Annotated in this window: 94 protein-coding genes and 1 pseudogene (2 of these 95 cut by a window edge); 23 read left to right on the plus strand and 72 right to left on the minus strand. The window is 72.5% G+C overall.

Features of this window, described 5'->3' with window-relative positions:
• The 3 genes in view from RM779_RS26470 to RM779_RS26480 are tightly spaced (at most 40 nt apart) and all read right to left on the minus strand, a layout consistent with a single transcriptional unit that may run on beyond the window.
• A protein-coding gene (locus RM779_RS26470; protein WP_311620273.1) for an AfsR/SARP family transcriptional regulator crosses the window boundary here: on the minus strand, positions 1 to 1543 show its 5' portion. 1142 nt of this gene lie to the left of the window's left edge; the window shows 1543 of its 2685 coding nt (coding positions 1-1543); the start codon lies at positions 1541 to 1543; the stop codon falls past the left edge of the window.
• A 36-nt stretch (positions 1544 to 1579) separates the two neighbouring features.
• The gene (locus tag RM779_RS26475; protein WP_311620274.1) at positions 1580 to 2944 is read right to left on the minus strand and encodes a class I SAM-dependent RNA methyltransferase; all 1365 of its coding nucleotides are present in this window, start codon (positions 2942 to 2944) and stop codon (positions 1580 to 1582) included.
• Between the two features lie 40 nt (positions 2945 to 2984).
• Positions 2985 to 5006: an APC family permease gene (locus RM779_RS26480; RefSeq protein WP_311620275.1), complete on the minus strand. Its 2022-nt coding sequence runs from the start codon at positions 5004 to 5006 to the stop codon at positions 2985 to 2987.
• A gap of 83 nt (positions 5007 to 5089) precedes the next feature.
• Between RM779_RS26480 and RM779_RS26485 the strand changes: the two genes are divergently transcribed.
• Both RM779_RS26485 and RM779_RS26490 read left to right on the plus strand, forming a co-directional pair.
• A complete protein-coding gene (locus tag RM779_RS26485) occupies positions 5090 to 5752 on the plus strand; it encodes a potassium channel family protein (RefSeq protein WP_311620276.1) in 663 nt (220 codons plus the stop codon).
• 13 nt (positions 5753 to 5765) lie between these two features.
• Positions 5766 to 6464 carry a potassium channel family protein gene (locus tag RM779_RS26490; RefSeq protein ID WP_311620277.1) on the plus strand — a complete coding sequence of 233 codons (699 nt, stop codon included), beginning with the start codon at positions 5766 to 5768 and terminating at the stop codon, positions 6462 to 6464.
• Here the strand turns inward: RM779_RS26490 and RM779_RS26495 are convergent.
• The 11 genes from RM779_RS26495 to dut form a co-directional block, all read right to left on the minus strand.
• On the minus strand, positions 6461 to 7285 hold the full coding sequence (locus tag RM779_RS26495; RefSeq protein ID WP_394813393.1) for a DUF3159 domain-containing protein: 825 nt from the start codon (positions 7283 to 7285) through the stop codon (positions 6461 to 6463). The two genes, RM779_RS26490 and RM779_RS26495, sit on opposite strands and share 4 nt — an antisense overlap.
• On the minus strand, positions 7227 to 7616 hold the full coding sequence (locus RM779_RS26500; protein WP_311620279.1) for a single stranded DNA-binding domain-containing protein: 390 nt from the start codon (positions 7614 to 7616) through the stop codon (positions 7227 to 7229). The genes RM779_RS26495 and RM779_RS26500 overlap by 59 nt, the downstream gene beginning before the upstream one ends.
• A 39-nt stretch (positions 7617 to 7655) precedes the next feature.
• Positions 7656 to 8336 (minus strand): response regulator, encoded by a 681-nt coding sequence (locus RM779_RS26505; RefSeq protein WP_311620280.1) that lies wholly within the window; start codon positions 8334 to 8336, stop codon positions 7656 to 7658.
• A complete protein-coding gene (locus tag RM779_RS26510) occupies positions 8311 to 10869 on the minus strand; it encodes a sensor histidine kinase KdpD (protein ID WP_311620281.1) in 2559 nt (852 codons plus the stop codon). The genes RM779_RS26505 and RM779_RS26510 overlap by 26 nt, the downstream gene beginning before the upstream one ends.
• A gap of 120 nt (positions 10870 to 10989) precedes the next feature.
• A complete protein-coding gene (gene kdpC, locus RM779_RS26515) occupies positions 10990 to 11598 on the minus strand; it encodes a potassium-transporting ATPase subunit KdpC (RefSeq protein ID WP_311620282.1) in 609 nt (202 codons plus the stop codon).
• A gap of 5 nt (positions 11599 to 11603) precedes the next feature.
• Entirely contained in the window at positions 11604 to 13709 is a 2106-nt protein-coding gene (kdpB, locus tag RM779_RS26520) for a potassium-transporting ATPase subunit KdpB (RefSeq protein ID WP_311620283.1), read from the minus strand.
• Positions 13706 to 15370 carry a potassium-transporting ATPase subunit KdpA gene (kdpA, locus tag RM779_RS26525; protein ID WP_311620284.1) on the minus strand — a complete coding sequence of 555 codons (1665 nt, stop codon included), beginning with the start codon at positions 15368 to 15370 and terminating at the stop codon, positions 13706 to 13708. The genes kdpB and kdpA overlap by 4 nt, the downstream gene beginning before the upstream one ends.
• Before the next feature lie 9 nt (positions 15371 to 15379).
• On the minus strand, positions 15380 to 15469 hold the full coding sequence (gene kdpF / locus RM779_RS26530; protein WP_311620285.1) for a K(+)-transporting ATPase subunit F: 90 nt from the start codon (positions 15467 to 15469) through the stop codon (positions 15380 to 15382).
• A gap of 236 nt (positions 15470 to 15705) precedes the next feature.
• On the minus strand, positions 15706 to 15984 hold the full coding sequence (locus RM779_RS26535; protein WP_077058425.1) for a hypothetical protein: 279 nt from the start codon (positions 15982 to 15984) through the stop codon (positions 15706 to 15708).
• A gap of 94 nt (positions 15985 to 16078) precedes the next feature.
• Positions 16079 to 16846, minus strand: coding sequence for a DUF3710 domain-containing protein (locus RM779_RS26540; protein WP_311620286.1), 768 nt, complete (start codon positions 16844 to 16846; stop codon positions 16079 to 16081).
• Position 16847: 1 nt separating this feature from the next.
• Positions 16848 to 17363, minus strand: a complete 516-nt coding sequence (dut, locus tag RM779_RS26545) for a dUTP diphosphatase (RefSeq protein ID WP_077058427.1) — start codon at positions 17361 to 17363, stop codon at positions 16848 to 16850.
• Between the two features lie 69 nt (positions 17364 to 17432).
• Here dut and RM779_RS26550 point away from each other — a divergent pair, with 69 nt between their 5' ends.
• Positions 17433 to 17885 carry a DUF3093 domain-containing protein gene (locus RM779_RS26550; RefSeq protein ID WP_311620288.1) on the plus strand — a complete coding sequence of 151 codons (453 nt, stop codon included), beginning with the start codon at positions 17433 to 17435 and terminating at the stop codon, positions 17883 to 17885.
• 19 nt (positions 17886 to 17904) lie between these two features.
• Here RM779_RS26550 and RM779_RS26555 read toward each other — a convergent pair whose 3' ends face one another.
• From RM779_RS26555 to RM779_RS26565, 3 genes are all read right to left on the minus strand, one after another.
• Positions 17905 to 18204, minus strand: coding sequence for a DUF4193 domain-containing protein (locus RM779_RS26555; protein ID WP_077058429.1), 300 nt, complete (start codon positions 18202 to 18204; stop codon positions 17905 to 17907).
• A gap of 272 nt (positions 18205 to 18476) precedes the next feature.
• A complete protein-coding gene (locus RM779_RS26560) occupies positions 18477 to 19739 on the minus strand; it encodes a sensor histidine kinase (RefSeq protein ID WP_311620289.1) in 1263 nt (420 codons plus the stop codon).
• Between the two features lie 3 nt (positions 19740 to 19742).
• Positions 19743 to 20396, minus strand: a complete 654-nt coding sequence (locus tag RM779_RS26565; protein ID WP_077058431.1) for a response regulator transcription factor — start codon at positions 20394 to 20396, stop codon at positions 19743 to 19745.
• A gap of 306 nt (positions 20397 to 20702) precedes the next feature.
• Between RM779_RS26565 and RM779_RS26570 the strand changes: the two genes are divergently transcribed.
• Positions 20703 to 20864, plus strand: coding sequence for a hypothetical protein (locus tag RM779_RS26570; protein WP_311620290.1), 162 nt, complete (start codon positions 20703 to 20705; stop codon positions 20862 to 20864).
• A 66-nt stretch (positions 20865 to 20930) separates the two neighbouring features.
• Here the strand turns inward: RM779_RS26570 and RM779_RS26575 are convergent, their stop codons facing one another.
• Both RM779_RS26575 and RM779_RS26580 read right to left on the minus strand, forming a co-directional pair.
• Positions 20931 to 21758, minus strand: coding sequence for an inositol monophosphatase family protein (locus RM779_RS26575; RefSeq protein WP_311620291.1), 828 nt, complete (start codon positions 21756 to 21758; stop codon positions 20931 to 20933).
• A 12-nt stretch (positions 21759 to 21770) separates the two neighbouring features.
• The gene (locus RM779_RS26580; protein ID WP_311620292.1) at positions 21771 to 22898 is read right to left on the minus strand and encodes a ferrochelatase; all 1128 of its coding nucleotides are present in this window, start codon (positions 22896 to 22898) and stop codon (positions 21771 to 21773) included.
• A gap of 528 nt (positions 22899 to 23426) precedes the next feature.
• Between RM779_RS26580 and sepH the strand changes: the two genes are divergently transcribed.
• Positions 23427 to 24428 carry a septation protein SepH gene (gene sepH / locus RM779_RS26585; RefSeq protein ID WP_311620293.1) on the plus strand — a complete coding sequence of 334 codons (1002 nt, stop codon included), beginning with the start codon at positions 23427 to 23429 and terminating at the stop codon, positions 24426 to 24428.
• An 18-nt stretch (positions 24429 to 24446) separates the two neighbouring features.
• On the opposite strand, the gene RM779_RS26590 is transcribed toward sepH, so the two are convergent.
• The gene (locus tag RM779_RS26590) at positions 24447 to 25280 is read right to left on the minus strand and encodes a sulfurtransferase (RefSeq protein WP_311620361.1); all 834 of its coding nucleotides are present in this window, start codon (positions 25278 to 25280) and stop codon (positions 24447 to 24449) included.
• Positions 25281 to 25375: 95 nt separating this feature from the next.
• Here RM779_RS26590 and RM779_RS26595 point away from each other — a divergent pair, with 95 nt between their 5' ends.
• Complete coding sequence (locus tag RM779_RS26595; RefSeq protein WP_311620294.1) at positions 25376 to 26158, plus strand: VOC family protein; 783 nt, start codon at positions 25376 to 25378, stop codon at positions 26156 to 26158.
• 46 nt (positions 26159 to 26204) lie between these two features.
• Here RM779_RS26595 and RM779_RS26600 read toward each other — a convergent pair whose 3' ends face one another.
• Genes RM779_RS26600 through RM779_RS26615 form a run of 4 tightly spaced genes read right to left on the minus strand, consistent with a single transcriptional unit; the run spans position 26205 to position 31421 of the window.
• Entirely contained in the window at positions 26205 to 26885 is a 681-nt protein-coding gene (locus tag RM779_RS26600) for a thymidine kinase (protein WP_077058436.1), read from the minus strand.
• A 17-nt stretch (positions 26886 to 26902) separates the two neighbouring features.
• Complete coding sequence (locus tag RM779_RS26605; protein WP_311620295.1) at positions 26903 to 28096, minus strand: alkaline phosphatase family protein; 1194 nt, start codon at positions 28094 to 28096, stop codon at positions 26903 to 26905.
• Positions 28093 to 28680, minus strand: a complete 588-nt coding sequence (locus RM779_RS26610) for a DUF5998 family protein (protein ID WP_311620296.1) — start codon at positions 28678 to 28680, stop codon at positions 28093 to 28095. The genes RM779_RS26605 and RM779_RS26610 overlap by 4 nt, the downstream gene beginning before the upstream one ends.
• 47 nt (positions 28681 to 28727) lie before the next feature.
• Complete coding sequence (locus RM779_RS26615; protein WP_311620297.1) at positions 28728 to 31421, minus strand: bifunctional acetate--CoA ligase family protein/GNAT family N-acetyltransferase; 2694 nt, start codon at positions 31419 to 31421, stop codon at positions 28728 to 28730.
• A 100-nt stretch (positions 31422 to 31521) separates the two neighbouring features.
• Here RM779_RS26615 and RM779_RS26620 point away from each other — a divergent pair, with 100 nt between their 5' ends.
• On the plus strand, positions 31522 to 31812 hold the full coding sequence (locus RM779_RS26620; RefSeq protein ID WP_311620298.1) for an HPr family phosphocarrier protein: 291 nt from the start codon (positions 31522 to 31524) through the stop codon (positions 31810 to 31812).
• 105 nt (positions 31813 to 31917) lie between these two features.
• Here the strand turns inward: RM779_RS26620 and RM779_RS26625 are convergent, their stop codons facing one another.
• The 3 genes from RM779_RS26625 to RM779_RS26635 all read right to left on the minus strand — a co-directional run bounded on the left by RM779_RS26625 (position 31918) and on the right by RM779_RS26635 (position 35566).
• Complete coding sequence (locus tag RM779_RS26625; protein WP_311620299.1) at positions 31918 to 32595, minus strand: GntR family transcriptional regulator; 678 nt, start codon at positions 32593 to 32595, stop codon at positions 31918 to 31920.
• A 227-nt stretch (positions 32596 to 32822) separates the two neighbouring features.
• Positions 32823 to 34190, minus strand: a complete 1368-nt coding sequence (locus RM779_RS26630; RefSeq protein WP_394813395.1) for a M16 family metallopeptidase — start codon at positions 34188 to 34190, stop codon at positions 32823 to 32825.
• Positions 34191 to 34207: 17 nt separating this feature from the next.
• Complete coding sequence (locus RM779_RS26635; RefSeq protein ID WP_077058443.1) at positions 34208 to 35566, minus strand: M16 family metallopeptidase; 1359 nt, start codon at positions 35564 to 35566, stop codon at positions 34208 to 34210.
• A 147-nt stretch (positions 35567 to 35713) separates the two neighbouring features.
• Here RM779_RS26635 and RM779_RS26640 point away from each other — a divergent pair, with 147 nt between their 5' ends.
• Complete coding sequence (locus RM779_RS26640) at positions 35714 to 38164, plus strand: DNA gyrase/topoisomerase IV subunit A (protein WP_311620301.1); 2451 nt, start codon at positions 35714 to 35716, stop codon at positions 38162 to 38164.
• A gap of 14 nt (positions 38165 to 38178) precedes the next feature.
• On the opposite strand, the gene RM779_RS26645 is transcribed toward RM779_RS26640, so the two are convergent.
• The 8 genes from RM779_RS26645 to RM779_RS26680 form a co-directional block, all read right to left on the minus strand.
• The gene (locus tag RM779_RS26645) at positions 38179 to 39255 is read right to left on the minus strand and encodes a CobW family GTP-binding protein (RefSeq protein ID WP_311620302.1); all 1077 of its coding nucleotides are present in this window, start codon (positions 39253 to 39255) and stop codon (positions 38179 to 38181) included.
• A 94-nt stretch (positions 39256 to 39349) separates the two neighbouring features.
• Positions 39350 to 41164, minus strand: a complete 1815-nt coding sequence (locus RM779_RS26650) for a glycosyl hydrolase family 28-related protein (protein ID WP_311620303.1) — start codon at positions 41162 to 41164, stop codon at positions 39350 to 39352.
• 47 nt (positions 41165 to 41211) lie between these two features.
• Positions 41212 to 42819 carry a glycoside hydrolase family 13 protein gene (locus RM779_RS26655; protein WP_311620304.1) on the minus strand — a complete coding sequence of 536 codons (1608 nt, stop codon included), beginning with the start codon at positions 42817 to 42819 and terminating at the stop codon, positions 41212 to 41214.
• An 18-nt stretch (positions 42820 to 42837) separates the two neighbouring features.
• Positions 42838 to 43707 (minus strand): carbohydrate ABC transporter permease, encoded by an 870-nt coding sequence (locus RM779_RS26660; RefSeq protein ID WP_311620306.1) that lies wholly within the window; start codon positions 43705 to 43707, stop codon positions 42838 to 42840.
• Between the two features lie 13 nt (positions 43708 to 43720).
• Entirely contained in the window at positions 43721 to 44632 is a 912-nt protein-coding gene (locus RM779_RS26665; RefSeq protein ID WP_311620308.1) for a carbohydrate ABC transporter permease, read from the minus strand.
• A gap of 1 nt (position 44633) precedes the next feature.
• Positions 44634 to 45998, minus strand: coding sequence for an ABC transporter substrate-binding protein (locus RM779_RS26670; RefSeq protein WP_311620310.1), 1365 nt, complete (start codon positions 45996 to 45998; stop codon positions 44634 to 44636).
• 99 nt (positions 45999 to 46097) lie between these two features.
• Positions 46098 to 47117 carry a LacI family DNA-binding transcriptional regulator gene (locus tag RM779_RS26675; protein ID WP_311620311.1) on the minus strand — a complete coding sequence of 340 codons (1020 nt, stop codon included), beginning with the start codon at positions 47115 to 47117 and terminating at the stop codon, positions 46098 to 46100.
• 69 nt (positions 47118 to 47186) lie between these two features.
• Complete coding sequence (locus RM779_RS26680; RefSeq protein ID WP_311620312.1) at positions 47187 to 49304, minus strand: DNA gyrase/topoisomerase IV subunit B; 2118 nt, start codon at positions 49302 to 49304, stop codon at positions 47187 to 47189.
• Between the two features lie 422 nt (positions 49305 to 49726).
• Here RM779_RS26680 and RM779_RS26685 point away from each other — a divergent pair, with 422 nt between their 5' ends.
• Complete coding sequence (locus RM779_RS26685; protein WP_311620313.1) at positions 49727 to 49957, plus strand: DUF7455 domain-containing protein; 231 nt, start codon at positions 49727 to 49729, stop codon at positions 49955 to 49957.
• 100 nt (positions 49958 to 50057) lie between these two features.
• Here RM779_RS26685 and RM779_RS26690 read toward each other — a convergent pair whose 3' ends face one another.
• The 6 genes from RM779_RS26690 to RM779_RS26715 form a co-directional block, all read right to left on the minus strand.
• Complete coding sequence (locus tag RM779_RS26690) at positions 50058 to 50888, minus strand: S1 family peptidase (protein WP_311620314.1); 831 nt, start codon at positions 50886 to 50888, stop codon at positions 50058 to 50060.
• A 129-nt stretch (positions 50889 to 51017) separates the two neighbouring features.
• Entirely contained in the window at positions 51018 to 52652 is a 1635-nt protein-coding gene (locus tag RM779_RS26695; protein WP_311620315.1) for an RNA polymerase sigma factor, read from the minus strand.
• A 288-nt stretch (positions 52653 to 52940) separates the two neighbouring features.
• On the minus strand, positions 52941 to 53963 hold the full coding sequence (locus RM779_RS26700) for a FadR/GntR family transcriptional regulator (RefSeq protein ID WP_311620316.1): 1023 nt from the start codon (positions 53961 to 53963) through the stop codon (positions 52941 to 52943).
• A 144-nt stretch (positions 53964 to 54107) separates the two neighbouring features.
• Entirely contained in the window at positions 54108 to 55907 is a 1800-nt protein-coding gene (locus RM779_RS26705) for an ATP-binding cassette domain-containing protein (protein ID WP_311620317.1), read from the minus strand.
• A 97-nt stretch (positions 55908 to 56004) separates the two neighbouring features.
• Positions 56005 to 56745, minus strand: coding sequence for an NUDIX hydrolase (locus RM779_RS26710; RefSeq protein WP_311620318.1), 741 nt, complete (start codon positions 56743 to 56745; stop codon positions 56005 to 56007).
• A 31-nt stretch (positions 56746 to 56776) separates the two neighbouring features.
• Positions 56777 to 57925, minus strand: a complete 1149-nt coding sequence (locus tag RM779_RS26715; protein WP_311620319.1) for a DUF4192 domain-containing protein — start codon at positions 57923 to 57925, stop codon at positions 56777 to 56779.
• Between the two features lie 133 nt (positions 57926 to 58058).
• Between RM779_RS26715 and RM779_RS26720 the strand changes: the two genes are divergently transcribed.
• Positions 58059 to 60251, plus strand: coding sequence for a RecQ family ATP-dependent DNA helicase (locus tag RM779_RS26720; RefSeq protein ID WP_311620320.1), 2193 nt, complete (start codon positions 58059 to 58061; stop codon positions 60249 to 60251).
• 26 nt (positions 60252 to 60277) lie between these two features.
• Here RM779_RS26720 and RM779_RS26725 read toward each other — a convergent pair whose 3' ends face one another.
• From RM779_RS26725 to RM779_RS26740, 4 genes are all read right to left on the minus strand, one after another.
• Entirely contained in the window at positions 60278 to 60982 is a 705-nt protein-coding gene (locus RM779_RS26725) for a ribonuclease HII (protein ID WP_311620321.1), read from the minus strand.
• 13 nt (positions 60983 to 60995) lie between these two features.
• Entirely contained in the window at positions 60996 to 61661 is a 666-nt protein-coding gene (locus RM779_RS26730; protein WP_077058460.1) for a histidine phosphatase family protein, read from the minus strand.
• A 53-nt stretch (positions 61662 to 61714) separates the two neighbouring features.
• Positions 61715 to 62323 (minus strand): YdbC family protein, encoded by a 609-nt coding sequence (locus RM779_RS26735; protein WP_077058461.1) that lies wholly within the window; start codon positions 62321 to 62323, stop codon positions 61715 to 61717.
• A 137-nt stretch (positions 62324 to 62460) separates the two neighbouring features.
• On the minus strand, positions 62461 to 63225 hold the full coding sequence (locus tag RM779_RS26740) for an SDR family oxidoreductase (RefSeq protein WP_311620322.1): 765 nt from the start codon (positions 63223 to 63225) through the stop codon (positions 62461 to 62463).
• A gap of 172 nt (positions 63226 to 63397) precedes the next feature.
• On the opposite strand from RM779_RS26740, the gene RM779_RS26745 reads away from it, so the two are divergent.
• Complete coding sequence (locus tag RM779_RS26745; protein WP_311620323.1) at positions 63398 to 64534, plus strand: hypothetical protein; 1137 nt, start codon at positions 63398 to 63400, stop codon at positions 64532 to 64534.
• A 72-nt stretch (positions 64535 to 64606) separates the two neighbouring features.
• Here the strand turns inward: RM779_RS26745 and RM779_RS26750 are convergent, their stop codons facing one another.
• Together RM779_RS26750 and nrdR are read right to left on the minus strand one after the other, a co-directional pair.
• Positions 64607 to 67498 (minus strand): vitamin B12-dependent ribonucleotide reductase, encoded by a 2892-nt coding sequence (locus tag RM779_RS26750; RefSeq protein ID WP_311620324.1) that lies wholly within the window; start codon positions 67496 to 67498, stop codon positions 64607 to 64609.
• A gap of 123 nt (positions 67499 to 67621) precedes the next feature.
• Entirely contained in the window at positions 67622 to 68155 is a 534-nt protein-coding gene (gene nrdR, locus RM779_RS26755; protein ID WP_311620325.1) for a transcriptional regulator NrdR, read from the minus strand.
• Between the two features lie 454 nt (positions 68156 to 68609).
• Here nrdR and lexA point away from each other — a divergent pair, with 454 nt between their 5' ends.
• Positions 68610 to 69359, plus strand: a complete 750-nt coding sequence (gene lexA / locus RM779_RS26760; protein ID WP_311620326.1) for a transcriptional repressor LexA — start codon at positions 68610 to 68612, stop codon at positions 69357 to 69359.
• Between the two features lie 17 nt (positions 69360 to 69376).
• Here the strand turns inward: lexA and RM779_RS26765 are convergent, their stop codons facing one another.
• The 4 genes from RM779_RS26765 to RM779_RS26780 all read right to left on the minus strand — a co-directional run bounded on the left by RM779_RS26765 (position 69377) and on the right by RM779_RS26780 (position 75836).
• Complete coding sequence (locus tag RM779_RS26765) at positions 69377 to 71377, minus strand: ATP-dependent DNA helicase (RefSeq protein ID WP_311620327.1); 2001 nt, start codon at positions 71375 to 71377, stop codon at positions 69377 to 69379.
• Between the two features lie 72 nt (positions 71378 to 71449).
• Positions 71450 to 73198, minus strand: a complete 1749-nt coding sequence (locus tag RM779_RS26770; RefSeq protein ID WP_311620328.1) for an IucA/IucC family protein — start codon at positions 73196 to 73198, stop codon at positions 71450 to 71452.
• Positions 73199 to 73228: 30 nt separating this feature from the next.
• Positions 73229 to 73897 (minus strand): GNAT family N-acetyltransferase, encoded by a 669-nt coding sequence (locus tag RM779_RS26775; RefSeq protein ID WP_311620329.1) that lies wholly within the window; start codon positions 73895 to 73897, stop codon positions 73229 to 73231.
• A 10-nt stretch (positions 73898 to 73907) separates the two neighbouring features.
• The gene (locus RM779_RS26780; protein ID WP_311620330.1) at positions 73908 to 75836 is read right to left on the minus strand and encodes an IucA/IucC family protein; all 1929 of its coding nucleotides are present in this window, start codon (positions 75834 to 75836) and stop codon (positions 73908 to 73910) included.
• A 288-nt stretch (positions 75837 to 76124) separates the two neighbouring features.
• On the opposite strand from RM779_RS26780, the gene RM779_RS26785 reads away from it, so the two are divergent.
• Positions 76125 to 77348 (plus strand): trypsin-like serine peptidase, encoded by a 1224-nt coding sequence (locus RM779_RS26785; protein ID WP_311620331.1) that lies wholly within the window; start codon positions 76125 to 76127, stop codon positions 77346 to 77348.
• Positions 77349 to 77427: 79 nt separating this feature from the next.
• Here the strand turns inward: RM779_RS26785 and panD are convergent, their stop codons facing one another.
• The 6 genes from panD to miaA all read right to left on the minus strand — a co-directional run bounded on the left by panD (position 77428) and on the right by miaA (position 84484).
• Positions 77428 to 77850, minus strand: coding sequence for an aspartate 1-decarboxylase (gene panD / locus RM779_RS26790; RefSeq protein WP_311620332.1), 423 nt, complete (start codon positions 77848 to 77850; stop codon positions 77428 to 77430).
• Positions 77851 to 78045: 195 nt separating this feature from the next.
• Positions 78046 to 79536, minus strand: coding sequence for a GTPase HflX (gene hflX / locus RM779_RS26795; RefSeq protein WP_311620333.1), 1491 nt, complete (start codon positions 79534 to 79536; stop codon positions 78046 to 78048).
• A 172-nt stretch (positions 79537 to 79708) separates the two neighbouring features.
• The gene (locus RM779_RS26800; RefSeq protein ID WP_311620334.1) at positions 79709 to 81832 is read right to left on the minus strand and encodes a RelA/SpoT family protein; all 2124 of its coding nucleotides are present in this window, start codon (positions 81830 to 81832) and stop codon (positions 79709 to 79711) included.
• 152 nt (positions 81833 to 81984) lie between these two features.
• The gene (gene dapF, locus RM779_RS26805; RefSeq protein WP_311620335.1) at positions 81985 to 82896 is read right to left on the minus strand and encodes a diaminopimelate epimerase; all 912 of its coding nucleotides are present in this window, start codon (positions 82894 to 82896) and stop codon (positions 81985 to 81987) included.
• 29 nt (positions 82897 to 82925) lie between these two features.
• Positions 82926 to 83432, minus strand: coding sequence for a hypothetical protein (locus tag RM779_RS26810; RefSeq protein WP_311620362.1), 507 nt, complete (start codon positions 83430 to 83432; stop codon positions 82926 to 82928).
• Between the two features lie 104 nt (positions 83433 to 83536).
• Positions 83537 to 84484 carry a tRNA (adenosine(37)-N6)-dimethylallyltransferase MiaA gene (gene miaA / locus RM779_RS26815; RefSeq protein ID WP_311620336.1) on the minus strand — a complete coding sequence of 316 codons (948 nt, stop codon included), beginning with the start codon at positions 84482 to 84484 and terminating at the stop codon, positions 83537 to 83539.
• Positions 84485 to 84623: 139 nt separating this feature from the next.
• On the opposite strand from miaA, the gene RM779_RS26820 reads away from it, so the two are divergent.
• Positions 84624 to 84902: a hypothetical protein gene (locus RM779_RS26820; RefSeq protein ID WP_311620337.1), complete on the plus strand. Its 279-nt coding sequence runs from the start codon at positions 84624 to 84626 to the stop codon at positions 84900 to 84902.
• Positions 84903 to 84935: 33 nt separating this feature from the next.
• On the plus strand, positions 84936 to 85151 hold the full coding sequence (locus tag RM779_RS26825) for an antitoxin (RefSeq protein ID WP_311620338.1): 216 nt from the start codon (positions 84936 to 84938) through the stop codon (positions 85149 to 85151).
• 44 nt (positions 85152 to 85195) lie between these two features.
• Here RM779_RS26825 and RM779_RS26830 read toward each other — a convergent pair whose 3' ends face one another.
• Positions 85196 to 85903, minus strand: a complete 708-nt coding sequence (locus RM779_RS26830) for a class III extradiol dioxygenase subunit B-like domain-containing protein (protein ID WP_311620339.1) — start codon at positions 85901 to 85903, stop codon at positions 85196 to 85198.
• Positions 85904 to 85941: 38 nt separating this feature from the next.
• Positions 85942 to 87441, minus strand: a complete 1500-nt coding sequence (gene miaB / locus RM779_RS26835; RefSeq protein ID WP_311620340.1) for a tRNA (N6-isopentenyl adenosine(37)-C2)-methylthiotransferase MiaB — start codon at positions 87439 to 87441, stop codon at positions 85942 to 85944.
• Positions 87442 to 87519: 78 nt separating this feature from the next.
• Between miaB and RM779_RS26840 the strand changes: the two genes are divergently transcribed.
• Positions 87520 to 88518, plus strand: a complete 999-nt coding sequence (locus RM779_RS26840; RefSeq protein ID WP_311620341.1) for a TAXI family TRAP transporter solute-binding subunit — start codon at positions 87520 to 87522, stop codon at positions 88516 to 88518.
• Between the two features lie 43 nt (positions 88519 to 88561).
• A complete protein-coding gene (locus tag RM779_RS26845) occupies positions 88562 to 91624 on the plus strand; it encodes an alpha-mannosidase (RefSeq protein WP_311620342.1) in 3063 nt (1020 codons plus the stop codon).
• Here the strand turns inward: RM779_RS26845 and RM779_RS26850 are convergent.
• Positions 91587 to 93038: a sensor histidine kinase gene (locus RM779_RS26850; RefSeq protein ID WP_311620343.1), complete on the minus strand. Its 1452-nt coding sequence runs from the start codon at positions 93036 to 93038 to the stop codon at positions 91587 to 91589. The two genes, RM779_RS26845 and RM779_RS26850, sit on opposite strands and share 38 nt — an antisense overlap.
• A gap of 9 nt (positions 93039 to 93047) precedes the next feature.
• The gene (locus RM779_RS26855; protein WP_311620344.1) at positions 93048 to 93737 is read right to left on the minus strand and encodes a response regulator transcription factor; all 690 of its coding nucleotides are present in this window, start codon (positions 93735 to 93737) and stop codon (positions 93048 to 93050) included.
• 235 nt (positions 93738 to 93972) lie between these two features.
• Between RM779_RS26855 and RM779_RS26860 the strand changes: the two genes are divergently transcribed.
• The 5 genes from RM779_RS26860 to RM779_RS26880 all read left to right on the plus strand — a co-directional run bounded on the left by RM779_RS26860 (position 93973) and on the right by RM779_RS26880 (position 98988).
• On the plus strand, positions 93973 to 94758 hold the full coding sequence (locus RM779_RS26860; RefSeq protein WP_077058484.1) for an amino acid ABC transporter ATP-binding protein: 786 nt from the start codon (positions 93973 to 93975) through the stop codon (positions 94756 to 94758).
• A 61-nt stretch (positions 94759 to 94819) separates the two neighbouring features.
• Positions 94820 to 95650, plus strand: coding sequence for a glutamate ABC transporter substrate-binding protein (locus RM779_RS26865; RefSeq protein WP_311620345.1), 831 nt, complete (start codon positions 94820 to 94822; stop codon positions 95648 to 95650).
• A gap of 84 nt (positions 95651 to 95734) precedes the next feature.
• A complete protein-coding gene (locus RM779_RS26870; protein WP_077058486.1) occupies positions 95735 to 96409 on the plus strand; it encodes an amino acid ABC transporter permease in 675 nt (224 codons plus the stop codon).
• Positions 96406 to 97338 carry an amino acid ABC transporter permease gene (locus tag RM779_RS26875; RefSeq protein WP_311620346.1) on the plus strand — a complete coding sequence of 311 codons (933 nt, stop codon included), beginning with the start codon at positions 96406 to 96408 and terminating at the stop codon, positions 97336 to 97338. Before RM779_RS26870 ends, RM779_RS26875 begins: the two co-directional genes overlap by 4 nt.
• Positions 97339 to 97410: 72 nt before the next feature.
• On the plus strand, positions 97411 to 98988 hold the full coding sequence (locus RM779_RS26880) for an FAD-dependent monooxygenase (RefSeq protein WP_311620347.1): 1578 nt from the start codon (positions 97411 to 97413) through the stop codon (positions 98986 to 98988).
• A 72-nt stretch (positions 98989 to 99060) separates the two neighbouring features.
• On the opposite strand, the pseudogene recX reads toward RM779_RS26880, so the two are convergent.
• The 3 genes and pseudogenes from recX to RM779_RS26895 all read right to left on the minus strand — a co-directional run.
• Positions 99061 to 99711 (minus strand): annotated as a pseudogene (gene recX, locus RM779_RS26885) (recombination regulator RecX); the annotation flags it as partial.
• On the minus strand, positions 99639 to 100778 hold the full coding sequence (gene recA / locus RM779_RS26890; protein ID WP_311620348.1) for a recombinase RecA: 1140 nt from the start codon (positions 100776 to 100778) through the stop codon (positions 99639 to 99641). The pseudogene recX and the gene recA, both read right to left, overlap by 73 nt.
• Positions 100779 to 100940: 162 nt before the next feature.
• Positions 100941 to 101135, minus strand: a complete 195-nt coding sequence (locus tag RM779_RS26895) for a DUF3046 domain-containing protein (RefSeq protein WP_311620349.1) — start codon at positions 101133 to 101135, stop codon at positions 100941 to 100943.
• A gap of 167 nt (positions 101136 to 101302) precedes the next feature.
• On the opposite strand from RM779_RS26895, the gene RM779_RS26900 reads away from it, so the two are divergent.
• Positions 101303 to 105970, plus strand: coding sequence for an ATP-dependent helicase (locus RM779_RS26900; RefSeq protein ID WP_311620350.1), 4668 nt, complete (start codon positions 101303 to 101305; stop codon positions 105968 to 105970).
• A 69-nt stretch (positions 105971 to 106039) separates the two neighbouring features.
• Here the strand turns inward: RM779_RS26900 and RM779_RS26905 are convergent, their stop codons facing one another.
• The 8 genes from RM779_RS26905 to RM779_RS26940 form a co-directional block, all read right to left on the minus strand.
• On the minus strand, positions 106040 to 106444 hold the full coding sequence (locus tag RM779_RS26905; RefSeq protein ID WP_077058494.1) for a helix-turn-helix domain-containing protein: 405 nt from the start codon (positions 106442 to 106444) through the stop codon (positions 106040 to 106042).
• 95 nt (positions 106445 to 106539) lie between these two features.
• Entirely contained in the window at positions 106540 to 107121 is a 582-nt protein-coding gene (locus tag RM779_RS26910; RefSeq protein ID WP_311620351.1) for a CinA family protein, read from the minus strand.
• Entirely contained in the window at positions 107111 to 107782 is a 672-nt protein-coding gene (gene pgsA, locus RM779_RS26915; protein ID WP_311620352.1) for a CDP-diacylglycerol--glycerol-3-phosphate 3-phosphatidyltransferase, read from the minus strand. Before pgsA ends, RM779_RS26910 begins: the two co-directional genes overlap by 11 nt.
• On the minus strand, positions 107779 to 109317 hold the full coding sequence (locus RM779_RS26920) for a MiaB/RimO family radical SAM methylthiotransferase (RefSeq protein ID WP_311620353.1): 1539 nt from the start codon (positions 109315 to 109317) through the stop codon (positions 107779 to 107781). The genes pgsA and RM779_RS26920 overlap by 4 nt, the downstream gene beginning before the upstream one ends.
• A gap of 51 nt (positions 109318 to 109368) precedes the next feature.
• The gene (locus tag RM779_RS26925; protein WP_311620354.1) at positions 109369 to 110187 is read right to left on the minus strand and encodes a helix-turn-helix domain-containing protein; all 819 of its coding nucleotides are present in this window, start codon (positions 110185 to 110187) and stop codon (positions 109369 to 109371) included.
• Positions 110188 to 110319: 132 nt separating this feature from the next.
• A complete protein-coding gene (locus tag RM779_RS26930) occupies positions 110320 to 112974 on the minus strand; it encodes a DNA translocase FtsK (protein ID WP_311620355.1) in 2655 nt (884 codons plus the stop codon).
• Between the two features lie 58 nt (positions 112975 to 113032).
• Positions 113033 to 113710, minus strand: a complete 678-nt coding sequence (locus RM779_RS26935; protein ID WP_077058499.1) for a response regulator — start codon at positions 113708 to 113710, stop codon at positions 113033 to 113035.
• Positions 113711 to 114111: 401 nt separating this feature from the next.
• Positions 114112 to 115343 carry the end of a HAMP domain-containing protein gene (locus RM779_RS26940; protein ID WP_311620356.1) on the minus strand. 4246 nt of this gene lie beyond the right edge of the window, so only the last 1232 of its 5478 coding nucleotides appear in the window; its start codon lies off the right edge, out of view; the stop codon is at positions 114112 to 114114.

Here is a 115343-nt window from a genome sequence, read left to right on the forward strand (position 1 = left end):
GCGCCTGCCTGGCCTCGGCGGCGGAACAGCCGACCAGCGCGGCGACGGAACCGGGGCTGAACGACCGGACCGCAACGGCGCCGAGCAGCGGGAACATCGCGGCGGCCCGCTGGTCCTCCGGCTCGCGCGAGGCGGCGAGCTGGTCGATGCTCACCATCAGACTCGCCCGCAGATCCAGGTCGGGCGCGGTCAGTTCGTCCATGCGCTGCCGCTCGTCGGCGAGCACGGCCGTGAAGTCCGCCACCCGCCAGCACGGCCGCGCGGCCATCCTGGCCGCCACGATCCGCAGCGCGAGCGGCAGCCGGCCGCACAGCGCGACCAGCTCCTCCCACTCCCGCCGGGTGCCGCGCTCCCCGGTCCCGCCCGCCACCGAGCGCAGGAACGCCACCGCCTCCTCGGTGGTCAGCGGCGTCAGGTGCAGGTGGTGGCCGCGGTGCAGCCCGGTCAGCGCCGTGCGGCTGGTCACCACGGCCGCACAGCCCGGCTCCGCCGGCAGCAGCGGCGCCACCTGCGCCGCGTCGAGCGCGTTGTCGAGCAGGATCAGCACCCGGCGCGCGTGTAACTGCTCCCGGTAGAACGCGTCGGCGGCGTCGGCGTCCTGCGGCACCTCCTTGACCGGCGTGCCGAGCGAGGCGAGCAGGACGCGCCGCGCCTCCGCCACGTCGAGCGGCACGTTCCGCGGATCGGCACCGCGCAGGTCGACATACAGCAGGCCGTCGGGGTACCGGTCCTCGACCTCCCGGGCCGCACGGACCGCAAGTGTCGATTTGCCGACTCCGCCGGGACCGTCGATCAGGCAGACCGCGGGTGCGCCGAGCGCGCCGCCGAGCCACCCCCTGATGCGGCCCAGCTCAAGACCCCGGGCGACGAACGTGGCGCTGCCGGGCGGGAAGACCGCCCGGTGCGCGGCCTGCCCGCCGGGATCGGCGGGCAGGTCGCCGCCGGCCGACGCGTCGAACGCCAGACGGCGCAGGCGGCGGCGCGACGGGTGGGCGCGCGCCTGCGCCACCAGCTCGTCGGCGATCTCGGCATGGCGGCCGAGCGCGATCAGCAGCTCGTACCTCTCCTCGGCGGCGCACAGCCGCAACTCGTCGAGCGCGGGCAGCTCGTTCGCGCGCAACGGCCCCTCCGGCAGGCCGTCGAGCGGCGTGCCGCGCCACAGCGCCAGCGCCTCCGACAGCGCCCGCTCGGCCCGCCGCGGATCGGCCGTGCCGATGGTGCGCGCCAGCCGCAGCGCCTCGTGCACCCGGCCGACGTCCGTCTCGGACGGCTCGACGGCCAGCAGGAACGCACCCGGCAGGGTGCGCAGCCGCCCCGCGGGCAGTGCCCGGCGCAGCCGCCGCACGTAGTCACACAGCGTCGCCCCGGCGCGCGCGGGCTGCCGCACGCCCCACAGGCGGGCGGCCAGCTCGGGCCCCGGCACCTCCTGCCCGGGGCGCAGCGCGAGCGCGGCCAGGACCGCGCGCAGCCTGGGGGCGGTCACGGGCAGCGGGGTACCGTCGTCCGCCGCCACCTCCAGCGGGCCGAGGAGCCTGATGTCCAAGGGAAACCCCCACCGCCGATGCCGTGGATCACCACTCTACTGGGCGGCGGGCGGGGATTTGAGGGGCTGGAGCACGGCAACGCACTCCAGGTGGTGGGTCATCGGGAAGAGGTCGAACGCCCGCAGGAACCTGGGCACATAGCCGGCGGCCCGGAAGTGCGCGAGGTCGCGCGCCAGCGCCGCCGGGTCGCACGCGACGTAGGCGATGCGCCGGGCGCCGAGCGTGGTGACGCGCTCCACCACGTCGCGCCCCGCGCCGGCGCGCGGCGGGTCGAGGACGACGAGGTCGGCGCTGGTGATTCCGGTACGGGGCAGCACCTTGGAGACCGTGCCCTGCTCGACGCGGACCCGCGGGAAGTCCGCGAGATTGTGCCGGGCGTCCTGGACGGCCCGCCCGGAGACCTCGATGCCCAGCACCGCGCCGCGCTCACCCAGCCGGTCGGCGAGCGCCCCGGCGAACAGACCGGCCCCGCAGTACAGGTCGAGAGCGGTTTCGCCCTTGCGCGGAGTGAGCCCCCGCATCACCGCGTCCACCAGCAGCCCGGCGGCCTCCCGGTGGCCCTGCCAAAAGCCGCCGCCCGACACCCGCCAGGTGCGGCCGTCGGCGCGTTCGCGCACGAACGCCCGGCCGTGCACCCGGTGCACCGGCGGCTCGCCGCCGCGTTCGCGCCCCTCCTCGGCGCGCATCACCGACACCGGCCGGTCCAGCTCCACCAGCGGCAGCCGGTGGCCGGGACGCGGCGTGAGGACCACGAGCCGGTCGTTCGAGCCGGTGGCCGCCGCGGCCTCGACGGAGGCGATACCGGGCCAGGTGCGCCGTTCGACGCCCAACTCCGTGACGCCTTCTGCGGCGATCAGGCAGCGGTCGACGGGCTCCACCTCGTGCGAGCGGTGGCGGCGCAGCCCGGCGCGGCCGTCCTCGTCGACCGCGTACTGCACGCGCGTGCGCCAGCCCGGGACCTCTCCCGCGCCGACCTTGTCACCCGGGGCGGGCTCGACGGTGCCGTCCCAGCCGGCCTCCTCGGGGGTCAGCCCGGCGAGGGCCCGCAGCTGCTCGGCGAGGACGTCGGCCTTCAGCCTGCGCTGCGCGCCCGGCTTGACGTGCTGCCAGTCGCAGCCGCCGCAACGTCCAGGACCGGAGAACGGGCAGGGCGCGGGGACGCGGTCCTTCGCGGCCTCCAGCACGCGCACGGCGTCGGCGCGCAGGTAGCGGGAGTCCTCCCGCCCCTCGGTGACGCGCACGACCACGCGCTCTCCCGGCAGGGTGTGCCGGACGAACAGGACCCGGCCCTCCGGGGTGCGGGCCACGCAGTGCCCGCCGTGCGCCACCGGGCCGACCTCGACCTCGTACTCCTGGCCCACCAGGGAGGCGGCCTTGGGCGAGGGATCTGCGGTGGGCATGGGAGGGTGCTCCGAACGTCGACGACAGCGGCGTTCCAGTCTACGGGCGCCTGATCCGGTGCCCGTGGCCGCGCCGGACGGCGCCCGGCACGTGCAGCGGGTGGCGCCGCCCGATGCGGGCGCGGGCGGCCTCGGCCGAGTGCAGCTGCCAGGGCACGGAGGTCACGGTGACGCCCGGGGTCAGCAGGAGCCGCGCCTTGAGGCGCAGCGCGCTCTGGTTGTGCAGCAGCGTCTCGTACCAGTGGCCCACCACGTACTCGGGAATGATCACGCTGACGACATCGTCGGGGTGGGTGTGCCGCAGCTTCTTGACGTACAGGACGAAGGGGTGGGTGATCTCGCGGTAGGGGGCGTCGAGGATTTCGAGCGGCACGTCGATGTGCCGGCGCCGCCAGTCCTCCGTCAGCCGCCGGGTGTCGTCCGGGTCGATGGCGATGGTGACGGCGGTGAGGCTGTCGGCACGCAGCAGCTTGGCGTAGGCGAGGGCGCGCAGCGTCGGCTTGTGGACCCGGGAGACCAGGACGACGGCGTGCACCTGGGAAGGCCGCATGCCCAGCCGGTCCTCCGGGACGTCGACGGCCAGTTCGTCGGCGACCCGGTCGTAGTGGCGCCTGATCGCCGTCATCACCGCGTAGAACAGGGCCATGCCGAGGAGGGAGACCCAGGCGCCGTGGCTGAACTTGGTGAGGAGCACGATCGCCAGGACCAGCGCGCAAAGCGCCGCGCCGAAGCCGTTGAGCGCCCGCGCACGGTGCATGCGCCGGCGCGCGGCCGGGTCGCGCTCGTCGGCGAGCAGGCGGTTCCAGTGCCGCACCATGCCGCTCTGGCTGAAGGTGAACGAGACGAAGACGCCGACGATGTACAGCTGGATCAGCTGGTTGGCGTCGGCCCGGAACGCGACGACCAGCAGGGCGGCCGGCAGCGTGAGGAACACGATGCCGTTGCTGTAGGCGAGGCGGTCCCCGCGGGTGTGGAGCTGGCGCGGCAGGTAGCGGTCCTGGGCGAGGATGGAGCCGAGGACGGGGAAGCCGTTGTAGGCGGTGTTGGCGGCGAGGAAGAGGACCAGCGCGGTGGCCGCGGCCAGGCAGAGGAACGGCAAGGACCCGTCGCCGAGGACGGCGATGCCGACCTGCGCGATGACCGGGTCCTGGTGGTGGCCGGCACCCGCGGGCTCGCCGTCGATCAGCAGGTCGCGGGCGGGGTCCTCGGCGAGGCGGACGTCCGTGTGGAGGGCGAGGGCGACGATGCCGGCGAACATGGTGGTGGCCAGGGCGCCCAGCACGGCCAGCGTGGTCGCGGCGTTGTGGCTCTTGGGCTCGCGGAAGGCGGGCACCCCGTTGCTGATGGCCTCCACCCCGGTGAGCGCCGCGCAGCCGGAGGAGAACGCGCGAAGCAGCAGGAAGCCCATGGCCAGACCGGAGAGGCCGGTCTGCTGGGGAACGATCTCGTACCCGGCGGTCGGCGCGCTCATCGTGTCGCCGAGCACGAGTGCGCGGAACGCGCCCCAGGCCACGGTGCCGAGGACGCCGATGACGAAGGCGTAGGTGGGGATGGCGAACAGCCGTCCCGACTCCTTCGCCCCGCGCAGGTTCATCAGCATCAGCAGGGCGATGACGGCCAGCGCGCTCAGCACCTGGTTGTGCCGCACGAAGCCGACGGCCGAGCCCAGGTTGTCCACCCCGGCCGAGACGGACACCGCGACGGTGAGCACGTAGTCGACGAGGAGGGCGCCGCCCACCGTCAGCCCCGCGCGGCGGCCGAAGTTGCCCGAGACGACGGTGTAGGCGCCGCCGCCGCCCGGGTAGGCGCGCACCGTCTGCCGGTAGGACGCCACGACGGTGATCATCAGCAGGACGACGGCCGCGGTGATCCAGGCGCTGTGCGGGTACGCCGCCACGCCGGCGATGGACAGCACGAGCAGGATCTCGCCTGGGGCATACGCGACGGAGGACAGCGGGTCGGACGCGAACACAGGGAGGGCGATACGTTTGGGCAACAGCGTCCTGCCCAGGGAGTCGCTGCGCAGGGCACGGCCGAGGAACAGCCGCTTCGTGCGATCCATGCGCTCACGGTACGTGAGCAAGGGGCCGGAACCGGACAGTTCGGCACCCCGACCGGTAGCGTGGCCCGCACCGAAGGAGACCTATGCACATCGTCATCATGGGCTGCGGGCGGGTCGGCGCGACCCTGGCCCGGATTCTCGAGGAGCGGGGGCACTCGGTCGCCGTCATCGACCGCGACCCGACGGCGTTCCGCCGGCTCGGCTCCCGGTTCGGCGGGCGGCGGGTGACCGGCCTCGGCTTCGATCAGGACACGCTGCGCGAGGCGGGCCTCGCCGACGCGGGCGCCTTCGCCGCCGTGAGCAGCGGCGACAACTCCAACATCATCGCCGCCCGGGTGGCGCGCGAGGTGTTCGGCGTGGAGAACGTCACCGCCCGGATCTACGACCCGCGGCGGGCCGAGGTGTACGAGCGGTTCGGCATTCCGACGGTGGCCACCGTTCGCTGGACGGCCGACCAGATGCTGCGCCGACTGCTGCCCGCGGGCGCCGAGCCGCTGTGGCGCGATCCGAGCGGCGGAGTGCAGCTTTCCGAGGTGCACGTGGCGGCGTCCTGGCTCGGGCACCGGGTGCGCGCGTTCCAGGAGCGGACGGGCGTGCGGGTCGCGTTCCTGACCAGAATGGGCGAGGCGATGCTGCCGACCGCGCAGACGGTGCTCCAGGAGGGCGATCTGGTGCACGTGATGATGTACAGCGATCAGGTCGCCGAGGTGGAAGCGGCGTGCCTGCTCGGCCCGGCGGATTCGTGAAGGGAAGCGCCGCATGAGAGTGGTGATCGCGGGGGCCGGGGCGGTGGGCCGTTCGGTGGCGGCGGAGCTGCTGGAGAACGGGCACGAGGTGCTGCTGATCGACAAGTCGCCCCAGGCGGTCTCGGTGGAGCGGGTGCCCGAGGCGGAATGGCTGCTCGCGGACGCCTGCGAGATCGCCGCACTGGACGAGGCCGCGCTGGAACGCTGCCAGGTGGTGATCGCGGCCAGCGGCGACGACAAGGTCAACCTGGTGGTGTCGCTGCTCGCCAAGACGGAGTACGGCGTGCCACGCGTGGTGGCCCGGGTCAACCACCCGAAGAACGAGTGGCTGTTCAACGACGCCTGGGGCGTGGACGTCGCGGTCTCGACGCCGCGCCTGATGTCCGCGCTGGTGGAGGAGGCGGTGAGCATCGGCGACCTGGTGCGGCTGATGCGCTTCAGCCAGGGCGAGGCCAATCTGGTCGAGCTGACGCTCCCCGAGGGGGCCGCGCTCGTCGGCACCCGGGTCGGCGAGGTTGCCTGGCCGCAGGACACCGCCCTGGTCACGATCATCCGCGGCGCCCGCGTCCTGATCCCCGACCCGGACGACGCCCTGGCCGCGGGCGACGAACTGCTGTTCGTGGCGGCCCCGGCCAGCGAGGGCCGGCTGGAGGACCTGCTGTCGCCCCGCGGTCAGAAGAGGCCCCGCGAAGATCCGGGCGACAGGGCCTAGTCTCCGGCCTGGACCTGGGGCGGTGGGCCGGTGGCGGGCTCCGCGTCCTCCGGGGCCGTTCCGGCCTTTGCGGCGGCCTTTTCCCGCTTCTCCCGCGCCTCGCGCTCCTCCCACTCCGCGATCACGTCGATCGGGGCGGGGGCCTTCACGAGGATGATCCAGGTCAGGTAGACCGCCAGCAGGAACGGCGGGATGCCGAGTGCCACCCGCAGCCAGCCCAGCTGGGTGGCGTCCCCCCAGAAGTAGATGGGGAAGGTGATGGCCGACTTGGCGAGCAGGATGCCGCCCCACACGTAGCTGGCCTTCGTGTAGGCGACCTTGCGCCCGGGGTTGCGGGTGCGCCACGAGAGGTTTTCGCGGAAGACGGGGCCGAGGACCAGCCCGAGCAGCGGGACGCCCGCGAGTGAGGTCACGACATACGCGACGCCCAGGCCCAGCGTGTACAGCATGCCGGGCAGATAGAAGTTCTTCGCGTCGCCCGACATCATCGCGAAGACCGCGCCGAACGCCACACCGAAGACACCCCCGAAGGCGTGCTTCGCGGTGTCCCGGCGGATCAGCCTGGCCAGGGCCAGCACCGCGGACAGGCTCAGCGCGAGGACGGCCGAGACGTTGATGCTCCGGTTGATCGTGTAGCTGAGGACGAAGATCAGGCCGGGAACGGTGGTCTCCACCATGCCGCGGACCCCGCCGAACGCCTCGAAGAACGCGGCCCGGGTCGCCGCCTCGTCCACCTCTTCCGGTGCCCCTGCGTTCACTCGGCTACTCCTCTTCCCGCGGTTGCAGCTGGTATCGGGGATTGAACAGCACCGGGCGGCCATGTGTCACCGCGATCCGCCCGACGGCGACCAGCGATCTGCCGGGCTCCACGCCGGCGATGGCACATCGCCCCAGCCAGACGACGTCCAGGGAGGCGGTGCCGTCGTCCAGCTCGGCCTGAAGTGCGGGCATCCCGGCGACCGTCCGCTCGGTCACCGTACGCAGCGTACCGCTCACCCTGACGATCCGGCGCTCCGCGGCCTCCCCGGCGCACTCGCGGATACGGGTGCACCCGGCGTCGGGCGGCTCCGGGTCCGGCGTCAGGTCGTCCCCGCCACCGGGCTCGGAACGTCCGAACAGCCGCCGCAGCCAGCCGCGGCCCTCCGCACTCATGCCATCAGCGTAACGTGGCCGCGCCATCCGTCTGCTCCGTCAGCGTTCGAAGCGGTAGCCCATGCCGGGCTCGGTGATCAGGTGCCGGGGCGCCGAGGGGTCGGCCTCCAGCTTGCGGCGCAGCTGCGCCATGTAGACCCGCAGGTAGTTGGTCTCGGTGCCGTACGCGGGGCCCCAGACCTCCTGGAGCAGCTGGCGCTGGCTGACCAGCCGCCCGGTGTTGCGGATCAGGACCTCCAGCAGGTGCCACTCGGTGGGGGTCAGCCGCACGTCCCTGCCCCCCCGGTGGACCTTCTTGGCCGCGAGGTCGACGGTGAACCCGCCGGTCTCCACGACCGCCTCGTCCTCGGCCGAGCTTGGCTCGGCGCGGCGGACCGCGGCCCGCAGCCTGGCCAGCAGTTCGTCCATGCCGAACGGCTTGGTGACGTAGTCGTCCGCGCCCGCGTCCAGCGCCTCCACCTTCTCGTCCGAGGTGTGCCGCGCGGACAGCACGATGATCGGCACCCGCGTCCAGCCGCGGATGCCGGTGATGACCCGCACGCCGTCCATGTCCGGCAGGCCGAGGTCGAGGATGACGACGTCCGGGTGCCGGTCCGCGGCGAGCCGGAGCGCGGACGCGCCATCCGCGGCGGTGTCCACCTCGTACTTGCGCGCCTTGAGGTTGATGACGAGCGCGCGGAGGATCTGTGGCTCGTCATCGACTACGAGCACCCGGTGCATGGGCCGCCTTCCGTTCCGTCTGTCGTGCCGTGGGCAGGGTGATCACCATGGTCAGCCCACCGCCCGGGGTGTCCTCGGCGTCCAGCGTGCCGTGCATCGCCTCGACGAAGCCGCGGGCGACCGCGAGGCCGAGCCCGACGCCGTTGCCGCGGGGGGTGTCGCCGTGCCGCTGGAACGGCTCGAAGATCCGGTCCTTGTCGCTGTCGGGGACGCCGGGCCCGCGGTCGACCACGCGCACCTGGACCTGCTCGCCCAGCGCGTCGGCCCGCACCAGCACGGGCTTGCCCGGCGGGCTGTACTTCACGGCGTTCTCCACGACGTTCGCGACGCTGCGCTCCAGCAGGCCGGGGTCGGCGGCGGCGAACGGCAGCGATTCGGGGATGTCCAGCTCGACGACGCTGACGTCGGACAGGCCGCCGAGCGCGCGCGGCACGACCTCGTCGAGGTCGATCTCGCGCAGCAGCGGCTCCACGGTGCCGGTCTGGAGCCTGGACATGTCCAGCAGGTTGCCGACGAGCTGGTCGAGGCGGTCGGCCCCCTGTTCGATGCTCTCCAGCAGGTCCGCCTCGTCTTCCTCCGACCAGGCGACGTCGTCGGAACGCAGACTCGACACGCTCGCCTTGATGGCCGCGAGCGGCGTGCGCAGATCGTGGGAGACGGCGGCGAGCAGGGCGGTGCGGATGCGGTTGCCCTCGGCCAGCTTGTGGGCGCGTCCGGCCTCGTCCTTCAGCCGCTGGCGGTCCAGGATGGCCGCCGCGTGGGCGGCGAACGCGGTCAGCACCCGCCGGTCCTCGGCCGGCAGGACCCGGCCCGAGAGCGCCAGCATGGTGTGCTGGCCGATCGGCACGTCCACGTCGGCGTCGTCCGGCGTGTTGACGGGCTTGGCGCCACCGTTGACGGAGACGCTGCCGACGCAGGCCCACTTGCGCCGGTCGAGGTCGCGTTCGAGCAGCGCCGCCGTCTCCATGCCGAAGGTCTCCCTGGCGCGTTCCAGCAGCGCGCCGAGGGTGTCGTCGCCGCGCAGGACGCTGCCGGCCAGCAGCGTCAGCGTTTCGGACTCCGCGCGCAGCCGCGCGGCCTGGTGCGTTCGGCGGGCCGAGCGGTCCACGACGGTCGCGACGGCGACGGCGATGGCGAAGAAGACGACGATGGCGACGATGTTGTGGCCCTCGGCGATGTCCCACTGGTGGGTGGGTCTGGCGAAGTAGAAGTTGAGCAGCACGGTGCCGAAGGCCGCGGAGACCAGCCCCGGCCAGAGACCGCCGACCAGGGCGGCGAGGACCGTGAAGGACAGGAACAGCAGCACGTCACTGGCGAACTCGGCGCCCGGCGCCGGCTCGGACAGCGCCCACGTCAGCAGCAGTGGCCCGGCCAGGCCGATCAGCCAGCCGCTGAGCGTGCGGGAGCGGCCCAGGCGCGCGCTGTGCGCGACGGGCAGGCCGCGGCCCTTGGCCACCTCGTCGTGGGTGACGATGTGCACGTCGATGGAGCCGGACTCACGGGCCACGGTGGCCCCCACCCCTGGCCCGAAGATGTACTGCCAGGACTTGCGGCGGCTGGAGCCGAGCACGATCTGGTTGGCGTTGACACCGCGGGCGAAGTCGAGCAGCGAGCCGGGCACGTCGTCGCCGATGACGTGGTGGAACGTGCCGCCGAGCTGCTCGACGAGGGTCCGCTGGGCGGCCAGCTCGCGCGGTGAGGCCGAGGTGAGGCCGTCGGCCCGGGAGATGTACACGGCGAGGATCTCGCCGCCCGAGCCCTTGGCCGCCATGCGGGCGGCCCGCCGGATCAGGGTGCTGCCCTCGGGTCCGCCGGTGAGGCCGACGACGATGCGCTCCCTGGCGTGCCAGGTGGAGCGTATGCCGTGCTCGTTGCGGTACTGCTGGAGGTAGGCGTCGACCCGGTCGGCGGTCCACAGCAGGGCCAGTTCGCGCAGCGCGGTGAGGTTGCCGGGGCGGAAGTAGTGGGAGAGGGCGGCGTCCACCTTGTCGGGGGCGTAGATGTTGCCGTGGGCCATGCGCCTGCGCAGGGCCTCGGGGGCCATGTCCACCAGCTCGATCTGGTCGGCCCGCCGGACGACCTCGTCCGGCACCGTTTCGCGCTGGCGCACGCCGGTGATGGACTCCACCACGTCGCCCAGCGACTCCAGGTGCTGGATGTTGACGGTCGACACCACGTCGATCCCGGCGTCGAGCAGCTCGTCGATGTCCTGCCAGCGCTTGCCGTTGCGCCCGCCCGGCACGTTGGTGTGGGCCAGCTCGTCCACCAGGGCGACCTTGGGCTCCCGCTCCAGCACGGCATCGACGTCCATTTCGGTGAACACGCTGTCGCGGTACACGACCTCCCGCCGCGGCACCTGCTCCAGGCCGTGCAGCAGCACCTGGGTGCGGGGGCGCTCGTGGTGCTCCACGAGCGCGACCACGATGTCCGTGCCACGCTCCGCGCGCCGGTGCGCCTCCGAGAGCATGGCGTACGTCTTGCCCACTCCCGGAGCGGCCCCGAGGTAGATCCGCAGCTTGCCGCGTCGTGCCATGACTCCATTCTCGTCCCCCCGCCGCGGATCACCCGGCGATCGGGTGCCGGGCGGCCGTCAGGGTCCCGTATGAAATGCGCCTGCCCAGGCCCGGGGCGGCCCCCGCCGCCCCGGGCCCGCTCACCGGGCGGTGAGCTCACGCAGCGCGAGGTTCAGCTCCAGGACGTTGACCCGCTCGTTGCCGAGGAAGCCGAGGTCGCGGCCCCGGGTGTGCTCCTCGACCAGCCGCGCCACGTCCTCGCGCGGCAGGCCGTTCGCCTCGGCGACGCGGTCGGTCTGGAGCCGCGCGTAGGCGGGCGAGATGTGCGGGTCGATCGCCGAGGCCGAGCCGGTGACCGCGTCCTGCGGGACGTCGTCCACGGACACGCCGTTGAACGCCGCGACCTGCTCGCGGGCCTCGCGGACCGCTCCGAGCAGCGTCGGGTCGCTCGCGCCGAGCTGGCTCGAACCGGTGGCGAGCGGGTCGTAGCCGCCGTGCGAGGGCCGCGGCTGGAACCAGTGCGGGTCGGGGTCGCCGTCCGCGTCGTTCCAGGTCTGGCCGATGAGCGCGGAGCCGGCCTCGCGGCCGTCCGCCTCGGCCATCGAGCCGTTCGCATGGCCCGGGAACGCCGCCTGCGCCACCCCGGTGATCAGCAGCGGGTAGGCCACGCCGGTGAGCAGGGTGAGGACGAGCACGGCCCGGATGGCGGCGAACAGCGGGCGGACCGTGGTGCGGGGGTCGAGGGACATGTGGATCACCCGATGCCTGGGATGAGGGAGAGGAGCAGGTCGATGAGTTTGATGCCGATGAACGGGGCGATCAGGCCGCCGATCCCGTATCTGCCGAGGTTGCGGCGCAGCATGCGGTCGGCGCCGAGGGGACGGTAGGTGACGCCGCGCAGCGCGAGCGGCACCAGCGCCACGATGATCAGCGCGTTGAAGATGACCGCCGCCAGGATGGCGGACTCGGGCGAGGCGAGCCCCATGATGTTGAGGTGGTCCAGGCCCGGATACGCCGCGGCGAACATGGCCGGGATGATCGCGAAGTACTTCGCGACGTCGTTGGCGAGCGAGAAGGTCGTCAGGGCACCGCGCGTGATCAGCAGCTGCTTACCGATCTGGACGATGTCGATCAGTTTGGTCGGATCGGAGTCCAGGTCGACCATGTTCGCGGCCTCCTTGGCCGCGGAGGTGCCGGTGTTCATGGCGACGCCGACGTCGGCCTGCGCGAGCGCGGGCGCGTCGTTCGTTCCGTCGCCCGTCATGGCCACCAGCCGGCCGCCGGCCTGCTCGCGCTTGATGAGGGCCATCTTGTCCTCCGGCGTGGCCTCGGCCAGGAAGTCGTCGACGCCCGCCTCCGCGGCGATGGCCTCGGCGGTCCTGGCGTTGTCGCCGGTGATCATGACGGTCCTGATGCCCATGCGCCGCAGTTCGGCAAACCGTTCGCGCATGCCGTCCTTGACGACGTCCTTGAGGTGGATGACGCCCAGCACCCGCGCGGCCCCGGCGCGTTCCTCGGCGACGAGCAGCGGGGTGCCGCCCTGCCCGCTGATGGCCTCCACGGCACCGAGGACGGCGCCCGGCACGGTGCCGCCGAGCCCGGTGACCCACGCGGTGACCGCGCCCGCGGCGCCCTTGCGCACGCGCCGCGTGCCGGTGTCCACGCCGGACATGCGGGTCTGCGCGGTGAACGGGACCCAGACCGCGTCCGGCACCTCGTCCCGGCCGCGGGCCGCGAGACCGTGGCGGCCGGTGGCCAGGGCCACGACGGACCTGCCCTCCGGCGTCTCGTCGGCGAGCGAGGACAGCAGGACCGCGTCGGCGAGGTCGGCCTCCCGCACACCGGCGGCGGGCCGGAACTCGGCCGCCTGCCGGTTGCCGTACGTGATGGTGCCGGTCTTGTCGAGCAGCAGGGTCGACACGTCGCCCGCGGCCTCGACGGCCCGCCCCGAGGTGGCCAGCACGTTGCGCTGGACCAGCCGGTCCATGCCGGCGATGCCGATGGCGGACAGCAGCGCGCCGATGGTGGTGGGGATGAGGCAGACCAGCAGCGCGGTGAGCACCACGAGGGACTGCTCGGCGCCCGCGTACACGGCGAACGGCTGGAGCGTGACCACGGCGAGCAGGAAGACGATGGTGAGGCTCGCCAGCAGGATGTTCAGGGCGATCTCGTTCGGCGTCTTCTGCCGGGCGGCGCCCTCGACGAGGGAGATCATCCGGTCCAGGAAGGTGTCGCCCGGCCTGGCGGTGACGCGGACGACGATCCGGTCCGAGAGCACCCGCGTGCCGCCGGTGACGGCGGAGCGGTCGCCCCCCGACTCGCGGATGACGGGCGCCGACTCGCCGGTGATCGCCGACTCGTCCACCGAGGCGACGCCCTCGACGACGTCGCCGTCGCCCGGTATGACGTCCCCCGCCTCGCAGACGACCCGGTCGCCGACGGCCAGCGCGGTCCCCGGCACCCGTTCCTCGCCGCCGCGGGTGAGCCGGCGGGCGACGGTGTCGGTGCGGGCCCTGCGCAGCGAGTCGGCCTGGGCGCGGCCGCGGCCCTCGGCGACGGCCTCCGAGAGACTGGCGAACAGGACGGTCAGCCACAGCCAGGCCGCGATCGTCCAGCCGAACCAGTCCCCGGGGTCCGTGGCGGCCAGCACGGTGGTCAGCACGGAGCCGATCTCGACCACGAACATCACCGGGGCGGAGATCATCAGCCGCGGGTCGAGCTTGCGGAACGCCTCGGGCAGCGAGGCCCACAGCAGGCGCGGGTCGAAGACGCCGCGCGCGGCGCGGGCGCCGGGCACGGAACGCCCCGACCGCGGCGGGCCCGACGCGGTTTCCGGTCGTACGGGGGTCGAGGTGCTCATACCGCGAGTCCTTCCGCGAGCGGGCCGAGAGAGAGCGCGGGGAAAAAGGTCAGCCCGGCGACGACGACGGTGCCGGCGACGAGCATTCCGGCGAACAGCGGCCGGTGGGTGCGGAGCGTGCCCGCCGTGACGGGCACCGGTTGCTGCTGGGCGAGCGAGCCGGCCAGCGCGAGGACGAAGACCATCGGCAGGAACCGCCCGAGGAGCATCGCGAAGCCGAGCGTGGTGTTGAAGAAGCCGGTGTCCGCGCCGAGGCCGGCGAACGCGCTGCCGTTGTTGTTGGCCGCGGAGGCGTAGGCGTACAGGACCTCGGAGAAGCCGTGCGGCCCGACGTTCGTCATGGCCTCCTCGCCGTCGGGCAGCGCCATGGCCACGGCGGTACCGGTCAGCACCAGGGCGGGCGTGATGAGGATGGCGCAGGCGGCGAGCTTGATCTCGCGGGGACGGAGCTTCTTGCCCAGGTACTCGGGGGTGCGGCCCACCATGAGTCCGGAGATGAAGACCACGATCACGGCCATGATCAGCATGCCGTAGAGCCCCGAGCCCACGCCGCCGGGCGCGACCTCGCCCAGGACCATGCCGAAGATCAGCACGCCGCCGGAGAGGCCCTGGTAGGAGTCGTGGAAGGAGTTGACCGAGCCGGTGGAGGTCATGGTCGTCGAGACCGCGAACAGCGAGGAGGCGCCCTCCCCGAAGCGCTGTTCCTTGCCCTCCATCGAGCCGCCGGCCAGCTGCGAGGCCGTGCCGGGGGCCTGCCGCTCCACGACGGTGACGGCGATGACGCCGGCCAGCCAGATGACGCCCATCGCGGCGACGACGGCGTAGCCCTGCTTCACGTTGCCGACGAGCCGCCCGAACGTGCGCGGCATCGAGAACGGGATGGCCAGCAGCAGGAAGATCTCCAGCAGGTTGCTGATGCCGTTCGGGTTCTCGAAGGGGTGCGAGGAGTTGGCGTTGTAGAAGCCGCCGCCGTTCGTCCCCAGGTTCTTGATGGCCTCCTGCGAGGCGACGGGGCCGCCGGGGATCTGCTGGGCGGCGCCGGTGAGGGTCTGGACCTCCTGCGGCCCGGCGAAGCTCTGCACGGCGCCCAGCGCCACCAGCACCACCGCGGCGAGCGCGGCGATCGGCAGCAGGATGCGAACGGTGCCGCGGACCAGGTCGGACCAGAAGTTGCCCAGTTCGCCGGTGCGGAAGCGGGCGAAACCGCGGATCAGGGCGATGGCGACGGCCAGGCCGACGGCGGCCGAGACGAAGTTCTGCACCGCGAGGCCACCGGCCTGGACCAGATGGCCCATGGCCGACTCACCCGCGTAGGACTGCCAGTTCGTGTTGGACACGAACGAGACGGCGGTGTTGAACGCCTGGTCGGGCGGAATCGGGTCGAAGCCGAGCGACAGCGGCAGACGGTCCTGGAGCCGCAGGAGGGCGTAGAGGAACAGCACGCCGACGGCCGAGAAGGCGAGCACCGCGCGCAGGTAGGACGGCCAGCGCATCTCGGCATCGGGGTCGGCGCCGATCGCGCGGTAGACCCAGCGTTCGGCGCGCAGGTGGGTGCGGGAGGAGTAGACGGCGGCCATGTAGTCGCCGAGGGGGCGGTGCACGAGGGCGAGCGCCACGATCAGGGCGGAGATCTGGAGCACGTCCGCCAGGGTGTGGTTCATCGGCGGTGCTCAGAACTTCTCTGGGAACAGCAGGGCCAGCACGAGGTAGCCGAGCAGGACCGCGGCCACGCACAGGCCGGCGACGTTCTCCGCGGTCACAGCTTCGCCACCCCTCGGGCGACGAGGGCCACCAGCGCGAAACCCGCGCCGGTGGCCAGGACGAAGACCACATCGGCCATCGGTTACTCCTGAGCAAAAAGGGTCGGAAAAGGACTGACCCCTTCAGGGAACCTCTGTTCCAAATCGATGGGAGCACCGTTGACGGGCCTCTGACGTAGGCCCCTCCTCCGTTGACGTCATGCATACGGCGCCGTGGGCGGCACGGCGCGAACGTCTCATTCGCGGGGCGCGCGGGAGCGGCGCAGGCGCCGCTGAACGACGACCAGATCGACCACCGCGACCACGGAGAGCAGCGCACAGGCCAGCGTCAGGGTGCCGAGGGCACCGGGGCCGGGGCTGTCATCACTGTCCGTGTTTGCCCACCAGATGCAGAACAGCACCGTCAGGGCGAGGAAAACCGGCAGGAAGATACCCGAAAGCAGCCGACGCAGCCGCAGGGCGCTGAAGGCGGTCACCGGCTCGGTGCCGGTCCGCCGGTGACGCAGGTGGTCCATGGCGGCCTCCTCCCTGGAGGCCGCCGGGTACCCGCCCCCCGGCCGGCGACACACGGCCTTCTCCGGCGGGGCGGGGCGGGGCGGGGCGGAGAACCTAACGGACCTCGGAGATCTCCGGGCCGCGGCGCAGCTTGTCCAGGCCGCCGGCGAAGCGGGAGACCTGCGGGCCGCCCTCCTCCGCCTGCTCCTGCTTGACGCCATCGGGCACCATCTGGGCGTCCTGGGGCAGCTTCAGCACGATCGGGTCGCGCGGCGCCATCGGGGACTCCCCGCGCACGACGACGGTGTCGCGGAAGATCTGCTCCAGGAGCCCCGCGGCCTGTGGCTGGACCGCGCCCTGGCCGGAGATCACGCCGCGCAGGAACCAGCGGGGCCCGTCGACGCCCACGAAGCGCACGACCTGCATGCCGCGCTTGCCGTCCGGCAGCTGGACCGGCACCCGGGCCCGCAGCTCCCAGCCGAGCGGCCCCTCGATCTCGTCGATCACGCCGCCCTGCTGCGTGATCCCGGCCGCGATCTCCTCGCGCACCTCGCCCCAGATGCCCTCGCGCCTGGGGGCGGCGAACGCCTGGAGCTGGATCGCGCTGTCCTTGACCACGACGGTCGCGGCCACGATGGCGTCGCCCGCGACCTCGACGCGCAGCTCCATGCCCTGTACGCCGGGGACGAAGAGACCGCCGAGATCGACCCGGCCCTCCGCCGGACTGCCCGGCACCTCGTCGAGGTCCCAGGGCCCGTCGGGCCGCGGCGCGGGCTCCAGCTTGACCCGCTCTGCTTCCTCCGCGTCCGGGGTCTCCTCCTCCGAGGCGGTCTCGACCGCTTCCTCGGGGTCCTCGTTCCGCTTGCGACGACGTCCGAACACGTCATTGTCCTTTCCGGTCGGCAGTCCCGCCGGGACCGACCGCAGCAGCATAGGTGTTGTGCGCGCCGGCATGGCCGCCCGTGGAGCCGAAACCCCCCGTGGCCCGCGCGGACCCCGGCAGCTCCGCGACCTCGTGAAATCGCACCGTCTCCACCCGCTGGACGACGAGCTGGGCGATCCGGTCGAACGGCTGGAACCTGACGGTCTCCCGCGGGTCCAGATTGATCACGATGACCTTGATCTCTCCACGGTACCCGGCGTCGATCGTGCCCGGGGCGTTCACCATGGCCACCCCGCACCGGGCGGCGAGCCCGGAACGCGGGTGCACGAACGCGGCGTACCCGTCGGGGAGGGCGATCGAAACACCGGTCGGCAACACGGTCCGCTCGCCGGGGGCCAGCTCGGCCGCGGCTGTGGTGACCAGATCGACCCCGGCGTCGCCGGGGTGTGCCCGGGCGGGGATGGGAACTGCCGGATCGATCCGCCGGATCAGGATGTCTACCGGGGCTTGGCTCACAGGGGCACTCACGGTGCAGACCCTACCGCCGCCGGGGGCCGCGGGAGGCGAGCCTGCCATGCTTGGGCCATGAAGCCGTATGACGAGCGACTTACCGTGCCGAGGACCTGGTGGCTGATGGCACTGTTCGGCGTGATTCTGCTGGGCGTCGCGCTGGTCCCCCTCGGCCCCGTGGCGCTGCTGTGCGGCGTCGCCGCCGGTGGCGCGCTGGCCGGGGTGGCCCTGAGCACGTACGGCTCGGCGCGCATCCGCGTGGTGGCCGGCTCGCTGGTCGCGGGCCAGGCCAGGATTCCGGTCACGGCCCTGGGCGAGGCCCGGGCTCTCGACGCCGACGAGGCCCGCGCCTGGCGGACTCATCGTGCGGATGCCCGGGCTCATATGCTGCTCCGCGCCTACATCCCGACGGCTGTGCGGGTCGAGGTCACGGACCCCGGCGATCCGACGCCGTATCTCTACCTGTCGACCCGCAGGCCGGACCGGCTGACGGCGGCGCTGGCTGCCGCCCGCCCGGACGTGGCATAGCCGCGACCCGGGCGGGCGTTCAGGCCGCGCAGTCGCGGCAGATCAGCTGGCCGTCCTTCTCCGTGGCGAGCTGCGAGCGGTGGTGGACGAGGAAGCAGCTCATGCAGGTGAACTCGTCCGCCTGCCGTGGCAGCACCCGTACCGACAGCTCCTCGTTCGACAGGTCGGCACCGGGCAGCTCAAGCCCTTCCGCCTGCTCGAACTCGTCCACGTCGACCGTGGACGCCGACTTGTCGTTCCGCCGGGCCTTCAGCTCCTCAATACTGTCCTCGTTGACATCATCGTCGGTCTTGCGTGGAGTGTCGTAGTCGGTTGCCATTCGTTCTCCCCCTCCGGGTGTCTGTGGTATCTCCAGCGCACGTAACGCGCGGGGGGTCGGACTTTGTGCCCGACCCGAGGCGGAGATTTTGCCTCACATCAAGTGGTGTTACTCAATCGACACCCAACCGAACGCCTGAAGAGGTGATCATTCCGGCTGCCGATCGGGCCGCTAACGGGCCAAAACGCCTGCTGCGGCCCCGTGGATGCCCGGCCCTCCGGGCACCCGTATGTGATTGATCACATCTCCTTCTTTCCCGCCTCGGCGCCTTCTCAGACCGGGATGACCACGCACATGACGAGTCCACCGCTCTCCCGCGGCTCGGCGCGCACGTAGCCCCCGTGGGCACGCGCGACCGAACGAACGATGGACAGGCCGAGACCGACACCCTTGTCGCTGCCTGTGCGCTGGGTGCGCAGCCGCCGAAAAGGCTCGAACATATTATCGACCTCATAGGCGGGCACCACCGGACCCGTATTCTCCACCACGAGGACCGCCTGTCCGTGCCTGGCCTCCGTCTCCACCCGGACCCAGCCGCCCTCGGACACGTTGTACCGCACCGCGTTCTGTACGAGGTTGAGCGCCACCCGCTCCAGCAGTACCCCGTTCCCGTGGACGTACAGCGGCGGCCTGGCGCCGGTCAGCTCCACCCCGCGGGTCCTGGCCTCCCCGCGCGTCTGCTCGACCGCCTGCCCGGCCACCTCGGCCAGGTCCACCGGCTTGCGGTCCACCAGCTCGTTCTCACTGCGGGCCAGCAGCAGCAGCCCCTCCACCAGCTGCTCGCTGCGCTCGTTCGTCGCGAGGAGGGTGTTGCCCAGCTGCGTCACCTCGGGCGACGCGTCCGGGTCGGACAGCTGCACCTCCAGCAGCGTGCGGTTGATGGCCAGCGGCGTGCGCAGCTCGTGCGAGGCGTTGGCCACGAAGCGCTGCTGCGCGGTGAACGCCCGGTCGAGCCGGTCGAGCATCTCGTCGAACGTGTCGGCCAGCTCCTTCAGCTCATCGTCCGGCCCGTCCAGCTCGATGCGCCGGTGCAGGTCGGAACCGGCCACCCGGCGGGCGGTGCGGGTGATCCGGCCCAGCGGGGACAGCACCCGGCCCGCCATCACGTAGCCGAACGCGAAGGCCGCGACCGCGAGTCCGAGCAGCGCGAGCAGCGAGCTGCGCAGCAGCTGGTCCAGGGCGATGGCACGCTGCGTGTCCGTACACTCGGCGAGCCACTCCTCGAACTCGTTCTCCTGCATGGGCCCCGGGGTCGCCGGGCACACCGGCGAGGTGATCACCTCGGTCGTGCCCGCGGGGAATGTGAAGGGCAGCTCGGTTCCCCGTTCGAGGGCGCGGGCGGCGAGCAGGTAGATGATCGTCAGCAGCACCACGCCCGCGATCAGGAACATCCCGCCGTACAGCAGGGTCAGCCGAATCCTGATGGTCGGCCGCAGCCAGCCGTGCGGCCGGTCGTCCTCGTGCGGGTCCCACTGCGGCTTCGGCGGGGCGGCGGGCATCGGTGGCGTGGAGGGCGGCGAAGGGGACGAGGCCATGGCTCAGATCCGGTACCCGGCGCCGGGCACGGTGGTGATCACCGGCGGATCGCCCAGCTTGCGGCGCAGCGTCATGACGGTGACCCGCACGACATTGGTGAACGGATCGGTGTTCTCGTCCCACGCCTTCTCCAGCAGCTGCTCCGCCGAGACGACGACGCCCGCGCTCCGCATCAGCACTTCGAGCACCGCGAACTCCTTGGGCGCCAGCTGCACCTGCCGCCCGTCCCTGTGCACCTCGCGGCGGTTGGGGTCCAGGGTGATGCCCGACCGTTCGAGCACGGGCGGCAGCGGCGCGGTGGCGCGGCGGCCCAGGGCCCGCACACGGGCGATCAGTTCGCTGAAGGCGAACGGCTTCGGCAGGTAGTCGTCCGCGCCGATCTCCAGGCCCTCCACCCGGTCGCTGACGTCCCCCGAGGCCGTCAGCATCAGCACCCGGGTGGCGCGGCCCAGCTCCACGATGCGCCGGCAGACGTCGTCGCCGTGCACCAGCGGCAGGTCGCGGTCGAGGACCACGACGTCGTAGTCGTTCAGATCGACGCGCTCGGTGGCGGCGGCCCCGTCGTACACGACATCCACCGCCATGGCCTGGCGGCGCAGCCCGGTGGCCACCGCGTCAGCGAGCAGCTGCTCGTCCTCGACGACGAGTACGCGCACGTCATGGCCCTTCTCTCACAAGATCCGCTTGGCGGGACAGCGGCCGGCCGGCCCCACGACCATCCTGCCCTGCCCCCCGGTAAACGAGCGGTAAGTGCGCCGGGCGGGGGACGGAGCGGACGAAATTCTGCGGTGGGCAGGTTTCCCCTCGCGGCCCGCCGGGGAGGAGAGGCACACACCCCGCGACCACGCCCGAGAAGGCGGCAAGCCAGTCCTCCGCGCTGCCGACCGTTTCGAGGGTCCGCTGTGGCCGCACCCACCCCCGGCACCCCCCAGTGCCGCCGATCGAAGACGAGGGGGCGCACCTTGGACGCGTTCACCGCTGGGATTCTTCAGCGCATCGAAAGCACCGAGTCCGATCTGCACCGCGCTCGTGAGGCCGGAGACGTGTTCACGATGGATGTGGAGCAGGCCGAGCTGGACGACCTGCGCCGACTGGCGGCGGAATACGGCGTGCATGTCGGCTAGGACCGTCTGACACTTCGGCAGCGACGCCCCCGGGGACGGCCCGGGGGCGTCGTCGTGTCCGCCCCCTCACTCGTGGCTGTCGTGCCAGGCGCCCAGCTCGTCGAGCAGCGGCTGGAGTTTCCCGAAGACGCCGCTCGTCGCGGCCACGGTCAGGTCGCCGTCCGGGGGCAGGCCGGGCCGGCCGCCGGTCACGGCGCCCGCCTCCCGGGCGATGAGGTCGCCCGCGGCCAGGTCCCAGGGCGCCAGGCCGCGTTCGTAGAAGCCGTCGAGCCGCCCGCCCGCCACGTCGCACAGGTCGATCGCCGCGGAGCCGGAACGCCGGATGTCGCGCACCCGCGGGATCAGCCGGCGGGCGACGGCGGCCTGCGCGGTGCGCACGGTCGCCACGTAGTTGAAGCCCGTCCCGATCAGCGCCTGGTCCAGCGGCGGCGAGGGCCGCGGGCGCAGCGGCTCGCTGCTCCCGTCCGCGGCTGTGCGGAACGCGCCACCGCCCAGCAGCGCGTGGTAGCTCTCGCCGCGCATCGGGGCCGCCACCGCGGCGGCGACCGCCTCGCCGTCCACCTCGGCGGCGATGGACACGGCCCACTGCGGCAGCCCGTAGAGGTAGTTGACGGTGCCGTCCAGGGGGTCGACGACCCACCGGACGCCGCTGGTGCCGCCGCTGACGCCCCCCTCCTCGCCGAGGAAGGCGTCGTCGGGGCGCCGTTCCGCGAGGAAGCCGGTGATCAGCCGTTCGGCGGCCAGGTCCATCTCGGTGACGACGTCGATGGGGCTCGACTTGGTGGCCGCGACGCCGAGATCGGCGGGACGGCCGTCGCGCAGCAGCCGGCCGGCCCGGCCGGCCGCCTCCCGGGCGAGGGCGAGCAGAAGTTCCGGTGTGGGTCGGTCGGACAAGGTGGGCGCTCCTCAGGCGTAAGGGCTGTCGGCGCCGGCGGCTGCCGGCTTGGCCTGGCGGGCCGGGCAGCAGCCGACCGGGCAGATGTCGTGGCTGGGTCCCAGCGCGCCGAGCGCGCAGCGCCCGGGGCTCTCGCCGCGCTCGGTCGCGGCCCGTTCCAGCACCAGGTCGCGCACGGCGGCGACGAACCGCGGCTCGGCGCCGACGGTGGCGGACCTGACGGCGGGCAGGCCCAGCTCCTTCGCGACGGCCATGGCCTCGGTGTCGAGGTCGTAGAGGACTTCCATGTGGTCGGAGACGAAGCCGATGGGCACCATGACGACGCCGGGCGCGCCCTCGGCGTGCAGGGCGGCCAGGTGCTCGGAGATGTCAGGTTCGAGCCAGGGGATGTGGGGCGCGCCGCTGCGCGACTGGTAGACCAGCCGCCAGGGGTGTTCGCCGCCGGTGGCCTCGCGCACGGCGGCCGCGACATGGCCGGCGGCGTCCAGGTGCTGGGCCACATAGGCGCCGCCCGGGCCGTGCGCGGCGGGCGGTCCCGAGGTGTCGGCCGCGGCGTCCGGGATGGAGTGGGTGCTGAACGCCAGGTGTGCGCCGCCGCGGACCTCCTCGGGCAGCCTGGCCAGCGCGGCCAGGACGCCGTCGGTCACCGTCTCCAGGAACCCGGGGTGGTTGAAGTAGTGCCGCAGCTTGTCCACGCGCGGCAGTTCGAGCCCTTCGGCCGCCAGGGTGGCCAGCGCGCCGGCCAGATCCTCGCGGTACTGGCGGCAGCCGGAGTAGGAGGCGTAGGCGCTGGTGGCCAGGGTCAGGACGCGGCGGCGGCCGTCGCGGACCATGTCGCGCAGCGTGTCCGTGAGGTACGGGCCCCAGTTGCGGTTGCCCCAGTAGACGGGCAGGTCCAGGCCGTGCGCCGCGAAGTCGGCGCGCAGCGCGGCCAGCAGCGTGCGGTTCTGCTCGTTGATGGGGCTGACGCCCCCGAAGAGGTGGTAGTGCGCGCCCACTTCCGCCAGCCGTTCGCGCGGGATGCCGCGGCCCCTGGTGACGTTCTCCAGGAACGGCAGGACGTCGTCGGGGCCTTCGGGACCGCCGAAGGACAGGAGCAGCAGGGCGTCGTACGGGTGCGGGTCGGTGGCGCGATCCATGTCCCCGATCCTGCCACCCGCGGTGCGCGGGCCCGACGGCACCGCCCCGTGGGTGCGGGTCACACCGAACGCACGCCTTCTTTGCCGAAAGTTCCGCCATTCGCCACTGTCCGCACAACCCGCGCACACGATCGGCGCACCGGCGGTCCTGGGCACTCGGGAAGGTCCCGCGACGCGTTCCCTGTGAGGCTTGTCACCCGTGCGGGCGGAGATCGGAAGGCCGTGCGGCGCGGCCAACTCCCTTGTGCGGCGAAAACTTCCGCGGCGCGGCGCCCTGTTCGCGTGGCCCCAATGGAGTAGTGTGAAATTCCTGGTCTTGGCCCCAGGAGGCCTGTGTGCGTGGAATTCACTCGCGCCGGTCACCACTCGTGGCAAAGTGGTGACTGTGCCATAACGGCGGCTCAAGACCACGGCCCGACACGCCGGGCAAGTCGGCAAGGTTGTGGCACGCTGCGCCCGGGCAAGTCACACTCGTCTAGCGGGAGCAGCGACGTATGTGACGTCGGCAGGCACCACCGGGAGGTCCTCGTGCCCGAACTGCGTGTCGTGGCCGTGAGCAATGACGGCACACGCCTGGTGCTCAAGGCTGCCGACAACACGGAATACACGCTGCCCATCGACGAGCGGCTGCGCGCCGCCGTCCGTAACGACAGGGCCAGGCTCGGCCAGATCGAGATCGAGGTGGAGAACCACCTGCGGCCGCGCGACATCCAGGCGCGCATACGAGCCGGCGCGACCGCCGAGGAGGTGGCCCAGTTCGCCGGGATTCCCGTCGAGCGGGTACGCCGCTTCGAGGGGCCCGTGCTGGCCGAGCGCGCCTTCATGGCCGAGCGGGCCCGCAAGACGCCCGTGCGGCGTCCCGGGGAGACGGCGGGGCCGCAGCTCGGCGACGCGGTCACCGAGCGGCTGCTGCTGCGCGGCGCGGACAAGGACGCGGTGCGCTGGGACTCCTGGCGCCGGGACGACGGCACCTGGGAGGTGCTGCTCGTCTACCGGGTCGCGGGCGAGACGCATTCGGCGAGCTGGACGTACGACCCGCCGCGGCGGCTCGTCCAGGCCGTCGACGACGAGGCGCGGGCCCTGCTCGGCGAAACGGACGACACCCCGGAGCCGAGCACGCCGTTCGTGCCGCGCATCGCCAGGCTGCCGCGCGAGGGCGACCGCCCGCCCGCGCCGCGGGTCTCGCACGACAACGACACGGACTCGCTGACCAGCCTGCTGGAGGCCGTGCCGAGCTTCCGCGGGGACCTGGTGGTGCCGGAGCAGCCCGGGCCGCCGCCCCCGGCCGCCGCGGCCGAGAGCGAGCCGGAGGACGAGGAGCCGGTGCGCGGGCGCGAGGCCCCGGCCGCCAGCGCCGGGGCCACCTACGCGGACGTGCTGATGCCGCGTTCCGTGGGCGGGCACCGGGACCGGCTGACCGGCAACACGGACCGGCAGGCGGAGGCGGACGGGGTGCGCCCCGGCCGGCGGGCCGCGGTGCCGAGCTGGGACGAGATCGTCTTCGGCACCCGCCGCAAGAAGAAGGACTGACCGGCCGGGGGCGGGCCCTCAGCCCGGCTCCCGGCCCGTCGCCACGGGCCGGGAGGGGTCGGCCGTCCAGTCGCTCCACGAGCCCGGGTACAGGGCCGCGACGAGGCCCGCCTCGGCCAGGGCCAGCACCTCGTGGGCGGCCGACACGCCCGAGCCGCAGTAGACGCCGACCTCCCGGCCCGGCTCCGCGCCCAGCGCGGCGAACCGCGCGGCCAGTTCCTCACGCGTGCGGAGCCTGCCGTCCGGCGTGACGTTCTCGGTCGTCGGCGCGGACACCGCGCCGGGGATGTGGCCGCCCACCGGGTCGATCGGCTCCACCTCGCCCCGGTACCGCTCCCCCGCCCGCGCGTCGAGCAGCAGGCCGTCCCTGGCGAGCCGGGCCGCGGCGGCGGCGTCGAGTACCGGCAGCCCGCCGGGCGCGGGCACGAAGTCGCCCTCCGCCGCCGGCCGGTGGACGCCGGTGCTCAGCTCGCCGTCCCAGGCGGCGAGGCCGCCGTCGAGGACCCGCACCCGCGGGTGCCCCGTCCAGCGCAGCAGCCACCACGCACGGGCGGCGGCCCAGCCCTGTCCGCCGTCGTACGCCACCACCGGACGTCCGTGCGAGACGCCGGCGCCGCGCATCGCCGCGCCGAAGATCTCCAGGTCGGGGAGCGGGTGCCGGCCGCCGCGGCCCGGCGGCGCGGCCAGTTCGGTGTCCAGGTCGACGTAGACGGCTTCCGGGAGGTGCCCGGCCGCGTACTGCGGGCGGCCCGGGGGGCCGCCGAGCTGCCAGCGCACGTCGAGCAGCACGGGGCGCTCGCGCGGCGGCGTTCCGGGGCCGAGTGCACGGGCCAGGTCGGGTACCGCGATCATTGCTGTCATGGGCCCATTCTCTCCAGCACCCCGGGAGAGAGTCGTGAGGGCGAACAACGGCAGTGGCGCGATGGTCCTGACAGGAGAAGAGAAGGATGACCGAGGCAGCGAGTCCGCCCGTTTCCGGAACGCACCGCTGGGTAAGTCTGATGGTCCACGACCTGGCGTCCAGCCAGGAGTTTTATCACGAGCTTTTCGGTTGGGAGTTCGAGGAGGGGCCTTCACAACTCGGTCCCTACGTCCGGGCGATTCGCGACGGGCACCCGGTGGCGGGGCTCGGTGAGATCGCGCCGGGCGTGCGCCGTGTGGTCGCCTGGCTGCCGTACATCGCCACGCGCAACGCCGACAGCACGGCCGCGATGATCCGGGAGAGCGGCGGCACGGTCGCCGTCGGGCCGCTCGACGTGGAAGGAGTGGGCCGCCTGGCCATCGCCTCCGACCTGAGCGGCGCGGCCTTCGGCCTGTGGCAGGGCGGGCCGCGCAGGCGGGGTTCGGTCCACGTCCCGGCCGGCGCCCCCGAGTGGAACGAGCTGATCACCGCGGAGACCACGGGGCTCGGCAAGTTCTACTCGCTGGTCTTCGGCTACGAGGCGGCGCCGGAGCCCGCGCTGCCCGAGGGCAGCGACTACCTGACGCTGCGGCTCGGCAACCGCCCGGTCGCCAGCATCCGCGGCGTCGCCGGGGCGCTGCCGCACGACCGCGGGCCGCACTGGCTGACGTACTTCGCCGTGCCGGACGTGGCGGAGGCGCTGGACCGCATCGACCGGCTCGGCGGCCGGCAGCTCAGCGAGCCGCAGGTGTCCCCGTTCGGCCGGTGGGCCCAGGTCGCCGACCGGGAGGGCGCGCCCTTCGCGGTCATCCGGGCGGCCAAGCGCTGACGCCCGCGCGGGCCGTCCGCCCCGCGCGGGCGGCCCGAGGGCTCCGTCAGATCTGCCGCCCGGGGGCGGCCGCCGGCTGCGGAACGCCGTCCGCGGGCAGCACGTCGGGCGACAGGGGACCCGCGCCCGCCGCCGCCGCGGTCAGGCGGCGGCGGTGGTGCCTGCGGCACAGCACCTCGTAGCCGACCTCCGTGCCCGCGCCCACGTCGCCGACCACGACCTGCGCGCCCTCGACGACCATCCGCCCGCCCACGGTCCGCGCGTTGTGCGTGGCGCGCGCGCCGCACCAGCACAGCGCCTCCACCTGGAGCACCTCGACCCGGTCCGCCAGCTCGATCAGGCGCTGCGAGCCGGGGAACAGCCGGGTCCTGAAGTCGGTGGTGATACCGAACGCGAACACGTCGATCCCCAGGTCGTCCACGACCCGGGCGAGCTGGTCGACCTGCTCGGGCGAGAGGAACTGCGACTCGTCGGTGATCACGTAGTCCACGCGCCCGCCCGCGGTCAGGTACTTGACGAGGTGCAGGTGGAAGTCGAACGACTCGTCCGCCTCGACCGCGTCGGTGACGAGCCCGAGGCGGGAGGAGAGCCGGCCGGTGCCGGCCCGGTCGTCCCTGGTGAAGATCATGCCCGTCAGCCCGCGGGCCGAGCGGTTGTGCTGGATCTGAAGCGCGAGTGTGCTCTTGCCGCAGTCCATCGTGCCCGAGAAGAAGGCGAGTTCGGCCAACGTTATTCGACTCCAGGTCAGGTGCGTACTTCGAGCAGCGGAACGAGCTGCTCGTCCGGGGTCACCGAGCCGTGCATGCCGATGAGGGCGGACTCCTTGGGCTCGGTGACGCTCGCGATCACACTGGCCACGCCGGTCATGGCCACCACGACGTCGCCGATGCGGTGCCACACGCGCGGCTCGGGGGCCACCCCTGGCGGCCCGAACCACCCCAGCTCGACTGCCTCCTCCCGCGTCACCACCCACGCGTGCCCGGCCAGGACCTCCCGCCACACCGTGTAGACGTCGGCCGCCGCGCCCGGCACCGCGTACAGGTGGCGCGCGCGGCCCTCCCCGCCGAGCCTGGCGACGCCGGCGCGCAGCTCCCAGTCCTCGTCGAAGTCGAAGCGGGCGCTCTCCGTCTGCGGCACGTCGATCATGCCGTGGTCACCGGTGATGTACAGCACGGAACGCGGCGGCAGCTGCTCGGCCAGCCGCGCGGCGAGCCCGTCGACGTGGGCGAGCTGGCCGCGCCACGCGTCGGAGTCGATGCCGAACCGGTGGCCGGCCGCGTCCAGCTCGGCGTAGTAGGTGTAGACGAGCGTGCGGTCCGCCGCGCCGAGGCGCTGAGCGGCCACGTCCATCCGCTCCCCCGCGTCCAGCCGCCCCAGGAACGTGCCGCCGGAGAGGGCCACCCGCGTCAGCGGCGTGTGCTCGAAGTGCGGGGCGGAAACCTGGCAGGCCGCGACGCCCGAGGCGTGCGCCAGCTGGAAGAGGGTCGGATGCGGCTGCCACGCCCGCGGCTCCGTCCACGGGTCCCAGCGGAGCTGGTTCATCACCTCGCCGGTGCCGGGATCGAGCACGTTGTACCCCGCGAGGCCGTGTGCCGCGGGCGCGAGCCCGGTGCCCACGGAGGCGAGGGAGGTGGCGGTGGTGGCGGGGAACCCGGTCGTGATCGGCGCGCCCGCGCCCGCCCGCGAGCCGGGCAGCAGCGAGGTGAGGAACGGCGCCTGCGCGGGGTGGGCGCGCAGCGCCTCCCAGCCGAGGCCGTCGACGAGGAAGAGGCAGACCCGGTCGGCGGGCGGCAGGACGAGCCGGGTCCGCGGGGCCCGGACGCCGAGCCCGGCGAGCGCCGCGGGGAGTACGTCGGCCAGCGACCCCGACCCGTACCGTGGCGCGGGCGCCCCGCGCGGATCGAGCGGCAGGGGGTCGTGTGCGGGCGCGTGCGTCACCTGCCGGCCGCCGCCGTCGCCTCGGAGAGTGCCTGGGCGAACTCCAGCGTCTGACGTACCGTCTCGGGACCGTCGCCCGCCTCGCTGATGCGCAGGGAGAGGTCGTCGGCGGTGGTGGAACCGGTGTAGCCGTGGTCCGCCTCGCAGTTGGGGTCGCCGCAGCTGGCCGGCTCCATGTCGATGCGGGAGACGGCGCCCCAGCCGATGGTGAGGACCACCTCGCGGGGCAGCGTGCCGGGGCTGTACGACTGCGGGTCCGCGACGACGCGGCTGATCACCACCGAGGAGATCCGGGAGAGCTTGACCGACTCGGTGGAGGTGGTGGCGTACGGGGCGGGCGCCGTGCTGTCCGCGGACTGCTCGTCGGTGTGGCTGACGATGAACCGCGTACCCGTGAGCACCAGCACCGTGGCGTGCCGGCGGACCTCGTTGCTGTCGAACGTCGTCTCCTGGTGCACCAGGAAGGAAACGACGGGCTCACGGCCCACCGCTGCCTCCACGGCCTCGGCGACCAGCGCCGGGTAGTAGCCGCTGCGTTCGATTGCCTCCCGCAGCCCCTGAGACGTCGTACCGGTCTTCGCCATGGGCCCATCCTACGGGGCCACTCCGCGGCGAGAAGGGCCGTTCGGGATCAGTAGGCCGCGAGACGGCGCGGTCCGAGATCCGTGCGCGGCGGCGGCGCCGCGACCGTTACCGCGGCGGACAGGACGGTCACTCCGCGCGGTGCCACGACGACGGGTTCGAGGTCCACCGCGGCGATGCCCGGGTGGTCGTCGACGAGCCGCCCGAGCCGGAGCAGCAGCTCCTCCAGGGCGTCGGTGTCCGCCGGCCGCGCCCCGCGCCAGCCGAACAGCATGGGAGCGGCGCGGATCGAACGCACGAGCGCGGCGGTGTCCCGGTCGGTGACCGGGAGCAGCCGGTGGCCGACATCGCCGAGCAGCTCGGAGGGCGGTCCGGCCAGGCCGAAGGACAGGACGGCGCCGATGGCCGGGTCCACGGCGGCCCGCAGGACCGTGTCCACGCCGCGGGGGGCCATCGCCTGCACGACGGGCTGGAGTTCGGCCGGGTCGCCGAGCTGCCCGGTGAGACCGGCCCAGGCCCGGCGCAGCTCGCCCTGGGTGGCGAGGCCGAGCCGGACGCCGCCGAGGTCGGCCCGGTGCCGCAGGTGGGGGGCCGTCGTCTTCAGCGCCACCGGATAGCCGAGGCGCCCGGCGGCCTCGGCCGCCTCGTCCACGTCCCGGGCGGGCAGCGCGGGTTGCACGGTGATGCCGTAGGCGGCGAGCAGGCCGGTGACGGCGTCCGCCGCGAGGCGCGCGGGCGCACCGCCCGGCGGCACGGCTCCGTCGAGCAGCCGCGCGGCGCGCGCCTCGTCGATGTCGTCGTACTCGGGAACGCGCCCGGGGGCGGCCGCCCGTGCGCGCCACTCGGCGTGCCGGGCCGCCTGGGCCAGGGCGCGGACCGCCCGTTCCGCCGAGGGGTAGGCGGGGATGCCGCGGTCGGCGAGCCCGTCGGCGAGCCCGTCGAGGGCCAGGTGGGCGACGACGACGGGCTTGCCCGCGTCCGCCCCGGCCACCGCCTCGTGCAGAGCGGCGGCCAGCCTGGCGCCCGAGGGCGGCCCGCCGAGGTGCACGCCGGGGACGGCGGTGACGACGACGGCGTCGGCACCCGGATCGGCGAGGGCGGCGGCCAGGGCGTGGCGGAAGTCGCCCGGGTCCGCGCCCGGCGGCAGACCGGCCGGGGGCAGGGGGCTCAGCCGCTGGGCGCGGCAGGCGTCGTGCGCGACGAGCGTCAGCGCCTCCGCGTTGCCGACGACGGCGACGCGCGGGCCCCGCGGGAGCGGCTGATGGGCCAGCAGCAGGCCGGTGTCCACGAGTTCGACCGCGGTGTCCGCCTCGATGACCCCGGCCTGGCCGAGCAGCGCGGACACGGTGCCCTCCGGGGTGCGCCCGGCGGGCGCGGCGTGGTCGTGCGGGGGCGCGCCCCCGCTGTGCCGGCCGCCGCGCACCACGACGACGGGCGTGCCCGCGGCGGCGGTGCGGCGGGCGAGCCGGGTGAACTTGCGCGGGTTGCCGACCGATTCGAGGTACATCAGCACGACATCGGTGGCCGGGTCGTCGTCCCAGTACTGGAGCGCGTCGTTGCCGGATACGTCCGCGCGGCTGCCCGCGGAGAGGAAGGTGGACAGGCCGGCGCCGCGCCCGTCGAGCTCGTCGAGCACCGAGATGCCGATGGCGGCGGACTGGGTGAACAGGCCGATCCGGCCGGGCCGTGGCAGGTGCGGCGCGGGGCTGGCGTTCAGCCGGACGCCGGGCGCCGTGTTGAGGACGCCGAAGGCGCCGGGCCCGATGATCCGCATGCCGTGGGAACGGGCCTGCGCGACCAGGGCGCGCTGCTGCTCCCTGGTCTGGCCGGCGGCCAGGACGAGGAGGCCCTGAACGCCGTGTTCGCCGCAGTCGGCGGTGACGGCGGCCACCCGGTCGGCCGGGACGGCGACCACGGCCAGATCGACGGGGGCGGCGATGTCGCGGACGCTGCGGAACGCGGGCACGCCGCCGAGCGCCGTGGCGTCGTCGGCCAGCGCGGCGTTGACCGCGTACAGCTCGCCGGCGTAGCCGCCGGCGCGCAGCCCGGCGAGCACGGTGCGGCCCGCGCCGCCGGGGCGGCGGCCGGCGCCGATGACGGCGACGCTGCGCGGGGCGAGCAGCCGCTGCACCGATCTCGCCTCGGCGCGCTGCTCCCTGGCGCGCATGACGGCGACGGACTCCGCGGTGGGTTCCAGGTCGAGGGAGAGGTGCACGGAACCGTCGGCGAAGCTGCGGCGCTGCGAGTAGCCGGCGTCCGTGAAGACCTTGATCATCTTTCCGTTGGCGGGGAGCACTTCGGCCTCGAAGCGGCGGACGCCGCGTTCCCGGGCGACGGCGGCGACGTGTTCGAGCAGGGCGGAGGCCAGGCCGCGGCCCTGGTGGGCGTCCTGCACGAGGAACGCCACCTCGGCCCGGTCGGCGGGCGCGGAGGCGGCGTTGCCCTGCTCGTCCACGCGGTCGTAGCGGACCGTGGCGAGGAACTCGCCGCCGACGGTGGCGGCGAGCCCGACGCGGTCCACGTAGTCGTGATGGGTGAACCGGTGGACGTCGCGGTCGGAGAGCCTGGGGTAGGGCGCGAAGAAGCGGTAGTACTTCGACTGGTCGGAGACCCGTTCGTAGAAGCCGACCAGGCGGTCCGCGTCGTCGGGCGCGATGGGCCTGATGTGCGCGGTGCCGCCGTCGCGCAGCACCACGTCGGCTTCCCAGTGCGCCGGGTAGGGAGGCTGGGCGGGCGTCCGCATGGCTTCAGCGTACGGTTGACCGTGTCCGGACGGGAGGCTCGGCGTCTCCCTTCGGAGACTTCAGGTCCGCATGCCCGCTCAACGCTTTAAGGACACCACCATGGCCGAGCGCCGCGTCTCCATTGGCTGGGCCGAAGGGCTGCACGCCCGTCCCGCCTCGATCTTCGTCCGCGCCGCGACGGCCGCCGGCGTGCCGGTGACCATCGCGAAGAAGGACGGCGCCCCCGTCAACGCCGCCTCGATGCTCGCCGTGCTGAGCCTCGGCGCGGAGGGCGGCGAGGAGGTCGTGCTCGCCTCGTCCGCCGATGACCCGCAGGCGGCCGAGGCGGCACTCGACCGGCTCGCGAAGCTCGTTTCCGAGGGACTCGAAGAGCTTCCCGAAACTGTGTGAAAACGGCCGCCGCCGCACATACGCTGAATTCGGGCAGCAGCATTTCCGCCCCCTCATCCGGCAGCGGAATTATCGGTGCGATAACTCAGGTGTATACGGCCGCTGTTAAATCTGGCCGCGCACTGTGTTTACGGCAGGTTTCGGACCTCTCACGGTCACGGAACGGAACTGCCTGCGGGCCGGAGTCGCCCGTTCCAGCTGCGCGGCCGACAGCATCCTGGCGCGCTCCGCGTCCCCCCGGGCAATGGCGTCCACGAGCGCTCCGCGCTCCTGCCACAGGCCGACCGCGCGCGAGAGGGGCTCCGCGGCGTAGAGCCAGGTGATCTTGCGGCGGAGCTGCACCAGCAGGGAGGTGAGCCCGGGACTGCACGTGGCCTGCGCGACCGTCTCGTGGAACCAGTCGCCCAGTGACCTGAGGTCGGTCTCCTGCCCCTGGCCTGCGCGCTGTCGCCCCAGACGCACCAGACCGCGCAGCACCTTCAGGTGTGCCTCCGTGCGGCGCTGCGCCGCCCGCGCGGCGCCCAGCGGCTCCAGCAGGGCGTGGATGTCCAGCAGATCGGCGGCCTCGCGGTCCCCCGGCTGCGCCACGCACGCCCCCGCGTGGCGCCGGGAGACGACGAACCCCTCCGATTCGAGCGTCCGCAGCGCCTCGCGGACCGGGACCCGGGACACCCCGTAGCGCTGTGCGAGCTGCTCCTCGGCCAGCCGGGCACCGGGCGGCAGGACCCCGCCGACAATGTCGTCACGGATTGCCGTGCATACCGTGTGCGCGGAGATACGCATGAACAAACCCCCACAGACAATCCGGCGTCAGCCCTGTCGCATTACCACCGGGTCACTGCCCCGAACTGTATGGCAAAAAACAGAGCATGCCGATAGCACCCCGAAAATCGGAGTGGTTTTCGGCCGTAAACGCCGCGAGATCGTGCGCCGGAGGCGCGCGCCGGACGGCAGCGGGCGCCCCCGGCCGTCCGGCCCGGGGCGCCCGTGCGCACATCGGCCGTCGGCCGTCAGCCGCCGACGACCGTCACCTCGCCGATGCCGAGCGCCCGCACCGGCTCCGCGATCTGCTCCGCGTCGCCGACCAGAACGGTCACAAGACGGTCGGCGGGGAACGCCTGCACCACGGCCGCCGTCGCCTCCACGGTGCCGGTCTCGGCCAGCCGCGCGTACAGCGTCGCCTGGTAGTCGTCCGGCAGCTCCTCCTCGACCTGGTCCGCCAGCGTCCCGGCGACCGCGGCGGCGGTCTCGAAGCTCAGCGGCGCCACTCCGACCAGGTACTGGACGGCCGAGTCGCGCTCCTCGTCGGTCAGCCCGCCCTCCGCGAGCTCCCGCAGCACGCGCCACAGGTCCTCCAGCGCGGGCCCGGTCACCTCGGTGGCCACCGAGCCGCGGATGCCGAGCAGCGCGGCGCCCGCGCCGTCCGCCCGGGAGCGCAGCACCTGGCTGAACGCCCGGACGCCGTAGGTGTAGCCCTTCTCCTCCCGCAGCACGCGATCCAGCCGGGAGGTGAGCGTGCCCCCCAGGCAGTAGATCCCGAGGCGGCGCGCCGGGTACACCGGGTCGTGCCGGTCGGGCCCGACGCGGCCGATGATCAGCTGCGTCTGCACGGCGCCCGGCCGATCGACGATGACCACCCGGCCGGTGTCGTCCGCGGTGACCTGTGACCACACCGGGCGGCCCGCGGCCGGCCCGGTCCAGGCACCCAGCGTGTCCGCGAGCGCCGCGTCCAGGTCGATGCCGGTCAGGTCGCCCACGACGACGGCGGTGGCGGCGGCCGGCCTCACGTGGGCCTCGTAGAAGGCGCGCACCGCCTTGGCGTCGATCCGCGCCACCGACTCGGCGGTGCCCTGCCGGGGCCGCGCCATGCGGGACTCGGCCGGGAACAGTGCGTCGTACAGGGCCATCGCCGCCCGGCGGCCCGGGTTGGCCAGCTCGTGCGGGATCTCGTCCAGCCGGTTGCGCACCAGCCGCTCGATCTCGCTCTCCGCGAAGGCCGGGGCCCGCAGCGCGTCGGCGAGCAGCCCGAGGGCCTTGTCCAGGCGCGAGGCGGGCACTTCGAGCGAGACCCGCAGGCCCGGGTGGTCGGCGTGCGCGTCCAGCGTGGCGCCGTAGCGTTCCAGCTCGGCGGCGAACTCCTCGGCGGTGTGCCGGTCGGTGCCCTCGGACAGGGCCCGCGCCATGATGGTGGCCACGCCCTCCTGGTCGGCGGGCTCCGCCGCCAGCGGCGCCGTCACGTTGACCTCGACGGCGATGACCCGCTGGCCGGGGCGGTGGCTGCGCAGCACGGTCAGCCCGTTCGGCAGGCCGCCGCGCTCGGGCGCGGGGAACGCCCACGGCCGGGCCGTGCCCGCGGTCGGCTGCGGGTGCAGTCGCATGGTGGGAGTGACGTCGGTCACTGGTCCGCCCCTTCGGTGTCGGCTTCCTCATCGGTGTCGTCCGAGGCGTCGGCCCCGGCCTCGGTGGGCTCGTAGACCAGCACCGCGCGGTTGTCCGGGCGCAGTCGCTCCGCGGCGACGGCCTGCACCTCCTCGCGGGTGACCTCCAGAATGCGCCGGACGGCCGTCAGTGCGAGCTGCGGGTCGCCGAAGAGAACCGCGAACTTGCACAGCTCATCGGCGCGCCCGCCGACCGTCGCGAGCCGGTCGAGCCACTCGCGCTCCAGCTGGGCCTGGGCCCGTTCCATCTCCTCGGGCGTCGGGCCCTCGGCGGCGAACCGCGCCAGCTCCTCGTCCACGGCCGTCTCGATCTCGGGGATCTCGGCATCGCCCGAGGTCTTGACGTCCAGCCAGCCCATCGACGGCGCGCCGGACAGCCGCAGCAGCCCGAAACCGGCGGCCACGGCCGTGCGGTCGCGGCGCACCAGCCGGTTGTGCAGCCGCGAGGACTCGCCGCCGCCGAGCACGGTCAGCGCCAGGTCGGCCGCGTCGGCCTCCCGGGTGCCGTCGTGCGGCAGCCGGTAGACCGCCATCAGGGCGCGGGAGGGCACGTCCTCGTGCAGCAGCTCGCGCACCTCGCCGTCCAGCGTGTCCGGCAGCGTGCCGTCGCGCGGCGGGCGCTTGCCCTCGTGCGCGGGGATCGAACCGAAGTACTGCTCGACCCAGGCGAGCGTCTGTTCGGGGTCGATGTCGCCGACGATGGACAGCACCGCGTTGTTGGGCGCGTAGTAGGTGCGGAAGAACTCCTGCGCGTCCGCCAGCGAGGCGGCGTCCAGATCGGCCATCGAGCCGATCGGCGTGTGGTGGTAGGGGTGACCGTCGGGGAAGACCATGGCGGTCAGCCGCTCGAACGCGGTGCCGTAGGGCACGTTGTCGTAGCGCTGACGGCGCTCGTTCTTCACCACGTCCCGCTGGTTCTCCAGGGACTCCTCGTCCAGGGCGGACAGCAGCGTGCCCATCCGGTCCGCCTCCAGCCACAGCGCGAGCTCCAGCTGATGGGCGGGCATCGTCTCGAAATAGTTGGTGCGTTCGAAGCTGGTCGTTCCGTTGAGCGAGCCGCCCGCCCCTTGGACGAGCTCGAAGTGGCCGTTGCCCTTCACCTGTTGCGAGCCCTGGAACATCAGGTGTTCGAAGAGGTGCGCCAGTCCGGTGCGGCCCCGGACCTCGTGGCGGGAGCCGACGTCGTACCAGAGGCAGACGGCGGCGACCGGGGTGAGGTGGTCCTCGGAAAGCACCACGCGCAGGCCGTTGGCCAGCCGGTGCTCGGTCGCGGAGAGTCCGCCGACGGACTCCTGGGGGGTGGCCCTGTGGCCCATGAGGTTGGGGTCCCTTCGCTCGGACGGTCGAGATCTAGGTCACCTTATGCAAGGTGAGCCAGGGTGTGCGAAGTTCCCCGTTGTCGGTGAAGCGGGCCACAATGGTCGGCAGCAACCCGACCACCCGTACGAAGGAGCCCTGCCGCGATGGCCCGCCGCAGTACGAAGTCCCCGCCTCCCGAGGAGTTCGAGGAGCGCATCCTGGACATCGACGTCGTCGATGAGATGCAGGGCTCCTTCCTTGAGTACGCCTACTCGGTGATCTACTCCCGGGCGCTGCCCGACGCCCGGGACGGGATGAAGCCGGTGCACCGCCGGATTCTGTACCAGATGCACGACATGGGCCTGCGGCCCGACCGCGGATACGTGAAATGCGCACGGGTCGTCGGCGAGGTGATGGGCAAGCTCCACCCGCACGGGGACACGGCCATCTACGACGCACTCGTACGGATGGCGCAGGCGTTCACGATGCGCCTGCCCCTGGTCGACGGCCACGGGAACTTCGGGTCGCTCGGCAATGACGACCCGCCCGCCGCCATGCGGTACACGGAGTGCCGTTCCGCCCCCGCGGCCGGGCTGATGGTGGAGTCCATCGACGAGGACACGGTCGACTTCGCACCCAACTACGACGGCAGCGAGCGCGAGCCGGTGGCGCTGCCCGCCGCCTACCCCAACCTCCTGGTCAACGGGTCGAGCGGCATCGCCGTCGGCATGGCGACCAACATGCCGCCGCACAACCTCGGCGAGGTGATCGCGGCGGCGCGGCACCTGATCAGGCACCCGGCCGCCGACCTGGCCACGCTGATGCGCATGGTGCCGGGCCCCGACCTGCCGACGGGCGGTCAGATCGTCGGCCTCGACGGCATTCGCGACGCGTACGAGACGGGCCGCGGCACGTTCCGGATCCGGGCGACGGTGGCGGAGGAGAAGGTCTCGGCCCGCCGCCGCGGCCTCGTCGTCACCGAGCTGCCGTTCACCGTCGGCCCGGAGAAGGTCATTGGCAAGATCAAGGATCTGGTCAACGCGAAGCGGCTCCAGGGCATCGCGGACGTCAAGGACCTGACGGACCGCGAGCACGGGCTGCGGCTGGTCATCGAGGTGAAGAACGGGTTCAATCCCGAGGCGGTGCTCGCCCAGCTCTACAAGCTGACGCCGATGGAGGAGACCTTCGGCATCAACAATGTGGCGCTCGTCGACGGCCAGCCGCTGACGATGGGCCTGCGCGAGCTGCTCCAGGTCTACGTCGACCACCGTTTCGAGGTCGTGCGGCGGCGCAGCGAGTTCCGGCGCGGCAAGCGGCGGGACCGGCTGCACCTGGTGGAGGGTCTGCTCGTCGCGCTGGTCGACATCGACGAGGTCATCCGCCTCATCCGCTCCAGCGAGAACGCGGCGCAGGCCAAGGAGGCGCTGATCGGGCGCTTCGGCCTGACGGAGATCCAGACCCAGTACATCCTCGACACGCCGCTGCGCCGCCTGACCAAGTTCGACCGCATCGAGCTGGAGACCGAGCGCGACCGGCTGATGCGGGAGATCGAGGAGCTGACGCGCATCCTGGACTCCGACGCGGAGCTGCGCAAGCTGGTCTCCGCCGAGCTGGGCGAGGTCGCCAAGAAGTACGCCACGCCGCGCCGCACCCGGCTGAGCGAGTCGGAGGCGGCCGCCACGGACGTGGTGCCGCTCGAAGTCTCCGACGACCCCTGCCGGGTGCTGCTCTCCTCCACCGGCCTGCTGGCGCGCACGGAGGATGGCGACGGGGCGTTCGGCGGCCGCGGGGCGCGGCGCGGGAAGCACGACGTGATCGTCTCGGCCGTGCCGTCCACCATCAGGGGCGAGATCGGCGCGGTGACGTCCTCGGGCCGGCTGCTGCGGCTGGCCGTGGTCGACCTGCCGCAGCTGCCGCAGAGCACGTCGGCCCCCAGCCTGGCCGGCGGCGCGCAGCTCTCCGAGTTCCTCTCGCTCCTGCCCGACGAGCGCGTGGTGTGCCTGACGACGCTGGACGAATCCTCCCCCGGGCTGGCCATCGGCACCGAACAGGGCGTGGTGAAGCGGGTGGTCCCGGACTATCCGGCCAACAAGGAGGAGCTGGAGGTCATCTCGCTGAAGGAGGGCGACCGGGTCGTCGGCGCCGCCGAGCTGCACACCGGCGAGGAGGACCTGGTCTTCGTCACCAGCGAGGCGCAGCTGCTGCGGTACCAGGCGTCGCAGGTGAGGCCGCAGGGTCGGCCGGCCGGCGGTATGGCGGGCGTCAAGCTCGCCGAGGGCGCCCGGGTCTTGTCCTTCGCGGTCGTCGATCCGGCGCGCGACGCGGTGGTGTTCACCGTGGCCGGCGGCACCGGCACGCTGGACGACACGCTGGGCACGGCGAAGCTGACGCCGTTCGACCAGTACCCGCGCAAGGGGCGGGCCACGGGCGGCGTGCGCTGCCAGCGCTTCCTGAAGGGCGAGGAGCGGCTGACGTTCGCCTGGGTCGGGGCCGTCCCGGCGCGGGCCGCGACGGCGTCCGGGGCGCCGGTCGAGCTGCCGGAGCCGGACCCGCGGCGCGACGGCTCGGGCACGCCGCTGGCCAAGCCGGTCGCGGTGGTCGGCGGCGGGGTGTGAGCCGCGGCGCGTGATCAGCCGGCGAGACCGGCCCCGGCGGCGTCCTCGGGGACGCGGGCGGGGCCGGCCCCGCCGCTTGGGGAGCCGTCGGCCGCGTCCTCGCCGACGTCCTCCGGGTCGTCCACGTAACGCAGGATCTGCCACAGGGTGTCGGGGGACGCCGGCTCCGTCCCCGCGCAGGCGGCCAGCTCCCGGTGCAGGGACGCGGTGTCCAGGCCCGCGCCGATGAACACGAGTGCGGTGTCCGTCCCGGCCGCGGCCGGATAGAAGCGGAGGAAGCGGCCGACGGCGTGCAGACCGAAGCGTTCCCGGCCGAAGGACACGAAGCCCTTGATCCGGTAGAGCCCGTCGGGCCGCGCGTCGAGGAACCGCATCAGCCGCCGCGGGTCCATCGGGTCCCCGGTGCGGAACGAGACGCTGTCGTACGCGGTGTGGACGTGCTCCCCGCCGGTCTCCTCCTCGGCCGCGAGCAGGTCGGCGAACGACAGCTGTCGGGGGCCCGGGTCCCGGGACCGGCGGCCGTCGCGGTCGAACAGCAGCCGCGGGTCGATGCGGCCGTGGGCCGCGGCGATCACCGGTGCGCCGCCGGACAGGCCGCGCAGCTCCTCCCCGAGCGCCAGGCGCTCCGCCTCCCCGACCCGGTCGGTCTTGTTGAGGACGACGAGGTCGGCGACGGCCGCGTGGCGGGTGTACCGCGGCTCGGCCGCGTCGACGACCTGGACGAGGCCGCCGTAGACGATGTGCCGGTTCTCGCTGGCGAGGATCATCCGGATCAGCGCGGGCGGCTCGGCCAGGCCGCTCGCCTCGACGACGATGAGGTCGATGGCCGCGGACGGCCGGGCGAGGGCGTCGAGCGCCGCGTCCAGGTCCTCCGTGTCGACGGCACAGCACAGGCAGCCGTTGCCGAAGGAGGCCATGGCGTCGACCTGTCCCGCGACCGTCATCGCGTCGACGGGGATGCTGCCGAAGTCGTTGACGACCACACCGATCCGAACGCCCTCGCGGTTGCGCAGGAGGTGGTTGAGGAGCGTGGTCTTCCCCGCGCCGAGAAAGCCGGCGAGGACGAGGACCGGAATCCGGCTGGCTGACATGCCGTTCACGATAGCGGCACCCAGGCGGCGCGGGGGAAGCGCGCCGCCGGGGTGCCGCCTCGCGGGCCGGGCCGGGGTCAGGCCCCGGCCGGGCTCACGGGGTGTCGCCGGGCTCGGGCCAGGTGGTGCAGTCGGACCACTCGGTGTCCCAGCCGGAGTTGCCGCCGCCGTCCTGGATGGTCAGCGAGGGCCGGTCGGCCGGGAAGGGGCAGTTGTAGACGCCCGCGACACCGACGCCCCTCGCCGTCACGTTCGTGAACGTGACGTCGCCCGCCGTCTCGGCCTGCACGACGACCGTGCCGACGTCCTCGATGGTCGCGCCCTCGACGGTCACATTGTCGGCCGCGAGGCCCTGGCCGCTGCCGGAGACGAACTGGATGGCGCTCCAGGGGCTGTCCAGGATCGTGGTGTCGGTGATCCGGACGTCCGCCTCGATCGGGTGGTTGTAGGGGTCGACCCGCAGCGCCGACATCGGGTGGTTCCAGTTCGGGTTCATCGCCCCCGCCCGCACCAGCGTGTTGCCGTCCACCGTGGTGGTGCCGGAGAGCGGGAAGAAGGGCTGCATGAACGCCTGGTTGGAGATGGCGATGCCGCTGCCCAGGGCGTTGGTGTCCTGGACGAGGTTGTTGGTGACGCTGATGTCCTCGCCGCCGTAGATGGCGATGCCGTTCGCCAGGTTGGGCTGGATCACCGTGTTGCTGTCGAAGGTCGCGTTGCGGTTGATGCTCGGCAGCGACCACATGGCCAGCGAGTCGTCACCGGTGTTGCGCAGGTAGTTGTTGCGAACGGTGATGTTGTCGGCGTTGCCGTTGAGGTTCAGCCCGTCGGCGGCCATGTCGACGATGCGGTTGTCCTCGACGACGAGATTGTCGTTCGTCCCGGTCATCCACAGGCCGACCTTGAGGCGCTGGAGCCACATGCCGGACACCGACGAGCCGGGGCCGAGACTGCCGTTGACGAAGTTGTCCGGGTTGCTGTCCACCCGTTCGGCGACGCTGCCGATGACGGCGAAGTCGCTGATGTGGACGTTCCCCGGCGACTCGCCCTGGTTGATGAACCGGGAGCTGTGCACGGTGGAGTACCAGTGGCCGGCGCCCTGGATGGTGACGTTCTCCACGTAGAGCGGCTGGTTCACCTGGTAGTCGCCCGGCGGAATCCAGACCGTCCCGCCGCGGCCCTGCGCCACGGCCTCGGTGAACGCCTGCGTGGAGTCGGCCGCCCCGGTGGGGTCGGCGCCGAGTTCGGTGACGTCGAGCGCGCCGCTCGGCGGCTCGGCGGGCGCCGCCACCTGCTCGAAGTCCGCGGAGTCGATGACGTAGGGGCCGGCGGTGTCGCCGGAGTCGGCCTGGAAGGCGACGGTGTCCCCGGCGGCCAGGTCCTGGCCGAGGAGGAGCCGCCCGTGGTTGAAGAAGTGGTGTGTCTTCGAACCGGCGATCCAGGGCGCGTCGAAGTAGGCGAACTCCGAGGTGACGTCGAGCGGCTCCGGCGTCTTCTCACCGTTGACGTAGACCGACAGCGTGCCGGAGCTGCCGTCGGGAATGCTGTACACGGCGGTGAGCGCGTTCGCCGGCTCGGTCAGCGTGAACTCCACGCGCTGGCCGGCCGACAACTCGACGGCCTGCCGCCCCGACGCCTCGGAGGCGACGGTGCCCTGCGTGTAGTCGGGGCCGATGAGGGTGCCGTCGTGCTCGGCGTCCTCGGCCTCCTGTGTGACGAACGGGAGGTCCGCGCCCGCGAGTGGCGCGGCGTCGTCGGCCGTCGCGGGCGGCGGGGCCGGCGGGGCCGCCGGGGGCGCCTCGCCGCCGTGGGCGGTGGCGACGGTCCCGAGTGCTCCGAGGGCGGTCGCACAGGCCACGACAAGCACCGTGCGTGATCGCTTCCGCGACCGCGCGGCACGTGCAGCAGTCATGACTTTCCCTTCTGTGTGGGGGGTGGGGCGGCGGCCCGGCCGTGGGCTCAGCCCTGGAGCCAGGCCGCCGTGTCCTGCGGCAGCAGACCCGCGTCGTCCAGCGGACCACTGCTCAGCAGAACAGCTGTGTGGGCGGGGAGGGGAACGGGCCCCGCCGAGAGGTTGACGACGCACACGAGACCGTCGGGCCGGCTGAAGGCCAGCACGCCGGGCCGCCCGGCGTCGAACCAGGTCAGCCCGTCGGCGGCACGTTCGGCCCGGCCGCGGCGCAGGTGCAGGGCGGAACGGTAGAGGCTGAGCATGGACTCCGGCTCGCCCTCCTGCCGTTCGGCCGTGTACCGCGCCCAGTCCGCCGGCTGCGGCAGCCAGGTGTCCGCGCCGCCGAAGCCGTAGGGCGGCCGGGTGCCCTCCCAGGGCAGTGGAACGCGGCAGCCGTCGCGGCCGGGGTCGACGCCCCCCGATCTGGCGTGCATGGGGTCGGTGATCCGGTCGCGCGGGATGTCGGCCTCGGGCAGGCCGAGTTCCTCGCCCTGGTAGAGGTAGACGGCACCGGGCAGCGCGAGGGTCAGCAGGGCGGCGGCGCGGGCCCTGCGGGTGCCGAGCTCCAGGTCGGTCGGAGTGCCGAAGCGTTTGGCCGCGAACGCGAAGCCGGTCTCCTCGCGCCCGTAGCGGGTGACGGTGCGGGTGACGTCGTGGTTGGCCAGCACCCAGGTGGCGGGCGCGCCGACCCCGGAGTGGGCGGCGAGTGTGGCGTCGATGGACTCCCGCAGCTGGTCGGGGTCCCAGGGGCGGGAGAGAGTGTCGAAGTTGAAGGCGGTGTGCAGCTCGTCGGCGCGCAGGTAGCGGGCGAACCGTTCGACATCGGGCAGCCACAGCTCGCCGATGAGCACGCCTCCGTACGCGTCGGCGATGGCGCGCCAGGAGCGGTAGACGTCGTGCAGTTCGTCGCGGTCCACGTACGGGTGGGGGCCGCGGCCCGGCTCGAAGTCGGGCAGGTCCGGGTCCTTGGCCAGGAGGGCCGCGGAGTCGATGCGGATGCCCGCGGCGCCGCGTTCGAACCAGAAGCGGAGGATGTCCTCGTGCTCCTCGCGCACTCGCGGGTGCGCCCAGTTGAGGTCGGGCTGTCCGGAGGCGAAGAGGTGCAGGTACCACTGGCCCGGCTTCCCCTCGGGCGTGGTGGTGCGGCTCCAGGCGGGCCCGCCGAACTCCGAGCGCCACTCGTTGGGCGGCAGTTCGCCGTCCGTTCCCCTGCCATCGCGGAAGTGGAACAGGTCGCGCTCCGGGCTGCCCGGCGGCGCGGCGAGGGCGGCGCGGAACCAGGGGTGCTCGTCGGACACGTGGTTGGGCACCACGTCCACGATCGTGCGCAGGCCGAGCTGACGGGCCTCCGAGATCAGCTTCTCCGCCTCGTCCAGAGTGCCGAACGCCGGGTCGATGGCGCGGTAGTCCGTGACGTCGTACCCGCCGTCGGCGAGCGGGGAGACGTACCAGGGGGTGAACCACAGCGCCTCCACGCCCAGTGAGGCGAGGTAGGGCAGCCGGGCGCGGACACCGGCGAGGTCGCCGGTGCCGTCGCCGTCGCCGTCGGCGAAACTGCGGACGTACACCTGGTAGATGGCGGCGGTGCGCCACCATCCGGAGGAGTTGTGCGGCACGGGGTTTCCTTTCGGTGATCAGCCTTTGAGGCTGCCCGCGGTCAGGCCGGAAAGAATGTGGCGCTGGAAGATCAGGAAGATCACCACGAGAGGAATGCTGGCCAGGACCATTCCGGCGATCAGCATGTTGAGCGATGTGGAGTCGGCTATGCGCTGGAGGTAGACGGTGATCGGCTGCTTGGCCGGGTCGGGCAGCACGACGAGGGGCCACAGGAAGTCACGCCAGAGCGCGGTGATGGAGAGAATGGACACCACGGCGATGATGGGCCGGGACAGCGGAAGCGTGATCCGCCACATCGTCGTGAACGCGCCCGCTCCGTCGATGCGTGCGGCGTCGAGCAGTTCGTCCGGTATCTGGTCGAAGAAGTTTTTCAGGACGTAGATGTTGAACGCGTTGGCCGCGGCCGGCAGCCAGACGGCGGCCGGGCTGTTGATGAGGTTCGCGCCGAATATCGGGACGTCGGTGACGGTCAGGTACGTCGGTATCAGCAGCGCGGTCGCGGGCACCATGAGGGTGATCAGCATGAGGCCGAGGACGACGTTCCCGAATCGGGGCCTGAGCTTGGACAGCGCGTATGCGGCGGGGAGTTGGACGGCGAGTCCGAGCAGCCAGGCTCCGCCGATCAGCATGACCGTATTGCCGAAGTAGCGGGCCAGTTCCAATTGGTCCCAGGCGTCCGAGTAGTTGCCGGGGTGCCATTCCTCGGGAATGTAGGTGGGCGGATTGCGGGCCACCTCGGGGGAGCTTTTCATGCCGCCCGTCACCATCCAGTACAGGGGGATGATGAAGGCGATGGTGAACAGCAGCAGCACGACGACGAGCAGGGACCAATAGACAAGCCGGCCGCGTGTGGTCCTGAGGACCGCGGGGCGCACCAGGGTTCGCAACGGGGACCTCCTCTCAGATCTGCCGGCTGCGGGTGACCCGCAGGTAGGCGGCGGAGAAGACGGCGAGGAAGATCAGCAGGAGCAGACTCATAGCACTGGCCGCGCCGAAGTTGTTGTAGACGAACGCGTACCGGTACACGAGCAGCATCACCGTGACCGTGGAATCCTTCGGGCCGCCGCCGGTCATCACGAAGGGCTCGGTGAACACCTGCATCGTCCCGACTATCTGGAGAAGCAGCAGCATCAGAATGACGAAACGCGTCTGCGGAATCGTCACGTGCCACAGCCGCCGCCAGATGCTCGCCCCGTCGAGTTCCGCGGATTCGTACAGCTCGCCCGGGATCGTCTGGAGTGCCGCGAGGTAGATGAGGGTGGCGGTGCCCATATTGGCCCAGGTCGAGGCGATCACCAGGGAGATCAGGGCGGTACTCGACGAGTTGGTCCAGTCCGACGTCGGCAGGTGCGCTGCCCCGAGTATTTCGTTGATCAGCCCGCCTTCCGGCTGGTAGAACCACCGCCACATCAGCGCGACGACCACGGGCGGCAGCATCACCGGCAGGTAGACCAGAATCCGGAAGTAGGCTCTGGCGTGCCGGAATTCGTTAATGAGCACCGCGGCGACGAACGGCACGCCGAAGCCGAGCAGCAGCGCGTAGAGCGTGAATACCGCGCTGTTCTTCCAGGCGGTGGCGAACAGCGGGTCGTCGAAGATGTAGGTGAAATTGTCCAGACCCACCCAGCTCGACCCGCGGACGAAGTTCACTTCCTGGAAGCTGAGGATGACGTTCCGGACGACGGGGTACCAGGCGAAGAGCCCGAAGATGACGAGCGCTCCGCACAGGAACCCGTAGGCGGTGAGGTGCTCGGCGAGGCGCCGCCGCCTGCCGGCGGCGCGCTTCCCCGGCGCGGGGACCGGCGCCGCCATCTCAGGAGCCGTAGATCCGGTTGACCTGGTCCTCGGCGTCGTCGAGGAGCGCGTCGATGTCGGCGTCGCCGTCGGTCAGCACGCCCTGCACGACGTTGTCGAGGATGGCGTACACCTCCTGGGCCCGCGGCGGCTCGATCCGGCCGGGGATCGTGGCGGCGGCGTCCATGAAGGGCTGGACGTTCTCGACCGGGACGTTGGCGTGCTCCTGCTTCAGCGCCTCGACGTTGTCGCGGATCTCGCCCTCGACCCAGATGTCGGGGGTGGGAGGCATCGGCAGGCCGACCGGCAGGTCGTCGGCGAGGCTCTCCTCGATGCGGCGTTCGATCTCGTCGGGGTTGACGAAGCGCCACTGCAGCCAGGTCAGGGCGGCCTCGATCTGCTCGGGCGAGGCGTCGGCGTTGATCATGTAGCCCTCGCCGCCGATCAGCGTGCCCTGCCCCTCGGGGATGGGCGCGAGGCCGAGGTTCTCGTAGGTGCCGTCGTACTGCCGCACCAGGGTCGGCAGGTTGTCCGGAGCGGCCACGTACATGCCGAGCTGCCCGGCGCCCATGGCGACCATCAGGTCCTCGCAGGACCGCATCTGGTCGCTGCCCATGGAGTCGTCCTCCCAGCGCATGGCCTGAAGGTTCGCCAGCAGGGTGCGGGTCGCGTCGGTGTTGAACGCGGCCCGCCAGCTGTCGCCGTCCCGCTCGGCGACGGCGCCGCCCGTGGAGTAGATCTCGGAGGTCAGGTGCCAGCCGCCGGTGTTCTCGATCGCGCACTCGCCGTATCCGGTGACGCCGCCGCCCAGTTCGGCGATCGCGGCGGACGCCTCGCGCACCTCCTCCCAGCTGGTGGGCGGCGCGTTCGGGTCGAGACCGGCCCGCTCGAAGAGGTCCCGGTTGTACAGCAGACCCATCGAGTAGTTCGCGGTGGGGACGCCGTACTGCCGGCCCTCGGCGTCCTGGAAGACTTCCTGGAGTTCCGGCCGCACCTGGTCGAGGTGCGGCACGTCGGCGAGGTAGTCGGTGATGTCCGCGGCGTAGCCCTGTTCGATGATCTGCGCCGGGTCGGTGAAGTAGACGTAGAAGACGTCCTCCAGATCGCCGCCCGCGACCCGGGTGTTGAACGTTTCGGGCTCCATGAAGCCCTCGTGCGGAACGATGTCGATGTCCGGGTGCGTGGCCTCGAACGCTTCTATCTCCGCGTTGAACACCCGCAGCTCACGCGTGTCCGTGCTCGGCGGCTGGCCGTTGATGTGCAGCTGCACCCTGCCGTCTTCGCCGACACCGTCGTCGTCCGAGGAACAGGCGGTGACGGTGAAGGCGAGGACGGCGGCGGTCGCGAGGCAGCGGCGCGTGCGCCGGTAGGCGATGGGTGTCATCGGTGACCCCTTCATGGGCATGTCCGGGAAGTGGGCACACTCAACCACCGATGACACCCGGGCGCAAGATCCTGCGTGCGAAATGAAAAAATGCGACTGTTAGCTGCTGGCTTCCCGTGCCGCGGGACCGGTGGATTCACGCACAACGAGTTCGGGCTCGAACAGCAGCTCGTCGCGGGACACGTCACGGCCGCCGAACTGGGCCACCAGCACCTCCACGGCGGCCCGGCCCATGGCCTCGATGGGCTGCCGCACCGTGCTCAGCGGCGGAGACGTGCTGGTCATCAGCGTGGAGTCGTCGAACCCGACGACCGAGAGGTCGCCAGGCACCGCCAGCCCGCGCCGCCTGGCCGCCCGCACCGCGCCGAGGGCGATCACGTCGCTCGCGCAGATCACGCCCGTGACGCCGCGTTCGAGCAGGGTCGCGGTCGCCGCCTGCCCGCCCTCCAGCGTGTACATGGCCCGCGCGACCCGCTCGGACGGCAGCTCGCCCCCGCCCGCCCGCGCCGCCGCGTGCGCCGCGGCCAGCTTGCGCTGCGACGGCACGTGATCGCTCGGGCCGAGCACGAGTCCGATGCGCTCATGCCCCAGCGAGACCAGATGCCGCCACGCCTGCTCGACGGCCACCGCGTCGTCGCAGCTGACGGTGGGGAAGCCGAGCCCCGGCACCGCGGCGTTGATGAGCACCACCGGCAGCCGGCGTTCCGCGAGGAGCCGGTAGTGCTGGTGGGAGGCATTCTCCTGGGCGTAGAGACCGCCCGCGAAGACCACGCCCGACACCTGCTGCTGGAGCAGCAGGTCGACGTAGTCGGTCTCCTGGATACCGCCCGGCGTCTGCGTGCAGAGCACGGGGACCAGACCGCGCTGCGCCAGGACCCCGCCCAGCACTTCGGCGAAGGCCGGGAAGATGGGGTTGCCCAGCTCGGGCAGGACCAGGCCGACCAGCCGGCCGCGTTCGCCCCGCAGCTGGGTGGGCCGTTCATATCCCAGCACGTCCAGCGCCGTGAGCACGGCCTGCCGGGTGGCCTCGGACACCCCGGGCTTCCCGTTGAGGACTCGGCTGACCGTGGCCTCGCTCACGCCCACCTTCTGCGCCACCTGGGCAAGTCGTCGCGTCATGCCCGCAAGAATAACGCAAACCACGCAAGTGAATTGCGTGCATGTCCCACCCTGAAAGCGCCCGGTGGCTCAGGTGTCGATGCGCGAACGGTCGAGCGTCGCGGCGGAACTCGTGATGAACTCGCGCCGCGGAGCGACCTCGTTGCCCATCAGCAGACTGAACGCCTCCTCCGCCGCCTCCAGATCGCTGATGTTGATGCGCCGGAGCGTGCGCCTGCGCGGGTCCATCGTGGTCTCCGCGAGCTGGTCGGCGTCCATCTCGCCGAGCCCCTTGTAGCGCTGGATGGAGTCCTTGTACCGCACTCCCCTGCGTTCCAGGTCGAGCAGCGTCTCCCGCAGCTCGTTGTCCGAGTACGTGTACAGGTACTTCTCCTGGCCGCGCTTGGGATTGCTCAGCTCGATCCGGTGCAGCGGCGGCACGGCCGAGAAGACGCGGCCCTGCTCCACCATGGGACGCATGTAGCGCTGGAAGAGGGTCAGCAGCAGGCAGCGGATGTGCGCGCCGTCCACGTCGGCGTCGGCCAGGAAGATCACGCGGCCGTAGCGCGCCTGGTCGATGTCGAACGTCCGCCCCGACCCGGCCCCTATCACCTGGATGATGGCGCCGCACTCGGCGTTCTTCAGCATGTCGGAGACCGAGGACTTCTGAACGTTCAGGATCTTGCCCCGGATCGGCAGCAGCGCCTGGAACTCCGAGTTGCGCGCGAGCTTCGCGGTGCCGAGCGCGCTGTCCCCCTCGACGATGAACAGCTCGCTGCGGTCCACGTCGTCGCTGCGGCAGTCGGCCAGCTTGGCCGGCAGCGCCGAGGACTCAAGCGCGGTCTTCCGGCGCTGGGCCTCCTTGTGCTGCCGGGCCGCGATGCGGGTCCTGGCCGCCGCCACGACCTTCTCCAGAACGGCACGGGCCTGCTGCTTCGCGTCACGCTTGGTGGAGGTGAGGAACTCCTTCAGCTCCTTGGCGACCACGTTCGCCACGATCCTGGTCGCCGCCGAGGTGCCGAGCACCTCCTTCGTCTGCCCCTCGAACTGCGGCTCGGCGAGCCGGACGGTCACCACCGCCGTCATGCCTTCGAGGGCGTCGTCCTTCATGACGTCCTCCTCCGCGACGCGAAGCAGCTTCGTCGCGCGCAGGACATCGTTCACCGTCGATCTCACGGCCCGCTCGAAGCCGGCCACGTGCGTGCCGCCCTTCGGCGTCGCGATGATGTTGACGAAGGACTTCACCGCGGTGTCGTAGCCGGTGCCCCAGCGCAGCGCGACGTCGACCTCCAGATCGCGCCGCACCTCGGTCGGGATCATGTGCCCGCGGTCGTCCAGGACCGGCACGGTCTCCTTGAACGTGCCGCCCCCCGTCAGACGCAGGACGTCGCAGACCGGCTTGTCCGAGGCCAGGTACTCGCAGAACTCGCTGATGCCCCCGTCGTAACGGAAGACCTCTTCCGAGTGATCCGCGCCGTCGACACCCCGTTCGTCACGCACGGTGAGCGTGAGGCCGGGGACGAGGAACGCGGTCTGGCGGGCGCGGGCGTGCAGCGTGTCCAGGGACAGCTTGGCGTCCTTCAGGAAGATCTGCCGGTCCGCCCAGTACCGCACACGCGTGCCCGTGCGGCTCTTGGGGATCTTCTTGCTCTTCAGCAGCCCGCTGGTCGGATCGAACGGCGCGTCGGGCCCCGACTCGGTGAAGATACCGGGGGTGCCCCGCCGGAAACTGATCGCGTTCGTGTGGCCGCCGCGGTCCACCTCCACGTCGAGGCGGGCGGACAGCGCGTTCACCACCGAGGCGCCGACGCCGTGCAGCCCGCCGGAGGCCGCGTAGGAGCCGCCGCCGAACTTGCCGCCGGCGTGCAGCTTGGTCATGACGACCTCGACGCCCGAGAGCCCCGTCTTCGGCTCGATGTCGACCGGGATGCCGCGCCCGTTGTCCCGCACCTCGACGGAGCCGTCCTCGCGGAGGAACACGTCGATGCGGTCGCAGTGGCCGCCCAGCGCCTCGTCGACGGAATTGTCGATGATCTCCCACAGGCAGTGCATCAGACCGCGGCTGTCGGTCGACCCGATGTACATGCCGGGCCGCTTGCGCACCGCCTCAAGACCCTCGAGAACCAGCAGGTGCCGCGCGGTGTAGTTGCCGCCGGGGTCGGCTCCGGTCAGCAGTGCGGTTGATGGCACGGACGTGTCGGCGGTCACGCAGTTCGCTCCTCGCTGAATCCTGATCGGTGGCGGAGTGCCGCTCAGAGGGTACCGAGGCCCTGTAGAGCGGTTGTGCAGCTACCCAGGAAGTATCAGGGTAGCCCAGAGTCGCTCACGCGTTCGATAACTCGTCTGGGTGACGTGTACATCACGTTCCCTTCGAGGCATGAACCATTTAGGGTTCGGGCACGTCCTCCTGAACGAAGGGCCGACCCCGGATACGCCGAGGTAGCCGGAATAAGACCACCAGACAACGGATACACCAAGCAACTACCGCAATACGGCTCATTCGCCGCCACCCGGCAGCGTTCGGCCATCTCGGAAGATTTTTTCGCCGAGAAGCCGCGAGCGGGAACGTTCTCGGCCTGGTTGGATGTTGTTCCTGGTACGACAGCTCGTCGAGCTAGAGAAGAGGCGACGTGACTACTGTTCTGACCCCCGCGAGCCCGCTGACGGCTGGGGACCGCTGCGATCGCTGTGGTGCCCAGGCGTATCTCCGCGTGGTCCTCATCAGCGGCGGAGAGCTGCTGTTCTGCGCCCACCACGGCCGTAAGTTCGAGCCGGAGCTCAAGAAGATCGCCGCGGAAATACAGGACGAGACGGAGAAGCTGACGGCGACTCCCGCGTCCGCGACCGACGACGAACGATGACCTGACGTATCGCGTCCGACCACCGACCGACGGGCTCTGGTCCGGCCACCGCGCCGGACGGCGGGCGGGCACTCCGGCGTCACCCGGAGTGCCCGCCCGTTCACCGTTCCGGTGCCTGCTGCCGTGCCGGCAGCTGAGCGAGCACCGCCGCCCGGGTGTAGACCCCCGGCCGGCCGGGCTGCCCGCAGCCCGTCCCCCACGACACCAGGCCGACCAGGCGCCCGGCCGCGACCAGCGGGCCCCCGCTGTCGCCCTGACAGGCGTCACGGCCGCCGTCCGGCAGCCCGGCGCAGACCATCGACGGCGAGTCGTACCGGCCGTTCCCCGCCCCCTCGTACGCACGCGTGCAGGCCGCGTCGGGCAGCATCCGCACGCGCGCCGATCGCAGCTCCGTGGCGTAGCTGCCGTCCCCGCTCGTGTCCCCCCAGCCGAAGACGCGCGCCGCAACGCCCGGCGTGTAGACCGCGTCGCCGGGACCGGCCACCGGGATGGCCCAGTGGTCCGGCAGCGGCTCGGCGAGCGTGAGCACGGCAAGATCCTCCGCGTGGGTCCGCTCGTCGTGATCCGGGTCCTTCCACACCGCGCGCACCGGCACCTCACGCCCCGTGCGCCCCCGCAGGTCGTCCCGCCCGGCGACCACCGCGAGGTCGCGCAGCTCCGCCGGTTCCACGCCGAGCACGGGCCGGCTCAGGCAGTGGGCCGCCGTCACCACCGTGTCGCTGCCGACGACCGCCCCGCCGCAGAACTGCCCGGAGCGTTCGTCGCCGAACAGCTCGCGGCTCGCCAGGGCCACCGCCCAGGGGTGCGCGGAGACCGGTGCGGGATGGCCACCGACCACCGTCCCGCCGGCAGCCGCGGAAGTGCCCGGCGGCAGGGCGGCCGTCAGGAGGAGCAACAGGGCGATGGGCAGTGCCCGGGACGGATGGCGCATGGCGGCTCCTGACCGTTCGAGGTCCTGTAACCACCCAGCGTCAACGCCGCGGCCGTGGTGCGCATCCGGAATCGGATGCGCACCACGGCCGGCGGTGTGACGTGGAACCCCGCCCCCGGGGTGGTCGCGCTAGTCCAGGTAGTCGCGGAGCACCTGGGAACGGGAGGGGTGACGGAGCTTCGACATGGTCTTGGACTCGATCTGCCGGATGCGCTCGCGCGTCACCCCGTAGACCTTGCCGATCTCATCCAGGGTCTTGGGCTGGCCGTCGGTGAGGCCGAAGCGCATCGACACCACGCCCGCCTCACGCTCACTGAGCGTGTCGAGCACCGAGTGCAGCTGCTCCTGGAGAAGCGTGAAGCTGACCGCGTCGGCCGGGACCACGGCCTCGGAGTCCTCGATGAGGTCACCGAACTCGCTGTCACCGTCCTCACCCAACGGGGTGTGCAGGGAGATCGGCTCCCGCCCGTACTTCTGGACCTCGACCACCTTCTCGGGGGTCATGTCCAGCTCCTTGGCCAGCTCCTCCGGGGTGGGCTCGCGGCCCAGGTCCTGGAGCATCTGACGCTGCACGCGCGCGAGCTTGTTGATCACTTCGACCATGTGCACCGGGATACGGATGGTGCGGGCCTGGTCGGCCATGGCGCGGGTGATCGCCTGCCGAATCCACCAGGTGGCGTACGTGGAGAACTTGTAGCCCTTGGTGTAGTCGAACTTCTCGACGGCGCGGATCAGACCCAGGTTGCCCTCCTGGATCAGGTCGAGGAACAGCATGCCGCGACCCGTGTAGCGCTTGGCGAGGGAGACCACGAGCCGGAGGTTGGCCTCCAGCAGGTGGTTCTTCGCGCGGCGGCCGTCCTCGGAGATGATCTCCAGCTCGCGCCTCAGCTTGGGGGCGGTCTTGTCCGAGCTGGCCAGCTTGTCCTCGGCGAAGAGACCGGCCTCGATGCGCTTGGCCAGCTCCACCTCCTGCTCGGCGTTGAGCAGGGGGACCTTGCCGATCTGCTTCAGGTAGTCCTTGACCGGGTCGGCGGTGGCACCGGCCGCGGCGACCTGCTGGGCGGGGGCGTCGTCCTCGTCCTCGTCGGACAGGATGAAGCCCTCGTTCTCCGGCTTGCCGTCGGGGCCCTCGGTGGGTGCGGCACCGCGGGCGGCCCGCTCCGCGGGCTCCTCCAGAGCGACCTCCTCCTCGCCCTCGAGGAACTCGTCGACGATCTCCTTTTTCGGCTCCGTGCCCTTGTCGGCGGCCGTCTTCTTGACCACGGCCTTCTTGGCCGGGGCCTTCTTCGCGACCGCCTTCTTGGCGGGAGCCTTCTTCGCGACCGCCTTCTTGGCCGGGGCCTTCTTCGCGACCGCCTTGTGGGCGGAGCCGCCGCCGGCGGACTCCAGGCTCTCGGCGTCGAGGGGTGGCTCGTCGGGGTGGGCCGTGGCTGTGGCCTTCTTGGCCGGCGTGGTCTTCGCCGCGACAGTCTTGGTCGCGGTGCGCTTGGCCGTAGTCTTCGCGGCGACACTCTTCCGGGTGCGCTTGGGCGCCTCGGCGGCACTCACCATCAGCGTCACGCCCTCCTCGTCGAGGATCTGGTTGAGGCTGCGCAGAACGTTCTTCCACTGGGTTGACGGGATCTGGTCAGCCTCGAAGGCCCGGCGCACGTCGTCGCCGGCGATCTGCCCCTCAGCCTTTCCCCGTTCGATGAGCGCCATCACAGAATTGGACTCGGCGATCTCTGCGGGGAGCGTACGGGAAGTGCTGGCCGACACGAACAACCTCTCGGAAACTCTGGGAACGGCTTCAGGCCCGCCCGATGCGGACGGAACCGGTGACCGACGGCAGGGGTGCGCCGACGGCGGCGGCGGAGCGGCGGCGGACTGCTGGTCCCACCGCTGCTGCCACCTCTAGGTTCATCGCGCTGCTCCCCGAAGCGTTACGCAGCTTTCGCGTGTCCCGAGTCACACCGCACGCTCGACTGTAGCGGGCCCGAGCGGAAGCGTCGCCGGACCCCTGCCCGGATCGGGCCCGGCGACACCTCGCTGCGTGCCGATTCAGTACTCGCTTCAGTGTTCGCGCGGGGCGGGAACCACATGGTCGGCGCCTCCCGGAGCCGGAGCCGGAGCCGGAGCCGGAGCCGGAGTCGGTGCCGGTGCCGGTGCCGCGGCGGGGGCGGCGGCCTCCGGGGAGGCCATCAGCAACTGCCGCATCGCGGTCTCGGCGGCGGCGGGCTCGCCGGACGCGACCGCGTCCACGATGCGCTGGTGAACGGCGACCGACGCCTCGGTGGGCTGCTCGCAGCCCGAGGCGGCACCGCCGGAGACCTGGAGGGCCGCCGCCACGATCCCGGAAAGGTGCTCCAGCATGCGGTTGCCCGCGGCCTGGAGCAGGAGGCCGTGGAACTCGGCGTCCGCGCGGGAGAAGGTGAGGGCGTCGCCCTGGCCGAGGGCGTGGGTCATGATGTCGACCATGTCGCCTAGGCGCTGCCGGACCTCCTCGGAGACGTCCCCCGCGGCCAGCCGGGCGGCGAGCGGCTCGATGGTCAGCCGCAGCTCGCTCAGCTCGCGGCGCTGGTCCTCGCGCTGGGGGCCGAAGGCGCGCCATTCGATGATGTCGGGATCGAGCAGGTTCCAATCGCTGACGGGCCGGACGCGCGTGCCCACATTGGGCCGGGCGCTCACCAGGCCCTTGGCCTCCAGCACGCGCAGGGACTCGCGGACGACGGTCCGCGAGACCTCGAAGCGCTGGCCGATCTCCTCGGGAACGAGCGGGCGATCCGCGCCGAGGTCACCGGAGACGATCATCTGTCCGAGCTGCTGAACGAGTTGGCCGTGGAGCCCGCGCCCGCGGCTCCCGGCGGCGCGGCGGCCGACCCGGCCCATGTCCGGGTCGCCGCCGTCCCAGGCGGGTGCGTTGGTGGTGCGGGCGGCGCCGGTGGACTCCGCGTAGGAGTAGCGGTCGAGGTCGCCCGCGCCGGCGGGGCCGGAGTCGGCGGGGCGGGTGGGGGTCATCATGGAATGCGCAAGGGTAGTCACGCCTCCTTTGTCGGCGGGGTCCGTTGACACCTTGAGGTCTTTGGTGAAAAGCACACGAAAGGGTGATCGGCGCCCCCTGCATAATTGACGCCTAATCGGAAGGAAATGGACCCGGGCTGCCCAAGGCCGATACGCAGGCGGGTCGTTGAGGACCGAAGCGCGGTCCCGACGGTTGCCGCCGGGCCTGCCACGACGTCCTCAACGCAGGCCGCTGCGCAGGCTGACGAGGGCATATCCGCCGAGCAGCACCGGAAGTGAGAGGGCCAGCGCCCAGCCGATCGGCTGGGACGCGAGATGCGCGGTTGCGGACAGCCAGTGGTCGACTCCGGAAGGGAACGGAAGCGTGGTCAACGCATGCATGCGGCCCGGCAGTCCGTCGAGCGATTGACCAGCGGGACCGTCGAGTACGGTGCGCAGCACCGGTGTCAGCACGAGTGGCACGGCGGCCACGGCGGCGAACCCGACCAGCGTCGAACGGAAGATGCCGGCGGCGAGCAGACCGGCCCACGCACAGCCCACCGAGAGCGCCGCGGCGCCGATGAGCGCCACCTGCCAGGAGCCGTCGAAGGCCACGTCCTCACCGAACACCAGGGTGAACGACGTCGAGTTGATCGCGACGGTGGCGCAGGCGAGCAGCACGGCGAGGGCTCCGGACACCGCGAGCTTGCCCAGCAGCAGTGACAGCCGCCGCGGCACGGCGACGCGCGCGGGCGTCAGCGCCGGATACCGGAACTCGTGACCGAACGCCAGCGCCCCCAGCACCCCGGCGGCGATGGCGACGGGCGGGAGGGGCAACGGATCGGCCCAGCCGGTGAGTACACGCTCCGCGGAACGCGGGGCGCCGGACGACGCCAGGGCGAGCGCCGTCACCAGCCCGGCGAGCAGCACCAGCGCCTTCAGCCACCACGCGGTGGGGACCCCGGCCCAGCGCCGCAGTTCATAGCGCACGGGCCAGCTCGGCCCCGGTGGTGGCAGCGCGGGCAGCCGGGGCGGCAGGACGGTGGTGTCGCGGAGCCCGCCGACCGAACGCTGCGCGGGAGCGACGACCACGGCCTCCTCCGACCGCCTGCCGTCGGCCCGGTGCAGCGGCCCACTGGGCGACCGGTCCCCGAAAACCCCCACCTCGTCCGCGAGTTGGTGGACGAGAACCCGGTGCTGGTAGGCGACCTCACCAACAGCCGCGCAGGTGGTGCCGAAAACGGACAGCCGGCTGCCCGACTCCCGGACGATCTCCGGCAGACCCGCCGCCCCGCCCGTCTCCTCGGCGGTGCGGAAGCGCTCGGTGAGCGCCGCCGCGAGCCGGTCGGCGTGCGGAGTGCGCACGGCGACGCGGGGACGCAGCCGGGCGCGCGCGAAGTCAGCGACCGTCTGGTCCGCGACGAGCCGACCACCGTCCAGACTCACCACGCGGTCGGCGACCCGCGCGACGCCACCCGCGTCCTCACCGGTGACGAGCACGGCCCCGCCCTGCTCCGCGTAACCGCGCAGCAGCGTGTGCAGCCAGGCCGTCTCGCGAGGCGAGAGGCCGTCAGCAGGATCGTCGAGGACCAAGGTGTGCGGATCGCCGAGCAGCGCGGACGCCAGCCCGAGCCTGCGGTCCATCCCTCGCGAGAACAGCCCGAGCCGCTGGTCGGCCAGGCCGCTCAGCCCCACCACGTCGAGCACGTCCTCGGCCCGCCCGGCCGGCACCCCGGAGGCCGCGGCCAGCATCCGCAGGTGTCCGACGGCGCTGCGTCGCGGATGACCGGGCACGTCGCCGAGCAGGACGCCGATCTCCCGGGTAGCGTGCGGCACCCGGGACAGCGGCCGTCCGCGGAACAGCGCGACCCCGCGGCCGGGGGACAGCTGGAGCATCAACCGCAACGCGGTGGACTTGCCCGCCCCCGGCGGCCCCAGCAGCGCGGTGACGCTGCCCGCCCGTGCCTCGAAGGTGAGATCGTCAACGGCCGGCGGCTGACCGCGCCGCGGCGCACTGGTGAGTCCGATGGCCTGGATCATCGATTCTCCCGTTGAGCATGCACTCTGGCACGATAACGGGACATATCAGATTTTCCGGGAGACGCGCGGGCCCCGCGAAAGGCCCGTGCGCACCGGCTCAGACGTCAGGACGCAGCATCGGAGGATTGAGTGCGCTGGCGCCCCCCGCCCTGAACAGCTGGGCCGGGCGGCCCCCCTGACGGGTCGTCGTGCCTCCGACGGGAACGAGGAAGCCCGGGGTGCCCGTCACCTTCCGGTGGAAGTTGCGTGGATCGAGCGCCACCCCCCATACCGCCTCGTAGACCCTGCGGAGCTCGCCGACGGTGAACTCGGCCGGGCAGAAGGCCGCGGCCAGCGAGGAGTACTCGATCTTCGAGCGAGCCCGCTCGACTCCGTCGTCGAGGATGGTGGCGTGGTCGAAGGCCAGCCGCTCCGCCGGAGTCGCGTCCGTCGCGCCGAGCAGCCGACGGACCGGCATCCACTGCGCGCTGCCCGCGTCCCCGCCGGCCGTGGGAGCGGGCAGGTCGGGCGCGAGCACCAGGTGGGCAACGCTGACCACGCGCATCCTCGGGTCCCGCACCGGATCGCCGTAGGTGGCGAGCTGCTCAAGGTGGGCTCCGGCGTGACGGCTGTCGGAGTCCTGGGTCCGCAGTCCCGTCTCCTCCGCCAGCTCCCTGGCGGCGGCGGACGCCAAGTCCTCGTCCGCCCGCACGAAGCCGCCGGGGAGTGCCCACAGCCCTCGGTACGGCTCCTCGCCGCGCCGCACGGTGAGGGCGCACAGCGCATGCCGCCTGACGGTGAGCACGACCAGATCGACGGTGACGGCGAACGGCGGGAACTCCGACGGGTCGTAGGGCATGCCGTGATCATAGGGGTCCGCAACACGGTAATCAGCGCCTGCGGTCCGCCCGCTGCTCCCGCATGCAGCGGCGCAGTCCCTCCGGGTCCGCTCCCTCCCGGTACGCCTGGAACAGCAGCCTGGCGAACGTGTACTCCGGATCGGTCTCCAGCGCCCGGGCCAGCGCCGCCTGCGCTCCCGGCAGGTCACCCGTGGACCAGGCCACCCAGCCCGCCAGGGTGAGCGGCGGCGCGGCATGCTCCGCGAACTCCCCCACGCAGCGCCGCGCGAGGGCGCGCCACAGTCGCAGCGCGGCAGGCGCCTCCGCGCCCTCCATCCACTCCCCGGCGAAGTCCCGGGCGACGCGGTCCTGGAGGCCGAGGATCAGCCGGGCGGCCTCCTCCGAGGTGATCAGTGCGTCGTCCCTCGCGTCGGGCGAAACCTCGTCGATCGCGGCCGGCGCCCTGCGGAACCGGGCGATCACCCGCTCCGCCAGCTCCAGGGTCGCCGCCCGGACGGCGGCGACGTCCCCGGAGGCTCCGAGCATCGGACGGATCAGGGCGGCGGAAGCCGCGTCGAACGCACGGATCTGCCGGGCGGCCGCGTCGCCCGCCAGGGGCGCGAGCCGCTCCCGCTGGCGGTCCGGCGACGTGCGGACCTGGATGCCGGCATACGCCGCCGCGGCCGCCATCGGTGAACTGCCCGCCCTCGGCAGCTCGTTCCCCGCGGGCGGGCAGCAGTCGTCGGTGGCGCAGCAGTACGACCAGTACCTGCCCCCCGACAGGCAGAGCGCCTCGATGACCGGGACGTCCAGAGCGCCGCACGAGGTGCGCAGCAGCTGCGCCAGCGGGCGCAGCCGCTCCTTGACGTCGTGTCCGCGGCCGTCGGCGGCGGGGGCCTGGCACAGGCAGACGAGTGCCGCGTCCGGTGCCGCCCCGTTCCGCTTCGTGCTTTCCTCCACGAGGCAGGACGCCATCGCCTCGGCCGTCTCCCGCCAGCCGGCCGGCTGCGAAGGGATGCCCGAGTAGACCCTGCCGAGCAGCCGGCCGTGCGGCCGGTGCACGCCGATGATCACGACGGAGTTGTCCGGGTCGTGCCCCAGCAGGTACGGAAGCGCATCGGCCACGTCCCCCGCGCTGCGGAGCCTGACGAGCTTGAAGGGATCTGTGAGTGAACGAGCGGACTCGCTGAGTGATGTCATGTCGGGCAGGATGCACCATCCGGGCCTGTCCGTGTCGTCCGTTATCCACAGGAGCGCGCGTCAATACTAAGAATGACCGGGTTATCCACAGGTTGATTGGCGGGCACCACCGCCGATCCGCTTGCATGGGGGCATGCAACAGCCAACGGCGGGCACCGCCCCGCACTCCGTCCCGGAGCCATCGGACCTGCGCGTCTCGGCCGATGCCGTGCTGTCCCGTCTCGTCGGCGACGCCGACGGGACGACGCGGCTCCGCGAGGACCAGTGGCGCGCCATCGAGGCTCTGGTCGCACACCAGCGCCGCGCGCTCGTCGTCCAGCGCACCGGCTGGGGCAAGTCCGCGGTGTACTTCGTCGCCACCGCCCTCCTCCGGCAGCGGGGAAGCGGACCGACGGTGATCGTCTCCCCCCTGCTCGCACTCATGCGCAATCAGATCGAGGCCGCCGCCAGGGCGGGGGTCCGCGCGCGCTCGATCAACTCGGCCAACACCGAGGAGTGGGAGACCGTGCAGGCCGAGGTGGCCGCGGGCGAGGTCGACGTGCTGCTGGTCAGCCCCGAGCGGCTGAACAATCCGGATTTCCGCGACCAGGTGCTGCCCCGGCTCGCGGCGACCACCGGCCTCCTGGTGGTGGACGAGGCGCACTGCATCTCCGACTGGGGCCACGACTTCCGGCCCGACTACCGCCGGCTTCGCACGCTGCTCGCGGAGCTGCCCTCCGGCGTGCCGGTGCTCGCCACGACGGCCACGGCGAACGCACGGGTGACGGCCGATGTCGCCGAGCAGTTGGGCACCGGCGAAGACGCGGCAGAGGCACTGGTACTGCGCGGTTCGCTGGACCGCGCAAGCCTGCGCCTTTCTGTGCTGCGGCTGCCCGATGCCGCCCACCGGCTGGCCTGGCTCGACGGGCACCTGGCCCAGCTGCCCGGCTCCGGCATCATCTACACACTCACCGTCGCGGCGGCCGAGGAGGTGTCGGCCTACCTCACGGCGCGCGGCCACCGGGTCATCGCCTACACCGGCCGCATGGAGAACGCGGACCGGCAGGCCGCGGAGGAGGACCTCCTGGCGAACAAGGTGAAGGCCCTGGTCGCGACCTCCGCACTCGGCATGGGCTTCGACAAGCCGGACCTGGGCTTCGTCGTCCACGTCGGCTCGCCCTCCTCCCCCATCTCCTACTACCAGCAGGTGGGTCGCGCCGGGCGCGGGGTCGACCATGCCGAGGTGCTGCTGCTGCCCGGCCCGGAGGACGAGGCGATCTGGCGGTACTTCGCCTCCCTCGCGTTCCCTCCCGAGGAGCAGGTGCGCCGCACCCTGGACGTGCTCGCGGCAGCGGACCGGCCGCTGTCCCTGCCCGCCCTCGAGCCCCAGGTCGAACTGCGGCGTTCGCGGCTGGAGATGATGCTGAAGGTGCTGGACGTGGACGGCGCCGTCCGCCGGGAGCGCGGTGGCTGGACGGCGACCGGCGCCCGGTGGGAGTACGACGCGGAGCGCTACGCCAAGGTGGCCCACCAGCGTGAGGCCGAGCAGCAGTCCATGCGCGCGTACGCCGCGGGCAGCGGCTGCCGTATGGAGTTCCTGCGCCGCCAGCTCGACGACGAGGGGGCCGCCCCCTGTGGCCGTTGCGACAATTGCACGGGGGACTTCTACACGCCGGACGTCGCATCGGCGGCGCTTGACTCCGCCCGGGGGGAGCTGGCCAGGCCGGGAGTCCAGGTCGAGCCCCGCCGCATGTGGCCGACCGGCCTGCCCGGCATCGGCGTCGAGCTGAAGGGCCGTATCCCCACCGGGGAACAGGCGGCACCCGGGCGGGCGCTCGGCCGGCTGTCGGACATCGGCTGGGGCAATCGGCTGCGGCCCCTGCTCTCCCCAGGCTCCGGCGACGGTGCCGTCCCCGACGACGTGCTGAATGCCGTGGTCACCGTCCTCGCCGACTGGGCGAAGAGCCCAGAGGGCTGGGCGTCGGGGGCACCCGACGCCCGGGCGCGACCCGTCGGGGTCGTCGCCATCGGCTCGCACACCCGGCCACGCCTGATCGGCTCCCTCGCCGAAGGCATCGCCGGTGTCGGCCGCATGCCGCTGCTCGGCACGGTCGAGACCGGTGCGGGCCCGCCCGGCCGCAGCAACAGCGCGCGACGCGTCCAATCCCTGACCGGTGCCCTCGGGCTGACGCCCGAGCTGGCCGACGCCGTGCGGGCCGCCTCCGGGCCCCTGCTTCTGGTGGACGACTACACCGACTCAGGCTGGACGCTGGCTCTCGCGGCGCGGCTGCTCCGCACGGCAGGAGCCACCGCGGTGCTGCCGCTGGTGCTGGCCCTACAGGGATGAGCGGCCGCGCCGCTGCCGGACGCGGGTCAGAACATGCCGAGTTGGCCCGCGTCCTCAAGGGATTCAGCCGCCAGGGCATCACGATGGGAGGGGAGCTTGAGATGGCGCCAGCGCGGCAGCGCGTCCAAGTAGGCCCACGACCGGCGGTGGTGGCGCGTCGGGCCGTGTTCCGCCAGCGCCGACTTGTGGATCGGCGAGGGGTAGCCCGCATTGCTGTCGAACGCGTACTGCGGGCACTCCGGGGCCAGTTCCGCAAGCATCGCGTCACGTCGCACCTTCGCGATGACGGAAGCGGCCGCCACCGCCACGCACGACTGGTCACCCTTGATAACCGTCCGCACGTTCCACGGCTTGCCGAGGTAGTCGTGCTTGCCGTCCAGAATCACGGCGTCCGGCCGCTCCGGAAGAGCTTCCAGGGCCCGGCAGGCCGCGAGGCGCAGCGCCGCCGTCATCCCCAAGGCGTCGATCTCCTCGGGAGAGGCATGCCCGAGCGCATGGGAGGTCACCCAGCCGGTCAGCACCTCGGCCAGCGCCGTTCTGCGCAAAGGAGTCAGCAGCTTCGAATCCGTGAGGCCCTCGGGCGGTCGGCGCAGTCCGGTGACGGCGGCGCACACGGTGACCGGCCCGGCCCACGCACCGCGTCCGACTTCGTCGACCCCGGCGACCAGACGCGCACCCGTCGTGGCCCGAACGGACCGCTCGACGCGATGAGTAGGAGACTCGTACGGCATGACCTGATCCACCCTACGCGCACCATCCTTCGAAGGGCCGCTCGGGCGTGTGCCAGCGCTCGAAGGGCCGGTCCAGGTGATAGCGCCGGTCGGGGCCGAGCAGCAGCTCGCGCGTTTCGCCGTTGCCCGGATTGGACAGCGACTCGAATTCCGCGACGGTCCAGTGCAGCCATCGCATGCAGAACAGCCGCATGGTCAGTCCGTGCGTCACCAGCAGCACGTTCGGCGGATGGTCCGCCTTTTCGAAGCTGCGCCACAGACTCTCCAGGAAGGCGCCCACCCGGTCGTACACGTCCGCGCCCGACTCCCCCTGCGCGAAGCGGTAGAAGAAGTGCCCATAGGTATCGCGGGAGCGCTTCTGGCGCAGTACGTCCGCCTTGTCCTGCCAGTTGCCCCAGTCCTGCTCGCGTAGCCGCGGCTCCTCTCGGACCCGGACGCGGGAGGGGTCGAGGGCGAGTGCCCGGAACGTCTGGTGGGTGCGCCGGTAAGGCGACACGTACGCGGAGACCCGCTCCGTGCCGAACACCTGCCGGAGGTGCTCCCCCGCCACCTCCGCCTGGCGTTTGCCCTTGTCGGTCAGCTCCAAGGCGTGGTCCGGGACACGTTCGTAGACCGAGTCGTCCCAGTTCCCCTGTGACTCTCCGTGCCGAAGGAGAACGATACGCCGAGGTTGTGCCATGTCCTCAGAGTAGTTCGACGGCGGGGCCGCCGCCGCACCCCCCGTCGCCCGGGTCAGACCGTCCAGCCCGGCTCCATGTCGATAACGTCACCCGCGATGGCCGCCACGTCCGCGCCGGTCTGGGCCCGCAGCGCCAGCCTCTCCACCCGCTCCGTACGGTACTTGGCCCGCTCGGCGGCGGCGTCCCACATGGACAGCACGAGGAATTCGCTCTCCGGCTCCGCCTCGGCGAACACGCCGCGGAGCATGCCCGGCGATCCGGCCATCGCCGGATTCCAGACCTTCTCCTGCATCAGCGCGAAGTGCTCGGCACGGTCGTCGTGGACCGTGCAGTGCGCGACCCGCAGCAGGTTCGCGTCCGTGAACCGCGGCTCGAAGCCCATCTTCACGTCGAACCGGTACTGGAAGAGGCGGACCTGCATGTCCTGGTACGTGCCGCTCTGGGCCGCGGCCAGCCGGTCGTGGGAGCGCGCCATGAAGGAGTCGTAGAACGCGCGGCTCTCCCAGAAGCCGAAGAGGTGCACCACGCCCGGCTGCTTCCGGCTCCACCCGCCGCCCTGAGCCCGGAATCCGGGCTCGCCCAGCAGCCCCGCCCACTTCCGCTGCCCGCGCTCGAAGCCGACTCGGTCGACCACCGTGCACCGCATCCACTTGACCAGCACCGCGCCATCGTACGGCCATCTCCCCCGCGGGACGTACGAGATCCTCGATCACACGCACGGCCTCCCCGCCCGTGTGCAACCGGGATGCGCGCGGGCACCGTTCCCCACGGGTCGCCCACCACGACGCCGCCGGGCGGTCACGCCGCCATGTACTCCTCGAAGCCGACCAGGCCCACCGCCCGGCCCGGTGCCAGCAGCGCGCCGTCGCGCACCTCTCGGAAGCCCTTGCCCGGGAGCCGCACCGCCACGACCGGCCGGTGCAGACCTTGGGCCCTGGCCGCCGTCCTGGCCAGGTCCCTGGCCGTGCGGATCTCCGGCCCCGCCACGTCCGGCACCCGCCCCTGCGGCCGGCCGACCGCCAGGCCGGCCAGCCGGCTCGCGGCCTCCTGCTCGGCCATCGGCTGCAGGCGCACACCGCCGCCCAGCGTGAGCACCACCGGCAGCCACCGCTGTGCTCGCACCGCGCGCGTGATCAGACTGTGGAACTGTGTGGCGCGCAGCACGGTCCACGGCAGACCGCATTCCTCGACGATCCGCTCGCACTCGGCCTTGGCACGGCAGAAAGAGACGGATCTCGCCCGGTCGACGCCGACGACCGACACGTACACCACATGCGGCCGTCCGATGCGCAGCGCCGCCCGGGTCAGCCGCCGCGTCATGGCCACGTCCCCGCGCCCGCCCACGGTGGCACAGTGCACCACGGCATCCACCCCGGTCAGGGCCGCGTCAAGCCCCGCCCCGGTTTTGAGGTCGCCTTCGCTCCACTCGACCGGGAGACGGTCGCCCTCCGGCCGCCCGTGCCGGCTGAGCACCCGTACCTCGTGCTCGTCCTCAAGCAGGCGGCGCACGACTTCGCGCCCCAGGGTGCCCGTACCGCCGGTCACCAGAATCACGCTCTGCATGTCTCTCACCTCCGGCTCCCTCCATCGTGACAAGAGCGGCAGGAGCCCGCAGGCCGGAGTGGCGCCGGATCGTTACAACCGCCAGGCCCCGGCGCGGGTCTTCTGTGTGCGGAGGCGCCGGGCCCACAGGTGGTGCCGATCCCCGCCCGATGCCGTGCAGGGAAGGACAGACATGAGGACAGGCCCGCTCATCAGACTCGCCGTGATCAGCGTCGTCACGGCCATGACCGCATTACTCGTGCCGGCCGCCGTCGCGGCGCCGGCCCCTCGGGAGACCGGAAGGACACCGGAGTGGGAGGTGTCCTCCGCGGGCCGGCTGACGTGGGGTTCCCACCTCAGGTCCGTCACCGCGGCCGGGCGGAACGCGGCCTGGGCCGTGGGTAGCCAGAGCGCCGCGGACAGCGGCCAGGAGGGCGTCCTGCTCCGCTGGGACGGGCGGGGATGGGATGAGGACCGCGCCCCCGGCCTGCCGGAAGCCGATCACTGGATATCGGTCAGCGCTGCCGCGCCCGACGACGTCTGGGCCTATGGCTGGAAGGGTCAGGAGGACCTCACGGCCCACTTCGACGGACACCGGTGGCAGCGGATGCCGCTGCCCGAGGTGCCGGAAGGGGCGAGCCACGGCAGCCTCGCCGAGCTGGCCACCGTTCCCGGGGGCGCCTGGCTCGCCGGGGACCGCTACATCAGCGTTCACGTCGGCGGAGCCTGGCACACGACCGACCTGGGGCCCGGCCACAGCATCCGGGACATACAGGCGGTGTCCACGCGGAACGTCTGGGTTGTGGGAGCGTCCTGGGCCCCTGGGGAGGACGTCCAGCCGGTGGCCAAACGCTGGAACGGGTTCAGCTGGGAGGACGAGCCGCCGTCCGAGGCACGACTGCGCCTCGTCCACCTCTACGCGGAGTCGCGGAACAGCCTGTGGGCCATCGGGGACGTGGTGCCCGCCGGCGAGAACGGCTCGGAGTACCGGCTGCTGCACTGGGACGGACAGCGCTGGCAGGAGGTGCCGGCGCCGCTGGAAGGGCTGCTCCCGCAGGCCATCAACGGGGACGGGCGCGGCGGGCTGTGGATCACCGGAGACCCGGAAGGCTGGGAAGGCCCGCCGGTCTACTGGCACCACGACGGCCGCAGGTGGACGGAGGTCCGAGGCGACATGGTGACCGGGGGAGCCACCCAGGCGTACAGCATCGCCGACCTCGCGCCCATCGGCCGCACCGGGCGGCTGTGGGCCGTCGGCTCCTACTCGCTGCTCGACGGCCAGGGCGGCGCCAACAGCTACGAGCTGATCCAGCGCTCCACCCGCCGCTGAGGCACGCCCGTGCACGCCGGAGGGGGGAGCCGGCAGGCTCCCCCCTCCTGACCCGCGGCTTCGGGCCCGGGGTCAGCTGCAACCGCTGGTGGAGCCGCAGCCCTCGCAGAGATAGCAGCTCCCCGCCCGGCGCATCTTCGTGCCGCAGGACAGACACAGCGGCGCGTCAGCGTTCAGACCGAGCTGCATCTCCAGCAGCTCCGTCGAGCTGTGCGCCTCCCGCGGGGCAGGCCGCTCGTCGGCCGCCGCCGCAGCCTGCGGCTCCGTGCCGCCGGCCTGCTCACGCCGGGGCTCCGCGGTCGGGACCGGGGCCGACTGCGACAGGCCCTCCACATCCAGCTCATCGTCCGTCGGCTCGTAGGAGCCGGTCTCCAGGTGCCGCTTGCGCTCGGCGGCCGTGTGGATGCCCAGCGCGGACCGGGTTTCGAACGGCAGGAAGTCCAGCGCGAGACGGCGGAAGATGTAGTCCACGATGGACTGCGCCATCCGGACGTCCTGGTCGTCCGTCATCCCGGCCGGCTCGAAGCGCATATTGGTGAACTTCGAGACGTAGGTCTCCAGCGGCACCCCGTACTGGAGGCCGACCGACACCGCGATGGAGAAGGCGTCCATCATGCCCGCCAGGGTGGACCCCTGCTTGGACATCTTGAGGAAGACCTCGCCGAGACCGTCGTCCGGGTAGGAGTTGGCCGTCATGTAGCCTTCCGCGCCGCCCACCGTGAACGACGTGGTGATCCCCGGGCGCCCCTTCGGCAGCCGCTTGCGGACCGGCCGGTACTCGACGATCTTCTCCGGCTCCGGGGTCTCCTCGGACCGCTGCGCCTCTTCCTTCTTCTTGGCGGAAAGCGGCTGACCGACCTTGCTGTTCTCGACGTAGACGGCGAGCGCCTTGGTCCCGAGCTTCCAGCCCTGGAGGTAGATCTCCGCGACATCGTCGACGGTGCTGGTGCTCGGCATGTTGACCGTCTTGGAGATCGCCCCGCTGATGAACGGCTGCGCCGCGGCCATCATCCGCACGTGGCCCATCGGCGCGATCGACCGCTCGCCCATGGCGCAGTCGAAGACGTCGTAGTGCTCGTGCCTGAGCCCTGGAGCATCGATGACATTGCCGTGTTCCGCGATGTGGGCGACGATCGCCTCGACCTGCTCCGGCTGGTAGCCGAGCCGCTTGAGGGCCTTGGGCACCGTGTTGTTCACGATCTGCATGGAGCCGCCGCCGACCAGCTTCTTGAACTTCACCAGCGCCAGGTCCGGCTCCACACCGGTCGTGTCGCAGTCCATCATCAGGCCGATGGTCCCGGTGGGCGCGAGGACGGACGCCTGCGCGTTACGGAAACCGTTCTTCTTGCCGAGGCGCAGGACGTCCTGCCAGGCCTCCGTGGCCGCCGCCCACACCGGCGTGTCCAGATCGTCCATGCGCTTGGCCGCGGCGTTGGCGTCCGAGTGCTGCCGCATCACCCGGTTGTGCGCGTCCGAGTTGCGTGCGTAGCCCTCGTAGGGACCGACCACCGCGGCCAGCTCCGCGGAACGCCGGTACGAGGTGCCCGTCATCAGCGACGTGATCGCCCCGGCCAGGGCCCGGCCGCCGTCCGAGTCGTACGCGTGGCCGGTCGCCATCAGCAGGGCGCCCAGGTTGGCATAGCCGATGCCCAGCTGCCGGAAGGCCCGCGTGGTCTCGCCGATCTTCCGGGTCGGGAAATCGGCGAAGCAGATGGAGATGTCCATCGCCGTGATGATCAGCTCGACGACCTTGGCGAAGCGCACGGCGTCGAACGACTGGTTCCCCTCGTCGTCGTCGCTGAGGAACTTCATCAGGTTCAGCGAGGCGAGGTTGCACGAGGAGTTGTCCAGGTGCATGTACTCGCTGCACGGGTTGGACGCCGAAATACGGCCCGACTCGGGCGAGGTGTGCCAGTGGTTGATGACGTCGTCGTACTGAATGCCCGGGTCGGCACAGGCGTGCGCGGCCTCGGCCATCTTCCGGAACAGGTCGGCGGCGTCGACCTCTTCGATGATCTCGCCGCTGATCCGCCCGCGCAGGCCGAACTTCGAGCCGGACTCGACGGCCCGCATGAACTCGTCCGTCACCCGCACCGAGTTGTTGGCGTTCTGGTACTGCACCGACGTGATGTCGTCGCCGCCCAGGTCCATGTCGAAGCCCGCGTCCCGCAGCGCGCGGATCTTCTCCTCCTCCTTCACCTTGGTCTCGATGAAGGCCTCGATGTCCGGGTGGTCCACGTCGAGCACGACCATCTTGGCCGCGCGGCGCGTGGCACCGCCCGACTTGATGGTGCCGGCCGAGGCATCGGCTCCGCGCATGAACGAGACCGGCCCCGAGGCGTTGCCACCCGAGGACAGCAGCTCCTTGGAGGAACGGATACGGGACAGATTCAGCCCGGCGCCGGAACCTCCCTTGAAGATCATCCCCTCTTCCTTGTACCAGTCGAGAATCGACTCCATCGAGTCGTCGACGGACAGGATGAAACAGGCGCTGACCTGCTGGGGCTGGTTGGTGCCCACGTTGAACCAGACCGGCGAGTTGAAGCTGAAGATCTGGTGGAGCAGCGCGTACGCCAGTTCGTGCTCGAAGATGTCGGCGTCCGCGGGAGACGCGAAGTACCCGAACTCCTCACCCGCGGCGCGGTACGTCTTCACCACGCGGTCGATCAGCTGCTTCAGCCCCGTCTCCCGCTGCGGCGTGCCCACGGCGCCGCGGAAGTACTTGCTCGTGACGATATTGACCGCATTCACCGACCAGAAGGCAGGGAACTCAACGCCTCGCTGCTCGAAGTTGACCGAGCCGTCGCGCCAGTTGGTCATGACGACGTCACGGCGCTCCCAGACCACCTCGTCGTAGGGGTGCACGCCGGGGGTGGTGTGGATGCGCTCGATCCGCAGGCCCTTGCCACCCTTGCCGCCCTTGGCTCGGGAGCCTCGTGCCGGGCCGCTCGCCGTCTCAGTCATTCCGCCTCCCTGTACGGGCATAACGCCCTGATGCAACCCGGTTCATCCCGGATCACGGATTTTGTTCTGATGGCCGGAACGCGCCGATGCGCCCGGTCAGCTCTTGTGGATTCCGGCCGCGGCTCAGCCTGCGGCGGGGGCGGACCTGCCCTCGGCCCCGGAGGCCGCGGCCGCCGGTCCGGCGGGTGGTCGCGCCTGCCCGGGCGCGTCGGGAGGTCCCTCGCGCAACTCGGCGACGGCGGCCTCGAAGTCTTCCAGAGTGTCGAAGGCCCGGTAGACGGACGCGAACCGCAGATAGGCCACCAGGTCGAGCTCGCGGAGCGGCCCGAGTATCGCCAGCCCCACGTCGTGCGTGGACAGCTCGGCGCTGCCGGTGGCGCGGACGGCCTCCTCGACCCGCTGTCCGAGCTGGGCGAGGGCGTCCTCCGTCACCGGGCGGCCCTGGCACGCCTTGCGGACACCGGCGATCACCTTGTCCCGGCTGAACGGCTCGGTCACGCCACTGCGCTTGATGACCATGAGCGACGCGGTCTCGACGGTGGTGAACCGGCGGGAACAGCTCGGGCACTGGCGGCGGCGGCGGATCATCGTGCCGTCGTCCGCGGTGCGGCTGTCGACGACACGGCTGTCGGAGTGGCGGCAGAAGGGGCAGTGCAACGCTTCTCTCCCTTCCGGCCTTGATGACACAACGTGACGGCACCCTGCGCGAAGGCAGGCCACCCAGGCCCCTGCGCGCCGCTCGTGCGGCCCGTCGGGACGCTGTCCAGCATAAGCGATGTCACCCGCCGATGCGGACCGGCAACCACAATTTGTGGTGAGCCACCAGAGATCAGACCACTAGATCTAGGGTTTGGCTGTCAACATCATCGCCCCGCGTGTCGCGGGGCGACAAGAGGGGGCGAGGGAGAGCCGCCGCGGGCCGCATGGGAGGCTATCGCACGGGCGGTTACCGTTCGCGGCCGACTTCCCCGCGGAGCCACGCCGTCATACACCCGAGAACGTGATCAAGTCAGCTCATCTGCGAAATTTCACTCGAACGTGTGTTTGGCGCAACCTTTCGATAGCAACTACCGTTGTCTGACTAGGGAGTACCACCTGAGAAGGGGCCGACATGACCACCGCAGCAGACGACGCCATCACCGCCGCTGAGCGCCGCCAGGATCGGCTCGGGGCCCCGGGAACGCCACCGAGCCGCTCGCTGCCCGGGCGACCTCCCGGCATCCGGGCGGACAGCTCCGGCCTCACCGACCGCCAGCGCCGTGTCATCGAGGTCATCAGGGACTCGGTGCAGCGCCGCGGCTACCCCCCGTCGATGCGCGAGATCGGCCAGGCCGTCGGCCTCTCCAGCACCTCCTCGGTGGCCCACCAGCTGATGGCCCTGGAGCGCAAGGGCTTCCTGCGCCGCGACCCGCACCGCCCCCGCGCGTACGAGGTCCGCGGCGCCGAGACGCCCGCGCCCCAGGCCACGGACACGGCGGGCAAGCCGGCCGCGTCCTATGTCCCGCTGGTGGGGCGCATCGCCGCCGGCGGTCCGATCCTGGCCGAGGAGTCGGTCGAGGACGTCTTCCCCCTCCCCCGGCAGCTCGTCGGCGACGGTGAGCTCTTCGTGCTCAAGGTCGTGGGCGACTCGATGATCGAGGCGGCCATCTGCGATGGGGACTGGGTCACCGTCCGCCGCCAGCCCGTCGCGGAGAATGGAGACATCGTCGCCGCCATGCTGGACGGCGAGGCCACGGTGAAGCGTTTCAAGCGCGAGGAGGGCCAGATCTGGCTGGTCCCGCACAATGTGGCCTACCAGCCCATCCCGGGCGACGAGGCCACCATCCTGGGCAAGGTCGTTGCCGTCATGCGGCGCATCTGAGACCGATCCGCCGACTCTCACGACGCGGCGGCGGCCCGCGCTGCCGCGTCGATCGCCGCGAGGGAGCGCCGCACCTGATTCCGGTCGGTGGTGTACCAGAAGTCCGGCATCGAGGCGCGCAGGAAGCTGCCGTACCTCGCCTTGGCCAGCCGCGGGTCCAGGACGGCGACCACGCCGCGGTCGTCCGTGGCCCGGACCAGCCGCCCTGCCCCCTGCGCCATCAGCAGCGCCGCGTGGCTCGCCGCGACCGCCATGAAGCCATTGCCCCCGGCCTCCTCCACGGCCTTCTGCCGGGCGCTCACCAGCGGATCGTCCGGCCGCGGGAACGGGATGCGGTCCATCACGACCAACTGGCAGTTCACCCCGGGGACATCGACGCCTTGCCACAGGGAGAGCGTGCCGAAGAGGCAGGTCCGCGCGTCGGCCGCGAAGGAGCGGATCAGCTCGCCGAGGGTCTCCTCACCCTGGAGCAGGATCGGCATGTCCAGCCGACCGCGCAGCTCCTCGGCCGCGGCCTGCGCGCCGCGCATCGAGGAGAACAGCCCGAGTGTGCGCCCGCCGGCCGCCTCCACCAGCTCGGACAGCTCATCCAGCATGTCGGCACGGCTGCCCTCCCGGCCGGGCGGGGAGAGATGCTGCGCGACGTAGAGGATGCCCTGCTTGCGGTACTCGAACGGGGACCCGACATCGAGTCCCTGCCACTCGGGCAGCTCCTCGCCGTGGTCCCCCTCCGGGGCGAGCCCGAGCGACGCACCCACCCCGTTGAAATCGCCGCCGAGCTTGAGGGTCGCCGAGGTCAGCACCACCGACCTGTCCGCGAACAGCTTCTCCCGCAGCAGGCCAGACACCGACAGCGGAGCGACGCGCAGCGAGGCGCCGTACCGGTCGTGCCGCTCGTACCACACCACGTCGTACTCCGAGCCCTGCACAATGCGCTCGGAGACCTCCTGCACCGACTCGATCGAGGCCAGGGCCTGCTTGCGCACGGCGTCCTCGTCGGACAGCGACGCGTCGCGCGTGCCCCCGATGGCGGTGATCACGGCGCGTGCGGCGTCCCGCAGCGCGGCCAGGGCGTACCCGAGGTCCTCCGGGATCTTCTCCAGCCGACCGGGCAGCGCCAGCTCCATCAGCCGCTCGAACGTCTCGGCGGCGGTTTGGAGCTGATCGGCGATCTTCTCGTCGATGAGCTTGGCGGCCCGCCGCACCGCCCGGTTGACCCCGCCGGGGGTCAGCTCTCCGGTGGCGACGCCCGTCACGCGCGAGACCAGCTCGTGCGCCTCGTCGACGATGAGGACGTCGTGGCCCGGCAGCACGGGGGCGCCCTCGATCGCGTCGATGGCCAGTAGCGCGTGGTTGGTGACGATCACCTCGGCGAGCTTGGCCCGCTCCCGCGCGGCCTCGGCGAAGCACTCGGCGCCGTACGCGCATTTGCTCGCGCCCAGGCACTCGCGGGAGGAGACCGACACCTGCGACCACGCCCGGTCGGACACCCCGGGAGTCAGATCGTCACGGTCGCCGGTCTCCGTCTCGTCGGACCACTCCCGCAGCCGCAGCAGATCCTTGCCCAGCTTGCTGGTGGGCGTGCCGGGCAGGGACTGCGCCGCCTCGAACTGGTCGAAGAGACCGTCCTCGTCGTCCTGCGGGACGCCTTCGTGCAGCCGGTGCAGGCACACGTAGTTGGACCGGCCCTTGAGCGTCGCGTACTCGGGGCGGCGCCGCAGCACCGGGTGCAGCGCCTCCACGGTGCGCGGCAGGTCCCGCTCGATGAGCTGCCGTTGCAGCGCGAGCGTCGCGGTGGCGACGATGACGCGGTCGCCCTGCGCGATGGCCGGAACCAGGTATCCGAGGGACTTTCCGGTGCCGGTGCCCGCCTGCACCAGCAGATGGGTGCCGCCCTCGATGGCCGCGGCCACGGCCTCCGCCATGGCGACCTGTCCCGGCCGCTCGGCCCCTCCGACGGCGGAGACCGCGGCGTGCAGCAGATCGTGGAGGGCCGGCCCCCCGGATGTGGCAGTCATAGGGCAGTCACCTTACGCGGCGCCACTGACAGCGGCGAGCCGACCGGGCACGGACGGGCACGGACCGGCCGTTCATGGCGTGTGGAGAGGGTTCGCGACCGTGCCGTGCACCGCCGCGTGCGGACGCCGCGCGCGGTCCCGGTAGCCGTCGAGATGAAGCCTGTTGCGGTTGAGGCACAGGCGGTCGATGCGCGGGGTGAGCAGGTCGAACGTCTCGTACCTGCTCTTGAGGTCGGGGAACCGCTGCTGGTGCTGAAGTATCTCCGCCCGGACGAGTGACCAGAAGTCGGCCTCGGGTACCCGCAGTTGCTCCTCGAACAGCGGAGCGAGATACCGGAAGACCCCGATGAAGAGTCCGGAGTGGATGAACTGGGTGAGGAACGCGGGCGGTTCCGTCAGGAGTGTGCCCCGCACCAGGGCCGGGATGCCGTCGAACTCGGGTATCGGCTCGGCACTCAGGTTGACGTCGTCGACGAAGTCCTTCACGGCGAGGCGGACCGGCACGTCGGACTCGTCGAAGACGACAAGCGCGTTCTCGCCGTGCGGCGAGAAGACGGTGCCGTACCGGTACAGGAAGTGCAGCAGCGGCGGCAGCAGCGCGGCGAAGAGGTGCCGCAGCCAGGCGCGCGGCGCGAGCCCCGACCGGCGCACGAGCTCGGCGGCGAGGGACCCGCCGTCCGGATCGGTCCACAGGAGGGCCGCGAGAGTCCTGGCCCGCTCCCCCGGGCCGAGGTAGGGGCCGATCGGCTCGCGCCATATGCAGCCGAGCAGCTCGCGGTACTGGTAGGGAACGCCGGGCAGCCGGTCGTACAGGGGGTGTTCCACGGTGACGGAGGCGGTTTCGCCGAGCAGGATGACGCGGGTCTCCTCGGCGAGGAACGGGTCCTGGGCGCGCACCTGGTGCATCCACGCGGTGACGGCCGGGGCGGCGAGGGTGCGTTCGGTGGGCAGGCCGCGCCAGACCAGCGTGTTGAGGATGGACAGCGGCAGCTTGACGCTGCGGGCGTCGGGCCGGGAAACGTTCAGGAAGGTGCGGATCGACTGTTGCGGCAGCCGCAGATCCCCGTCCGTGGGCAGGGGTATGACCCCGCGGGCCGCGATCTGGGGCGCGTAGAGCGGGGCTATCGTCTCGTCCCACTGCCATGGGTGCACCGGAAGCCACAGGTAGTCGGCCGGGTCCCGCCCCTCGTCGGCGACGGCGCGGCCGAACGTGTGGCGGGTGGCCGGCGTCAGCTCGTCGGCGTAGAGGCGGTCGGGGGTGGCGAGGGACGGCACACCGCGGTAGCGGGCGAGGTCGCGGTGGACGGCGAGCCACGGCAGCGGCTGCGGGCTGCGCGCCTCCGGCGACCAGCGGGCAGCGTCGGAGGCGGAGAAGCCGACCCGGCCCTTGTTCGCGACGAGCCAGGGGTGCCCGGTCTGCCGGCCCTCCAGGTCGGCGTGGTCGAGGTCGGCGAGCTGTGCGGCGGTGAGCGCGTCGTCGGCGAGGGTGACGTCCGCGCTGAGAGTGGCCGTCAGCTCCCGGATCAGGTGCCCCGTGGTGTCCCCCGACAGCCCGAGCAGCCGATCGTGCGCGCGGGCGACGAACTCCAGCGGGTCAGCGGCGGGGGTGATGGACCCGGGGTCCACCCGCCAGTGGCCGTAGGCCCCGCGCCGCGCACGGAAGCGGTACGTCAGGTCGCTGCCGACGGGCAGGTGGTAGGCGTCGGCGGGCGAACCGTCGGCCCTGGGCCTGATGACGTCCTCGTAGGCGAACTCGGCGAGCATCTTGGCGAGCAGTCTGCGGGCGGCATGGTGCCAGGCCGACTCGGGTGCGCGGTGCATCGGACCTCCAGGGTGATGGGGACGGGCCGGTCAGCGGTCTCTGAGCATCAGTGCGGCACGTTTGTCCGGCAGGTCGGCCTCGGCGGCCTTGCGGAAGCCGGCCGCCCGGAACGCCGCGATCGAGGCGGTGTTGCGCACGTCCGGCTCGGCGACGACGCGCGGGCAGCGCGGCCGGTGCCGGAGCACGAGGTCCGCGACCCCGCGCAGCAGCGCGGCGCCGATGCCGCGCCCGCGGTCCTCGGCGCTGCCGATCAGTACGTGCACCCCCGTGTCGTGCAGCCGGGAGGGGTAGTAGCGGGCGAGGGGGTCGAGATCGGCCCGGTAGATCTCCCAGTAGCTCATCGGCAGGCCGTCCAGGACCCCGAGACAGGGCACGCTGCGGCCGTCGCCGTTCAGCTGCTGCGCGAGGTGTGCCCCGGTGCGCCCGGCCGGACCCGCCAGCAGCCAGAAGGCGTCGACCACCGGGTCGTTCATCCAGGTGGCGATGAGCGACAGGTCGCGGTCGAGCCGCACGGGAACGAGCTGGAGCACACCCGCCGCGGTGGCGATGGGGCCCCAGTCGACGACGCGGTCCAGCGGGTCGGGGCCGCACGGGCCCGGCTCGGTGCCGTAGGCGGCGGGGGCGCCGGTCAGGTCGGGCGGCAGGTCGAGGTCGGCGGTGTCCTCTCCGCCGTCGGTGCCGGTGTCGGGGGCGGGCACGCGGGCTCCTTCAGGCCGTGGCGAGCGGGTTGGGGACGGTGACGTAGACCGACTGGCCGTCGACGGGGCCGACCAGCTCGTCCAGGCCGTGCAGCCGGGTCAGCAGGTTGGCCTTGCACCGCAGGGACTCGGCGTCGAGCAGGCGGCCCACCAGCGGCGACACGGGCCCGGTGGCCAGGGCCTCGTCGGCCAGGAAGTGACGGCACACGGCGAGCAGCGCCTGCTCGTCGCCGAGCCCCTGGGCGCCGAACGCGCCGACCAGGCCCAGCACATTGTTGATGCCGGCGTAGTAGGCGAACCGCTCGTCGGCGACCTCATCGGTCACGAACGTGTCGGACTCCTCGCCGAGCCCGGGCAGCCGACGCCGGAGCGCGTCGCGCCGCGAGGCGCGGAAGTAGTAGCCCTGGTTGTCGCGGAAGCGCCCGCCCGTCGGCCAGCCGTCGGCGTCGAGCAGCACCAACGTGTTCTGCTGGTGGGCCTCCAGGGCGATCCCGGCATGCGCGTCGAGCCACAGCAGCGGACGCAGAATCACCCGCAGGTAGCGCAGCAGCCACTCCGCGGCCACGACGTGCACCGGCCGGCCGGTGCGTCCGGCCAGCGCCTGCACCACGTCCGCCAGCCGGGAGCCGAGACGGGGAGCCGCGTCGCCGGGCCGGGGGCGGGGGCCGGTGAGGGCGGCGAGGCACAGAACGTCGTCGCCGGGGCCGAACGGGCTCTGCCGCAACAGCACGTCGAGCCCGGGGACGGGTCGGCCCTCGGCGTCGTCGACCGCGAGCCACGCCGGGTCGCGCACGATGTCGAAGCCGGGGCAGGCGGCCCGCCACTCCTCGGCGAGCCCGGCTTCGAGCAGCCGGTGGACCTCCACGCCGCGATGCAGCTCCTTCCGCAGGTTTTCGCGGCGGGAGTTGGTGATGCGCAGCGCGAGCGACAGCTTGAGCATGGCGGGGGCACCGGGCCGGTGAACGGTGCGCACCGACGAGGTGGGGTGCCACGGGGTGCCGTGCGACCCCAGATCGTGCAGCAGGCCCGCCTCGAACAGCGCGGTCACGGCCGGGCGTTGCACCAGGTCCCTGGCCTGCCAGGGGTGCAGCGGCAGGACGGCGGTGTCCGGCGGAACGGTGAGGCCCGGCCCGGCGAGCCGTGCGGTGAGCGTGTCCGCGGCGACCGTCCGGCCGTTCTCGTGCCAGGCCGAGTCGCTCGCCAGCACGGCACGGTCCACCGCGAACCAGTGCAGCCGGAACGCGCCGCGCAGCTCCGGCGAACAGCGGCGGGCCTCCGCTCCGGTGAGGCCCTCGCGGCTCTTCGGCGTCGGGTGCAGGGGATGCCCGAAGAGGATGGACTGCTCCGCGTCGAGGAACGCGTGGCCGTGTGCGGCGGGCTCCGGGGCCGCGCGCCTGGCGCCCAGGAACTCCGCGGTGCGGCGGGCCGAGTCGGCGACCCGGCCCACCAGGTCCATCGCCTCCGCGGCCCGCCGTGCCTCGTCCCCGGCGGCGCCCTCCCCCGCGGCCGGCTCGCGGGCGAGCAACGCGGCGAGGGTGACGGCGTCCAGGGGGCGTGCGCCGGCGGGCGCGTCCTCGAACGCGACGGTGCCGAACCGGTGCCAACCGGTCGCCGACCAGTGCCGCACGGGAACGCGCAGCACCGCACCCGAGGCGGGCAGGGGCAGCAGAAGCGTGCCGCCCCCGGGGCGTTCGGCACCGGCCTCGCGGACCCAGCACCTCAGCAGGCATTCGATCGCGGCCGCGTCGGCGGCCAGGACGGGGTCGGCATGCTCCAGCGGATCGGCCGGCTCCGGCCCGGCACCTGGCGCGGGCCCGGCGGGCCGCGCGTCGGCGACGGGGCGGCGCGGGCCGGGCAGCTCCATGAGCCGGGCGAGCCGCCGGCGGACCGGCCGGCGCTCACCGGACGGGCTCCGTTCGGGACGGGGGCGTGCGTTCATCCGTGTGCGGCGCACGTGCCGGGCACGGGACAGAACCCGGCGGCGCCTCCTCCTCTGTGGTCACCTGGCCGTCAACGCCTTGGCGTTCCTCCACCCGTATTAACGACACGGCGCACGCCGGATCACGGCCTCCGGCAAGATCCTTTCGGCCCGCTCGCCAGCCGGTACGGAACCGGGGACCCGGCTACGGCCGTCCTCAAGGTCACCGGCATAGTTGGGGGACCGCCTCCGGCCACTGCGGGCGCAGGCAGGCAACACCTTCAGGACCACATCAGGGGGAGTGCACCCATGTCATCGATACGCAGGCGACGATCACGTCGCCGCGCCGGCCTGGCCGTGACGGCCCTGGCCGCGGCGCTGGCGCTCACGGCAACCGCCTGCAACGGCGACGACGAGTCGGGCGGCGACGCGTCCGAGCAGCCGGGCGAGGACGGGTCGACGGGGGACGACCGCCTTCAGGAGCTGCTCGACACCCTGCCGTTCGATGTCGATGTGGATGCCTGGATGGACGGCGGCTGGGCCGACTGGGACCGCGACACCTGGCTGCGCGAGGTCGGGGACTTCTTCAACCCGATCATCCAGGACCTGTGGGACCAGGACCGCATGGGCGAGGCCGAGGACCCCGATCAGTCGATCGACGACGACCAGATCGAGGAGGACCCGAACGCGCCCGAGGCCGACAGCCCCGAGGCCGACCGCGGGATCACCGACCCCGAGCCCGCCCCGGTCGAGGCGGTCGCGGTCGACACCCCGTACACGGAGCACGGCGCGCCGATAGGCAAGGTCTTCTTCGACAGCCCCGAGGGCCCGATGGTCTGCTCCGGCACCGTCGTCGCCGACCCGAACGCCCCCGGCCAGTCCAACCTCGTGGCCACCGCGGGCCACTGCGTGCACGCCGGTTCCGGCGGCGGCTGGTACCGGAACCTCAGCTTCGTTCCCGCGTACAACAACAACGGGCTGAGCGCCGACGAGCTGGCGAGCGCACCCTACGAAGAGGTCGCGCCGTACGGGGCCTACTGGGCCGAGTACGTGTCCACCACCCAGTACTGGATCGACAACGGCACCATGACCGGCGGCGACGGCGCCCACGGCGACTTCGCGGTCATGTCGGTGGTACCCGAGGACGACAGCGGCCTGTCCCTGGAGGAGCAGGTCGGTGCGGCCCTCGATGTCAACTTCGACGCGCCCGCCGTCGCCGGGCTCGGCGACGTCACGCTCTACGGCTTCCCCGCCGGGGAGCCCTACGACGGCGCCATGATGTACAGCTGCGTCGACACCCCGGGGCGGCTGTCCATGGACGCGCAGATGCCGGTGATGTACTGGGCCGGCTGCACGATGACCGGCGGCTCCTCCGGCGGCCCGTGGCTGCGGACGAACGAGGCCGGGGAGGCCGAGCTGGTCTCGGTCAACTCGATCGGCCCGCTGGAGAGCACCTGGCTGGCAGGCCCGCGGCTCGACGTGGAGGCGCAGGAGGTCTTCGATCACGTGAGCACCGTGGAGGCGGGGGGCTGACGCTCCCTCGGACCCCGCACGCGAGGGGCCCGGCGTCCGCACTGGCGGATGCCGGGCCCCTCGTGTGCGTCCCGCCGGATCAGCCGCCGGCCGTGGCCAGCGGGCTGCGCAGGGTATCGCCGCCCGGCACCGGCTCCGAGGGGTCGGAGCCGAGCACGACGATGCGGTTGGCAGCGTCGACGTGCACCACCGCGGGGCGCATCCGGCGGGCCTCGGCGTCGTCCACCTGCGCGTAGCTGATGAGGATGACGAGGTGGCCGGGCTGGACGAGGCGCGCGGCGGCACCGTTGATGCCGATGACGCCCGAGTCGCGTTCGCCCTCGATGACGTAGGTCTCCAGCCGGGCTCCGTTGTCGATGTCGACAATCTGGACCTGCTCGCCCGGCAGCAGGTCCGCGGCCTCCATCAGCGCCGCGTCCACGGTCACGGAGCCGACGTAGTGCAGGTCGGCCTGGGTCACCGTGGCCCGGTGGATCTTCGACTTGAACATGGTGCGCAGCACGTCGCAGCTCTCCCCTGGTCCGTGAGGTCGCGTTCCCGCTGACCGGGATACGCGCCGACGCCTCCATGCTAGCCGCGCGCCGGACGGGTGTTCGGCCCGGCATCCGGTCCTTGGCTTCCGTCCCTGGCCGGGACAGGGCAAGGCCCCGCCCCTCGCGAGAGGCAGGGCCTTACCCGTCTGCCGGACGCGTCCCGCTCAGCGGCGGGCCGCGGGCATGTACGGCTCGAGCAGGGCGGCCAGCTCCTGGTGGACCTGGGCCTTCAGCAGGGTGCCCTCGCCGGTGTGCTCCTCCGAGAGCACCTCGCCCTCGGCGTGCATCCGGGAGACCAGCGCCCCCTGGGTGTAGGGCAGGAGCACCTCCAGCTCCACGGCCGGGCGCGGCAGCTCCGTGTCGATCCAGGTGAGCAGCTCGGGGATGCCGAGCCCGGTCCGCGCCGACACGGCGATGGCCCGCTTCTCCGCGCGCAGCAGCCGCTGGAGCGTCAACTCGTCGGCGGCGTCCGCCTTGTTGACCACCACGATCTCCGGCACACGGTGCGCGCCGACGTCGCGGATCACCTCGCGGACCGAGGCCAGCTGCTCCTCCGGCGCCGGATGGGCGCCGTCCACCACGTGCAGGATCAGGTCGGCCTCGCCGACCTCCTCCATCGTGGAACGGAATGCCTCCACCAGGTGGTGCGGCAGGTGCCGCACGAAGCCGACCGTGTCGGCCAGCGTGTACACCCGGCCGGAGGGCGTCGTCGCCCGCCGGACCGTGGGGTCCAGCGTGGCGAACAGCGCGTTCTCCACGAGGACACCGGCGCCGGTCAGCTGGTTGAGCAGCGAGGACTTGCCCGCGTTGGTGTATCCGGCGATGGCGACGGACGGCACCTTGTTGCGGTGGCGCTCCTGGCGCTTCAGCTCGCGGCCATGCTTCATGTCCGCGATCTCCCGGCGCATCTTCGCCATCTTCTCGCGGATACGCCGCCGGTCGGTCTCGATCTTGGTCTCACCAGGACCGCGGGTCGCCATCCCGCCGCCACCGCTGCTCGATCCGCCGCCGCCCATCTGCCGGGAGAGCGACTGGCCCCAGCCGCGCAGACGCGGCAGCATGTACTGCATCTGGGCCAGCGAGACCTGCGCCTTGCCCTCGCGGGATTTGGCGTGCTGGGCGAAGATGTCGAGGATCAGGGCGGTGCGGTCGACCACCTTGACCTTGACGACATCCTCCAGGTGGATCAGCTGGCCCGGGCTCAGCTCACCGTCGCACACGACGGTGTCCGCGCCGCTCTCCAGCACCAGGTCACGCAGCTCCTGCGCCTTGCCGGAGCCGATGTAGGTGGCGGGATCGGGCTTGTCGCGGCGCTGGATCACGCCGTCCAGCACGAGGGCGCCCGCGGTCTCCGCGAGCGCGGCCAGCTCCGCGAGTGAGTTCTCCGCGTCCTGCGCCGTGCCCGAGGTCCATACGCCGACCAGCACGACGCGCTCCAGACGCAGCTGGCGGTACTCGACCTCGGTGATGTCCTCAAGCTCGGTGGACAGGCCGACGACCCTGCGCAGCGCGGCGCGCTCGTCGCGGTCGATCTGCTCGCCGTCCTGGTCACCGGGCCGGAACTCGCTCCGGGCAACGTCCTCATCCATCAGGGCGTCTGCCCGGCGGCTCGCGGTGCGGCGCTGGTGGTCCTGAGGAAGGGAAGAGAAGGTCAATGCGTTCCTTAGAGTCGAGGGGCCAGCCACGCGAGGTGGCTGCGGAACCGAATGGTGCGGCCGCCCTGTTCAACGTCCCGGCGGGCCGGAACATTCCCGGCGGCGCCTGCCCATAGTGGCACGGGCGCCCACGGCCGTCACCCGGATTTGCGGCCCCGCCGCGACGACGGGGTCAGGGCTGGAGCCGCGCGGCGCGCGTCACGTCATACACGCCGGGTACCCGACGCATGGCCCGCATCAACCTCGGCAGGCCCGCGGAATCGGGCAGCCGCAGCGTGTAGGTGTGCCGCACGCGCTGCTCGCGGGGCGGCTCCACCTCGGCGGCGAGCACCGCGGCCCCGTGGGCGGCCAGTGCCTCGGTGAGGTCCGCGAGCAGCTCGGGGCGGCCCAGGGCCTCGGCGTGCAGCGTGACGCGGCAGCCGACGGAGCCGGAACGCCAGCTGACCGGCAGCGTGCGGCGGCCGGCGGCCCGCATCCTGACGGCGGAGGGGCAGTCCTCGCGGTGCACGGTGACGCCGCCCCTGACCACGAAGCCCTGCACGCCGTCCGGCGGTACGGGCGTGCAGCAGCGGGCCAGCCGGACCGCGGCGCCCGGCGCGCCCGCGACGATGGCGGCCTGCTCCTCCGAAGGCTCGGCGGGCGCCCGGCGCCCGGCCGGAGCGCCGGCGCCCGCGGCCTGCTCCTGCGGGCCGACGCGCTCCTGGCGCGGCTCGCCCTCCGTGTCCCGCATGCTGTCGAGCCAGCTGCGGATGGGGATGCGGGCGGCGGCGGTGGCGGCGTACTCCAGCCACTCGGGTGAGGGCCCCGAACTGCCGTCCGGCGCGAGCAGCAGGTGAACGGTGTCCCCGTCGCGCAGCACGGTACGCAGGGTGGCCAGCCGGCCGTTGACGCGGACGCCGATGCTGGCGTGGGCGTCCTGCCCGTGCCGGGCGTAGGCCGCGTCGACACAGGTGGCACCGGCCGGGAGCTGGAGCGGCGCGGCGCCCGGGGCCTCGCCGTAGACGGTGATCTCGCCGTCCTGCGCCAGCTCGTCGCGCAGTGCGGTCCAGAAGGTGTCGGGGTCGGGGGCCTGCCGCTGCCATTCGAGCAGCCGCGAGAGCCAGCCGGGGCGGGTCGGGTCGGCGCGTTCCCCCTCGTCGGAGCCGGACTCGCCCTCGCAGGGGCGGTGCGGGTCGCCGAGTGCCACCACGCCGGCCTCGGCGACGCTGTGCATGGCCTGGGTGCGGACCAGGACCTCGGCGATCTGTCCGGCGCCGGCGGCGAACGCGGTGTGGAGCGACTGGTAGAGGTTGAACTTCGGTACCGCGATGAAGTCCTTGAACTCCGAGATGACCGGCGTGAAACAGGTGTGCAGCTCCCCGAGCACCGCGTAGCAGTCGGCGTCCTCCGCGACGAGGATCAGCAGGCGGCCGTAGTCGTAGGGGCCGAGGTCCCCGCGTTTCAGGCGGGTGCGGTGCACGGACAGCACGTGCCGCGGTCGGATGACGACCTCGGCGGTGATCTGCGCCTCGCGCAGCACTCCGCGCACCGACTCGGCGACCTCGGCCAGCGGGTCGGGGCCCGCGGCGTGCGCGCGCATCAGCTCCTCGGCGCGGGCGTGCTCCTCGGGGTGGAGGATGGCGAAGACCAGGTCCTCCAGCTCGGTCTTGAGGGTCTGCACGCCGAGCCGCTCGGCGAGCGGGATGAGGACGTCCCGGGTCACGCGGGCGATACGCGCCTGTTTCTCGGGGCGCATCACGCCGAGGGTCCGCATGTTGTGGAGCCGGTCGGCGAGCTTGATCGACATGACGCGGACGTCGCTGCCGGTGGCCACGAGCATCTTGCGGAACGTCTCGGGCTCGGCCGCGGCGCCGTAGTCGACCTTCTCCAGCTTGGTGACGCCGTCCACCAGATGGCCGACCTCGTCGCCGAAGTCGGCCCGCACCTGATCGAGGGTCACCTCGGTGTCCTCCACGGTGTCGTGGAGGAGGGAGGCCGTCAGCGTGGTGGTCTCCGCACCCAGCTCCGCCAGGATCAGGGTGACGGCCAGCGGGTGGGTGATGTAGGGCTCGCCGCTCTTGCGGAACTGGCCGCGGTGCGCGGCCTCGGCGAGCAGGTACGCGCGGCGCAGCGTGTCGAGGTCGGCGCGCGGGTGGTGGCGGCGGTGTGCCTGGGCGAGGTGCTCGATGGCGTCGGGCAGCCTGCCGCGGAGCGCGGAGCGCAGGACGGCGGCGCGGCCGAGCTGCCTCAGCACGTCCCTGCGGTGCCCCCGTCGTCCGCCGGCGGTACCGCTCGGTGTGGTCGCCTCTGCGCTCATGGGGTGGCACCTCCCGCGGTCTCCTGACCGGACCGCGGCCGAATATCGATCGATCCCCGTGATCCCCGTGGTGATCCCGCAGCGGCGCCGGTGCTTGATGCTACCGAGCCCACCACGTGTGGTTCACCGGGGACCGCCCCTATCGTGGGGGATCACCCATTCGAGTGACTTATGTTCTGTGAAACATGGCTGAAATCCATGGGGTGCCCGGCCAGGTTCAGCCAGTGGGGGTCGATCGTGCCCTCGGCGACGATGACCGCAGGTCCGGTCAGGGTGACCGTGCCGTCCGGGGCCTCGGCGACGTGCAGCCGGCCGCCGGGAACGTCGACGGTGTACGCGGCGGCCCGGCCGTCCGCGGCGGGGTCGAGGCCGTCCCGGCGGGCGGCGGCGACCATGACGGCGCACGCACCTGTGCCGCAGGACCGGGTCTCCCCCGAACCGCGCTCGTGCACACGGAGGGCGAGGTGCCGGGGTCCGCGGTCGACGACGAACTCCACGTTCGTCCCGCGCGGGTACGTCTCGGACGGGCGCACACCGGGCGCGGTCAGGAGGGGACCGGCGTCGGACAGCCGGTCGACGAAGGCGACCGCGTGCGGATTCCCCATGTCGACGTGGCGGGCGGGCCAGCTGCGCTCCCCCACGGTGACGGTGACGGACGGCCCCGGCCCGGCGGGCAGGCCGGCGGGGCCCATGCCGACGGTGATGTCGCCGTCGTCCTCGAACCGCACCCGCCGCACGCCCGCCCTGGTGGCGACGGGCAGGTCGTCCCCCTTGGCGAGCCCGGCCCGCTGGAGGTAGCGGGCGAAGACCCGCACCCCGTTCCCGCACATCTCGGCGATGCTGCCGTCGGCGTTGCGGTAGTCCATGAACCACTCGGCCCCGCCACCCGACTGCCGCACGACCCGCAGCACCCCGTCCCCGCCGATGCCGGACCACCGGTCGCACAGCCGCGCGACAGCGGCGGGCGACAGGCTCAGCCGATCGTCGAGGTCGGGGATGATCACGAAGTCGTTCTCCGTGCCGTGGCCCTTGAGGAACGGCACGGGCTGCTCTGAGGTGCCCACCCGGCGAGCGTAACGGATCGTGACGGGGCTCAGCGCAGTGCGGCGACTCTCAGCACGGCGAGCACGGCGAGCAGGAGCAGGCCCAGGGCGTAGAGGGTGAGCAGCCGCCAGTCGGGACGGCGGCCCGAGCCGCGCGGTGGCAGCCCCGGCCAGGTGTAGCCGACGCGGCGGGCGGCCATCATGCCCCAGCCCGCGGCGCTGCACCCGATGAGCAGCCCCAGCATGGCCACCACGGCGCCGGTGTCGTCGAACGCGAAGGCCAGCGGGAAGGCGAACATCAGCGAGCCGAGCAGACTCAGCAGGACGATCGGGGCGACGAGGGTCAGCCGCAGCCGCCTGGGGGGCCGGAGATCGGCATACGACTCGTCCCGGTTGAAGTCGTCGATGATCTCGACGGCCTCGCCCGGCTCACCGTCGTCGGCGGGGGTGAGCACCGGGCTCTCCGCCAGCGGAACGGTCAGCGGATCGCCGTCCGCACCACCCGGCGGCGGAACGTTCTCCGTCGTGCCGTTGCTCTCCCGAGGGCCGGCCTCCATCGCCACACGCCCTCCTTACTCAACGGCTTCACGGCATCGGCTCGATGATGGCACGGCACGGGACCGCTCCCGGCCGCTTGGAGCGTCCCGATGCCATCACGTGATCAGGATGTGACCGTCCGTTCGAGCAAGCCCCAGGCGCGCTCCTCAAGCTCCCCCGCCGCCCCTCGCGCCCCGCTCAGCCAGCGCACGCGCGGGTCGCGGCGGAACCAGCTCTCCTGCCGGCGGGCGAAGCGCCGGGTGGCGCGGATCGTCTCCTCGCGCGCCTCCTCCTCGGTGCGATCCCCGGCCAGCGCGGCGAGCACCTGCTGGTAGCCCAGGGCCCTGGACGCGGTCCGCCCCTCGCGCAGCCCCGCGCGCTCAAGGGTGCGGACCTCCTCGACCAGCCCGGCCCGCCACATGCGGTCCACGCGGGCGGCGATGCGGTCGTCCAGCTCGGCACGTTCGACGCCGACCCCGATCTGGAGCGTGCGGTAGACGTCGCGCTCCCCGGCGGGTCCCGGGAGCCTGGCGGTGAACGGGCGGCCGGTGATCTCGATGACTTCGAGGGCGCGGACGATCCGCCGCCCGTTGCTCGGCAGAATGGCCTCGGCGGCGCGCGGGTCGGCCGCGGCCAGGCGGGCGTGCAGCGCACCGCTGCCGTGTTCGGCCAGCTCCGCGTCGATCCTGGCCCTGACCGCGGGGTCGGTGCCCGGGAAGTCGAGCGCCTCGACGGCGCCGCGGACGTAGAGCCCGGAGCCGCCCACCAGGACGGGGGTGCGGCCCGCGGCGAGCAGCCGGTCGATCCGTTCCCTGGCGAGGGTCTGGTACTCGGCGACGCTGGCGGGCCTGGTCACGTCCCAGATGTCCAGCAGGTGGTGCGGGACGCCCCGCCGTTCGGCGGGCGTGAGTTTGGCGGTGCCGATGTCCATGCCGCGGTAGAGCTGCATGGAGTCGGCGTTGATCACCTCGCCGCCGAGGCGGGCGGCGAGAGCGACGCCGAGGTCGGACTTGCCCGCCGCGGTGGGCCCCACCACGGCGACGACCTGGGGAACTTCGGCTCCGTCGTACACGGGGGCAGTCTCCCAGATCCGGCCGGAGCCCTCGAACGAGCGACGTGACGGACCGCGGTCCGGGTCGTTTGGCGTTCCGAGGTTCCGTTCGCCGTTTCTGGGCGGAATGTCACCCACACGAGTAAGGTCAGGAGTAGTCATGGGAGTGCTTGCCTGGTTCCGCCGCCGTCGGCCGGACACGAAGGAGCAGCCGCCGGACGGCCAGGCCCGGGCCGCCGCGCCCGAGGCGGAGCAGGCACCGGCCGAGTCCGGGGCCGCCGCGGAGTCCGGGTGCCCGGCCGGCGCCGGGGCCGCCGCGGAGTCCGGCGCGGGGGCCGCGGAAGCCGAGGCCGACGCGGACGGCGTCGGCATTCCGAAGCAGACCGCGGCGACGGAGGCCGCGGACAGCGAGGCGGGCGAGGGAGCGGCCCGCCCGTAGCCGCCCGCGGCGGCCGACAGGAAGGTGACCACAATGAGCTTCATCAACCGGCTCAAGGACAAGCTCAGTCAGAACCGCGACAAGGTCGAGACGGGTATGGACAAGGCCGCGCGGGCGGCGGACTCGGCGACCAAGGGGAAGTACCGCGGCCGGATCGAGACCGGGGCGAAGAAGGCCAAGGGAGCCATCGGCCGCTTCGCACAGGGCGACGGGCGCCGCGACGAGGGGGAGGGCGGCGGCCACCGCTGACACCCCCGCCCGCCGCCCGGTCAGGACCCCGGTCAGGACCCCGGTCAGGACCAGGAGGCGACGAAGTAGCCGACCCCGTAGGGCGCGGAATCGTACAGCAGCCGGCCGCCGAGCCCGGCCTCCTCGGCGGCCCCGGCGAGCAGCTGCCAGCCCGGCCGCCCGGCGGCGTGCAGCTCCTCGGCCAGCCGGGCGTCGAGCATGGCCAGCGCCGCGGTGTTGGCGTCGCCGAGGGCCCGGGCCACGGCGGCGTCGAAGGCCGCGGCGCGCTCGTCGAACGCGCCGGGCGCGCGGGGCGAGCGGCATGCGCTCCCGTCGCCCATGACCAGCAGGGCCAGGCGGTCTGTACCGGCAGCGAGGTCCCGGCCAAGATCGGCGGCCCGCTGCCCGTCAAGCGGCCCGGCGATGCCGAGCCCCTCCACCGGCGCGGCCCGCCAGCCGGTGCGTTCCAGCAGCCAGGCGCCGATCGTCAGCGACGGCGGCAGCTCACGTTCCCCCGGCTCGCCTTCGCCGAGTCGCGCCGCCACGTCCACGCCGAAACCGCGCAACGAGCCGCGCGCCCCGGCGGGAAAGGCACCGAGCCCCGCGGGCCCGGCCGGGCCCACCAGCACCAGCCGGTCGGGGCGGGAGGCGGCGAGGACGCCGACGGCGTCGGTACAGGCGGCTCGCGCGTCATCCAGCTCGGGCGCCGCGCCGCCCGCCACCTCGGGAACCAGCAACGGAGGGCAGGGGCAGACCGCGGCGGCGACAAGCATGGCCGCAGCCTAACCCCGGCAGGAGTGCGCCGCCGTCCTCAGCAGACTTCGCAGCCCGGCGCACCCGGCGCACCCGGCGCGGCTGGTGCGGGGGCGCCGACGGTCGGCAGGCCCAGCATGACGCCCTGCGGCCGGTCGGCGGGCGCGGCGGTGCGCCGTTCCCATGCATCGCCCGCGCGCGAGCGCCGCACCGACTGCACCTGGCCCTCCGCGAGCAGGTGGTGGGGGGCGGCGTAGGTGATCTCGACGGTGACCACGTCACCGGGGCGCACCGGCTCGGCCGGGCGGGTGAAATGGACCAGCCGGTTGTCCGGGGCGCGGCCCGAGAGCCGCCGGGTCGCGTCGTCCTTGCGGCCCTCACCCTCCGCGACGAGCACCTCGACGGTGCGGCCGACCTGCTTCTTGTTCTCCGACCAGGAGATGTCGTCCTGGAGGGCCACCAGGCGCTCGTACCGCTCCTGCACCGTCGCCTTGGGAAGCTGGTCCGGCATCTCGGCCGCGGGAGTACCCGGGCGCTTGGAGTACTGGAAGGTGAACGCCTGCGCGAAGCGCGCCTCCCTGACCACGTGCAGCGTCTCCTCGAAGTCCTCCTCGGTCTCGCCGGGGAAGCCCACGATGATGTCCGTGGTGATCGCGGCGTCGGGGATGGCGGCGCGCACCTTCCCGATGATGCCGAGGTAGCGCTCCTGCCGGTAGGACCGGCGCATCGCCCGCAGCACCCGGGAGGAGCCCGACTGGAGCGGCATGTGCAGCTGCGGCATCACGTTCGGCGTCTCGGCCATGGCCTCGATGACGTCGTCGGTGAAGTCCCGCGGGTGCGGGGAGGTGAAGCGGACGCGCTCCAGCCCTTCGACGCGGCCGCAGGCCCGCAGCAGCTTGGAGAACGCCTGCCGGTCGCCGATGTCGGAACCGTAGGCGTTGACGTTCTGACCGAGCAGGGTGATCTCGGTGACGCCCTCGGCGACCAGGGCCTCGATCTCGGCGAGCACGTCGCCGGGCCGGCGGTCCTTCTCCTTGCCGCGCAGCGCGGGGACGATGCAGAAGGTGCAGGTGTTGTTGCACCCGACCGAGATGGCCACCCAGGCCGCGTACGCGCTCTCCCGGCGGGTCGGCAGGGTGGAGGGGAACGCCTCAAGTGACTCCGCGATCTCGACCTGGGCCTCGCGCTGGACCCTCGCCCGATCGAGCAGCACCGGCAGGCTGCCGACATTGTGCGTGCCGAAGACGACGTCGACCCAGGGCGCCCGGCTCACGATCGCGTCGCGGTCCTTCTGCGCGAGGCAGCCGCCGACGGCGATCTGCATGCCGGGGCGCGCGGCCTTCTTCGGCGCGAGCTGGCCCAGGTTTCCGTAGAGGCGGTTGTCCGCGTTCTCCCGGACGGCGCAGGTGTTGAACACCACCACGTCGGGGCTCTCGCCGCCCGCGGGGGCGGGCACGTATCCGGCCCGCTCCAGCAGCCCGGCCATCCGTTCGGAATCGTGCACATTCATCTGGCAGCCGAAGGTCCGGACTTCGTAGGTGCGCGCGGCGTCGGGCATGCGTGAACTCAATCCCATTCGATCCGAGACCAGACAGGGCCAGTCCCCAAGTCTACGTTCCGCTGATAGCTTGCTCGGATGCTCTCCGTGCGTTCCCCACGGCGGCGCCCGGTACCGGTTCTGCTGGGTGTCCTGGTGACGCTCGCGGTGGCCGCGGCGCTGCTGTGGCAGCCGCTGTTCCCGCGCGACGAGCGGCCGTCCGGCTCGGTGACGCTGAGCACGGGCGTGACCACGGGGGTGTACGCCCGGTACGGGCAGCTGCTGCGCGGGCAGCTCGCGCATGACGCCCCCGGCCTGGACATGACGCTGACGCCCAGCGTCGGCTCCGTGGAGAATATCCGCCGCCTGGTCGACGGCGAGGCCGACTTCGCCATCGCCACGGCCGATTCGATCGCCGCCTACCGGGCCGGGGGCGGCGAGGGCGCGGACCGGCTGCGGGCGTGCGCCCGGCTGTACGACGACTACCTCCAGTTGGTCGTGCCGGCCGGCTCCCCGGTGCGGACGACGGCGGAGCTGGCCGGTCTCCGGGTCGGGGTGGGGCAGGACGGTTCGGGGGTGCAGCTGGTGACGCGGGAGCTGCTCGGCGCCGCCGGCCTCGACATGGACCGCGACGTGACGGCGTTCAGACAGGGCATCAACGACATGCCGCGGATGCTGGAGGCGGGCCGGCTCGACGCGTTCTTCTGGTCCGGCGGGCTGCCCACCAGCGCGGTGACCCGCCTGGCCTCACGCCTCGACATCCGCCTCGTGCCGCTGGGGGACCTGCTGCCCGCGCTGGCCCTCCGGGGGCCGCACAGCGAGTTCTACCGCGCGGCCGTCATGCCGCCCGACGCCTACCCGGCCATCGCGGGCTCCGACGTGGTCGACACCATCGCCGTGGCGAACCTGCTGGTGACGACCGAGAGCTCCGACGACGCGATCACCGAGCAGATCACCCGCTCCGTGATCAATGGGCGCGATCAGATCGGGCAGGAAGTCCATGCGGCGCAACGGGTCGATCTGCGGACGGCCATCTACACCCGCCCGCTTCAGCTGCACCCGGGCGCCCGCGACTATTACCGGTCCGTCAAGTCCTGACCCGCCTCGCACCACGTGTACCGCAATCACATCGGAGTTCGCCATGCATGACGACCGCAGCCTCGTCGAAGACCGACTGCACCGGGTGCTGAACGAGCGCATCCGGCCCGCAGTCCACCGCGACCCCGTACCCCTGACCGTCGAGCGCTGGGACGCCCCGGGCGAGCCCGTTCCCGTTGCCGAAGGGCTGGCCGCCGCGTACCGGCCGGCCGCCGCGGGCGAACGGTGGGGGCCGCCCTGGGGCACCACCTGGTTCCGGGTGGCGGGCCGCGTGCCGGAGGAGTGGGCGGGCCTGACCGTCGAGGCCCTGATCGACCTGGGCTTCGACCGGAAGATGCCGGGCTTCCAGTGCGAAGGGCTGGTCTACCGGCGGGGCGGGGAGGTGGTGAAGGGTCTGAACCCGTTCAACGACTGGGTCCGCGTCGCCGAGGCCGCGGCCGGCGGCGAGGAGGTGGAGCTGTACGTCGAGGCGGCGGCCAACCCGGTGATCGACGGGGACAGCGACGACGGGTTCAGCGATCGGCTGACGGCGGGCGACGAGCCGCTGTACCACCTGCGGCGCGTGGACCTCAATGTCTTCGAGCCGCAGGTGTGGGAGCTGGCGCAGGACCTCGACGTGGTGGGCGGGCTGATGCAGCAGCTCGCCGTGGACGACGCGCTGCGCTGGACGCTGCTGCGGGCCGTGGAGGGCGCGCTGGACGCGCTGGACCTGGCGGACGTCGCGGGCTCGGCGCCCGCGGCCAGGGAGCGCCTGGCCGGGGTGCTCGCATCCCCGGCGCACGCCTCGGCGCACCGGCTGAGCGCCGTGGGACACGCGCACATCGACTCGGCGTGGTTGTGGCCGCTGCGCGAGACGGTACGGAAGGTCGCGCGGACCGCGGCGAACGTCACGGCGCTGATGGCGGACCACCCGGACTTCGTGTTCGCCATGTCGCAGGCGCAGCAGCTTGCCTGGCTGAAGGAGCACCGCCCCGAGGTCTACGCGCGGGTGCGGAAGAAGGTGTCGGACGGGACGTTCGTGCCGGTCGGCGGCATGTGGGTGGAGTCCGACACCAACATGGTCGGCGGCGAGGCGATGGCCAGGCAGTTCGTCTTCGGCAAGCGCTTCTTCCTCGATGAGTTCGGCATCGAGACGGAGGAGGTGTGGCTGCCGGACTCGTTCGGCTACACGGCGGCGCTGCCGCAGCTGGTGAAGCTGTCGGGGTCGAAGTGGTTCCTGACGCAGAAGATCTCGTGGAGCAGCACGAACGCGTTCCCGCACCACACGTTCTGGTGGGAGGGTCTCGACGGGACGCGCGTGTTCACGCACTTCCCGCCGGTCGACACCTATAACTCGGACCTCGGCGGCCGTGAGCTGGCCCACGCGGCGCGTAACTTCCGGGAGAAGGGCCGGGCGACCCGTTCGCTGGTGCCATTCGGCTTCGGCGACGGCGGGGGCGGCCCCACCCGCGAGATGCTGGCGCGCGCCCGGCGCGTGCGCGATCTGGAGGGCTCCCCGCGGGTGGAGATCGAGCGCCCCGCGCGGTTCTTCGAGAAGGCGCACGCGGAGTACCCGGACGCGCCGGTGTGGGTGGGCGAGCTGTATCTGGAGCTGCACCGCGGCACCTATACCTCGCAGGCCAAGACCAAGCAGGGCAACCGGCACAGCGAGTCGCTGCTGCACGAGGCGGAGCTGTGGGCGGCGACCGCGGCGGTGCGGGTGCCGGGGTACGCCTACCCGCACGAGGAGCTGGCGGAGATCTGGAAGACGGTGCTGCTGCACCAGTTCCACGACATCCTGCCGGGTTCGTCGATCGCCTGGGTGCACCGCGAGGCCAGGGACACCTACGCGCGGCTGCGGGCGGAGCTGACGGCGCTGACCGAACGGGCGCAGCGCGCGCTGGCCGGGGACGGGCCTGGCACGGTGGTGTTCAACGCCGCGCCGCACGCCCGCGGCGGTATCCCGGCGGGCGGCGCGGCGCCGCGCGCGCAGGGCACCGGGGCGGCCCCGGTGTCGTCGGCGGGCCGCGCGGGCGGCGGTTACGTGCTGGACAACGGGCTGCTGCGGGTCGAGGTCGACGAACGGGGCCTCGTCGTCTCGGCGGTGGACCTGGCCGCGGGGCGGGAGTCCATCGCGCCCGGCGGCGCGGGAAACCTGCTCCAGCTGCACCAGGACCTGCCGAACAAATGGGACGCGTGGGACGTCGACGCGTTCTACCGGAACACCGTCACGGACCTGACCGGCGTCGACGCGCTGGCGCTGACCGAGCCCGGCGGCGAGGCGGCGACGGTCGAGGTGGCCCGTTCCTTCGGCGCCTCGCGCGTGGTGCAGCGGCTGACGCTGCGGGCCGGTGCCCGCGTGCTGGAAGTGGACACCGAGGCCGACTGGTACGAGCGGGACAAGATCCTCAAGGCGGCCTTCCCGCTGGACGTGAAGGCGGACAGGTCGGCGGCGGAGACGCAGTTCGGCCACGTCTTCCGGGCGACCCACACCAACACCTCGTGGGAGGCCGCCAAGTTCGAGATCTGCGCGCACCGCTGGATTCACGTCGAGGAGCCGGGCTGGGGCGCGGCCGTCGTCAACGACTCGACGTACGGGCACGACGTCACGCGCGAGGTGCGGGCGGACGGCGGGCAGACCACGACGGTGCGGCTGTCGCTGCTGCGCGCACCGCGCTTCCCCGACCCGGACACCGACCAGGGCGGCCACCGGCTGCGCTACGCGCTGGCGCCCGGGGCGACGATCGGCGACGCGGTCCGCGAGGGCCACTGGTTCAACCTGCCGGAGCGCGCGGTGCCGGGCGGCACGGCCGTCGAGCCGCTGGTCACCGTCGAGGACGGCGGGCAGGTGGTACTCGAAACGGTGAAGCTGGCCGACGACCGCAGCGGGGACGTGGTGGTGCGCCTCTACGAGTCGGCCGGCGGCCGGGCCCGCGCCCGGCTGGTCGCGGGCTTCCCGCTGGCCGCCGCGGCGGTGACCGACCTGCTGGAACGCCCGCTGGCGGACGGGCAGGACCCGCAGGACCCGCAGGACCCGCAGGTGGTGGACGGGCGTGCGGTCGAGCTCGCGCTGCGGCCTTTCGAGATCGTCACGTATCGCCTGCGGCCGGCAGCGCCCGCGGACTGACGCCCGTCGGCCCGTTCTCCTCGGGGGCGTGGCGCGGGACCGAGACGGTGACCTTGAGGCCGTGCGGCCGGTTGCGGGCGTAGGAGACGCCCGCGCCGGCCGCGGCGAGCAGCGCGGCCACGATGGACAGGCCGAGTCCCGAGCCGGACACGTTCTGGTGCCGGCCGCTGCGCCAGAAACGGTCGCCGATGCGCTCCAGTTCTGTCTCGTCGAGTCCGGGGCCGTCGTCCGCGGTCACGACGGTGACCTCGTCGCGGGCCGCGATGACGCTGACGCGGACCTCGCCGCCGGCCGGGGTGAACTTCAGCGCGTTGTCGACGATGGCGTCCAGCGCGCTGGACAGCCCCACCGCGTCGGCCCAGCCCGTGACGGCCGCGGGCCCGGCCAGCAGCAGGCGCACGTCCTTGCGGTCGGCGACCGGCCGCCAGGCGGCGACACGTTCGGCGACCAGGGCCGCCACGTCCGTGATCCGCGGGTCGGCCGCGGTGCCCTCGGCGAGCGCCAGGTCGAGCAGGCCGTCGAGCACGCGGGCCAGCCGTTTGCCCTCGTTGCGGACCGAGGCGACCTCCGCGTTGCCGTCGGGGAGTTCGAGGGCGAGCAGGTCGATGCGCAGCAGGAGCGCCGCCAGCGGGTTGCGCAGCTGGTGCGAGGCGTCGGCGACGAAGGCGCGCTGCCGTTCCAGGACGTCCTCGACGTTGTCGGCCATCTCGTTGAACGAACGGGCCAGGCGCCGCAGCTCGGGCGGCCCGCCGGCCGGGGCGACGCGGGCGGTGAGGCGGCCGGTGGCGATGTCGTGGGTGGCCTTGTCCAGGACCCGCACCGGGCGCAGCACCCAGCCGGTGAGGCGGAACGCGGCCGCGACCGCGAGCAGCATGGCGCCCGCCTCCCCCGCGGCGATGCCCGCCCAGTTCCGCACGATGCGGGAGCAGAGGGCTTCGGTGGGCGAATCGATGACGACGACCGCGATCACGTCACCGTCCCTTATCACCGGGGAGGCGACGACCAGCCGTCTGCCCTTCTGCCACGGCCACACCTGCGGCGGGCCCTGGCTGCGGCGGCCGGCCAGGGCCTCGTTGAACTCCTGGCCCCGCACGCCGCCCGGTGCCTCCCAGCCGGCGGGGGCGACGGCCATCGCGCTGCCGTCGCGGCGGAAGACCCCCGCCCTGATGCCGTACACGTCGTGGTAGGCGGCCAGTTCCTCGCGGAGCGTGGACAGGCGGGCGTCGCCGACGCCGCCGACCTCCCCGTCGGTGACGAACTGCGTCAGCGAGGCGAAGCGCGTGGTGTCGTCGATGCGGTCGACGACGACGCGCTGCTGCTCGCTGCGGGCCTGGCTGGTGGCCAGCGGGATGCCGAGGGCGAGCAGGACGCCGGCGAGCAGCACGATGAGCAGCGGGAGGAGGCGGGAGCGCATGGGGGCCGGTCAGGCGGCGGGGAGGGAGAGGCGGTAGCCGACACCGCGCACCGTCTCCACCAGTTCGGGCCTGCGGAGCTTGGCGCGCAGCGAGGCCACGTGCACCTCAAGGGTGCGTCCCGTGCCCTCCCAGCTGGTACGCCACACATCGCTGATGATCTGCTCGCGGCGGAAGACCACGCCGGGGCGCTGGGCGAGCAGCGCCAGCAGGTCGAACTCCTTGCGGGTCAGCGCGACCGGCTCGCCGTCCACGGAGACCTGGCGGGTGGCGAGTTCGACGGTGACCGGGCCGAGGGCGAGCACGCCGTCCCCGGGGCTTTCGGCGCCGGCGCCGTCCTCGGGTCCGGTGCGGCGGCTCACGGCGTGGATACGGGCCAGCAGTTCGCCGGTGTCGTAGGGCTTGACGACGTAGTCGTCCGCGCCGAGGTTGAGTCCGTGGATGCGGGAGCGCACGTCGGCGCGGGCGGTCACCATGATGACGGGCACGGAGGAGAGGCGGCGGATGCGCCCGCAGACCTCGAAGCCGTCGACGTCGGGCAGGCCGAGGTCGAGCAGCACCACGCCGAAGGAGCGGTCGCGCAGCAGGCCGATGGCCTCCTCGCCGCCGCGGGCCCGCACGACGTCGAAGCCGTGTTTGCCGAGGACGGCGACGAGGGCGGCGGCGACGTGCTCGTCGTCCTCGACGAGAAGCAGTCTCATGCGCCCTCCTTTCCGAATATTCACGCATCCACCCCGATGAAGCGGGCCCGCGTCAAGGCTCCCCGGGCGAGCTGCACTGTTCCGTTATGCGACCAGCACGTACGGCCACGGTCCGTGACGCTCCGCGGGTGCGGGGCGACCGGATCGTTATGCTCAATTTCCCCTCAGATCTGCTGACCATGTGTTGCATGGTGGCTAGGGTCCGTGCAACCGATGAGGACGGAGCAACATCACGATGAGCGATGTGTCGCTGACCAAGGACTTCGCGGACGCCGCGCCCCCCGCGGGCGACCTCGTCGTGCTGGACAGCGTGAACAAGCACTTCGGCGCGCTGCACGTGCTTCAGGACATCAACCTCACCATCAGGCGCGGCGAGGTCGTCGTCGTGATCGGCCCCTCCGGCTCCGGCAAGTCAACACTGTGCCGGGCGATCAACCGGCTGGAGACGATCGACGACGGCGCCATCTCGATCGACGGGGAGCCGCTGCCGGAAGAGGGCAGGGAGCTGGCCAGGCTGCGTGCGGACGTCGGCATGGTCTTTCAGTCGTTCAATCTTTTTGCGCACAAGACCGTGCTGCAGAACGTCACACTAGGTCCGATCAAGGTGCGGCGGAAGTCACGGGCGGACGCGGAGGAACGGGCCCGCGCGCTGCTCGACCGGGTCGGCGTGGGCAACCAGGCCGACAAGTACCCCGCACAGCTGTCCGGCGGCCAGCAGCAGCGAGTGGCCATCGCGCGGGCGCTCGCCATGGAGCCCAAGGTGATGCTGTTCGACGAGCCGACCTCGGCGCTGGACCCGGAAATGATCAACGAGGTCCTCGAAGTCATGCAGCAGCTGGCCCGCGAGGGCATGACCATGATCGTCGTCACGCATGAGATGGGCTTCGCCCGCTCCGCGGCGAACCGCGTGGTCTTCATGGCGGACGGGCGAATCGTCGAAGAGGCCGACCCCCACCAGTTCTTCGACAACCCGCGCAGCGACCGGGCCAAGGACTTCCTCTCGAAGATCCTCCAGCACTGAGCGCGGCCCGCGCATCCTGCTCACGACTTTCCGGAAACAAGAGAACAAGGGGAAAACGACCATGAGACTCCGCAAGGCAACCGCGCTGACCGCCTCCGCCGTCGCGCTCGCCCTGGCCGCGACGGCCTGTGGCGGCGGGGACGACGAAGGCGGGGACGGCGGCGGTGGCGGCGAGATCGTCATCGGCATCAAGTTCGACCAGCCGGGCCTCGGCCTGATGAACCCCGACGGCGACTACGTCGGCTTCGACGTCGACGTGGCCACCTACATCGCGGGCGAGCTGGGCTACGAGCCCGACCAGATCGTGTTCGAGGAGGCTCCCAGCCCGGAGCGCGAGAACCTGCTCTCCCGCGGGGACGTCGACATGATCGTCGCCAGCTACTCGATCAGCGAGGAGCGCGAGGAGCGGGTCGACTTCGCGGGCCCGTACTTCCTGGCCCACCAGGATCTGCTCGTCCGGGCCGACTACGAGGTGCCCGACGAGGAGGCGATCAACGACATGACGCTGTGCTCGGTGTCCGGCTCGACCTCGGCCGCCAACGTGCAGCGCGACTTCGCCCCGGATGCCGCGCTCGAGGAGTACAACACCTACTCCGAGTGCCTGACCGGCCTGGAGAACGGCGCCATCGACGCCCTGACCACCGACGACTCGATCCTCGCCGGGTACGCCGCGCAGGAGACGCACCAGGGCAAGTTCGCTCTCGCGGGTCTCCAGCTGAGCGACGAGTACTACGGCGTCGGCCTGCCGAAGGACTCCGAGGACCTGGACGCCGTCAACGAGGCGATCACCGCCATGGTGGAGGACGGCTCCTGGGACCAGTTCGTCGAAGAGCACTTCGGCCCGGCCGGTTACGAGCCGGAGCCGGCCCCGGAGATCGGGGCCAGGCCCTGATCCTGCCGGGTCCCGTGGCGCGCCGTCCTCCGGCGGCGCGCCACGCTCTCTTTCCGCATCCTCTAGGCGAGACTGCGAGATTCCGTGTTCGACTTCCTTGACCTCGACAGGTACGACCTGTTCGGAGCGTTCTGGACGACGGTGCAGCTGACCGTCTTCTCCGCGATCGGCTCGCTGATCCTGGGAACGCTGCTGGCCGCCATGCGCGTCAGTCCCGTTCCGGTCATGCGCGCCTTCGGCACCGCGTACGTGCACATCTTCCGTAACACGCCGCTGACCCTGATCATCGTCGCCTGCTCGCAGCTCCTGGCCCTCACGCTGGGGATGACGATGTGGGCGGACGTCGGCACCGACACCATGGGTTTCCGGCTGGCCGTCCTCGGTTTCGTCGTCTACACCTCCACCTTCGTGTGCGAGGCGGTGCGGTCGGGGATCAACACGGTGCCGGTCGGCCAGGCGGAGGCGGCCCGCGCGCTCGGGCTGAGCTTCGCGCAGGTGCTGACGATGATCGTGCTGCCTCAGGCCTTCCGGTCCGTGGTGGCCCCGCTGGCGAACGTCCTGATCGCGCTCACCAAGAACACGACGGTGGCCGCGGCCATCGGCGTGTCCGAGGCGGCGCTGCTGATGCGGGACATGATCGAGCAGGAGGCGCAGCTGGTGCCGATCGCCACTCTGTTCGCCTTCGGCTTCATCGTCCTGACCCTGCCGACCGGGCTGCTGCTCGGCCGGCTCAGCAAGCGCGTGGCGGTGAAGCGATGAGCAACCTGTCCGTTCTCTACGATGCCCCGGGACCGCGGGCCAGGCGCCGGAACGTCTACTACGCCATCGGCTTCCTCGCCGTGCTGGTCGGCGGCGCCTGGTGGCTGGTGTCCACGCTTCAGGACAAGGGCCAGCTGGAGTGGTCCCAGTGGGAGCCCTTCTTCACCGACTCGAGGGTCTGGACGACCTTCCTGCTGCCGGGACTCGAGAACACCCTGATCGCGGCCGGCCTGTCCATGGCGATCGCGCTGCCGCTGGGCGCCCTGCTCGGCATCGGGCGGCTGTCGGACCACTGGTGGGTCCGCGTCCCCGCGGGCGCCATCGTCGAGTTCTTCCGCGCCATTCCGGTGCTGCTGCTGATGCTGTTCGCCAACGAGGCCTACGCGCTGTGGACGGACGTCGACCGCAGCGTGCGCCCGCTCTACGCGGTGGTCACCGGCCTGGTGCTGTACAACGCCTCCGTGCTCGCCGAGGTGGTGCGCGCCGGCGTGCTGTCGCTCCCCAAGGGGCAGGCGGACGCGGCGCGCGCGGTCGGCATGCGCAAGGGGCAGCTCATGCTGTACGTGCTGCTGCCGCAGGCGGTGACCGCGATGCTGCCGGCGATCGTCAGCCAGCTCGTGGTGATCGTGAAGGACACGGCGCTCGGCGGCGCGCTGCTCGGCTACAGCGAGCTGCTCGGCAGCGTCGGCCTGATCGACGGCAACTACGCGAACCTGCTGGCCGCGTTCGCCGTGGTCGCCGTGCTGTACATCGTGCTGAACTTCCTGCTCACCAGCTTCGCGAGCTGGCTGGAGGGCCGTATCCGGCGGGGCAAGCGGAGCACCGGCGCGGTCCTGTCGACGGATATGAACGAGGAGATGGCCGTGGCCGGGGACGTCCCCGGGGCGACCGACGGCGTCGCGGGCGGGGGCGGGCCGGGGCGCACATAGCCCGGTGGAGCCAAGGACGGTGCGGCAAGGCCGACTTGACGCCCGAACATCCGCTGCCGTTGCATACGTGCTGTGCTGCCCGTGATCATCGCCGGCGCGGGCCCCGTGGGGCTCGCGCTGGCACTCGCCCTGGCCGGGCACGGTGTCCCGACCGTCGTGCTCGACGGCGCCGAGGGGCCGCCCGCGACGCGCCTCGCCCGCACCTGCGTGCTGCCGCACGACGTCGCGCGCTGGGCGCTGCTGCCCGGCGTCGGCGACGAGGCGCCGCTGTGGAGCGCCTGGCGCACCACCTACCGGGGCCGGGCGGTGCTGCACCACGCGTTCCCCCCGGAGACCGCGCCGCGGCAACTGCCCCAGCACGTGCTGGAACGGGCGCTGCGCGACGCGGCCGCGCGGCAGGAGCTGATCCGGATCGCGCGCGGGCACCGGCTGACCGACCTGGAGCAGCGTCCGGCCGAGGTGATCGCGCACTCATCGGCCCGGTCCCCGCAGGGCGGCGGCGACCGGGCGCGGCAGTGGCGCGGCAGCCACCTCGTCGGCTGCGACGGGCCGCGGTCCACCGTGCGGAAGCTGATCGGCGTGCCGTTTCCCGGCCGCACCGGCGTCGAACGGTTCGCGGTGGCGGCGCTGCGGGCCGATCTGCCGTGGCCGCGGGAAGCGGGGCTGCACCGCGGGCTGCCGACCGGTGAGGTGACCGTCCGGCCGCTGGCCGGTGACCTGTGGCGGCTGGACTGGCCGCTGCCACCCGACGGCGGCCTCGTCACCCCCGAATCACTGCTGGCGCGCGTGCACGCCACGCTGGGCGCGTGGCACGACGGCGAAGTACCCGCCTACGACCTGCTGGACACCGGTGTGCACGTCTGCCACCAGCGGCTGGCCCGCGGCTGGCGCTCCGGGCGGGTCTTCCTCGCCGGCGACGCGGCCCACCTGCTGGGCGCCCTCGGCACCCAGCAGGTGGCCGAGGGGCTGCGGGACGTGGACAACCTGGCCTGGAAGCTGGCCGTGGCCTGCCGTCAGGGCGACGCCGAGACCCTGCTGGACAGCTACCAGGCGGAACGGCGCACCGCCGTCGGCGCCCGGCTGCGCGCGGTGGACCAGGCCCTGCCGCTGGTGCGCGGCCGGGGCGGGATCGCGGCGCGGCTCGGCGCACTCAAGCGGAGCCGGCTCGCGCTGCTCGCCGACAGCCACCTGGGGCGGGGCACGATGGGCGGGCCCGCCCGCTACGGCGGCTCGCCGATCGCATGCGCGCCCCGGCTCGTCGCGGCGACGCAGACGCCCGTCGGCGCCCCCGTCGCGGATGTGCCCGTGATCACCCTGGCAGGCGACAGGGACCGACTGCGGCACCGGCTCGGCGGGCCGCTGCTGCTGGTGCTCACCGCGCCCGGGGCGCGGGTCTGGGACGCCAAGCACTGGCTGTCCGCGGGCCTCATGCCCGAACTCGCCGCAGCGGCACAGGCATTGCCGCTGTCCGCGGAGCTGCTGGTCACCGAGGAGTACCCGGGCGCCGACGCGCACACCCTGCTGCTCGTCCGCCCGGACGGGCACCTCGCCGCCGCCTTCCCGGGAGCCGACCAGGACTCCCTGCGCTCCTGCGCCGCCGCCCTGCGCGGCTTCACCGACCCCGCCGCCGAGCCCGCGGCGGAGCACTGACGCGCCGCGGCCTGTCCGGCGGGCGGAACGGCGGCGTGCGGGACCGCCCCGGCCCGCGTCGTTCCCCCTTCTCTACGGCTCCTCCTGCTCCTCCTCGGCGAGTGCCTGCCGGATCACCCGCAGGGCCATCTCCTCCGGATACCCGCGGCGCGCCAGCATCCCGGCCAGCCGCCGCATCCGCCGGTCGCGCGGCACCCCCCGGGTGGCACGCAGCCTTCGCTCCACCAGGTCCCGCGCCGTGGCCTCCTCCCGCTCCGGGTCCAACTGCCCGACGGCCTCCTCGATGATGTCGGCGGCCACTCCCCTGGCCCGCAACTCGCGGGCCAGTGCGCGGCCGGCGAGGCCTCGGCCGTGATGCCGGGACTCGACCCAGGCTTCGGCGAACGCCGCGTCGTCGATGAGCCCGACTTCCTCGAACCTGCTCAGCACCGTGGCGACGGCGGGCTCGGGAATGTCCCGCGCCCGCAGTGCCGCGGCCAGTTGGCCACGGGTACGCGGGGTCCCGGTGAGCAGGCGCAGACAGATCGCCCGCGCCTGCTCCACCGGGTCCCGCGGGGTACGCGGTGGCCCCTCACCGGCCCTCGACGAAGCGAGGCCACCGCTGTCTTCGTGTGCCGCCGGCTCCGGCCAGTCGCTGCGCCGGGTCACCGTCAGCTCTTGGCCGCCACGGGCTTGGCAGCCCTGGACACCTTGGCGGGAGCCGGGGCGGCGGCGGCCGGAGGCGCGGCGGCGGCCGCCGCGGCAGCCGCCGCCCCGGCCGCGTCCTTGCCCGGCTCGCTCTCCGGCGTCTCGGTCTTCGGACCGATGCCCAGCTTCTCCTTGATCTTCTTCTCGATCTCGTTGGCGAGGTCGGGGTTGTCCCGCAGGAAGTTCCGCGCGTTCTCCTTGCCCTGGCCGAGCTGGTCGCCCTCGTAGGTGTACCAGGCGCCGGACTTCCTGATGAACCCGTTCTCCACGCCCATGTCGATCAGCCCGCCCTCGCGGCTGATGCCCGCCCCGTAGAGGATGTCGAACTCGGCCTGCTTGAAGGGCGGAGCCACCTTGTTTTTGACCACCTTGACGCGTGTGCGGTTGCCCACGGCATCGGTGCCGTCCTTCAGGGTTTCGATGCGGCGGATGTCGAGCCGGACCGAGGCGTAGAACTTCAGCGCCCGGCCGCCCGTGGTCGTCTCCGGCGAGCCGAACATCACGCCGACCTTCTCGCGGAGCTGGTTGATGAAGATGGCGGTGGTCTTGGACTGGTGGAGCGCGCCGGTGATCTTCCGCAGGGCCTGGCTCATCAGCCGCGCCTGGAGGCCGACGTGGGAGTCGCCCATCTCGCCCTCGATCTCCGCACGCGGCACCAGAGCCGCGACGGAGTCGATGACGATGAGGTCGAGGGCCCCGGAGCGGATGAGCATGTCCGTGATCTCGAGCGCCTGTTCACCGTTGTCGGGCTGGGAGAGGATCAGCTGGTCCACGTCCACGCCGAGCTTCTTGGCGTACTCGGGGTCGAGCGCGTGCTCGGCGTCCACGAACGCGACGGTGCCGCCCGCCCGTTGGGCGTTTGCCACCGCATGCAGCGTCAGCGTCGTCTTGCCCGAGGACTCGGGCCCGAAGACCTCCACCACGCGCCCGCGTGGCAACCCGCCCACGCCGAGGGCCACATCGAGCGCGGTCGAGCCCGTGGGGATGATCTCGATCGGCTCGTCCGGCCGCTCCCCCAGGCGCATCACCGCACCCTTGCCGAACTGCCGCTCGATTTGCGCGAGAGCGGCGTCGAGCGCCTTCTCCCGGTCCGTACCTGCCATGGGTGCCACCCGGTCCGTCTGATTCGATCGCTTCACACCACGGACGCTAACGCCCGCCACTGACAATCCCCGATTACCCTTCCCATGAGAATGGCTGTTCGATTTCCGTGTCAAGCGATTCCCCGTATCCGGGCGGAATCAGAAAACCGCAGGTCAGCGGCTTCAGTGCAGGTGCGGCGGCACCTCCTGGGCGGAACACACCGCCCGCCAGACCTCCTTGGCGTCCCACCCCGCCTCCAGCGCCTCGTACACGGTCCGCCCGCCCAGCTCGGACATCACGTGGTCCCGCGCGAAGGAGTCCGCGTACGAGTCCCCGAAGTGCTCCGCCATCCGCTCCCAGAAGTCCGTCAGCCGCATGCCCCCAGTATCCGGCAGCCGCTCCGGCGCGGCGGCGCGGGTCAGCCGCCCGGTGGTGAAACGCCTCCACGCCCCCGGTGATCCCTGCGATGACGAACGTCTCGTGCGTATGGCGCGGGGCACCCGCCCGGGCGGTCGCTGTCAGTGCCGGGGTGCACGATGGAGTCATGGCAGTTCCCTCCGCGCTCGACCGGTTCTCCCCCGCCACCAGGGCGTGGTTCACGCGTGCCTTCCACGCGCCCACGGCCGCGCAGGAGGGCGCCTGGCAGGCCATCGCGGAGGAGTCGGACGCACTGGTCGTGGCGCCGACCGGATCGGGCAAGACCCTCGCCGCCTTCCTGGCCTCGCTCGACCGGCTGGCCGCCGTCCCGCCGCCCGCCGAGCCGCGGAAGCGGTGCCGCGTGCTGTACGTCTCACCACTGAAGGCGCTCGCCGTCGACGTCGAGCGCAATCTGCGCAGCCCGCTCACCGGCATCGGACAGGAGTCCGTGCGCCTCGGCCTGCCCGCACCCGAGATCCGCGTCGGCATCCGCACGGGCGACACCCCGCCCGCCGACCGCCGCTCCATGGTGCGGCGCCCGCCGGACATTCTGATCACCACCCCCGAGTCGCTGTTCCTCATGCTGACCTCGGCGGCCAGGGAGGCACTCGCCGGCGTCGAGACGGTGATCGTCGACGAGGTGCACGCCGTGGCGGGCACCAAGCGCGGCGCGCACCTGGCGCTGACCCTGGAGCGGCTGGACGCGCTGCTGCCCCGTCCGGCCCGGCGCATCGGCCTGTCCGCGACCGTCCGCCCGGTCGACGAGGTCGCCCGGTTCCTGTCCCCGCAGCGCAGGGCCAAGGTCGTGCAGCCGCCCGCGGGCAAGGAGTTCCGGCTCTCCGTGGTGGTGCCCGTGGAGGACATGGGCGAGCTGGGCGGCTCCCCCGTGCCGGACGCCTCGGGCCCCGGCGAGGCGCCGTCGATCTGGCCCTCGGTGGAGGAGCGCATCGCCGATCTGGTGCAGGCCCACCGCTCCACCATCGTCTTCGCCAACTCGCGCCGTCTCGCCGAGCGCCTGTGCAACCGGCTGAACGAGATCGCCCACGAGCGGGCCACCGGCGAGCCGCTGCCCGAGGAGCACGCGCCCGCCTCCCTCATGGGCGGCTCCGGCGCGGCCCGCGGCGCCGGAGCCGTGCTGGCCAGGGCCCACCACGGCTCCGTCTCGAAGGAGCAGCGGGCGGCCATCGAGGAGGACCTGAAGGCGGGCCGCCTGCCCGCGGTCGTCGCCACCTCCAGCCTGGAGCTCGGCATCGACATGGGCGCGGTCGACCTGGTCGTCCAGGTCGAGTCCCCGCCCTCGGTGGCCTCCGGACTGCAACGGGTGGGCCGCGCCGGACACCAGGTCGGCGCCGTCTCGGCAGGTGTGGTCTTCCCCAAGTACCGCGGTGACCTGGTGCAGTCGGCCGTAGTCACCGAGCGGATGCGGGCGGGGGCCATCGAGTCGCTGCGCGTTCCGGCCAATCCGCTGGACGTCCTCGCCCAGCAGATCGTCGCCATGACGGCGCTGGACAGCTGGGACGTCGACGAGCTGCTCGCCCTGGTGCGGCGGGCCGCCCCCTTCGCCTCGCTGCCCGAGTCGGCCTACCACTCCGTGCTCGACATGCTGGCCGGCCGCTACCCCTCCGACGCGTTCGCCGAGCTGCGCCCCCGGCTGGTCTGGGACCGGGTGGCCCACACCGTCACCGGCCGCCCCGGCGCCCAGCGCCTCGCGGTCACCTCGGGCGGCACGATCCCCGACCGCGGCCTGTTCGGGGTGTTCCTGGCCGGCTCGGACCCGCGGAAGGGCGGCGGACGGGTCGGCGAGCTGGACGAGGAGATGGTCTACGAGTCCCGCGTGGGCGACGTGTTCACCCTGGGCACCACCTCCTGGCGCATCGAGGACATCACCCGGGACCGCGTCCTGGTCACCCCCGCTCCCGGCGTTCCCGGCCGGCTGCCGTTCTGGAAGGGCGACCAGCTCGGCCGCCCCCTGGAGCTGGGGCGCGCGCTGGGCGCGTTCCTGCGCGAGATCGGCGGCCTCACCGACACGGCCGCCAGGGAGCGGCTGGCCACCGCGGGGCTCGACACCTGGGCCGTGGACAATGTGCTGGCCTACGTGTCCGAGCAGCGCGAGGCCGCCGGCCACGTGCCGGACGACCGCACCATCGTGGTCGAGCGCTTCCGTGACGAGCTGGGCGACTGGCGCGTGGTGGTGCACTCGCCCTTCGGCGCGCAGGTGCACGCCCCGTGGGCGCTGGCCCTGGGTGCCCGGCTGACCGAGCGCTTCGGCCTCGACGCCCAGGTGCTGCACGCGGACGACGGCATTGTGCTGCGGCTGCCGGACGCCGACCTGCTCGCGGCGGAGGCCGGGGACGGGAGCGACGGCACCGGCCACGCGGACGCCGCGTTCGACGAGGGCCGGGCCCCGGTCGGCGCGGCCGACGTGCTGTTCGACAAGAGCGAGGTCGACCAGCTCGTCACCGACCAGGTCGGCGGCTCCGCACTGTTCGCCGCACGTTTCCGGGAGTGCGCCGCCCGCGCCCTCCTCCTGCCGCGGCGCGATCCCGGCCGGCGCACCCCGCTGTGGCAGCAGCGCCAGCGCGCGCACCAGCTGCTGTCCGTCGCCTCGGAGTTCGGCTCGTTCCCGATCGTCCTTGAGGCGGTCCGCGAGTGCCTCCAGGACGTGTTCGACGTGCCCGGCCTCACCGAGCTGATGGCCGACATCGAGGCCAGACGCGTCAGGCTGGTCGAGGTCACCACCCGCGAGCCCTCGCCGTTCGCCCGCTCGCTCCTCTTCGGCTACGTCGCCCAGTACCTGTACGAGGGCGACTCCCCGCTCGCCGAGCGGCGCGCCGCCGCCCTGTCCCTGGACTCCCGGCTGCTCGCGGAGCTGCTCGGCAAGGCCGAGCTGCGCGAGCTACTCGACGCCGGCGTGCTCGCCGACCTGGAGGCCGAGCTGCAGTGGCGCACCGAGGAGCGCCGGGTCAGGGACACCGAGGGCGTCGCGGACCTGCTGCGGGTCCTCGGCCCGGTCACCGGGGCCGAGCTGGCCGGGCGCGGGGGCCGCGCCGAGTGGGCGCAGGAGCTCGTGGACGCCAGGCGTGCGCTGCGGGTCCGGCTGGCGGGCGAGGACCACTGGGCGGCCGTCGAGGACGCGGGACGCCTGCGCGACGCGCTGGGCGCCGCCCTGCCGGTCGGCGTTCCCGAGGCGTTCACCGAGCCCGTCCCCGACCCGCTGGGCGATCTGCTGGCCCGCTACGCCCGCACGCACGGTCCGTTCACCTCGGCGCAGGCCGCCGCCAGGTTCGGCCTCGGCACGGCCGTGGCCGACGGCGTGCTGCACCGGATGGCCGCCGACGGGCGGCTGGTGCAGGGCGAGTTCAGGCCCGACGGTGCCGGGCAGGAGTGGTGCGACCCGGCGGTGCTGCGGCGGCTGCGGCGCCGTTCGCTGGCCGCCCTGCGCCAGGAGCTCGAGCCGGTCCCACCGGCGGCGCTCGCCGCCTTCCTCCCGCAGTGGCAGCACGTCGGCCGCCCGGGACGGGGCGGCCTGCGCGGCGTCGACGGCCTGATGCGGACGGTCGAGCAGCTCCAGGGCACGCCGGTGCCGGCCTCCGCCCTGGAGCGGCTGGTGCTGCCCTCCCGGGTCGCCGGGTACGCGCCGCCGATGCTCGACGAGCTGACGGCCTCCGGGGAGGTGGTCTGGGCGGGGGCGGGCGCCCTGCCGGGGAAGGACGGCTGGGTGGCGCTGTACCCGGCGGACTCCGCGCCGCTGCTGCTGCCGCCGCCCCACCCGCTGGAGACCTCCCCGCTGCACCGGGCGGTACTGGCCGCGCTCGACGGCGGCTACGGTCTGTTCTTCCGGCAGATCGCCGAGCAGGTGCGGGCCGCGGGCGACGAGACGACGGACGCCGCGCTCGCCACGGCCCTGTGGGAGCTGGCCTGGTCCGGCCTGCTGACGAACGACACCCTGGCCCCGCTCCGCGCCGTACTCGGCTCCGGCCGCACCGCGGGCTCGGTCGCCCACCGCGGACGCAGGGCCACGCCCCGCGGGCGGTTCGGCGCGCTCACCGTCGGCCAGGGCCGGGCAGCCGCCGCGCGGAACGGTCCGCCGACCGTCGCGGGCCGCTGGTCGCTGCTCCCGGCACGCGAGACCGATCCGACGCTCCGGGCGCACGCGCTGGCACGTTCGCTCCTCGACCGGCACGGAGTCGTGACCCGCGGCGCCGTCGCGGCGGAAGGCGTCGAGGGCGGCTTCTCGGCGGCCTACCGCGTGCTGTCGGTCTTCGAGGAGAGCGGGCAGGCCAGGCGTGGCTACGTGGTGGAGGGGCTCGGTGCCGCACAGTTCGCCATGGACGGGGCGGTCGACCGGCTGCGGGCCCTCAGTACGGCCGCCGAGCGTGGCGGCCGGCCACCGGGCGGCGGCGCCGAGGGCGCTCTGGTACTCGCCGCGGCCGACCCGGCCAACGCCTACGGGGCTGCCCTGCCCTGGCCCGAGCCGCCGCAGGGCGCGGCGCACAAGCCGGGGCGCAAGGCCGGGGCGCTGGTGGTGCTGGTGGAGGGCGAGCTGGTGCTCTATCTGGAGCGCGGCGGCCGGACGCTGCTCGCATGGCCTGCCGACCGCCCCCGGGACGAGGCGGAGCAGCCCTTGCGGGCCGGTGCCGAGGCGCTGGCCCGGGCGGCTGCGGACGGGGCCCTGGGCTCGCTGACGATCGAGCGGGTGAACGGCGAGGGGGTGCTCACCGACCCGTACTGGACGGGAATGCTGGAGGCCGCCGGCTTCCACGCGACACCGCGCGGTCTGCGCCTGCGGCCCTGACGGACGCCCCTGACGCACGACGGGCGGAGCGGGCCCCGGCTGCCCGCGGACTGGACCGGGAGCCCCGGATCAGGCCGCGACGACGTCGACGGCCTCGCTCGGGGCCTTGATCGTGACGTGCTCCTCCGGACGGTGGGAGACGGTCGTCACCCGTACCGGATTGAGCATGGGGCGCTCCAGGCCGCGGCCGGCGGGCACCCCGAGAGACGGGACGGTGTCGCTCGCGGCGGACTGGGCCAGCTCTGCCAGGGCCAGCTCGTCGCTGACCTCCCTCAGCAGCTCCGACATCCGCAGATCGAGCGCGTCGCAGATGGCGGACAGCAGCTCGGAGGAAGCTTCCTTCTGTCCCCGCTCGACCTCGGACAGGTATCCGAGAGAGACCCGTGCGGAGGAAGACACTTCGCGCAGAGTGCGGCCCTGACGTTGGCGCTGCCGACGCAGCACGTCACCCAGCAGGCGACGGAGCAGGATCATCGGTGGCTCCCTCCTCGGACCGTTGGCCTCGCTTGCTTCATGCCCCACCGTACCGCCTCGGACTCCAACCGGGCGGGGAGCGATGTCTTGTTCACTCAGGGCTGCAAACATCCATCCCCTCCGTTCTGTTCCGTATCCTGCCCCCGTCCGGCGCCCCGGTGCGCGTCACCCGTCAGGGGGAGAATCAGCTCGTTCCGCAGCAGGGCCAGCACCGCTCGGACGCTGCCGGCCCGGATCGCGGCCCGGTCGCCTCGGAGATTGAGCCGCTGAGCCACGACTCCCCCCGTTCCGGGCGCCGAAACCGCTACGTGGACGGTACCGACCGGCTTTCCGTCCTGCGGCTCGGGCCCGGCGACGCCCGTGGTGGCCACCCCCCAGTCCGCGCCGAGCAGCTCCCGCACCCCCCTGGCCAGCTGTCGCGCGACTTCCGCGTCCACCGCGCCACGCTCGTCGAGCACGCCGCCGTCGACCCCGAGCACGCTGCGCTTGACGTCCGTGGCGTAGGCGGTGACCGAGCCACGGAAGGCGCGGGAGGCGCCGGGGATATCGGTGAGGGCCGCCGCCACCAGGCCGCCCGTCAGCGATTCCGCCACGGCGACCGTCTCGCCGCGCCCGACCAGCAGGCCCAGGACCTGCGCGGCCAGCGACGGCTCGGCCGGCTGCTGGTTACTGCCCACCGGCCGCACCGTCCGCAGTCCGCCGCTGCCTGGCCAGCCCGGCCCGCCGGAGCACGACCGCCTGCCGCACGTAGTCGAGGCCGGTCGCCACGGTCAGCACGACGGCCACCGCCATCACCCACCAGCGCAGGGAGGCCAGCGGGCCGGTGAGGGCGAGGATGTACATCCCGACGGCGATGCCCTGGGTGAGGGTCTTGGCCTTGCCGCCCCGGCTGGCCGGAATCACTCCGTGCCTGATCACCCAGAAGCGCAGCAGCGTGATGCCCAGCTCGCGCGCGAGAATGACGACGGTGACCCACCAGGGCAGGTCGGAGAGGGCCGACAGGCAGATCAGGGCCGCGCCCATGATCGCCTTGTCGGCGATGGGGTCCGCGATCTTGCCGAAGTCGGTGACGAGATTGCGCCGCCGGGCCAGCTCCCCGTCGAAGAGGTCGGTGATCATGGCAATCGTGAACGCCGCCCATGCGACTGACCGCCAGGCCGGATCGTGTCCGCCCTCAGCGAACATGAGCAGAACGAAGCCGGGAACGAGCAGCAGCCGCACCATCGTAAGTACGTTCGCGATGTTCCACAGGGCTGGTGCGGTGGACGGCCGCGGGGCAGTCGCGGGCCGGTCCGCCGCCGGCCCGCTCCCGGTGGCCCGGGCCGGCGTATCCGTCATCTTCCGGCCCCTGCGGGACTGCCCCCGGCAGCCGGCCGCAGGACCGCAACCAGGTCGACGCCCCGCGCGGCGATGATCTCGGCATCGACGAGCTGCCCGGTCCGCGGCCCGGCGGCCTCCGGCACACCGCCGGCAGGCGCGGTGATCACGACCTGCCCGTCGGTCTCGGGGGCCTGATGCGCGGCGCGGCCGACAGCGATCACCTCGTGCCCGGCGGGAACGTCCTCCTCCTCGCCGCCGCCCGTCGACTCGACCAGCACTCGGGCCCGCTCGCCGACCCGCTCCTCGGCCCGCTGCCCGATCAGCTCCTCGGCCAGCCGGGACACGTGGTCCAGCCGGTCGGCGATCTCCTCGGCTCCGTGCTTGCCCGGGAGCCCGGCGGCCTCGGTGCCCTCCTCGTCCGAGTAGCCGAACACACCGATCGCGTCCAGTCTCGCGCCGGTGAGGAAGCGTTCCAGCTCGGCCAGGTCGGCCTCGGTCTCGCCGGGGAAGCCGACGATGAAGTTGGAACGGACCCCGGCCTCGGGCGCCTTGGACCGGATGGTGGCGAGCAGGTCGAGGAAACGGTCGGTGTCGCCGAACCGCCGCATCGCGCGCAGCACTCCGGGCGCAGAGTGCTGAAAGGACAGGTCGAAGTACGGCGCGACCTTCTCGGTGCCGGTGAGCACGTCGATCAGCCCCGGGCGCATCTCCGCGGGCTGCAGGTAGCTGACCCGGATGCGCTCCAGGCCGTCGATCGCGGCCAGTTCGGGCAGCAGGGTCTCCAGCAGCCGGATGTCGCCGAGGTCCTTGCCGTAGGACGTGTTGTTCTCCGAGACGAGCATGATCTCGGTGACGCCCTCGCCGGCCAGCCACCGCGCCTCGCCCAGCACGTCGGACGGGCGCCTGGAGATGAACGAGCCGCGGAAGGAGGGGATGGCGCAGAAGGTGCATCTGCGGTCGCAGCCCGAGGCCAGCTTGACCGAGGCCACCGGACCCGCGCCGAGGCGCCGCCGCAGCGGCGCTCGCGGCCCGGAAGCGGGGGCGACGCCCGCGGGCAGGTCCGCGATGGCACCGTGGCCCGGCAGTGCCACATCCGCGCCCTGGCGCTCGGCCGGGCTCAGCGGCAGCAGCTTGCGACGGTCCCGGGGAACGTGCGGTGCGTGGGCGCCGCCGGACAGGATGGTCGTCAGCCGCTGGGAGATGTCGGCGTAGTCGTCGAAGCCGAGGACCGCGTCCGCCTCGGGCAGGGCGTCGGCCAGCTCCTTGCCGTAGCGTTCCGCCATACAGCCCACGGCGACGACGGCCCGGGTACGGCCGCCCGAGCCTTCGGTCGCCGCGGTCTTCAGCTCCCCGGCCTCCAGGAGGGCGTCCACGGAGTCCTTCTTGGCGGCGTCCACGAAACCGCACGTGTTCACCACGGCGATCTCGGCGTCCGCCGCGTCCGCCACCAAGTCCCAGCCGTCCGCGGCCAGCCGTCCCGCGAGCTCCTCGGAATCCACCTCGTTACGGGCGCAACCAAGCGTGACCAGGGCGACTGTGCGGCGTTCGGACATGCCCTCAGCCTACTTCGTCCCCGGCCCAGCGCCTGCCCCGCCCGCGGCGGCTCAGCCCTCGCTGGGGTCGCCCGGCGTATAGGTCAGGCGCTCGACCTGACCGCGCTCGAAGTCGTCGTCGATCTCCCTGCCGTTGACGTGGAGCTGAACGACTCCGGCGTTGCCCAGCACCAGATCGATCTGCTCGTCGTCCTTGAAGGTCTGCGAATCGCCCTCTTCGATAACACCTTCGAAGAGGAGCCGTCCGTTGCTGTCCTTGGCGGACACCCAGCTCGACCCGCCCTCGGCCGTCGCCCTGACGGTGACCTTGTCCGGGGGAACCGCGGCCACCGCGCTCTCCGAGGGAGCGGGCGTGTCCGGCTCGGGGGCCTCATCCGTCGCCTCCGGGGCGCCCGTCTCGCGCGGGTCCGGCGTGTCCGTACGCGATCCCTCCGCGACCGTGCCCGGGTCCTCGTTCTCCTCGCTTCCGGTGAAGAAGGTGAAGCCGACGAACGCGACGACCACGACGATGGCCGCCACCATGGCGGCCGTCCAGTTCGGCCGGCGCGGCTCGGGCCGGATGCGCTCGGCTTCGAACAATGGTCCGGATGAGAGCGACTGCGGCTCCGGATGCTGCTGACCGTTGTACAGCTCCATCAGCTCGGCCGGATCGGCCCCGACCGCCCGGGCAAGCGTGCGAATGTGGCCTCGGGCATACACGTCTCCGCCGCAACGGGAGAAGTCGTCCTGCTCGATGGCGTGGACGATCGGAATGCGCACCCGGGTGGACGAACTGACCTCGTCCACGGTCAGCTTTGCATCGATGCGCGCCTGTTGGAGGATTCGACCGACGGAAGGCCGGTCCTTGGCGGAAGAGTTGCCGTTGGACACGGGGGCGCCTTTCGAGCGTGAAGCCACGTGCTGTGTTTATAAGTCTAGGGGGGGTCCGAAAGGAACGGGCAACCGGGCCGTCGGCATTTGTCCGCCAACCGGATGGCCGCCACCGGTGCCCCCCCGGACTGTCTAGGAAGGAGTCTCCCCCCGGATCAGCGCCAGCACGCCATCCAGTTCGTCGGGCTTGACCAGCACGTCCCTGGCCTTCGACCCCTCGCTCGGCCCCACCACTCCGCGCGACTCCATCAGGTCCATCAGCCGCCCCGCCTTGGCGAAGCCCACCCGCAGCTTGCGCTGGAGCATGGACGTCGATCCGAATTGCGTGGAGACCACCAGCTCGGCCGCCTGGCACAGCAGGTCGAGATCATCCCCGATCTCCTCGTCGATCTCCTTCTTCTTCCCCGAGGACACGGTGACGTCGTCGCGGAACACCGGTGCCATCTGGTCCTTGCAGTGCTCGACGACGGCCGCCACCTCGTCCTCGGTGATGAACGCGCCCTGCATCCGCACGGGCTTGTTGGCGCCCATCGGCAGGAACAGCCCGTCACCCTTGCCGATCAGCTTCTCCGCGCCCTGCTGGTCGAGGATGACGCGGCTGTCCGCGAGCGACGAGGTGGCGAACGCGAGCCGGGAAGGCACGTTCGCCTTGATCAGACCGGTGACCACGTCCACGCTCGGCCGCTGGGTGGCCAGCACCAGGTGGATGCCCGCGGCCCGCGCCAGCTGCGTGATCCGCACGATCGCGTCCTCGACGTCGCGCGGCGCCACCATCATCAGGTCCGCCAGCTCGTCCACGATCACCAGCAGATACGGGTAGGGCGCCAACTCCCGTTCGCTGCCCGGCGGCGGGGTGGCCTTGCCGGACCGCACCGCCGCGTTGAAGTCGTCGATGTGCCGGTACCCGTAGGCCGCCAGGTCGTCGTAGCGCAGGTCCATCTCGCGCACCACCCACTGGAGGGCCTCGGCGGCGCGCTTCGGATTGGTGATGATGGGCGTGACGAGGTGCGGGATGCCCTCGTAGGCCGTCAGCTCCACCCGCTTGGGGTCGACCAGCACCAGCCGCACGTCCTCCGGCGTGGAACGCATCATCACCGAAGTGATCAGGCAGTTGATGCAGGAGGATTTGCCGGAGCCGGTGGCCCCGGCGACCAGCATGTGCGGCATCCGCGCCAGGTTCGCCATGACGTAGCCGCCCTCGACGTCCTTGCCGAGCCCGACCAGCAGCGGGTGATCCTCGCCGGCGGCGTCGGCGGTGCGCAGCACGTCGCCCAGATTGACCATCTCGCGGTCAGTGTTGGGAATTTCGATGCCGACCGCCGACTTCCCCGGGATCGGGCTGATGATCCGCACGTCGGGACTCGCCACGGCATAGGCGATGTTCTTCGTCAGCGCCGTGATCTTCTCGACCTTCACGGCCGGGCCCAGCTCGATCTCGTAACGCGTCACCGTCGGGCCGCGTGTGAAGCCGGTGACGCGGGCATCCACCTTGAACTCGTTGAAGACGTTCGTCAGCGAATCCACCACTGCGTCGTTCGCCGCGCTCCTGGCACGGCCCGGGCCGCCGCGGACCAGGAGGTCCAGCGAGGGCAGGGCGTAGGTGATGTCGCCCGACAACTGCAACTGCTCGGCGCGCGGCGGCAGCGGATCGGACGGCTCGGGGGCCTTCTTGGTCAGGTCGGGAACGCCGCCGGAGTCCTCGCCGTCCCTGGCCGTCCGCGGCCCGGCACCGCCGTTCCCCGCGCCGCCGCCCGGCCGGCCGGCCGCGACGCGGCTGCTGAGGTCGGCCACCACCGGCGAGGGGTCGACCCCGTGCCGCACCGCGCCGTCCAGCGCGGCGGCCGCGGCCGATGCCACGTCCACCGGGTCCTCGCCGCCGCGGGACGCGGCCCGGCCGCCGCCGCGGCGCGCCCTGCGGCGGCTCTCCAGGGCGGCCCGCTCGGCCAGGTCCGGCGGCGGGCCGACGGGCTCGGGGTCGTCGCGGTAACGCTCCACCATGAACTCGGTTTCCGTGCCCGGCTCGTTGCCCGCGAGCAGGCCGAGTCGGATGGCGCCCTGCCTGAGCCGCCGGGGAATGGCGTTGACGGGGGTGGCGGTGACCACGAGCAGCCCGAAGACCGTCAGCAGCGTCAGCAGCGCCACGGCGAGCGGCTCCCCGACGGCCACGATCAACGGGCGGGACGCGGCCCAGCCGAGGTGACCGCCGGTGTCCCGCAGGGCCTGCGCGCCCTCGCTGCGCCCCGGGGCGCCCGTGGCGATGTGCACCAGCCCCAGCACGCCCACCAGCAGCGCGCTGAGCCCGATGACGATGCGGCCGTTGGCCTCCTGCTTCTCCGGATGCCGGATCAGCCGCACCGCGATGAAGCCGAGCACAAGCGGAAAGACCAGGTCGAGGCGGCCGAAGGCACCCGTGACCAGCATGGTGACCAACTCGCCCACCGGGCCCTGGAGATTCGACCACGTGCCCGCGGCCACCACGAGGGCAAGGCCGAGCAGCAGCAGCGCCTCGCCGTCCTTGCGGTGCGCGGGGTCCAGTCCCTTGGCGCCGCGCCCTATGCCGCGGAGCAGCGCCCCCAGCGGGTGCGCGATGCCGAGCCACATGCCGCGGATGATCCGGAAAGCAAGATTCCGCCGCGGGGCGGGCTTCTTCGCCGGGGCAGCGGCCTTCTTCTTGGGCGCGGCCTTCTTCGCGGGCGCCTTCTTCGCGGGCGCCGCCTTCTTGGCTCCGCCCCCACCGCGCCCGGCGCGCGCGCTCTGGGAACCCTTGCCGGACGTACCTGAGGCCATGGAGGTGAGGTTACCGGGGCGGCACGTCCTGAGCACGGAGCACGTGCCGCTCGGCGGCTCAGCCGGTCTGCGGCTCCACGGACTTCTCCTCCGCGGCGCCCGGCTGCAACGCGTCCAGCGCGCGACGCAGACCTGACAGCTTGCGCTCCAGATGGGCCGCCGTGGACACGGCCGGCCCGCCGCCCGACTCGGACAGCTCCTTGGTCAGGACCTCGGCCTGCTCCTCGACGGCGGCCAGCCGCGCGGACAGCTCGGGAAGCAGGCCGCCCGCGGAACGCTCCGTGTCCGCGCTCGCCTGGCCGCCCTCCAGCTCGCGGCGCAACAGCATGGCCTGCTCGCGCAGTTGCATGTTCTTCATGTGCAACTCGACGAAGACCGACACCTTGGCCCGCAGCACCCACGGGTCGAAGGGCTTGGAGATGTAGTCGACGGCCCCCGCCGCGTAGCCGCGGAACGTGTGGTGCGGACCGTGGTTGATCGCGGTGAGGAAAATGATGGGGATGTCACGCGTCCGCTCGCGCCGCTTGATGTGTGCGGCGGTCTCGAAGCCGTCCATCCCCGGCATCTGAACGTCGAGCAGGATTACTGCGAAGTCTTCCGTGAGCAGCGCCTTGAGCGCTTCCTCCCCTGACGATGCCCGGACCAATGTCTGATCGAGCGCCGAGAGAATTGCCTCGAGCGCCAGCAGATTCTCGGGCCGGTCATCGACCAGGAGGATCTTGGCCTTCTGCACCATGGCCCGTCCTCCTTGCCCCTGCGGCGCGGCCGTGCGCCGCCGTTGTGGACGGCACCCTCACGCCGTCCGGTCCTGTGCCGGACATGTTGACATCCTCCCCGGCGCCATTGCCAGCGAGTGCGGTGCTCACCACAAGCACGCGCGGTGACCCCCGACGGGACCCTCACCCGTCACGAGCTACCGAAAACACCCCGGCCTGATCCCCGCTATACCGGAAAAAACGCCCTGCTCGCTCATTCGGCGACCAGCAGCGCAAGGCACCCGGTGATCAGTACATTGCGCTGCGTCACGATACCACGCACTCCACACCTGGGCGAACTGCGTTGCATGCACCGCGAGAACGAGCACACCGTCCTCAAAGTTCCCCCACACGGCCGGTCATGCGGGCGGATCACTTCCTGTCACTTCCTGCCTGCCTCCATCCACTGGCTCATCACCGTCATCAGATAATCGGTGTCGACCGGCTTCGTCACGTAGTCCGAGGCCCCGGACTCGATGCTCTTCTCCCGGTCGCCCTTCATCGCCTTCGCGGTCAGCGCGATGATCGGCAGCCCCGCGAACTGCGGCATACGGCGGATCGCCGATGTCGTCGAATAGCCGTCCATCTCCGGCATCATGATGTCCATCAGCACCAGCGCCACGTCCTCGTTGGACTCCAACACCTCGATGCCCTCCCGCCCGTTCTCGGCGTAGAGGACCCGAAGACCGTGCTGCTCCAGCACGCTGGTCAGCGCGAACACGTTCCGCACGTCGTCGTCCACGATCAGCACCTTCCGGCCCCGGAAGTCCCGCAGCGCGGCACGCAGCGCCTCCCGGTCCGCGGCCGGCCCGGGACCCCGCTCCGGCTCCTCCTCCGGCTCGTGCGGCTCATGCTGCTCGTGCGCAGTCCCGTTCTCCGCGAACCGCTCCCGGTGACGCCGCGTCAGCGACTGGGCGGCGCGCTCGGCGGCGGCCGACGCCTCGCGGTTCTTGCGCTCCTGCCTCTCGGCGGCCGACCGCGCCTCCGCGGCGTCCTCCGTCGCCCCGCCCTCGGCGGCGGCCGACGCCTCAGGGCCCGCTTCGAGTGCGGCCGGCGCTGCGCCACCGGCCTCGACGGCCAGCGTGCCGCTGACCATCTGCCCGTAGCCGGGCGGCGGCAGCTCGGCCGGCTGGAGCGGCAGATACAGCGTGAACGTCGAACCGCGGCCCGGCTCGCTCGCGGCGTGGATCTCGCCGCCGAGCAGCCGCGCGATCTCCCGGCTGATCGAAAGCCCCAGGCCCGTGCCGCCGTACTTGCGGCTCGTCGTGCCGTCGGCCTGCTTGAACGCCTCGAAGATCACCCGCATCTTGCTCGCGGCGATCCCGATGCCGGTGTCGGACACGGCGAACGCGACCAGCGGCGCGTCCGCCGTCCGCACCGACCCGCTCTCCAGCATCTGCTCGCGGATCTCGTTCGGCACCTCGGCGGCGGCCGGGCGGATCACCAGCTCGACCGAGCCCGTGTCCGTGAACTTCACCGCGTTCGACAGCAGGTTGCGCAGCACCTGGAGGAGCCGCTGCTCATCGGTGTGCAGCGTGGCCGGCAGCTCGGGCGAGACCCGCACGGAGAACTCCAGGTTCTTCTCCGCCGTCAGCGGCCGGAACGACGCCTCGA

This window comes from Streptomyces johnsoniae (assembly GCF_031845565.1).
GTDB lineage: Bacteria > Actinomycetota > Actinomycetes > Streptomycetales > Streptomycetaceae > Streptomyces > Streptomyces johnsoniae.

Coding starts and splice junctions, on each gene's coding strand:
- RM779_RS26785 (WP_311620331.1), top strand. CDS start 76,125: ATGTCATCGATACGCAGGCGACGATCACGTCGCCGCGCCGGCCTGGCC.
- RM779_RS26580 (WP_311620292.1), bottom strand. CDS start 22,898: ATGGATCGCGCCACCGACCCGCACCCGTACGACGCCCTGCTGCTCCTG.
- RM779_RS26780 (WP_311620330.1), bottom strand. CDS start 75,836: ATGAACGCACGCCCCCGTCCCGAACGGAGCCCGTCCGGTGAGCGCCGG.
- RM779_RS26535 (WP_077058425.1), bottom strand. CDS start 15,984: ATGGACCACCTGCGTCACCGGCGGACCGGCACCGAGCCGGTGACCGCC.
- RM779_RS26740 (WP_311620322.1), bottom strand. CDS start 63,225: ATGCAGAGCGTGATTCTGGTGACCGGCGGTACGGGCACCCTGGGGCGC.
- RM779_RS26500 (WP_311620279.1), bottom strand. CDS start 7,616: ATGAGTGCGGAGGGCCGCGGCTGGCTGCGGCGGCTGTTCGGACGTTCC.
- pgsA (WP_311620352.1), bottom strand. CDS start 107,782: ATGACGGATACGCCGGCCCGGGCCACCGGGAGCGGGCCGGCGGCGGAC.
- RM779_RS26850 (WP_311620343.1), bottom strand. CDS start 93,038: ATGCGCTCCCGCCTCCTCCCGCTGCTCATCGTGCTGCTCGCCGGCGTC.
- RM779_RS26490 (WP_311620277.1), top strand. CDS start 5,766: ATGAGAGTGGTGATCGCGGGGGCCGGGGCGGTGGGCCGTTCGGTGGCG.
- RM779_RS26480 (WP_311620275.1), bottom strand. CDS start 5,006: ATGGATCGCACGAAGCGGCTGTTCCTCGGCCGTGCCCTGCGCAGCGAC.
- RM779_RS26920 (WP_311620353.1), bottom strand. CDS start 109,317: ATGTCCGAACGCCGCACAGTCGCCCTGGTCACGCTTGGTTGCGCCCGT.
- RM779_RS26875 (WP_311620346.1), top strand. CDS start 96,406: ATGAGCAACCTGTCCGTTCTCTACGATGCCCCGGGACCGCGGGCCAGG.
- RM779_RS26595 (WP_311620294.1), top strand. CDS start 25,376: ATGACCGAGGCAGCGAGTCCGCCCGTTTCCGGAACGCACCGCTGGGTA.
- RM779_RS26610 (WP_311620296.1), bottom strand. CDS start 28,680: ATGGCGAAGACCGGTACGACGTCTCAGGGGCTGCGGGAGGCAATCGAA.
- RM779_RS26770 (WP_311620328.1), bottom strand. CDS start 73,198: ATGCACCGCGCACCCGAGTCGGCCTGGCACCATGCCGCCCGCAGACTG.
- RM779_RS26810 (WP_311620362.1), bottom strand. CDS start 83,432: ATGGAGGCCGGCCCTCGGGAGAGCAACGGCACGACGGAGAACGTTCCG.
- RM779_RS26705 (WP_311620317.1), bottom strand. CDS start 55,907: ATGATCCAGGCCATCGGACTCACCAGTGCGCCGCGGCGCGGTCAGCCG.
- RM779_RS26750 (WP_311620324.1), bottom strand. CDS start 67,498: ATGACTGAGACGGCGAGCGGCCCGGCACGAGGCTCCCGAGCCAAGGGC.
- RM779_RS26860 (WP_077058484.1), top strand. CDS start 93,973: ATGAGCGATGTGTCGCTGACCAAGGACTTCGCGGACGCCGCGCCCCCC.
- RM779_RS26715 (WP_311620319.1), bottom strand. CDS start 57,925: ATGACATCACTCAGCGAGTCCGCTCGTTCACTCACAGATCCCTTCAAG.
- RM779_RS26865 (WP_311620345.1), top strand. CDS start 94,820: ATGAGACTCCGCAAGGCAACCGCGCTGACCGCCTCCGCCGTCGCGCTC.
- RM779_RS26710 (WP_311620318.1), bottom strand. CDS start 56,745: ATGCCCTACGACCCGTCGGAGTTCCCGCCGTTCGCCGTCACCGTCGAT.
- RM779_RS26560 (WP_311620289.1), bottom strand. CDS start 19,739: ATGGCCTCGTCCCCTTCGCCGCCCTCCACGCCACCGATGCCCGCCGCC.
- RM779_RS26485 (WP_311620276.1), top strand. CDS start 5,090: ATGCACATCGTCATCATGGGCTGCGGGCGGGTCGGCGCGACCCTGGCC.
- RM779_RS26650 (WP_311620303.1), bottom strand. CDS start 41,164: ATGACTGCTGCACGTGCCGCGCGGTCGCGGAAGCGATCACGCACGGTG.
- RM779_RS26635 (WP_077058443.1), bottom strand. CDS start 35,566: ATGGGCCACAGGGCCACCCCCCAGGAGTCCGTCGGCGGACTCTCCGCG.
- RM779_RS26900 (WP_311620350.1), top strand. CDS start 101,303: ATGGCAGTTCCCTCCGCGCTCGACCGGTTCTCCCCCGCCACCAGGGCG.
- RM779_RS26730 (WP_077058460.1), bottom strand. CDS start 61,661: ATGGCACAACCTCGGCGTATCGTTCTCCTTCGGCACGGAGAGTCACAG.
- RM779_RS26725 (WP_311620321.1), bottom strand. CDS start 60,982: ATGCCGTACGAGTCTCCTACTCATCGCGTCGAGCGGTCCGTTCGGGCC.
- RM779_RS26840 (WP_311620341.1), top strand. CDS start 87,520: ATGCTCTCCGTGCGTTCCCCACGGCGGCGCCCGGTACCGGTTCTGCTG.
- RM779_RS26855 (WP_311620344.1), bottom strand. CDS start 93,737: ATGAGACTGCTTCTCGTCGAGGACGACGAGCACGTCGCCGCCGCCCTC.
- RM779_RS26590 (WP_311620361.1), bottom strand. CDS start 25,280: ATGATCGCGGTACCCGACCTGGCCCGTGCACTCGGCCCCGGAACGCCG.
- RM779_RS26495 (WP_394813393.1), bottom strand. CDS start 7,285: ATGGCCGCCCGGTGCTGTTCAATCCCCGATACCAGCTGCAACCGCGGG.
- RM779_RS26825 (WP_311620338.1), top strand. CDS start 84,936: ATGAGCTTCATCAACCGGCTCAAGGACAAGCTCAGTCAGAACCGCGAC.
- RM779_RS26630 (WP_394813395.1), bottom strand. CDS start 34,190: ATGCGACTGCACCCGCAGCCGACCGCGGGCACGGCCCGGCCGTGGGCG.
- RM779_RS26720 (WP_311620320.1), top strand. CDS start 58,059: ATGCAACAGCCAACGGCGGGCACCGCCCCGCACTCCGTCCCGGAGCCA.
- miaB (WP_311620340.1), bottom strand. CDS start 87,441: ATGCCCGACGCCGCGCGCACCTACGAAGTCCGGACCTTCGGCTGCCAG.
- RM779_RS26550 (WP_311620288.1), top strand. CDS start 17,433: ATGAAGCCGTATGACGAGCGACTTACCGTGCCGAGGACCTGGTGGCTG.
- kdpA (WP_311620284.1), bottom strand. CDS start 15,370: ATGAACCACACCCTGGCGGACGTGCTCCAGATCTCCGCCCTGATCGTG.
- RM779_RS26510 (WP_311620281.1), bottom strand. CDS start 10,869: ATGGCACGACGCGGCAAGCTGCGGATCTACCTCGGGGCCGCTCCGGGA.
- RM779_RS26640 (WP_311620301.1), top strand. CDS start 35,714: ATGGCCCGCCGCAGTACGAAGTCCCCGCCTCCCGAGGAGTTCGAGGAG.
- RM779_RS26475 (WP_311620274.1), bottom strand. CDS start 2,944: ATGCCCACCGCAGATCCCTCGCCCAAGGCCGCCTCCCTGGTGGGCCAG.
- RM779_RS26895 (WP_311620349.1), bottom strand. CDS start 101,135: ATGCGGCTGACGGACTTCTGGGAGCGGATGGCGGAGCACTTCGGGGAC.
- kdpB (WP_311620283.1), bottom strand. CDS start 13,709: ATGAGCACCTCGACCCCCGTACGACCGGAAACCGCGTCGGGCCCGCCG.
- RM779_RS26675 (WP_311620311.1), bottom strand. CDS start 47,117: ATGACGCGACGACTTGCCCAGGTGGCGCAGAAGGTGGGCGTGAGCGAG.
- RM779_RS26905 (WP_077058494.1), bottom strand. CDS start 106,444: ATGATCCTGCTCCGTCGCCTGCTGGGTGACGTGCTGCGTCGGCAGCGC.
- RM779_RS26820 (WP_311620337.1), top strand. CDS start 84,624: ATGGGAGTGCTTGCCTGGTTCCGCCGCCGTCGGCCGGACACGAAGGAG.
- RM779_RS26690 (WP_311620314.1), bottom strand. CDS start 50,888: ATGCGCCATCCGTCCCGGGCACTGCCCATCGCCCTGTTGCTCCTCCTG.
- RM779_RS26670 (WP_311620310.1), bottom strand. CDS start 45,998: ATGACACCCATCGCCTACCGGCGCACGCGCCGCTGCCTCGCGACCGCC.
- RM779_RS26745 (WP_311620323.1), top strand. CDS start 63,398: ATGAGGACAGGCCCGCTCATCAGACTCGCCGTGATCAGCGTCGTCACG.
- RM779_RS26620 (WP_311620298.1), top strand. CDS start 31,522: ATGGCCGAGCGCCGCGTCTCCATTGGCTGGGCCGAAGGGCTGCACGCC.
- RM779_RS26665 (WP_311620308.1), bottom strand. CDS start 44,632: ATGGCGGCGCCGGTCCCCGCGCCGGGGAAGCGCGCCGCCGGCAGGCGG.
- RM779_RS26765 (WP_311620327.1), bottom strand. CDS start 71,377: ATGACTGCCACATCCGGGGGGCCGGCCCTCCACGATCTGCTGCACGCC.
- kdpC (WP_311620282.1), bottom strand. CDS start 11,598: ATGTCCCTCGACCCCCGCACCACGGTCCGCCCGCTGTTCGCCGCCATC.
- lexA (WP_311620326.1), top strand. CDS start 68,610: ATGACCACCGCAGCAGACGACGCCATCACCGCCGCTGAGCGCCGCCAG.
- RM779_RS26645 (WP_311620302.1), bottom strand. CDS start 39,255: ATGTCAGCCAGCCGGATTCCGGTCCTCGTCCTCGCCGGCTTTCTCGGC.
- RM779_RS26830 (WP_311620339.1), bottom strand. CDS start 85,903: ATGCTTGTCGCCGCCGCGGTCTGCCCCTGCCCTCCGTTGCTGGTTCCC.
- RM779_RS26625 (WP_311620299.1), bottom strand. CDS start 32,595: ATGCGTATCTCCGCGCACACGGTATGCACGGCAATCCGTGACGACATT.
- RM779_RS26555 (WP_077058429.1), bottom strand. CDS start 18,204: ATGGCAACCGACTACGACACTCCACGCAAGACCGACGATGATGTCAAC.
- recA (WP_311620348.1), bottom strand. CDS start 100,778: ATGGCAGGTACGGACCGGGAGAAGGCGCTCGACGCCGCTCTCGCGCAA.
- RM779_RS26615 (WP_311620297.1), bottom strand. CDS start 31,421: ATGCGGACGCCCGCCCAGCCTCCCTACCCGGCGCACTGGGAAGCCGAC.
- RM779_RS26935 (WP_077058499.1), bottom strand. CDS start 113,710: ATGGTGCAGAAGGCCAAGATCCTCCTGGTCGATGACCGGCCCGAGAAT.
- RM779_RS26930 (WP_311620355.1), bottom strand. CDS start 112,974: ATGGCCTCAGGTACGTCCGGCAAGGGTTCCCAGAGCGCGCGCGCCGGG.
- RM779_RS26505 (WP_311620280.1), bottom strand. CDS start 8,336: ATGCACCGGGTGCTCGTAGTCGATGACGAGCCACAGATCCTCCGCGCG.
- RM779_RS26845 (WP_311620342.1), top strand. CDS start 88,562: ATGCATGACGACCGCAGCCTCGTCGAAGACCGACTGCACCGGGTGCTG.
- RM779_RS26800 (WP_311620334.1), bottom strand. CDS start 81,832: ATGAGCGCAGAGGCGACCACACCGAGCGGTACCGCCGGCGGACGACGG.